The sequence below is a fragment of the Microcoleus sp. LAD1_D5 genome, assembly GCF_036702115.1.
GTDB lineage: Bacteria > Cyanobacteriota > Cyanobacteriia > Cyanobacteriales > Microcoleaceae > Microcoleus.
Genome location: NZ_JAUBSA010000002.1, coordinates 1 through 115,343 on the forward strand (window position 1 = coordinate 1; position 115,343 = coordinate 115,343).

Annotated in this window: 87 protein-coding genes, 2 tRNA genes and 1 pseudogene (1 of these 90 running past the window's edge); 45 read left to right on the forward strand and 45 right to left on the reverse strand. The window is 45.8% G+C overall.

The window, feature by feature from the left end; all coding sequences use genetic code 11:
- Positions 1-299: 299 nt before the first annotated feature.
- From QUA70_RS01115 to radA, 7 genes are all read right to left on the reverse strand, one after another.
- Positions 300-704, reverse strand: a complete 405-nt coding sequence (locus tag QUA70_RS01115; RefSeq protein WP_333327195.1) for a TIGR02588 family protein — start codon at positions 702-704, stop codon at positions 300-302.
- Positions 701-1,558, reverse strand: coding sequence for a TIGR02587 family membrane protein (locus QUA70_RS01120; RefSeq protein WP_333327193.1), 858 nt, complete (start codon positions 1,556-1,558; stop codon positions 701-703). Before QUA70_RS01120 ends, QUA70_RS01115 begins: the two co-directional genes overlap by 4 nt.
- 46 nt (positions 1,559-1,604) lie before the next feature.
- The gene (locus tag QUA70_RS01125) at positions 1,605-2,558 is read right to left on the reverse strand and encodes a WD40 repeat domain-containing protein (RefSeq protein WP_333327191.1); all 954 of its coding nucleotides are present in this window, start codon (positions 2,556-2,558) and stop codon (positions 1,605-1,607) included.
- A 60-nt stretch (positions 2,559-2,618) separates the two neighbouring features.
- Positions 2,619-2,858: a DUF2283 domain-containing protein gene (locus tag QUA70_RS01130; protein ID WP_333327189.1), complete on the reverse strand. Its 240-nt coding sequence runs from the start codon at positions 2,856-2,858 to the stop codon at positions 2,619-2,621.
- 12 nt (positions 2,859-2,870) lie between these two features.
- Positions 2,871-3,122 (reverse strand): DUF4258 domain-containing protein, encoded by a 252-nt coding sequence (locus QUA70_RS01135; protein WP_333314620.1) that lies wholly within the window; start codon positions 3,120-3,122, stop codon positions 2,871-2,873.
- A gap of 102 nt (positions 3,123-3,224) precedes the next feature.
- Positions 3,225-3,455: a type II toxin-antitoxin system prevent-host-death family antitoxin gene (locus tag QUA70_RS01140; protein WP_333058140.1), complete on the reverse strand. Its 231-nt coding sequence runs from the start codon at positions 3,453-3,455 to the stop codon at positions 3,225-3,227.
- A 45-nt stretch (positions 3,456-3,500) separates the two neighbouring features.
- The gene (radA, locus tag QUA70_RS01145; protein WP_333327187.1) at positions 3,501-5,057 is read right to left on the reverse strand and encodes a DNA repair protein RadA; all 1,557 of its coding nucleotides are present in this window, start codon (positions 5,055-5,057) and stop codon (positions 3,501-3,503) included.
- Positions 5,058-5,221: 164 nt separating this feature from the next.
- On the opposite strand from radA, the gene rpaB reads away from it, so the two are divergent.
- Positions 5,222-5,953 (forward strand): response regulator transcription factor RpaB, encoded by a 732-nt coding sequence (gene rpaB / locus QUA70_RS01150; RefSeq protein ID WP_071587789.1) that lies wholly within the window; start codon positions 5,222-5,224, stop codon positions 5,951-5,953.
- 69 nt (positions 5,954-6,022) lie between these two features.
- The gene (locus QUA70_RS01155; RefSeq protein ID WP_333344755.1) at positions 6,023-6,664 is read left to right on the forward strand and encodes a cofactor assembly of complex C subunit B; all 642 of its coding nucleotides are present in this window, start codon (positions 6,023-6,025) and stop codon (positions 6,662-6,664) included.
- A 364-nt stretch (positions 6,665-7,028) separates the two neighbouring features.
- Here the strand turns inward: QUA70_RS01155 and hpsJ-A are convergent, their stop codons facing one another.
- The 4 genes from hpsJ-A to rfbB form a co-directional block, all read right to left on the reverse strand.
- Positions 7,029-7,706: an HpsJ-like protein, cyanoexosortase A-associated gene (gene hpsJ-A, locus QUA70_RS01160; protein WP_333327183.1), complete on the reverse strand. Its 678-nt coding sequence runs from the start codon at positions 7,704-7,706 to the stop codon at positions 7,029-7,031.
- Between the two features lie 179 nt (positions 7,707-7,885).
- A complete protein-coding gene (locus QUA70_RS01165; RefSeq protein ID WP_333344757.1) occupies positions 7,886-8,554 on the reverse strand; it encodes a cyanoexosortase A system-associated protein in 669 nt (222 codons plus the stop codon).
- Positions 8,554-9,405, reverse strand: coding sequence for a cyanoexosortase A (gene crtA / locus QUA70_RS01170; protein WP_333327179.1), 852 nt, complete (start codon positions 9,403-9,405; stop codon positions 8,554-8,556). Before crtA ends, QUA70_RS01165 begins: the two co-directional genes overlap by 1 nt.
- A 387-nt stretch (positions 9,406-9,792) precedes the next feature.
- The gene (rfbB, locus tag QUA70_RS01175; RefSeq protein WP_333327177.1) at positions 9,793-10,899 is read right to left on the reverse strand and encodes a dTDP-glucose 4,6-dehydratase; all 1,107 of its coding nucleotides are present in this window, start codon (positions 10,897-10,899) and stop codon (positions 9,793-9,795) included.
- 357 nt (positions 10,900-11,256) lie between these two features.
- On the opposite strand from rfbB, the gene QUA70_RS01180 reads away from it, so the two are divergent.
- From QUA70_RS01180 to QUA70_RS01195, 4 genes are all read left to right on the forward strand, one after another.
- Positions 11,257-11,799 carry a hypothetical protein gene (locus QUA70_RS01180; protein WP_333327176.1) on the forward strand — a complete coding sequence of 181 codons (543 nt, stop codon included), beginning with the start codon at positions 11,257-11,259 and terminating at the stop codon, positions 11,797-11,799.
- Positions 11,800-12,469: 670 nt separating this feature from the next.
- Positions 12,470-13,075, forward strand: a complete 606-nt coding sequence (locus tag QUA70_RS01185; RefSeq protein ID WP_333327175.1) for a DUF1517 domain-containing protein — start codon at positions 12,470-12,472, stop codon at positions 13,073-13,075.
- 116 nt (positions 13,076-13,191) lie between these two features.
- Positions 13,192-14,079 carry a hypothetical protein gene (locus QUA70_RS01190; RefSeq protein ID WP_333344759.1) on the forward strand — a complete coding sequence of 296 codons (888 nt, stop codon included), beginning with the start codon at positions 13,192-13,194 and terminating at the stop codon, positions 14,077-14,079.
- Positions 14,080-14,261: 182 nt separating this feature from the next.
- On the forward strand, positions 14,262-15,281 hold the full coding sequence (locus QUA70_RS01195) for an S-layer homology domain-containing protein (protein WP_333344761.1): 1,020 nt from the start codon (positions 14,262-14,264) through the stop codon (positions 15,279-15,281).
- 98 nt (positions 15,282-15,379) lie between these two features.
- Here QUA70_RS01195 and QUA70_RS01200 read toward each other — a convergent pair whose 3' ends face one another.
- Positions 15,380-16,945, reverse strand: coding sequence for a peptidoglycan-binding protein (locus QUA70_RS01200; RefSeq protein WP_333327169.1), 1,566 nt, complete (start codon positions 16,943-16,945; stop codon positions 15,380-15,382).
- Between the two features lie 134 nt (positions 16,946-17,079).
- Between QUA70_RS01200 and alr the strand changes: the two genes are divergently transcribed.
- From alr to QUA70_RS01220, 4 genes are all read left to right on the forward strand, one after another.
- Positions 17,080-18,282, forward strand: a complete 1,203-nt coding sequence (alr, locus tag QUA70_RS01205) for an alanine racemase (protein ID WP_333327166.1) — start codon at positions 17,080-17,082, stop codon at positions 18,280-18,282.
- A gap of 211 nt (positions 18,283-18,493) precedes the next feature.
- A complete protein-coding gene (locus QUA70_RS01210) occupies positions 18,494-19,342 on the forward strand; it encodes a mechanosensitive ion channel family protein (protein ID WP_333327164.1) in 849 nt (282 codons plus the stop codon).
- Positions 19,343-19,389: 47 nt separating this feature from the next.
- Positions 19,390-20,529: a patatin-like phospholipase family protein gene (locus QUA70_RS01215; protein ID WP_333344763.1), complete on the forward strand. Its 1,140-nt coding sequence runs from the start codon at positions 19,390-19,392 to the stop codon at positions 20,527-20,529.
- A 97-nt stretch (positions 20,530-20,626) separates the two neighbouring features.
- A tRNA-Ser gene (locus QUA70_RS01220) sits at positions 20,627-20,715 on the forward strand.
- A 151-nt stretch (positions 20,716-20,866) separates the two neighbouring features.
- On the opposite strand, the gene QUA70_RS01225 is transcribed toward QUA70_RS01220, so the two are convergent.
- Positions 20,867-21,805 carry a serine hydrolase gene (locus QUA70_RS01225; RefSeq protein ID WP_333344765.1) on the reverse strand — a complete coding sequence of 313 codons (939 nt, stop codon included), beginning with the start codon at positions 21,803-21,805 and terminating at the stop codon, positions 20,867-20,869.
- A gap of 95 nt (positions 21,806-21,900) precedes the next feature.
- On the opposite strand from QUA70_RS01225, the gene QUA70_RS01230 reads away from it, so the two are divergent.
- Both QUA70_RS01230 and QUA70_RS01235 read left to right on the forward strand, forming a co-directional pair.
- Positions 21,901-22,632 (forward strand): C40 family peptidase, encoded by a 732-nt coding sequence (locus QUA70_RS01230; protein WP_333344767.1) that lies wholly within the window; start codon positions 21,901-21,903, stop codon positions 22,630-22,632.
- A 45-nt stretch (positions 22,633-22,677) separates the two neighbouring features.
- Positions 22,678-23,682 carry a glycosyltransferase family 2 protein gene (locus QUA70_RS01235; protein ID WP_333327157.1) on the forward strand — a complete coding sequence of 335 codons (1,005 nt, stop codon included), beginning with the start codon at positions 22,678-22,680 and terminating at the stop codon, positions 23,680-23,682.
- 133 nt (positions 23,683-23,815) lie between these two features.
- On the opposite strand, the gene QUA70_RS01240 is transcribed toward QUA70_RS01235, so the two are convergent.
- A complete protein-coding gene (locus QUA70_RS01240) occupies positions 23,816-24,988 on the reverse strand; it encodes an IscS subfamily cysteine desulfurase (RefSeq protein WP_333344769.1) in 1,173 nt (390 codons plus the stop codon).
- A 96-nt stretch (positions 24,989-25,084) separates the two neighbouring features.
- Here QUA70_RS01240 and QUA70_RS01245 point away from each other — a divergent pair, with 96 nt between their 5' ends.
- The 10 genes from QUA70_RS01245 (at position 25,085) to cheB (ending at position 40,800) form a co-directional block, all read left to right on the forward strand.
- A complete protein-coding gene (locus QUA70_RS01245; RefSeq protein WP_333344771.1) occupies positions 25,085-25,753 on the forward strand; it encodes a hypothetical protein in 669 nt (222 codons plus the stop codon).
- Between the two features lie 192 nt (positions 25,754-25,945).
- The gene (locus tag QUA70_RS01250) at positions 25,946-27,268 is read left to right on the forward strand and encodes a four-carbon acid sugar kinase family protein (protein ID WP_333344772.1); all 1,323 of its coding nucleotides are present in this window, start codon (positions 25,946-25,948) and stop codon (positions 27,266-27,268) included.
- 422 nt (positions 27,269-27,690) lie between these two features.
- Complete coding sequence (gene ldpA / locus QUA70_RS01255; RefSeq protein ID WP_333344774.1) at positions 27,691-28,842, forward strand: circadian clock protein LdpA; 1,152 nt, start codon at positions 27,691-27,693, stop codon at positions 28,840-28,842.
- A 177-nt stretch (positions 28,843-29,019) separates the two neighbouring features.
- Positions 29,020-30,789: a R3H domain-containing nucleic acid-binding protein gene (locus QUA70_RS01260; RefSeq protein ID WP_333344776.1), complete on the forward strand. Its 1,770-nt coding sequence runs from the start codon at positions 29,020-29,022 to the stop codon at positions 30,787-30,789.
- A 391-nt stretch (positions 30,790-31,180) separates the two neighbouring features.
- On the forward strand, positions 31,181-32,851 hold the full coding sequence (locus QUA70_RS01265) for a CheR family methyltransferase (RefSeq protein ID WP_333327145.1): 1,671 nt from the start codon (positions 31,181-31,183) through the stop codon (positions 32,849-32,851).
- Positions 32,852-32,854: 3 nt separating this feature from the next.
- Positions 32,855-33,985: a chemotaxis protein CheW gene (locus tag QUA70_RS01270; RefSeq protein ID WP_333327143.1), complete on the forward strand. Its 1,131-nt coding sequence runs from the start codon at positions 32,855-32,857 to the stop codon at positions 33,983-33,985.
- A 258-nt stretch (positions 33,986-34,243) separates the two neighbouring features.
- A complete protein-coding gene (locus QUA70_RS01275; RefSeq protein WP_333327142.1) occupies positions 34,244-35,707 on the forward strand; it encodes a methyl-accepting chemotaxis protein in 1,464 nt (487 codons plus the stop codon).
- A 320-nt stretch (positions 35,708-36,027) separates the two neighbouring features.
- Positions 36,028-36,864, forward strand: a complete 837-nt coding sequence (locus tag QUA70_RS01280; RefSeq protein WP_333327140.1) for a cache domain-containing protein — start codon at positions 36,028-36,030, stop codon at positions 36,862-36,864.
- 73 nt (positions 36,865-36,937) lie between these two features.
- Entirely contained in the window at positions 36,938-39,442 is a 2,505-nt protein-coding gene (locus QUA70_RS01285) for a hybrid sensor histidine kinase/response regulator (RefSeq protein WP_333327252.1), read from the forward strand.
- A gap of 272 nt (positions 39,443-39,714) precedes the next feature.
- A complete protein-coding gene (cheB, locus tag QUA70_RS01290; protein ID WP_333344778.1) occupies positions 39,715-40,800 on the forward strand; it encodes a chemotaxis-specific protein-glutamate methyltransferase CheB in 1,086 nt (361 codons plus the stop codon).
- Positions 40,801-40,944: 144 nt separating this feature from the next.
- Here the strand turns inward: cheB and QUA70_RS01295 are convergent, their stop codons facing one another.
- The gene (locus QUA70_RS01295) at positions 40,945-41,331 is read right to left on the reverse strand and encodes a response regulator (RefSeq protein ID WP_015175702.1); all 387 of its coding nucleotides are present in this window, start codon (positions 41,329-41,331) and stop codon (positions 40,945-40,947) included.
- An 809-nt stretch (positions 41,332-42,140) separates the two neighbouring features.
- Between QUA70_RS01295 and QUA70_RS01300 the strand changes: the two genes are divergently transcribed.
- Both QUA70_RS01300 and QUA70_RS01305 read left to right on the forward strand, forming a co-directional pair.
- Entirely contained in the window at positions 42,141-44,879 is a 2,739-nt protein-coding gene (locus QUA70_RS01300; RefSeq protein WP_333344780.1) for a GAF domain-containing protein, read from the forward strand.
- A 101-nt stretch (positions 44,880-44,980) separates the two neighbouring features.
- A tRNA-Gln gene (locus QUA70_RS01305) sits at positions 44,981-45,052 on the forward strand.
- A 351-nt stretch (positions 45,053-45,403) separates the two neighbouring features.
- On the opposite strand, the gene QUA70_RS01310 is transcribed toward QUA70_RS01305, so the two are convergent.
- Positions 45,404-46,906, reverse strand: coding sequence for a serine hydrolase (locus tag QUA70_RS01310; RefSeq protein WP_333327134.1), 1,503 nt, complete (start codon positions 46,904-46,906; stop codon positions 45,404-45,406).
- 179 nt (positions 46,907-47,085) lie between these two features.
- Between QUA70_RS01310 and QUA70_RS01315 the strand changes: the two genes are divergently transcribed.
- Positions 47,086-48,192 carry an N-acetylmuramoyl-L-alanine amidase-like domain-containing protein gene (locus QUA70_RS01315; RefSeq protein ID WP_333344784.1) on the forward strand — a complete coding sequence of 369 codons (1,107 nt, stop codon included), beginning with the start codon at positions 47,086-47,088 and terminating at the stop codon, positions 48,190-48,192.
- Positions 48,193-48,333: 141 nt separating this feature from the next.
- Here the strand turns inward: QUA70_RS01315 and QUA70_RS01320 are convergent, their stop codons facing one another.
- Positions 48,334-49,665 (reverse strand): D-alanyl-D-alanine carboxypeptidase, encoded by a 1,332-nt coding sequence (locus QUA70_RS01320; protein WP_333327249.1) that lies wholly within the window; start codon positions 49,663-49,665, stop codon positions 48,334-48,336.
- A 629-nt stretch (positions 49,666-50,294) separates the two neighbouring features.
- Positions 50,295-50,630 (reverse strand): ribbon-helix-helix domain-containing protein, encoded by a 336-nt coding sequence (locus QUA70_RS01325; protein ID WP_333327130.1) that lies wholly within the window; start codon positions 50,628-50,630, stop codon positions 50,295-50,297.
- A gap of 93 nt (positions 50,631-50,723) precedes the next feature.
- Between QUA70_RS01325 and QUA70_RS01330 the strand changes: the two genes are divergently transcribed.
- From QUA70_RS01330 to QUA70_RS01340, 3 genes are all read left to right on the forward strand, one after another.
- Positions 50,724-50,978: a hypothetical protein gene (locus QUA70_RS01330; RefSeq protein WP_333327128.1), complete on the forward strand. Its 255-nt coding sequence runs from the start codon at positions 50,724-50,726 to the stop codon at positions 50,976-50,978.
- A 219-nt stretch (positions 50,979-51,197) separates the two neighbouring features.
- The gene (locus tag QUA70_RS01335) at positions 51,198-51,713 is read left to right on the forward strand and encodes an HNH endonuclease (protein WP_333327126.1); all 516 of its coding nucleotides are present in this window, start codon (positions 51,198-51,200) and stop codon (positions 51,711-51,713) included.
- A 254-nt stretch (positions 51,714-51,967) separates the two neighbouring features.
- Positions 51,968-52,366 carry an alr0857 family protein gene (locus QUA70_RS01340; RefSeq protein ID WP_333327124.1) on the forward strand — a complete coding sequence of 133 codons (399 nt, stop codon included), beginning with the start codon at positions 51,968-51,970 and terminating at the stop codon, positions 52,364-52,366.
- Positions 52,367-52,477: 111 nt separating this feature from the next.
- Here the strand turns inward: QUA70_RS01340 and QUA70_RS01345 are convergent, their stop codons facing one another.
- The 3 genes from QUA70_RS01345 to QUA70_RS01355 form a co-directional block, all read right to left on the reverse strand.
- Entirely contained in the window at positions 52,478-58,297 is a 5,820-nt protein-coding gene (locus QUA70_RS01345; RefSeq protein ID WP_333344787.1) for a CHAT domain-containing protein, read from the reverse strand.
- A gap of 578 nt (positions 58,298-58,875) precedes the next feature.
- Positions 58,876-60,996: a ShlB/FhaC/HecB family hemolysin secretion/activation protein gene (locus QUA70_RS01350; protein ID WP_333344789.1), complete on the reverse strand. Its 2,121-nt coding sequence runs from the start codon at positions 60,994-60,996 to the stop codon at positions 58,876-58,878.
- A gap of 453 nt (positions 60,997-61,449) precedes the next feature.
- A complete protein-coding gene (locus QUA70_RS01355; RefSeq protein WP_333344791.1) occupies positions 61,450-62,319 on the reverse strand; it encodes a DUF928 domain-containing protein in 870 nt (289 codons plus the stop codon).
- A gap of 423 nt (positions 62,320-62,742) precedes the next feature.
- Here QUA70_RS01355 and QUA70_RS01360 point away from each other — a divergent pair, with 423 nt between their 5' ends.
- Entirely contained in the window at positions 62,743-64,434 is a 1,692-nt protein-coding gene (locus QUA70_RS01360; RefSeq protein ID WP_333344924.1) for a transglutaminase domain-containing protein, read from the forward strand.
- 108 nt (positions 64,435-64,542) lie between these two features.
- Positions 64,543-64,683, forward strand: coding sequence for a hypothetical protein (locus tag QUA70_RS01365; protein WP_333029071.1), 141 nt, complete (start codon positions 64,543-64,545; stop codon positions 64,681-64,683).
- Positions 64,684-64,926: 243 nt separating this feature from the next.
- Here the strand turns inward: QUA70_RS01365 and QUA70_RS01370 are convergent, their stop codons facing one another.
- Both QUA70_RS01370 and QUA70_RS01375 read right to left on the reverse strand, forming a co-directional pair.
- Entirely contained in the window at positions 64,927-65,967 is a 1,041-nt protein-coding gene (locus tag QUA70_RS01370; RefSeq protein WP_445251601.1) for an aldo/keto reductase, read from the reverse strand.
- A gap of 89 nt (positions 65,968-66,056) precedes the next feature.
- Entirely contained in the window at positions 66,057-66,950 is an 894-nt protein-coding gene (locus tag QUA70_RS01375) for an alpha/beta fold hydrolase (protein WP_333344792.1), read from the reverse strand.
- A gap of 696 nt (positions 66,951-67,646) precedes the next feature.
- Here QUA70_RS01375 and QUA70_RS01380 point away from each other — a divergent pair.
- Complete coding sequence (locus QUA70_RS01380) at positions 67,647-68,135, forward strand: anti-sigma regulatory factor (RefSeq protein ID WP_333344794.1); 489 nt, start codon at positions 67,647-67,649, stop codon at positions 68,133-68,135.
- A gap of 245 nt (positions 68,136-68,380) precedes the next feature.
- Here QUA70_RS01380 and QUA70_RS01385 read toward each other — a convergent pair whose 3' ends face one another.
- A complete protein-coding gene (locus QUA70_RS01385; RefSeq protein ID WP_006631172.1) occupies positions 68,381-68,656 on the reverse strand; it encodes a DUF6439 family protein in 276 nt (91 codons plus the stop codon).
- 118 nt (positions 68,657-68,774) lie between these two features.
- Here QUA70_RS01385 and QUA70_RS01390 point away from each other — a divergent pair, with 118 nt between their 5' ends.
- The 3 genes from QUA70_RS01390 (at position 68,775) to QUA70_RS01400 (ending at position 71,550) form a co-directional block, all read left to right on the forward strand.
- Positions 68,775-69,140 carry a DUF2203 domain-containing protein gene (locus QUA70_RS01390; RefSeq protein WP_333344796.1) on the forward strand — a complete coding sequence of 122 codons (366 nt, stop codon included), beginning with the start codon at positions 68,775-68,777 and terminating at the stop codon, positions 69,138-69,140.
- Between the two features lie 119 nt (positions 69,141-69,259).
- Positions 69,260-70,651 (forward strand): asparagine--tRNA ligase, encoded by a 1,392-nt coding sequence (gene asnS, locus QUA70_RS01395; RefSeq protein ID WP_333344798.1) that lies wholly within the window; start codon positions 69,260-69,262, stop codon positions 70,649-70,651.
- A gap of 131 nt (positions 70,652-70,782) precedes the next feature.
- A complete protein-coding gene (locus QUA70_RS01400) occupies positions 70,783-71,550 on the forward strand; it encodes a Uma2 family endonuclease (RefSeq protein ID WP_333344800.1) in 768 nt (255 codons plus the stop codon).
- A 96-nt stretch (positions 71,551-71,646) separates the two neighbouring features.
- On the opposite strand, the gene QUA70_RS01405 is transcribed toward QUA70_RS01400, so the two are convergent.
- Both QUA70_RS01405 and QUA70_RS01410 read right to left on the reverse strand, forming a co-directional pair.
- Positions 71,647-73,128 carry a pitrilysin family protein gene (locus QUA70_RS01405; RefSeq protein WP_333327103.1) on the reverse strand — a complete coding sequence of 494 codons (1,482 nt, stop codon included), beginning with the start codon at positions 73,126-73,128 and terminating at the stop codon, positions 71,647-71,649.
- A 221-nt stretch (positions 73,129-73,349) separates the two neighbouring features.
- A complete protein-coding gene (locus QUA70_RS01410) occupies positions 73,350-74,945 on the reverse strand; it encodes a pitrilysin family protein (protein WP_333344802.1) in 1,596 nt (531 codons plus the stop codon).
- A 387-nt stretch (positions 74,946-75,332) separates the two neighbouring features.
- Here QUA70_RS01410 and QUA70_RS01415 point away from each other — a divergent pair, with 387 nt between their 5' ends.
- Positions 75,333-75,950, forward strand: a complete 618-nt coding sequence (locus tag QUA70_RS01415) for a helix-turn-helix domain-containing protein (RefSeq protein WP_333344804.1) — start codon at positions 75,333-75,335, stop codon at positions 75,948-75,950.
- A 24-nt stretch (positions 75,951-75,974) separates the two neighbouring features.
- Positions 75,975-76,496, forward strand: coding sequence for a GNAT family N-acetyltransferase (locus QUA70_RS01420; RefSeq protein ID WP_333344807.1), 522 nt, complete (start codon positions 75,975-75,977; stop codon positions 76,494-76,496).
- 8 nt (positions 76,497-76,504) lie between these two features.
- Here the strand turns inward: QUA70_RS01420 and QUA70_RS01425 are convergent, their stop codons facing one another.
- Positions 76,505-76,867: a hypothetical protein gene (locus QUA70_RS01425; protein WP_333344809.1), complete on the reverse strand. Its 363-nt coding sequence runs from the start codon at positions 76,865-76,867 to the stop codon at positions 76,505-76,507.
- A gap of 172 nt (positions 76,868-77,039) precedes the next feature.
- Between QUA70_RS01425 and QUA70_RS01430 the strand changes: the two genes are divergently transcribed.
- The gene (locus QUA70_RS01430; RefSeq protein WP_333344810.1) at positions 77,040-77,189 is read left to right on the forward strand and encodes a hypothetical protein; all 150 of its coding nucleotides are present in this window, start codon (positions 77,040-77,042) and stop codon (positions 77,187-77,189) included.
- A 40-nt stretch (positions 77,190-77,229) separates the two neighbouring features.
- On the opposite strand, the gene QUA70_RS01435 is transcribed toward QUA70_RS01430, so the two are convergent.
- A complete protein-coding gene (locus QUA70_RS01435) occupies positions 77,230-77,592 on the reverse strand; it encodes a hypothetical protein (RefSeq protein WP_333344812.1) in 363 nt (120 codons plus the stop codon).
- A 120-nt stretch (positions 77,593-77,712) separates the two neighbouring features.
- On the opposite strand from QUA70_RS01435, the gene QUA70_RS01440 reads away from it, so the two are divergent.
- Positions 77,713-78,510 carry a cobalamin biosynthesis protein gene (locus QUA70_RS01440; protein ID WP_333344814.1) on the forward strand — a complete coding sequence of 266 codons (798 nt, stop codon included), beginning with the start codon at positions 77,713-77,715 and terminating at the stop codon, positions 78,508-78,510.
- Positions 78,511-78,514: 4 nt separating this feature from the next.
- Here QUA70_RS01440 and QUA70_RS01445 read toward each other — a convergent pair whose 3' ends face one another.
- Positions 78,515-78,883 (reverse strand): phage holin family protein, encoded by a 369-nt coding sequence (locus tag QUA70_RS01445; protein ID WP_333327087.1) that lies wholly within the window; start codon positions 78,881-78,883, stop codon positions 78,515-78,517.
- A gap of 109 nt (positions 78,884-78,992) precedes the next feature.
- On the opposite strand from QUA70_RS01445, the gene QUA70_RS01450 reads away from it, so the two are divergent.
- Positions 78,993-79,490, forward strand: a complete 498-nt coding sequence (locus QUA70_RS01450) for a pentapeptide repeat-containing protein (RefSeq protein ID WP_333344816.1) — start codon at positions 78,993-78,995, stop codon at positions 79,488-79,490.
- Between the two features lie 228 nt (positions 79,491-79,718).
- Here the strand turns inward: QUA70_RS01450 and QUA70_RS01455 are convergent, their stop codons facing one another.
- A complete protein-coding gene (locus tag QUA70_RS01455) occupies positions 79,719-81,920 on the reverse strand; it encodes a transglycosylase SLT domain-containing protein (RefSeq protein ID WP_333344817.1) in 2,202 nt (733 codons plus the stop codon).
- A 339-nt stretch (positions 81,921-82,259) separates the two neighbouring features.
- Here QUA70_RS01455 and QUA70_RS01460 point away from each other — a divergent pair, with 339 nt between their 5' ends.
- Both QUA70_RS01460 and QUA70_RS01465 read left to right on the forward strand, forming a co-directional pair.
- On the forward strand, positions 82,260-83,738 hold the full coding sequence (locus tag QUA70_RS01460; RefSeq protein ID WP_333344819.1) for a leucyl aminopeptidase: 1,479 nt from the start codon (positions 82,260-82,262) through the stop codon (positions 83,736-83,738).
- A 421-nt stretch (positions 83,739-84,159) separates the two neighbouring features.
- Positions 84,160-86,382, forward strand: coding sequence for a PAS domain S-box protein (locus QUA70_RS01465; protein WP_333344820.1), 2,223 nt, complete (start codon positions 84,160-84,162; stop codon positions 86,380-86,382).
- 129 nt (positions 86,383-86,511) lie between these two features.
- Here the strand turns inward: QUA70_RS01465 and QUA70_RS01470 are convergent, their stop codons facing one another.
- The 11 genes from QUA70_RS01470 to QUA70_RS01520 all read right to left on the reverse strand — a co-directional run bounded on the left by QUA70_RS01470 (position 86,512) and on the right by QUA70_RS01520 (position 106,894).
- Positions 86,512-91,881, reverse strand: coding sequence for an AAA family ATPase (locus QUA70_RS01470; protein WP_333344822.1), 5,370 nt, complete (start codon positions 91,879-91,881; stop codon positions 86,512-86,514).
- Positions 91,882-92,055: 174 nt separating this feature from the next.
- Positions 92,056-97,434 (reverse strand): AAA family ATPase, encoded by a 5,379-nt coding sequence (locus QUA70_RS01475; protein WP_333327075.1) that lies wholly within the window; start codon positions 97,432-97,434, stop codon positions 92,056-92,058.
- 508 nt (positions 97,435-97,942) lie between these two features.
- The gene (cydB, locus tag QUA70_RS01480) at positions 97,943-98,956 is read right to left on the reverse strand and encodes a cytochrome d ubiquinol oxidase subunit II (RefSeq protein ID WP_333344824.1); all 1,014 of its coding nucleotides are present in this window, start codon (positions 98,954-98,956) and stop codon (positions 97,943-97,945) included.
- 8 nt (positions 98,957-98,964) lie between these two features.
- Positions 98,965-100,407, reverse strand: a complete 1,443-nt coding sequence (locus QUA70_RS01485) for a cytochrome ubiquinol oxidase subunit I (RefSeq protein ID WP_333344826.1) — start codon at positions 100,405-100,407, stop codon at positions 98,965-98,967.
- Positions 100,408-100,680: 273 nt separating this feature from the next.
- A complete protein-coding gene (locus tag QUA70_RS01490) occupies positions 100,681-101,154 on the reverse strand; it encodes a hypothetical protein (RefSeq protein ID WP_333327069.1) in 474 nt (157 codons plus the stop codon).
- Positions 101,129-102,334 (reverse strand): urease accessory protein UreH domain-containing protein, encoded by a 1,206-nt coding sequence (locus tag QUA70_RS01495; protein ID WP_333327068.1) that lies wholly within the window; start codon positions 102,332-102,334, stop codon positions 101,129-101,131. The genes QUA70_RS01490 and QUA70_RS01495 overlap by 26 nt, the downstream gene beginning before the upstream one ends.
- A gap of 179 nt (positions 102,335-102,513) precedes the next feature.
- Entirely contained in the window at positions 102,514-103,581 is a 1,068-nt protein-coding gene (locus tag QUA70_RS01500) for an LOG family protein (protein ID WP_333327067.1), read from the reverse strand.
- Between the two features lie 189 nt (positions 103,582-103,770).
- Positions 103,771-104,094 carry a thioredoxin gene (gene trxA / locus QUA70_RS01505; protein ID WP_006631199.1) on the reverse strand — a complete coding sequence of 108 codons (324 nt, stop codon included), beginning with the start codon at positions 104,092-104,094 and terminating at the stop codon, positions 103,771-103,773.
- Positions 104,095-104,732: 638 nt separating this feature from the next.
- Positions 104,733-105,896 carry a GuaB3 family IMP dehydrogenase-related protein gene (locus QUA70_RS01510; protein ID WP_333344828.1) on the reverse strand — a complete coding sequence of 388 codons (1,164 nt, stop codon included), beginning with the start codon at positions 105,894-105,896 and terminating at the stop codon, positions 104,733-104,735.
- A gap of 23 nt (positions 105,897-105,919) precedes the next feature.
- Positions 105,920-106,492, reverse strand: a complete 573-nt coding sequence (locus QUA70_RS01515) for a hypothetical protein (protein WP_333410284.1) — start codon at positions 106,490-106,492, stop codon at positions 105,920-105,922.
- Positions 106,493-106,651: 159 nt separating this feature from the next.
- Complete coding sequence (locus tag QUA70_RS01520) at positions 106,652-106,894, reverse strand: polysaccharide deacetylase family protein (protein ID WP_333344832.1); 243 nt, start codon at positions 106,892-106,894, stop codon at positions 106,652-106,654.
- Positions 106,895-107,115: 221 nt separating this feature from the next.
- Here QUA70_RS01520 and QUA70_RS28500 point away from each other — a divergent pair, with 221 nt between their 5' ends.
- The gene (locus QUA70_RS28500; RefSeq protein ID WP_445251602.1) at positions 107,116-107,601 is read left to right on the forward strand and encodes a hypothetical protein; all 486 of its coding nucleotides are present in this window, start codon (positions 107,116-107,118) and stop codon (positions 107,599-107,601) included.
- A 22-nt stretch (positions 107,602-107,623) separates the two neighbouring features.
- Here the strand turns inward: QUA70_RS28500 and QUA70_RS01535 are convergent, their stop codons facing one another.
- Together QUA70_RS01535 and QUA70_RS01540 are read right to left on the reverse strand one after the other, a co-directional pair.
- Positions 107,624-107,815, reverse strand: a complete 192-nt coding sequence (locus QUA70_RS01535; protein ID WP_333344836.1) for an NfeD family protein — start codon at positions 107,813-107,815, stop codon at positions 107,624-107,626.
- A gap of 26 nt (positions 107,816-107,841) precedes the next feature.
- Positions 107,842-108,048 (reverse strand): NfeD family protein, encoded by a 207-nt coding sequence (locus QUA70_RS01540; RefSeq protein WP_333036967.1) that lies wholly within the window; start codon positions 108,046-108,048, stop codon positions 107,842-107,844.
- A gap of 214 nt (positions 108,049-108,262) precedes the next feature.
- Here QUA70_RS01540 and QUA70_RS01545 point away from each other — a divergent pair, with 214 nt between their 5' ends.
- The 3 genes from QUA70_RS01545 to rodA all read left to right on the forward strand — a co-directional run bounded on the left by QUA70_RS01545 (position 108,263) and on the right by rodA (position 112,602).
- Positions 108,263-110,674 carry a tetratricopeptide repeat protein gene (locus QUA70_RS01545; RefSeq protein WP_333344837.1) on the forward strand — a complete coding sequence of 804 codons (2,412 nt, stop codon included), beginning with the start codon at positions 108,263-108,265 and terminating at the stop codon, positions 110,672-110,674.
- 61 nt (positions 110,675-110,735) lie between these two features.
- Complete coding sequence (locus QUA70_RS01550; protein ID WP_190661613.1) at positions 110,736-111,083, forward strand: VOC family protein; 348 nt, start codon at positions 110,736-110,738, stop codon at positions 111,081-111,083.
- 259 nt (positions 111,084-111,342) lie between these two features.
- A complete protein-coding gene (rodA, locus tag QUA70_RS01555; protein WP_333344839.1) occupies positions 111,343-112,602 on the forward strand; it encodes a rod shape-determining protein RodA in 1,260 nt (419 codons plus the stop codon).
- Between the two features lie 582 nt (positions 112,603-113,184).
- Here the strand turns inward: rodA and QUA70_RS01560 are convergent.
- Positions 113,185-114,034: pseudogene (locus QUA70_RS01560) on the reverse strand (IS630 family transposase).
- A gap of 167 nt (positions 114,035-114,201) precedes the next feature.
- Positions 114,202-115,343, reverse strand: partial view of a proton extrusion protein PcxA gene (locus QUA70_RS01570; RefSeq protein ID WP_333335518.1) — the 3' portion only. Its footprint extends 223 nt past the window's final position; only the last 1,142 of its 1,365 coding nucleotides appear in the window; the start codon falls outside the window, past its right edge; the stop codon is at positions 114,202-114,204.

Consider the following 115,343-nt stretch of genomic DNA (forward strand, 5'->3'; position numbering starts at 1 on the left):
ATAATTATGAGTTAGCTCTAGGGGGATTAAATTGAAAACCTTCTATTATAGCATAGATTTTTTTTGCAAGAGGTCTACTGTTGTGAATGCGACCGTTTTTGACAGTCTGGCAAGAAGAACAGTTAGGACAAAGAGGCATAGTCAGGGATAGATTAGCAAGAACTACTGCTAATCTAGCATCATTACTTCTAGGGCACTACCGGAAAAACCTTGTCTTTTTCCTAATCGCTAGAAAATGACATCGGTGCCATCGGCTATTTTGTAGATCGGTACAATGTATCCTTACTTCTTTAGCACTACTAAGGTAGTTTATAACTGCTCGATCGCACAATCAATTCACCTTGACTGGGGTTACGACTGAAGATAAAAGCTCCTTCTTGAGTTTCGCCACTTGACAAAAAATCAATTTGTTGGTCGCCGGATTCCACAACTTCGCCGTTGACCCGCAGTTCGGCACTAATTTGAACTGATTCTGCCGTTTCGCCGCCCGTGTTTGTCACTGTAAACGGTACATAAAATTGCCCTTGAGTTTCACGAATAGGCGTGTTCCGAGTGACAGAAATAATCGGAGGTTCGTCTTTTTTAGTCACCCAGTTGTAGATTACGAGTCCGGTGAGGGTAAAAAGGATCAAGCAGGCGATCGCAAATGTCACCCATTCAGCAAAAGTTCTTTTGTGTTGCTGTTCGTTATTGCTTTCACTCATACCGCCAACCTCCCCGCCGCGCCGCCAACAGCCGCCGGCAATCCCAATACTAACGTATAGTTCAACCAAAGCGACCACGGGTCGTCAAAAGTGAGTTTGTGGAAGAAAAACATCATAAATGCAGAAGCCGCCAGGGACACTAAATAGGCCATGACAGTTTCGCTGAGGGGACGCTGAAAAATCCCTTGCTGCTGCTGCCTTTTTGCTTGATAAGTAAAGCCTGCTACAAATACTATACCGTAAGAAATTAGCAGCGAAGTGGCGATAATTGCTAATTGCCAAGGCGGCGAAATAGCTGCCGCTAGCATGGGAATTTCGTCAGTTGGGGCGATGTTAAAAGCAATGATCATCGCGCCGATTAAAGTAGCGCCGATATCTGCTAGAGTTGCATTAATTGTAGGTTCCTGTTCACTGTCTGAACTTTGATAGCGATCGCCGCTCAAGAAACCGTTGGCCAGGGCTACTCCCAAGGCAAACGGCAGGCCTTCAAAGATGATTTTCCCCAAAGTTTCATGCAGCGGAGTCTCCGGCGTAATTTCCCTGAGCAAAAATAGGATAAAAGCCGCACAAACAATGCCAATGGCGATCGCTACTACGGTATCGATTGCAGCATCTAGCCAGCGGATGTCTTGAGTTTTGCGAAAACCTTCCGTGCGAGTCAGCAAGAAAACGACGAGAAAAGTAGTTGCGATCGCGATCGACATTTCCGCTGGTGTAGTATACGAACCGATCCACCAAACCTCCATCGTATAAAGCAGGGGAATTCCGAACAAAAAGCCGCCCGATGCACCTCGAATGATGTCGTTTAGTTCATTTGACCACTGATTTTTGCGCTGTTTTTTTCTCTGGTTCATTTTTCAGTTAAAAGGCCAATTAAAAATTATACAAAATTTCCCGTGCTTATAAATCCCGTTGCCAAATCTTGATAGTTTTGTCATCACTTCCACTAACCAGAGTCTGCCCATCCGGGCTAAAAGCCACAGAGTAAACTCCCCATGTGTGTCCTAAAAGAGTACAAATCTTCTCTCTAGCCTCTAGATTCCAAAGTTCTATCGTTCCGGGTTCGCTATCATAATCTGCGTTCTCACCATCGCTTCCACCAGTTGCGATAATTTTATCATCACGGCTAACAGCTAAGCAGAAGCTTCCCATTGAATTTTCCGCAAGAGTATAAATTTCTGTTCCTGTATCAAGATTCCACAACTTGATAGTTCCGGCACAGTCTAAGGTAGCAAAAGTTGCTCCATCAGGGCGGACAGCCAGGGCACAAACAGAGTCCATACCCTCCTGCCAATTCTTTGTCCAGATTTCATCTCCTGTGATTAAATTAAAAGCTACTGCACTTAGAGAAACACAATCATCTCCACTGCTACTGAGTAAAATATTTCCGTCATGGCTGAATAAGATATCTAAACTATAAAATACTTCTACTGGCCACTTTAAAGTCCGAATTTCTTCTCCATTTCTAAGGTTCCAAAGTTTGATAGTTGTGTCTTCACTGGCACTTGCCAGAGTCTTCCCGTCGGGGCTGATAACTACAGAAGTAATTATGTCTGAATGTCCGGTGATGGTGTAAATTTCCTCTTTAGTGCTGAGATTCCAAAGCTTGATAGTTTTGTCCTTACTGCCGCTAGCAAGAGTTTGTCCATCAGGGGCGAGGGCAATGGATCTAACCCCTTGTGAATGTCCTGATAAAGTGTGAAGTTCTTGCCCTGTGTTGAGGTTCCACAGCTTAATTGTGCTGTCAGCACTTCCGCTAACTACAGTCTGTCCGTCTGGAGTGATGACAACAGAAGTTACCGAGCTTGAATGCCCGTAAAGGGTGTGTACGCATTGCCAGTTAGTTTGAATCATTTGATATTACTCCTAGCATTCATCCAGCAACCACATTTTTACTGATTGTTTTCAATGCCATTAAAGTGCAAGCTGAATTTCGGAATATTCTCCTAAAGCTTCGTTGACAACAATCAGTTTTCCTTGACTATCCGCCCCTAATTGTTGATTGGCATTGAGTAATTCAATTCCATAAATAGTACCGTCGGGGGCAATATCCACATTCATTTGCTCGCTAACCTGGATAGTTTTTACCTGTGTGGTTTTTTCTTTCAGGTATATATAAGCTACGTTGTATCTTGGATCGTAAGTCAGTTTCATGGAACCTCCTGCTCAAAAGAATTTGACAATTACAGTGATAATTATCCAGTCTTCGCCTTCTGGGGCTGCGATCGCCTCCACTTTCTTCATAGCATAAACTTTTCCCTGCCACTCAGCATTGAAGGAAAAGTTGCGCCTAAATCCGGTTCGGCCAAATTGAGCCGGAAAAGTTGTGCCACTTTCAACAGTAGCAATTACTTCTGCCTCAGTTGCACCTCGCTCAATCAATCGTGCTTGAGCATGGGGATGTAATCTAACGCTCACGTTGCTATTACCTCCTTTTTGCCTCTTTATTTTTGCACTAACTTAATTCACCACAGCCGCGCATAAGCATCAAAATAAAGGCATGAGTGTCCAACAACAATCTCATTCCATGTACTCCTTAAACTCTTCTAGCGGTTCGTCAAAATCATCGGACATCCAAACCATTCCTTTGGCACTTCCTGCTTGCCGATTGGGTTTAGCTTGTTTGGGAATTCCTACCAATTTTACAACAGGCTGGTTATCTTGAGTAATCGCAACTTCTTCGCCTCTCATTGCCGCTTCGATTAATTCCAGAAGCTTTTCTTTTGCCTCAACAATGTCTACTTGATACATAATTCGTGGCTCCTTACTATCAATTTCAAACATCTGTATTCTAACTCAATTAAACAAATCTTCTTCCTCCAAATCAACAGACTGTAATTCCAGATCACCAGACTGCAACTGAGCCGGTGTAGCAGGAATCGCGGCAATAATTGCATCGATTACCTTAGCCACTGGAATAATCTCCATCCCCAACTCCGGAACCGGTTGATTTTTAGGAATAATCGCCCTTTTGAAACCCAATTTCGCCGCCTCCCTCAGCCGCAACTCTAATTGCGAAACCGGCCGCACCTGTCCCCCCAAACCAACTTCTCCGAGCAAAACTGTGCGTGCATCGATTACCCGATCGCGAAAACTGGCCACAACGGCGATCGCAACTGCCAAATCCGCCGCAGGTTCATCCACCTTCAACCCGCCAACCGTTGCCAAAATCACATCTAATTTAGATAAAGGAATCCCCACCCTTTTCTCCAAAACAGCTAAAATTTGCTGCAATCTAGCATTGTCCACACCAGTAGTAGTGCGACGCGGCGAACCAAAACTCGCAGGGCTGACTAACGCCTGAATCTCCACTAAAATCGGTCGAGTTCCTTCGCAAGTAACAGTCGTCGAAGTACCGGGAGAAAATTCATCTCTATTCCCTAAAAACAACTCCGACGGATTATTTACTTCTCGCAAACCGTTGGCTACCATTTCAAAAACACCGATTTCGTGAGTCGCGCCAAAACGGTTTTTCATCGATCGCAAAAGTCGATGAGAAGCAAAGCGATCGCCCTCAAAATAAAGTACAGTATCTACCAAATGTTCCAAAACCCTCGGCCCCGCCAAAGCTCCATCTTTCGTAACGTGACCGACAATAAATAAAGTAATATTTTCCCTTTTCGCCACCTGCATCAAAGCCGAAGTACATTCCCGCACCTGAGCCACCGAACCCGGAGCCGATGTTAAACTAGCAAAATAAATAGTTTGGATGCTGTCAATCACCGCCACATTCGGTTTCAGCGCTTCCAACTCCCGCAAAACAACCTCTAAATCCGTCTCTGGAAGCAAATAGAAATTCTCCGCTGAATTGTCCTCAAAATCTGTTTTAACTTCCCCGTTACTGCCAGATTTATGTCCGCCATTACTTGACAATTCAACCGGATTAGCCACGCCCAAACGCTGCGATCGCAACTTCACCTGCTGGCCGGACTCCTCCGCACTGACATACAGTATCCGATCCTTGCGGGCCAACATATTCGCCACCTGCAACAGCAGCGTCGATTTCCCGATTCCCGGTTCCCCCCCAATCAACACCAGCGAGCCCGGAACAATCCCGCCTCCCAAAACTCGATCGAGCTCCCCGTAACCAGAAGGCCAGCGAGACTGAGTTTGGTCGGAAATCTGCGATAATCTGAAAGATACCCTTGGTTGACCCTTCGACTTATCAGGGGGCGAACCGCCCACTGTCTTAGTTGTCACCCCAGTTAAACCAGCCCGCGGCACACCAGCAGTAGGTTGCTCTAACTGCTCGTCAAAAGAATCCCACTTCTGACAGCTAGGACATCTGCCAAAATATTGTGGTGAATCATAGCCGCATTCCCGACAAATATATTGTATTCGAGGCTTAGGCATTGTTTACTATGATAAATAGTCACCCTAACATTTAGAAAAGTCTGAGTTAAAGCAATTATCAAGCTTTCAGACCCATCCTTACACATGATTCAATTTGTGTCTTCTATGATAGGGTACAAAAAAATAACATTATCTGAAATGTAACTTAAGGAGTGCTCGGTAACTTGGAAAACCATAAAGAAAAAATTCTGGTAGTCGATGACGAAGCCAGTATCCGCCGCATTCTGGAGACTCGCCTTTCCATGATTGGCTACGATGTCGTCACCGCTGCTGACGGCGAAGAAGCTCTGGAAACATTTCGCAACACCGAACCCGACTTAGTGGTTTTGGACGTGATGATGCCGAAGCTAGACGGTTACGGCGTCTGTCAGGAGTTGCGAAAAGAGTCAGACGTGCCTATCATCATGCTAACTGCTTTGGGAGACGTAGCCGATCGCATCACCGGTTTAGAATTGGGCGCCGACGATTACGTCGTCAAACCTTTCTCTCCCAAAGAACTCGAAGCCCGCATCCGTTCGGTACTGCGGAGGGTTGACAAAAACGGAGCATCGGGCATTCCTAGTTCCGGAGTCATCCACGTCACCAATATTAGGATTGACACCAACAAGCGCCAAGTTTACAAAGGCGACGAACGAATTCGGCTCACGGGCATGGAATTCAGCCTGTTAGAACTGCTTGTCAGCCGTTCTGGAGAGCCTTTCTCGCGATCGGAAATTTTGCAGGAAGTCTGGGGATACACGCCAGAACGCCACGTAGACACCCGCGTAGTGGACGTTCACATCTCCCGGCTTAGGGCAAAATTGGAAGACGACCCCAGCAATCCCGAATTAATTCTCACCGCCCGTGGCACCGGCTATCTCTTCCAGCGAATTGTCGAAATTGGAGAAGTAGGATAAAGTCAGTTGGCAGTTGGCAGTTGGCATTAGTTAAATTACCAACTACCAATTACCAATGACTAATGACTAATGACAAAATCTGATCCCAATAGAGTTTTGCGGCAATTGCCCTTAGTTGCAGGAGGGTTAGCAGGTACGCTGCTAATGGTCAACCGCTTGTTGACAGAGCAAATTACAGATTCTCAAGCTCGATCGGACGCTTTGGGAGTAATTATTAGCGCTTTGCTGATTTTAACAGGTTTGCTGTGGCAGCAGGTGCAAGCGCGATCGCCGGATTCCGTAAAACTTATCGGCGAAGAAGGTTTTGAATTTGCGCCGGATTTGCCGGATGCTGTGAAAATAGAATTAGCCTGGGCGTCGCGTTTGCTGTTGACAAATACCGCCACAAGGTCGATCGTAATTGTGTATCAAGGAAAAGTTTTATTGCGGCGCGGTATTTTAGGCATCAATCCCGAAGTCAAACCAGGACCGATATTGCAGCGAGTGCTCGACAAAAACAAACCAGTTTATTTAGTAAATCTCAATATTTATCCCGGGCGAATAGAATTTGACTATTTGCCAGAAAATACTCAAGGAGTTATCTGTCAGCCGATCGGCAGCCAAGGCGTTTTAATCTTAGGTGCTAACGCACCCCGCAGCTACACAAAACAAGATGAAAACTGGATTGAAGGGATTGCCGACAAACTAGAAAATACCATCAATCGATTTTAGATTTTAGATTTTAGATTGTGGATTTTAGATTTTAGATTTTAGATTGTGGATTTTAGATTTTGGATTGTGGATTGCACAATTCCAGCCCTGTCAAGGTGCGATCGTCTTCGAGGGCTGCGCTAACGACGGATTTGCCTCATTCTAGGTGTTGGCTATCGGCAATAAACAAGATTTATTACCGATATCTTTTGAAAAGAACAAGAGCGAGCGCTTCCCCCAACAAAATTTGCAGGGTTTGAGGGTATTCTTCACCACTCCTGAGCCGGCTGCGTGCACAGGGCGGCTCTTAGTCCTCCACAACGCTCTCCGGGTGCGCTAGGCGCACCTTACTAGCTCAAAACTCTCAACTCAAAACTCCAAACTACTACCGAGCCCAGTCAGTACCGCGCCACAGCGTAAAAAACAAAACACTAGAAATCAGCGCGCCCAGCAGCCACTTAATAGCATTTTTAAATAACCCCACGCGCTGATTTGACTGAACCGCAGCACTTTGCGTCTGTAACCGTTCCTTAGCCGGAGTAATTCTAGAAAGAATTTGCTCTTTCAATTGCTGTGGGTTTTGCGTATCCGCTGGTACCCCCAAACGGGTAAGTTCCCCCGCCAAATTCCTTAAATCTTCAGGACTACCCTTATTCAGCCGTTCTTCCACCTGCTGCAACTGAGCTAATTGTTGGTTTGCTTGAGTAGTAATTTGCTGGTTGTTTTGGTTGTTGACGTAGATAGTGCCAAAAATTCCCAAAGGTAGCATCAACAGAAAAAGCAGACCTAGCAGCAGACACACCCAAGACAAAACCTTCAAAAAAACGTCTTCCAAACCTCTGCGATCGTACCCTTCTCCAAAAAAGATCAGCGCCATTGCCAGTAAAGGAACTGGCACCCGTTCCACTACAGCCCCAATCGTTTGCAATTCCCAGAGACGATTGCCAAAATTGGCTGGTATAAGAACTGCGATCGTATCTAATACAGACAAAATTAATAGGCCGTAGCCAATCCAACGCAGTCTGTAGATAGAAAAACCTTGTTCGCCTTGTAAGTCATTCATAAAATAATCAGAGTTGTTGTTAAGAAAAATCTCTCTTGACCCCGCCCAAAGAACGGATACAAGTCCCCGACAACAGTCGTGGAGAGTCAAAAATTTTAGACTCTTGTTCAAGCTTCCAGATTCCCCTGTGGAGTCAATCTAAAAGCTAAAAGCTAAAAGCTAAAATCGACAGAATCGAGTCAAGGTTCGGGGAATCGCGGCTGCCACCACTCATACCAAGAAACCCAAGCATTCTCTAGAATTTTTTTGGCATCTTCTGGAGTTGTTTTATCCAAAGGCACAGACATCTGAGTCCACAAACAGCGTCGGTCTTGAATATTTCCCCTACCCAACAACCAAAACAGAATACGGTTTGGCTGCCAATCGCGAGTATTTCGATTATATCTAAACTGTTGGGAAGTTACTGTAGCACTGCCATTAGGATTGATACACGAACTCAAATACAGTCTATTTTGCTGTTGCAAAATTCCGTGAAACCCCGCGCTTTGAGTGTTTGCCAATGCTAGTTTACCAGGATACGACTTGAGAATAGTATGTCCCTTCATCATACCTTCCACATCCCCAATGCTGTCTACCGCATAGCGCATCTCTATTTCTAGAGCCATGCTATTTTTTTGATATTCATATTTCCTGGCAGCTTTGAATTCTGAATTTTCCTTAATTTCCAGAAGCGCGCTCTTGTTTAGTTTCCAATCGGCTAGAGGCACCGACTCGGGCAACTCAAACGGGGTTGCCACATTCTTGCCGTCCGATGGATAGAAAACCAATTTTCCGGCAACCAACAAAACGCCTCCCAAAGTAACAGCCAACAGGGAAAGCCTAAGTGGTTTCCAAGAGGTAATAGCCATTAGCAATTCTGTCCTTCCTGATTTGGGGGTTGGTCTTTCAAAATTGCGAACCAGCAGAATAACCCGAAAATAAATACAGCAATCATAGAAAAGATTACCGAACCATTTCCTTCGTGCCAGTATTTAAATGCTTCGGGTTGAGATAGCGATACCAGCACGGCCAGGAGACCAACTCGCGCGGCATTCACTACAAATGCAGTAATTATTGCCACGAATGGCAATACCATTTTCTGACCCTTAGTGGTAGGAAACATCAGTAAGAAAACCAGAGCGAGTCCTAACAATTGTAGCATCGCATTCACCCCGGAACAGCCGTGATTCACTTCCACGCTTCCCTTTTCCAGGATTAGAAAAACCCCTTTCCGCACCACTTCAAATCCTAGATAGTGCAGGATGAAAGCTGAAAATTTAGCGGTTAATTTGGGGACATCAACGAATACTCCGATCAATCCGGGAGGAATAGCTGTATAGCCAAGAATTAGAAGTTCCTGCCAATATTGTTTGAGTCCTTTTGTTCCAGAAGCCAGCAATGCGAGACTGATTCCACACAAAAAAGGCGTTGCTCTGATAAAAAAGTCGTATCCCGATATCGACGAACTTTTGAGCAATATTAAAGCAATTAACGATGACCCAAAGAAGCTGGCGAAAATTCCGCTTTCAAAAGTTAAGGATTCGTGCCTTTCCCAAATGAGAAATGCTACGACTCCCCAAAACAGTAACATTGTACCGAACAGGTCTGTGTCGTTTGTTCGGGAAGTCAGAGTTAGGTGTAGGGCAATCAAACCGGAGGCGATGCCTAACAGCCAGTATTTAGGTTCTTGGACGTGCTTGAGCCAGTTGATTTCGGTCATTGCTGCTTTGTGTTTTTCCTAAAAGCTTCTAACATACTTAACCTTGTAACTCTATTAAAATTATCAGCTACAAACACTTGAATTTATGCGTTTGTGATGATTTTTCACTAAATCTTCACAAAGATTGACAAGAGTAAATATGTGTGATAATTACCTTCAACCAAGTAATTCTGAAGTTAGGCGCAAAAACCAAAGAAAACAGGTTTTTTAACTCTGATCGCTCGCACTCAACTAAAAATTTTCCTCCCTCAAACCCGGTTTCTGCGCCTAGAGTTTAAATGTAAAGCTTGAACGCAAGACAGAAACCATTCTTGGACGCACTCTTGAGCTTGAAAACCAGTTTTTTACCGGTGCTGGTTTTTGGTAGCCCGTGCGTCCAGGAGTAGATTAATGAGAGTAGACTTTCCGGTAGTAAGTTTGATATTCCTCCGAAAGCAGGGGTTCCCACCACTCTCGATGGGCTAAGTACCATTCTACCGTCTGCCGCAAACCTTCTTCAACGGTTACTGAGGGAGTCCAACCTAACTCAGTTTTAATTTTGCTGGCATCAATAGCGTAACGCCGATCGTGCCCGGCTCTGTCTTTGACAAATGTGATCAATTGTTCGCAAGGACGGGCGGGTAAATCCTCAGCTAATTCATCCATTAGCTGACACAGCATTTTGACTAAATCGAGATTTTTTACCTCGTTGTTGCCGCCAACATTGTAGGTTTCCCCAGGCTGACCACGGTGAATAACGGCATCTAAAGCGCGGCAGTGGTCGAGAACGTAAAGCCAATCTCGCACGTTTTGACCGTCGCCGTATACTGGCAGCGGTTTGCCCAATAGCATATTGATGCACATTAATGGAATCAGCTTTTCTGGGAAGTGATAGGGGCCGTAATTGTTGGAACAGTTGGTGATAATTGTCGGGACGCCGTAGGTGTGGAAATAGGCGCGGGCGAGGTGGTCACTGCCAGCTTTGGAGGCTGAGTAGGGACTGTTGGGGGAGTAGGCAGTTGTTTCTGTGAAGGCTGGGTCATCGGGGCCGAGACTGCCGTAAACTTCGTCGGTAGAAACGTGGAGGAAGCGCATTGGTGCTTTGAGAGAGGGCTCATCAATTGCTTCAAAATGCTTGCGGAAGGCTTCTAAAAGTGTGAAGGTTCCGACAACGTTTGTTTGAACAAAGGCGGCAGGCCCGATAATTGACCTGTCAACGTGGGATTCTGCGGCAAAGTGGGCGACGGTGGTGATGTTTTCTTCTTTGAGCAAGGTATCGACTAGGGTACGATCGCAAATATCCCCCTGCACAAACCGAAAATTTTCGCCTCCTTCCAAAGTTGCCAGGGTTTGTCGGTTTCCGGCGTAGGTTAAAGCGTCGAGTACGACTACTCGATCGCCCGGATAGCTGTTGCACCAGTGATGCACAAAATTCGAGCCGATAAATCCAGCCCCGCCCGTCACCAACAATCGGCGTGGATCTCGCTCAATGCCTTGAGTCGCGTTGTCTGTCATAAAAATAAGAGTTATTCCAATAACTAAGCCTTTACAAAAGTAGCCTTAAAAGTAGTTTGTCACCAAGTGTTTGCCAGTCTGTAACTAAATTTTCTACTGTCTCACCTCAGATGTTCTAATTTGGGCGCGATCCAAGTATTGGTTAACAAAACTTGAACTTCCACCGATTTGTTAGCCCAAACGCTTACATAGCAACCATTCCAGATGTTTAAGCGGGCAATTTAAAATTTGAATTGCGTGACGCTATAGCTGACTTTTGCGATCGATCCGCGATATGGGCTGCGCCCAGAGTTGATACATTTGTAAAGAGCTGTTACCATTAATTTTTTAATTATCCTTTACAATCTCCAGAGCACCATGAAGAAGTTTCAAGTGTTAGCTGGCATTGCTTCCGTCGTCGCGATCGCAAGCAGTATCGCTGTTTGTGACGCCGCATCTGCTTTCCCCTGTTCCTACAGCAAATCTGGGGCGGCTAAATCTGGTTCTGCGACAACGCTCCTAGGTTCCGGCGGCTCGGAGCGAATCAATCCGTGGAAATCCTACAAAACAGCAGCTCTCGGTTTCCTAGGTTTGGCTGGAGTTTTTGGTGGCGGTGCGGCCTACATGAGCTACCGTGCCGGCAAGCGCGCCTCTGCTGCTTGCGCTGCGATGACCGATAATTTTGAAGTTTTTGAAGAGTCGGCTCCGATCGCAGATGCAGATGTTTCTGGACGCATGGAAGTTCCCGCCTTGCTGGATTTGGCGCCGGCGGGTGCTGTAGCTGAGTCAGCAGATGCGGTTGCAGCCGTTCGCGAACACCCAGAAGCTCCGGGCGGTGAGCTGGATTTGCCGGTTTCGCCAGTTGCCGAGTTGAGTTCTGAAATTGCGATCGAACAAGTCCAAAGCGCGATCGTCAAATAGTTATCTCAAACCAAAGTATTCGTTTAGCGCACCTCCAATCTTGCAAGATTGGAGGTTTTTTGACTTGAAATTATCTACTCTACAATTTCTTGTCCGGGCGATCGCGAAGCACTGCCAACAATAGACAAATGAATCGATAGCACACAATATCATATTCCGGCTAAGCAAACGAGCATTTAATTAATATCAATTCAAAAAACTCTGGCTACAATCATCAATTTTATATCACTTATTAAAAGCCGCAGAACCCGTTAGGACAAGGCTGTATTCATTGGTGTCAACTTAAGTCTAAAAACCTTGATAAATATCGCTTTTACCTGAGTCCAAATCCCCCTAAATCCCCCTTAATAAGGGGAGTAGGGGTTGACTTTGAGCCTTTCCGGTTCCCCCCTTCTTAAGGGGGGCGCCAGGGTGATCTAAGCTTAATAGTCAAACAGCAGTATGTGGCTGGGTTTGAACTTAAGTTGATACTAATGGGTTGTGTCGTTTTCTTACTGTATTTGATTCGATTGAAAACTGCTATAAAATTAGATGAGTCAAAGCGAGACAGTAGGCTGCCGAGGCGATCGCTAAAAATGCTCTTCAGATCAATCTGAGGGTAGACGGCAAGAGTTCAAATCCCCTGCTATCGTGGGAAATATAGCCCTACAGATTACAACTATAGGTTATTATGAATGCTTGGCGCGATCGATTCAATCAATTTACAGGTAAAACTAGACTGGCAGTTTGCCGGGTGTTCGTTCACCTAACAGGCGAAGAAGTTGCACCGCTGTTAGGAGTTCTCAACCGCACCGCCAGAAAAGCAATTGATGCCGATGGCGACATAGCAGTTTTAGGAGAAGGTCTTGTAGAAATTTGCAATCACCTGTTGCAGTACGACAACTACTGGCAATCAGCCGCCAATGAAGGCGATGTTTTTTGGAATGAAGGCGAAGCCGGCGATTATGTGGATGAACTTTTCACTGATTCAGCCGATCGCTATCTCAGCGAGCCTCAATACAGTACATCTGTTTACGATAAAAATTCCCCCTTGTCTTTGCCTGTAACTAGAAATGTGGTGGTGATGCTGACAGTTGCGTATGAAGGCGAAGTTCCTGCCCTAGAAACTGACCTCGCTGACATCAGCCCGCTGAAAGTCGGTTTAAAAGCAATGATTAATTTACATTACCAAGAAAGGCTCCGAGCTGTGCAAGTTCACTTTTCTCCCGCACAGTTGGGAGACGAACTTACCAACGAGCAAGTGTTGGTCAATTTCCCGGAACTTATTCCCATTTAAGGAAGGCAGAAGTTCGGCAACGGATTCAGTAACTGATGTAACTGATGCCGGGAAGAAGGAAGAAGGAGCAATTATCAAACAACCCAGGCTAAATTACAAATTACAAATTACTATTTATGATGCTGCGAAGACTGACAATTTATTTAATGGCTTTAACTTTTTTATGGACGGCAACCGCCTGCGGTTCTCCTAGCAGACAAACTTCGACAAATCCTGCTGGAAATCCAAATATTAACACAGTGCGTCCTGCACCAAATAATAATAACTTGACTCAAGGTCAATATTCTGTACAGCAAGCTACCTACGACGATGCGGATGGCGAATACAGTTTAATGTTGCTGAATACTCCCGCCGGCAGTCCCCCTGTTTACCGCACTAGGGATTTGCAAATGGCTCGATTAACAGATGAAGAAATATCCGCAGGCAAGAAAAGTTATCTAAATGTGGATAACAATAAAGCGGTTTTGCATTTGACAGAAGATTTTAAAATTGAGTACGTTCACAACGTGACTGAAACTGTCAATAACCCTCAAACCGGTCAGCCCCAAACCGTAGTAGTGCGGCAGCAATCTGGCTTCTGGGCACCGTTTGCTGGAGCTGTTGCCGGTCAGGCGATCGGCAGTTTGTTATTTAGACCGCAATATTATATGCCACCAGTCTATCAGCCGGGAATTATGACAGGATATGGCGGCTATGGCAATACTTACGGCCAAGCTGTTAACCAATATCAAACTCGCTACCGAACTCCGCCTCCAGAGGTGAGAAACCGTCAAGTTTTAAGGACGACCGGCCGCTTGCGATCGCCCACATATAACCAGCCAGTAAGACCCTCAGCACGGCCAAATGGCAATCGATCAACCGGTTCGGGTTACGGTGGCAGCACTTTGAGGCGATCGCCGCAACCGCGTCAAAATCAAAACAAGCGGCAGCCGAGTTTTGGTAGTGGCAGAAATTCTCGTCAACCTAGTCGGACTCGCTCTTTCGGGAGTGGCAGAAGGCGCTGAGTAGAAGATTGCCAAAATCAGCCACTGACATCGGTAAAAGTTGATTTTATATATTCTCCCGATGCCACGCCGCCGCAGGTATGGAGAATGAAAACTTTGGAATAATTGATTTAGCCTTCTCTGTTTCCCCCAGACCCAAAAAATATGTGATTTAATTTCTACATTGGTATGTAGGTGACAATATGTCTTCTTCACAACCCCCGTCAGGGGAAAGAAACCCTCTAGGATTGGATGAATTGATTGCTATCTTGGTTGCCTTCGGCACGATGGGAGCAATTTTATTTTGGGTAACAGGTAAAAATCCCGATCTATTGAATGCCAGAAATTGGCAATTTCCAGCCGTTTTTTCTCAACCTGCTGTCACACCCGCGAGCCCGGGAATATTAACACCCGAATCGCCAAGTTCGGATTTGCGATCGCCCGCTACAACGCTCATTCCCTCAGAATCGGATGTCACACCTGTGGCACCTTTAGGGCCGATTTTACCGGAAAATCCTCCCGTGGGTGTAATCGTTGTTCCTCCCCAGCCAATTGTGCGATCGACTCCTGCTCCAGCAATTACCAAACCAAAAGCAGATAAACCCAAAGTTGGGCCCGTTAGATTCTCCGATGTTCCAGACAAATATTGGGCACGTCCGTTCATTGTAGCCTTAGTCGATCGGAAAATCTTTACTGATTTGACTGACAGCAAATTTCGTCCCGACGAACCGATGACGCGAGCCGAACTAGCGCGCTTAATTCAGCGAATGTCCGACGACAAAGAACCGATCCGAAAACCAATTGATTTTAAAGACGTAAAAGACAAGAGTCCTGTCGCTCCTGCGATCGACCACACCGTCACAACTGGATATCTTAAAGGATACCCAAACAATGAGTTCCGTCCCGACAAAAATATTCCCCGCGTCGAAGTCATCACAGCTTTAGCGAGCGGTTTGAGCCTGAAACCATCAACAAAAGCAACCAAAACTTTACAAGTTTATACAGACAGGGCAAAAGTGCCGAAATGGGCAGTTAACAAAGTAGCATCAGCCACAGAAGCTGGCATTGTTGTCAACCACCCGAAGCGCACACTTTTGCAGCCTAATAGAACAGCAACTCGCGCTGAAGTAGCAGCCATGATTTACCAAGCTATGGCCAAAAAAGACCAAGTACCTGCTAAGTCTTCTGAGTATGTTGTGAAGCCTTTAAAGTTGCCCAAGTAATATTTTAGGGGCGTTGCTCTGAGCAACGCCCCACAATAACATTTAATCGCTCTTGTTTGTAGTCAGGACTGAAGCCTTCTCACTACGAACCAGCTAGATTAATCTTGAAACACCATAATGCTGCCCGAATAGCAAGCTACCCAAACCTGATTAGTTTTCGGATCGTAAGTAATCCCGATCGGACTTGAATTAACCTTCACTGTTTGCAGCACTTTCATATCGCTCGTCCTAACTTTGCTAACAGTATTCGAGAAATAGTTGACGACATAAAGCAGTTTTCCCTGATCGGAAATTGTCATGCTGCGAGGTGCTTTCCCTGTCGAAACTTTGTCCACCACTTTACCAGTTTTTAGGTCAATTTTTGCCACATTTCCTTCACCATTTAAAGTGGCATACAGATACTTTCCATTGGGATCGATCGTCAAATGACGTGGCGCATTGCCAATATTCCTCAGCCATTCTACGGAAAAGTCTATAAGATTAACTTTCGCAATATCGGAAGAACCCATGACGGCAACATAGGCATCTTTTGAGTCGGGAGTAACAACAATACCCCGAGGATACGCACCCAGTTTAACTCGCTCGATTTCGAGATTTTTATTGATATCAACTACGCTCAAATCCCAACTGCACCAATTGCTAGCGAGCGCGAAGCGATTGTCAGGCGAAACAGCATTAAATTTCGGAACTGCACCTACAGGAATTACCTTTTCTATTTTCAAAGTTTGGGTATTGATGCGGTACAGAAAACTTTGGTCGTGTTTGGCCGCTGGAGAACACCTGTCGGTTCCCGGATTGCTAAACCCCGAACCGTACATTTTGTAGTTGGAGACGTAGGCATATTTTCCATCGGTTGAAAAAGCCGCTTCTACGGGAGAGCCTTTATAATTGCCTTTGAATTTAGAAAAGCCGAATTTCGACAAATTTACTGTATCGGGAATAGTCTTGACTAATTTAAAGTTCCTGTCGTAAACTGTGATTGTGTGGCGGTACATCATGTTTTGAGCAAAAAACAAACCCGCTCCCGAATAAACTATTGATTTGGGCGAAATGTTGCCGTAAATAGTTTTTTTCAAGGTCATTTTTCCTTGAGGGTTGTCGGGAGGATTTACTAGGTTTGGGGTTGGTAATTCACTTTCTTTATCCTCGGAGTTTTCAGTTTTAAATGGTGGCAGAGAGGGTTCTTGGGGCTGAGTTTGAGTTGGATCTTCGAGTTCGTTTGTGTTATCTGTGGCGGTAGGAGATGGCGAAGTTCGGTCGACATTTGGCGCGATTTTTTCCGCAGCTTCAATACTCGCCTCTTCCAGCTTACCTTTCAGTGCTGACAAGGTTTTAGGGCCAACAATTCCGTCAACTTTCAGGTTGTTCTCTGCTTGAAACTTTTTCACAGCAGCCTGGGTGAGAGAACCGTAAAATCCTGTGGGCTGGCGACGAAAATAGCCTGCGTTTTGTAGAGTTTTCTGGAGGTTTGCCACTTCTGGGCCTGAATCACCTTTTTTGAGGGCGAGTGCGGGGTTGACTAAATTGAAAATTGTGAGAGCGATCGTAAAGAAAAGTAAAGGAGTATATGCTAAATTCAGGTGCATTTTTGAGTGGGTCGATCGAGTTTGACCCGCAGCCGTTTCCCAAGTTTCAGCTAAATGTAGGTAGGCCAGTCCGTCCATAGTTTTTACCGGGTATTTTTGGTGCTATGATACACCAGTTAACTTTGATGAAAGAGAGAATCTTATTATAATCAAACTTAGGATAAAATCTCCAAGCAGTTTTTAATGGTGCAAGCAAGTAGGAGCGATCGACAATGAGGAGTGGGGAACAAACAACCGCAGAATCAACGACCAAAGAATCCCGCCAGACGGTGCTGGGGGACGGTGACGGGGGACTTTGCCAGCGGGCTTGGGTAGAAATGGATTTAGCAGCTTTAACTCACAATGTAAAACAGCTTAAAAAGCTCTTATCTCCCAACACAGAACTGATGGCAGTTGTGAAAGCAGATGCTTACGGACACGGTGCTGTTGCAGTCAGTCAAATAGCATTGCAAGCAGGTGCTAGTTGGCTGGGAGTGGCGACAATTCCCGAAGGAATAGAATTGAGAGAAGCTGGGATAGAAGCGCCGATTTTGCTGTTGGGGGCAACCCATACAGCCCAACAGGTAAAGGCGATCGCCAAATGGCATTTGCAGCCCACTATTTGTACTGCCAAACAAGCCCTAATTTTTTCGGAAGTTCTCGCTGGTCTTAACCAATCTTTGCCGGTTCACGCTAAGTTGGATACGGGAATGTCTCGCTTGGGTACGCCCTGGCAGGAAGCTACAGAATTTGTGCAATTAGTCAAGCGGTTGCCCAATTTAAAATTAGCCAGTATTTACTCTCACTTGGCGACAGCAGATAGTCCCGACCCCGCCGTTATGAGAGAGCAGCACCAGCGGTTTCAACAGGCGATCGAGCAAATTAAAATAGCAGGAATTAACCCCCCTCGCCTCCACTTGGCTAACTCTGCTGCAGCCCTCGCTGACCCGGATTTGCACTACGATTTAGTACGAGTAGGTTTAGCTACCTACGGTCTTTATCCAGCACCTCACTTGCAGTCGAGATCCAATTTGAAGCCCGCAATGCAGGTAAAAGCTAGGGTAACGCAGGTGAAAACAATTGAAGCAGGAACTGGCGTCAGTTACGGCCATCAATTTATAGCTCAGCGGCAGACACAGATTGCCGTAATTGGTATCGGCTATGCAGATGGCATTCCGCGCAATCTTTCTAATAAAATGCAGGTTTTAATCAGGGGTAAATTCGTGCGGCAAGTGGGCGCGGTAACGATGGATCAATTAATGCTGGATGTAACCGATATTCCCAATTTAGAAGTCGGCGAAGTGGTGACGCTGTTGGGCAAAGATGGGGAATATCAAATTACTGCTGACGATTGGGCCGCGACTTTAGGAACTATTTCGTGGGAAATTCTCTGCGGTTTTAAACACCGATTGCCCCGCGTAGCAGTAAACTATTAACAGTAGTCCGGCAGGGGTTTAAACCCCTGCCTCATAGCTAAAGTCGGTTTAAACCGACTCAAGAGTTTGAAGGATAAAATTATCGAGTTTAGTCCTCTTCTAGAGGACTTCCGCTATGAGACAGGGGTTGAAAACCCCTGTCGGAATCTCGGAATAAGCGATAAGACTGAGACTGCAATTCTCAATTTCCAATTCCCAATTCCCAATTAACATGACAGTTATTCAGACGTTTTTACCAATAGCCCAAACCTTCTATTCTCAGCTAAATGCAGAAAGAACACAAGCCTTGGAACTAGCCCAAGAATTCTCGAAAAAATTCGTAGAATTGGGGTTTAAAATTGTACCTCAACTGCTGTGGGCGATCGGCATTTTGTTAATTACCCGATTTGCGATCGACTTTGCCGGCCGCGTGACTCGCCGAGCACTGAGTCGCACCGAAGCCACGCTGCGGAAATTCTTAGTTCAAGCTGCCGAAATTACGATTTTGGTAGTGGGAGTAGTCGCCGCTTTGAGTCAGTTGGGAATTCAAACTACCAGTGTGGTTGCGGTGGTGGGTGCAGCGGGTTTGGCGATCGGTTTGGCGTGGCAAAATACTTTGTCCCACTTTGCTGCTGGGGTAATGTTGATTAGTTTGCGGCCCTTTGAAGTCGGAGATGGGATTGAAGCTGCGGATGTTAAGGGAGTGGTGGACAGCATCGGGATTTTTTCCACAACCGTGGTGACAGACGATCGCATAAAAATTATTGTCCCGAACAATCAGTTGTTTAACGGTACACTGAAAAATACAACGGCAATGGGAACGAGGCGAGTAGACTTGAAGATTGATATTGGCGATCGGCCAATTCGTCCGACAGTAGCTGAGTTATTAGAAATTGCCCACTCTCACCCGCTGGTGTTGGAAAATCCGCCCCCGACTTGTTTGGTGGCCGAGATTACTCCCGATACAACTATTTTATCTCTCCGACCTTGGTGCGCGTCGGTGGCCTACGAACAAGTGCGATCGCAAGTTCAACAATACGTCAAAGAGGCAATGGATGCCGAGAAAAATCAAGAACAATAGATATAAATCTCAAATCTAAAACCTACAATTGATCCGAGGTATTTCCCATGAGCAAGTGGTATCCGCAGCAAATTTTGCAAGAACCCGGTGTCAGGATCACCCCAACCGAGAAACAAACAATTCTCAGCAAATTTCCGCCTCCCGACGAAAACGGTCAAATCTATGCCGACGGGGTTTTTGAAGGCGGCGGCGTGCGCGGAGTTGCCTTTTTAGGAGCACTCAGGTGCTGCAACGATTTGGGCATCCGGTGGCGAAAATTGGCCGGCACTTCGGCAGGTGCAATTACTGCCGCAGTATTGGCAACCGACTTGTCAATTGATGATTTAGAGGAAATTTTAGGACAGCTCGATTACAGCATATTTTTAACTCAAAAAAACAGTCCTCTAATTTTAAACGGCGACCCCGCCGACGACTTGCAATCTCCTGCTTGGACTCTACTTTTCTTAACAGTTAGCCGTCAAATGGGAGAATATTCGGCGCAGCCTTTCCGGCAGTGGCTGGAAGCAATGCTCGGTCGAGGTAACTTGCACACTTTTGCCGATGTCAAACAAATCGTAAAAGACCGGGAATTAAAAGTAGTAATATCCAACCTCACTCGCGGTGAAATGTTGGTGCTTCCCGACGACTTGCGGCGGCAGGAATCGGCGGATTCCGATGCTTTATACCAGCAGTTGCAGCTCACACATCCAGAAGATTTTAGCGTGGCTGAAGCCGTTCGGTTGTCGATGAGTATTCCGCTATTTTTTGAACCGGGAAAACTGGGCGATGACTTAATTGTAGATGGCGGAATTCTGAGCAATTTCCCCCTGTGGATTTATGACAAACCATCCGTCGGTTCGACTCCCGCTGTGCCCCGCTGGTTTACCTTTGGGTTTCGATTAGTTGATACTGGAATTGAGAGTAAAGTTAAGATTGATACTCCGCTGTCGATGCTGGCGGCGATGTTCCGAACGATGATGAAAGCAAGAGACCGCTATCACCAGCGGGAAATGGATAAAGGCAGGGTGATTAATATTGATGTGACTGACGCTGGGGTGACGACGACGGACTTTAATCTCGATGGCGATCGCAAGGCTCACCTGTACCGCTTGGGATATTTGTATACTAAGAGGTTCTTTTTGAGTTCCAATTTTAGTTGGGAAAAGCACTTGAAGGCTAGGGGCTTTGGGGAAGAGGCTGGAGGTTGAGGTCGCAAAAAGTATACAGAGTAAGGGATTGAGGAATTTTTAAATTAGGGGTTGGCAAAAAGAAGATGTGTGTGCTATAGTTAGTTACTGTCATCTTGGAGAGGTGGCTGAGTGGTCGAAAGCGGCAGATTGCTAATCTGTTAAGGGTGTTAACATCCTTCGAGGGTTCAAATCCCTCCCTCTCCGTTCTAGAGCTTCTAGGAAAAAATTCCTTTTAATCAAATTTTTTGACTGGCTAGAAGCCCATCCCACAAAATTTTGTGGGATGGGCTTCTAGCCAGTCAAAATTATTTTTGCAGTTCAAGTCTCGTCTAGCCGCAATAATCAACTACTAAATCTAATTCAGTGTCTTCATCGCTTCGACAAATTGCCGCGATATAAATGGCAAAATTTCTTCATTCTTGCTATTCTCTTTGCCCTCGGTAAATACAACCAACAAATACGGCCGCAAGCCGGATATTTCAATATAAGCAGCATCGTGACGAACTTGACTTGTCAGTCCTGCTTTTGACCACAATTTTGCTGATTCTGGCAATCCGCCACCTAAAAAACCTGTAACTTGATTTTCAGGATCTGCCTCTAATTCTGCGGGGTCTAAACTGCGTTTCATTAAACCCATCATTTCTTGGGATGCTTGGGCAGAAACAGCTACGCCACCGATTATACTGTGCAGCAAACGCGCCGCTGCATTTGTGGTCAGCATATTTCTATTTTCCATTAATTCTCCCAGAAATGCTCGCTCGCGACCGTAGGGGCCGTCACACCAGGTTTTTTGATTGGCGTTAATATTTTGTAATTCCGGCCAATCCAATGATTGAAAGTAACGGTTGATGATGTTTCGCTGCTGTTTCCAAGTTTCAAAGGGGGCTGGTGATAATTCTGGGCCGCTGGTGGTGCCGGTGAGGGCGTCTACTACTAAACTGGTGGCGTCGTTGCTGGAATCAACTATCATATCTCGGACGGCGCGTTCTAATTCTGGCGATGTTTTAATCATGCCTTTTTGCGCCCATTCCCAGATGGCAACGAGGTAGAATAATTTGACGATGCTGGCGGGATAAATTCGTTCGGAACTTCTGGCGCTAAAACCTCGCGGTTGATATTTCCAAAATTCTTCTGCACTCAGGGCACCGCCTGTATTGACTCGCACCGGCGGATCGTAGACTATCCAGGTAATGGCTATACGATCGCCACTTAATCCTGTAAATTCTGCTTTTGCTGCGTCTATAATGCTACTGCCGAGGGTTTCTAATTGTTCGTCTTTGTGGAAAAATGTCATGGTTGATGGCTGACGGTTAACGGTTAACGGCTAGCAGCTAATGGCAATCTATCGTTAAATGCGAACAATTAACAGCAAACAATGAGCAATTAGCAATGGCCAATTATCAATTATCTGATGTTGTGGAGTATCGGGCGCGATCGCACATAAATATTTACGATTCCCCAAAGTGCGATCGATTGGCCACTCAAGCAGCGCTGGGGCGGCATTTGCGAGTAGTTGACCCCCCCCAGCTTAGGTCGGGGGGGAGAAATGGCATAGACTCGGTTGTTCAGGGGGATACAACGGCTGTGATGGTGTGGCTGTGCGAAGATGATTATCCCGGATGGCTGGATATTCGAGATGTTCAGTTGCTCGATGTGGCAGAAACAGTGTATCATCCTCTGATGGTTTCTGAGACCCAAATCAAGGAAAAATTACCAATTGTAATTACTTTTGCTCGCGAGGCTATGCACCAATCCAATTATTATCTTTGGGGCGGTACAGTCGGGCCGAATTATGATTGTTCGGGCTTGATGCAAGCTGCTTTTGTTGCTGCGGGCATCTGGTTGCCGAGGGATGCTTATCAGCAGGAAGCTTTTACTAAATCTATTAGTATCAGTGCTTTAGAACCGGGGGATTTAGTATTTTTTGGTACGCCAGAAAAAGCAACTCACGTAGGATTATATCTCGGAGATAATCGCTACATTCACAGTTCGGGACAAGCACAAGGTCGCAACGGTATCGGTATCGATGTTTTGTCGGAGGATGGCGATCTAGTCAGTCAAGCTTATTACCAGCAATTGCGGGGGTATGGTAAAGTTGTGGCAAGTTATCAACCTAGTTAGTTGTTAACTGTTGACTGTTGACTGTTGATGTTATCGAATAAATAAATGGACGCTGCATTATTTTTGGAAAAATTGGCTGCACAGCAGGCTGGCGCGGAGGTTGTTCTCGACGTGTCGGTGGTGGTGCCGGTGTATAATGAGGTGGAAAGTTTGCCTCATTTGATTGAGGCGATCGCCTCTTCTATCCAACCATCTGGACTCAGCTATCAAATTATTTGTGTAGATGACGGTTCTAAGGACGGTTCTGCTGAACTTCTCCAGCAGTTAGCCAGCAGTCGCGATGACCTTTGTGCTGTAATTTTGCGTCGCAATTACGGGCAAACTGCTGCCATGTCCGCAGGTTTCGATCGCGCTCGCGGCCGTGCTATTGTTACCCTAGACGGCGATTTGCAAAATGACCCGGCTGATATTCCGCTGTTGTTGGCAAAGTTAGATGAAGGCTACGATTTAGTTAGTGGCTGGCGGAAAAATAGGCAAGACAATACTATTAGCCGGTTGATTCCTTCTAAAATTGCGAACTGGTTAATTGGTCGCGTTACAGGCGTAACTTTGCACGACTACGGCTGTTCTTTGAAAGCTTATAAATCCGAGTTGGTAGCAGACTTGAATCTCTACGGGGAATTGCACCGCTTTTTGCCTGCTTTGGCGTTTATTGAAGGGGCGAGAATTGCAGAAATTCCAGTGCGACATCACGCCCGCCGTTTCGGTCAAAGTAAGTACGGAATTTGGCGGACTTTTCGGGTGTTGATGGATTTGTTAACTATTTCTTTTATGAAAAAGTTCCTGACTCGACCGATGCACGTTTTTGGACTTTTGGGACTGAGTTCTATGACGTTGGGAACGGTTTTAGGAATATATTTGAGTTTCGTGAAATTTGGTCTCGGTCAAAGTATTGGCAATCGTCCTTTGCTGATTTTGGCTGTGGTTTTACTGTTAACTGGTGTGCAGTTATTTTGTTTTGGTTTGCTGGCGGAAGTGATGATGCGGACTTATCACGAGTCGCAGGGAAAACCAATTTATCGGGTGCGCGAGGTATTTGGTTCTAAGTAAGGGGTTGCTCCCAATTGTACTCTGTGATAAACAGAGGAAAAGTTTTGAGTTGTAAGTTAAATAATTTAAAACTCAAAACTCAAAACTACTTCCTAATCTTCACTTCTCTCATCTAAACTCTCAAATCTCAAATCTAAAATTGATTGACTTTTTGAGCTTGTCGGAGAGATGTAATAGTTGCGATCGCGTGTTGGGAAACTGCATCTATTTCTGCTTCGGTATTGAACCGGCCAATACCAAACCGAATTGAAGCATAAGCTAATTTGTCCGATCGCCCGATCGCTGCTAAAACATGAGATGGAGAAATTTTCGCCGAAGTGCAAGCAGAACCCGAAGAAACTGCCGCCGCCGGTTGCAAACCCAACATCAACGCTTGACCGTCAACGCCGCCTACACTAATATTGAGATTCCCCGGCAATCTCTTCGTAGCGTGACCGTTGAGAACAACATCGCCCAATTCACTCAAGTTTTCCCACAAACGCTGCCGCAAATTAACAACTCGTTCTGTTTCCGACGGCATTTCTGCAATTGCCAATTCTACTGCTTTGGCAAACCCAACTATTTGCGGTGGGTAGAGAGTTCCCGATCGCATTCCCCGTTCGTGGCCTCCTCCGTGCATTTGCGGCGCTAGCTGCACTCTGGGTTTGTTGCGGCGCACGTAGAGAGCACCGATCCCTTTTGGCCCGTAGATTTTGTGGGCTGTCAAGGACATTAGATCGATATTCATCTCCTCTACGTCGAGGGGAATTTTGCCGATCGCCTGTGCCGCATCTGTGTGAAAAAGAATGTCATTTCCGCGACAAATTGCTGCAATTTCTGCGATCGGCTGGATGACGCCAATTTCGTTGTTAGCCGTCATCACTGAAACTAAAATTGTCTCCGCGCGAATCGCTTTGATCAAATCGCCTATATCAATCAGCCCGTCGCTTTTCACCGGTAAAACAGTAATGTCAAACCCCAATTTTTGCAAATAGGTACAGGGGTCAAGAATTGCATTGTGTTCGGTTTTTACTGTGATAATGTGCTTTCCTTTACTGAAATAAGCTTCGGCGATACCTTTGATCGCTAAGTTATTTGCTTCGCTGGCGCCGCTGGTAAAAACAATTTCTTCTGGAGAAGCATTGATCGCTTCTGCTATGATTTGTCGTGACTGTTTTACCGCTGCTTCTGCTTCCCAGCCGTAGACGTGGTTGATACTGGCTGCGTTGCCGAATTGTTCGGTGAAATACGGCAGCATCGCATCAAGTACCCGTTGATCTACGGGGGTTGTGGCGTGATTGTCGAGGTATATAGGACGTGCGGACATAGTGCAGTTTTGGGTGAAAAAAGTGTTAGGTTTATTGTAGACGAGCCCCTTGTTCTACTACAAAACTTTATAATTAACAAATATTTGTGAAGATTTATGCGAGCTGACATTCAGGGATTAGAAATTACTGTTGGTGAGCTCAAGCACCTCACAGGCGCGCGGCCCGATCGCGTATACCGGCCGCCGACAGCGACTAAGTTTGCCCGCGAAGCTTTGAAAACAGTCGGTTTAATTGTTTTGCTTCTAATCAGTTGTTGGCTAATGGTTGCGATATTTCCTAGAGCTTATTTGTTGTGGTTCGCCTTTCACTTGGTTGCGATCGTCGGTTTAATCCTTGAGGATGCGTGGAAAATTCGGTGCAGTCGGCAAAACAAAGATTTAATCAATCTTTTTGATGATGTCGATCGCTATAATGGTATAATCGAAGCGATCGCCATTAATGATCAGATAGAAGATGCTGGCAATGCGGGAGTCAAAATGGGCGATCGAGCAAAAGTTATTGAAGCCTTGCAGCTAATCAGAGACGATTTAGTCAGAGCTTTGAAAACCGAGCGAATTCTCAGGGAAAACAAAAAATTTGTCGATACTAACTCCGAATTGTTTGCCAATAATTTGAGAACTTTGAATGCCCTGCAAATTAGCGATAGAGCCAGCGAACAAGGACGATTGCTCAACGAAGCTTTGCAAGTAGCTGTGGGAGTTCAAGCAGAAATGAAAAAGTTGCAAGATCGAAACGCTGCTAATTTTAAAAATGGCAAAACTTAGTAGCTTGCACGGCTGCGTGCGCCTCTTACCCAGTAGCAATAGGCAGCTTACTGAACCCAGCGAACTCAAACACATTCTCCAAATTAGGAGTTATGAAAATAGTTAAAAAAATATCATAACTATTGTAAATTTTTTCCTGTTACGTAACAGGTAAGGATATCTTGGAAAGGTGACGTTAACAACCAGGTCAGTATGTCTTCTGCCAAACCCAAGATTATAGTTCTCGACGACGATCCGACTGGTTCTCAAACCGTGCACAGTTGCTTGCTGCTGACACGTTGGGACGAAGACACCCTGCGTTTGGGGCTGCGGGACAAGTGCCCGATTTTCTTCATACTGACAAATACTCGATCGCTAACTCCCGAAAAAGCAGCCTCCGTCACCCGCGAAGTGTGCCAAAATCTCAAAAAGGCGATCGCCAGCGAAGAAATCGAAGACTTCCTAATAGTTAGCCGTTCCGATTCTACCCTGCGCGGCCACTATCCCATCGAAACCGACGCGATCGCTGAAGAACTCGGCCCCTTCGACGCTCATTTTCTAATTCCCGCCTTTTTTGAAGGAGGCAGAATTACCCGCCACAGCGTGCATTACCTAATGGTTAACAGCGTCGCAACGCCTGTTCACCAAACCGAATTTGCCAAAGATTCAGTCTTTGGCTACAGTCACAGTTACCTCCCCGACTATGTAGAAGAAAAAACCAAAGGTCGCATCCACCATGATACTGTCGATCGCATTTTACTCGAAGACATCCGCTATGGAAGTTTAGATCGACTGATGGAGATGACAGACAACCAATGTGCAGTTGTGGACGGCGAAAGCCAAGCCGATTTAGACACATTTGCCAAACACGTTCTCGATGCAGTCAGTCAAGGCAAAAAGTTTTTATTCCGCAGCGGGGCGAGTATTTTAACATCCTTAGCTGACCTCGGTCACCAGCCAATCGCAGCCGACAATATGGCAAAATACGTGAGGGGTGGCAAAGCGGGTGCAGTAATAGTTGGTTCCCACGTTAAGAAAACTACTGAACAATTGGAACGCTTGTTAAAAGAACCCAATATAGTTAGCATTGAATTAGATGTATCTCACTTGCTAGAAGATTCACCTGAGTATCGCACCCAAATGCTCGATGAAATTCTGGAAAAAGTCCGCACTTCTCATGCCGATGGCAAAACACCTGTAATTTATACAAGCCGCAAGGAACTCGAATTTGAAAATGCAGAAGTCCGGTTAAAATTTGGAGAGGCGGTTTCTGCTTTATTGATGGATATCGTGCGAGGACTGCCTGCGGATATCGGGTTTTTGATTAGCAAGGGCGGCATTACTTCTAATGATGTTTTGAGTACCGGTTTGTCGCTGAAAAGTGTCAGGCAACTCGGTCAAATTATTGCAGGTTGTTCGGTGGTGAAAACCGATGCAGATCATCCTCTGTTTCCCAATTTACCTGTAGTTTTGTTTCCCGGAAATGTGGGGGATAGCCATGCTTTGGCTACGGTTTACAAGCGGCTAAGCAAGTAGTATAGCTCGTTGAATCGCAGATTAACGCAGATGAATGTACCTTCAATTCAGGTAGAATGTTCATCTGCGGTTCGTCGATGGGTTTCAATGCTCGATCGAACTTTATGGCAATTGTTACTGCACGGCAACTTCAAAAAAAATCTCTAGCCAACTTTTCCCTTGTCAAATCCACCACCATAGGATATAATTGAAAGTCTGTCTGTAACTAAAGCCGATCGCCCCATCTCCCAATCGCCCCTCAGCAGTCGCTCTCAAAAAAATCAAATTTAGGAAAAAAAATTAAGGCAGAACTCTACATATAGAGCCAACAGCGCAACAGCTACTGCTATCAGTAGCGTTTCCAGCTTGTACACGGCTAAATTTTAAAATCAAGTAGAAATTTCCACATAGTAATTTTTAGCTGAAAGGATTAGCATATAAGGGTGACAGAACATTATCATCCCCTAAACTCATTAAAAGATGGCCATTGGTTCAAGCTGATCTGTGGGGCGAGCTTTCAACACCTACCTGCTGTACGGAATCTTACCTTGGCTTACACCTTAGCAGGCGCTGACTGTATCGATGTCGCGGCAGATCCCGCCGCCGTCGCAGCAGCGAAAGAAGCCCTACAAGTGGCCAGCGAATTACAGGCAAGAACTCAAAACCGCAGGTTTGGCGGCAAAGGGTTGCCGTGGCTGATGGTGAGTTTAAATGATGGGGAAGACCCGCATTTTCGCAAAGCCGAATTCAACCCAGCCGATTGTCCGGCGGACTGCTGGCGGCCGTGCGAAAAAATATGTCCAGCCGAAGCAATAGTTTTTCAGAGTGCTGGCAGTGGTTTTTCCGGGGTGATAGACCAGCAATGCTATGGCTGCGGTCGCTGTCTGCCGATTTGTCCGAGCCAACTGATTTATACTCGTTCTTACGTGTCTGCTCCCGCCGCGATCGCACCTTTAATCTTGCAATCCGGTGCGGACGCCCTAGAAATTCACACGCAAGTAGGCAGAGAGGCAGATTTTGGGCGACTTTGGTCGAGCATAGCTCCTTGGGTCGGTCAACTCAAGGTAATAGCAATTAGTTGCCCCGATGGAGACGGTTTGATTGATTATTTGCGGACACTCTATCAAATAATTTCCCCCCTTCCTTGTCCCCTAATTTGGCAAACGGACGGTAGGCCAATGAGCGGAGATATCGGAACAGGAACTACTAGAGCCGCAGTCAAACTCGGTCAAAAAGTTTTGGCTGCCCAGTTGCCGGGATACGTGCAACTTGCAGGTGGCACTAATGCTCACACTGTCAGCAAGTTGAGAGCCGAGGGACTGATGAAGGATGGCGGGAAAAATTTGTCAGATCCCCCTGTCCAATATATTGCAGGTGTAGCTTACGGCAGCTATGCCAGGGTTTTGCTATCGCCAATTTTAGAACAGTTAGAAACAATCCAGACCGATCGAGCCTATGCCGTTCCGGTGGCAGTCGCGCGGCCAGGAGCCGGAGTTCAAACATCTCGGCTACCTCAGCTCGAAGCCGTCCCAGAACTTCTCTCACAGGCCGTGAGTTTAGCTCGTTCTCTAGTTTCCCCGCTCAAAGAATTTTAGTCAGTAGTCATTAGTCATGAGTCATTAGTCATGAGTCATTAGTTAGTGGTTAGTAGTTAGTAGTTAATTCCAACAACAACTGACAACTGACACATAACAACTGGCCACTGGCAACTGACAACTGTTAACTGACAACTGACTAAAAAGTTGAAAACGTCACCGAACACATCGAGGCGAATGCAGATTACAGACGACCTCAACAGATTATTAGACATCGTGCCAGATGAGATCCGGCAGCCCTTAGAGCAGCACCCGCAGCGCAACAATCTCATTGAGATTGTCATGGATTTGGGCCGCCAACCTGAAGCTCGTTTTCCATCCTTGGCCGAACCTCTTTCCCAAACGCCGATTACCAAGGCACACCTCAACTATTGCATCGAGCGAGTCGGCCACTTCGGCGGCGACAACCGAGCCGGTATCGAGCAAACCCTGCACCGAATTAGCGCCCTTCGCAACCGCAGCGGCGAGATTATCGGCTTGACTTTGAGGGTGGGCCGCGCTGTGTTCGGGACGATCGGCATTATCCGCGATTTAGTGGAAACCGGTCAGTCAATTTTGATGCTAGGCCGCCCCGGGGTTGGCAAAACCACGGCCCTGCGGGAAATTGCCCGCGTGCTCGCCGATGACTTGGAAAAACGGGTGGTAATCATCGACACCTCCAACGAAATTGCTGGAGATGGAGATATTCCCCACCCAGCGATCGGCAGAGCTCGCAGAATGCAAGTTTCCCGTCCCGAACTCCAGCACCAAGTCATGATCGAAGCAGTGGAAAACCATATGCCACAAGTGATCGTGATTGACGAAATCGGCACGGAACTCGAAGCTTTGGCGGCTCGGACGATCGCCGAAAGGGGCGTGCAGTTGGTCGGTACCGCCCACGGGAACCGGATCGAAAACTTGATGAAAAACCCGACTCTGGCAGATTTAATTGGGGGCATCCAAGCGGTGACGCTGGGAGATGACGAAGCAAGACGGCGCGGTTCTCAAAAGACGGTTTTGGAGCGCAAAGCACCGCCAACTTTTGAAATTGCCGTCGAAATGCTCGAACGCGAGCGCTGGGTAATCCACGAGCGAGTTGCAGATGCGATCGACACTTTGCTGCGGGGACGCGAACCGCACCAGCAAATCAGAAGCGTCAGCGAGACTGGAGAAATAATTATCGAGCGCGAGTCAGCCGCTCCCCCCGCCCGGTTTCCGGGGATGGCAGCTTCCAGCGGCTCGGCTGCTGTATCGGCAATCCGGCCCGTCACACCGATCTCAGGGTGGCGGAGTGCTGGCAAAATGGTGCCGATGCCCGCTCCCAGCGAGAACTTCGCTGCTAAAAGTGCGCCGGTTTCTGAGACTCGGTATTTCGAGCAACTGCTCGAAGAATCCCTGTCCGTCGAACCGGTACCCAAGGCGGCCGGACGCTATTCCCATAATGTCGGCCCTAACGGCGAAGATTTGCCCCTCCACGTTTATCCTTACGGCATCCCTCGCCACCAGCTCGAACAGGTGATTTCAACGCTGAACCTGCCGGTGCTGCTGACGAAGGATATTGAGAGTGCTGACGTGGTTGTGGCTTTGCGATCGAACGTTCGGAACCAGTCGAAATTGAGGCACTTGGCCAAAACTCGCCAAGTTCCCGTGCACACAATTAAGGCCGCCACTATTCCCCATGTAGCCAGAGCTTTGCGGCGTCTGTTAGACATGGATGACCCCGGCACCCCGGAAGTGGCAGACCTCGCCTTATTCGCCCGCAGCGGTTCTTCTGATGAGCTCGAAGCTCTGGAAGAAACGCGCTTAGCAGTCGAGCAAATTGTCATTCCGAAGGGACAGCCGGTGGAACTCCTGCCCCGTTCTCCTAACGTCCGCAAAATGCAGCACGAACTTGTGGAACACTATCACCTGAAGTCCCACAGTTTTGGGGAAGAACCAAATCGTCGCTTGCGGATATATCCAGCTTAAAGTTGGAGATTAGTGCTTTTGAAGGCAGAAGGTAGAAGGCAGAAGGGATAATTTTTTCCTGGCTTGTGTCTTTTACCTTTTGCCTTTTTCTTTTGAGTAGCTGGCAAGTTTCTGATATGATGTGGTGTGACACTGTTCTTGTTAATGCGATCGGCTAAATTCCCAATTTATAATTCCCAATTTATAATTCCCAATTCCCCATATTTGGAATACACGAGCTTACAAGTTCCCCAATTCCTAATAGTTCAGCTACGCACTTCCCTTCGGCTCCCTTCGGCTTCGCCAACGGACGAGCCGCCGGCTAGCAACTATGCTCAGCACAAACTCATCAGCACCTGCTCAGTAAAAGTTGCCACTTCCCCAATTATTAAACGAATCTACCTGAGTTGACATGAATGATTCCATAATTCAGCTATTTATTAACTTAATTACTACTGAGATTGGAGTGCGAATCAGAACCCAAGATAGAGCGGGCTTGTCTCATAAAATCATCAGTCGAATGAGAGCCAGAAAAATCGCAGAAGCGGAAAAATATTATAAATTTTTAACCGACAAAACTTTTGAAAGTAAAAATGAATGGTCAGAATTAGTATTGCTATTAACAACAATTGAAAGTTATTTTATGCGAGATAAAGGACAATTTGCTCTGTTAAAAAGAGTAATTTTTCCTGAATTGATAGAGCATAAAAGAAACTTGCACAAGACCTTGGGAATGCAGCCGACATTGCGAATCTGGAGTGCGGGCTGCTCCACCGGTGAAGAACCTTATTCTTTAGCTATTGTTTTAAAACAGTTGATTCCCGATTGGGAACACTGGAAAATATTAATTTTAGGTACAGATATCAATGAAAAAGTAATCAAAAAAGCGCCCCAAGGAGTTTATAGTCATTGGTCGTTTCGCTTGGTTGAACCGCAGATACAAAAGCAGTATTTTCATCCGAGGCAAAATGATTGGGAAATTAATCTAGAATTGCGCCAAAGTGTCAACTTTAGCTGTGTAAATTTAATCACAGATGAGTTTCCTAATATTTACCAAAATATTTATAATCTAGACTTAATTTTGTGTAGAAACGTTTTTGTATATTTTGAACATAAGTATATTTCACTGGTACTGAAAAAATTTTCCAAGACCCTGAGACCTGGAGGATATTTAATGACTGGTCACGCTGAAGTTTTCGGTCAAATTATGAACGAGTTTCAACCCAAGATTTTCCCGGAGTCGGTGGTGTATCAGCGTCGGGATACAGTACCGGAGGAAGGCTCTCAAATAGAGTCTAGGATTGCAAGGGTAGGGGAAGCCAACTCGGCATTTAGGGACTTCCCGAAAGCAGATACTATGGGCGATGATAGTGGTGAGTTGCTAACAGGGGAAACGATGCCACCTAGTGTTACTACTAACAGCAATTTTTCCGAGATGCCGCCCGTATTAAACATAAGTAATCCGCTGGGGAAGATGCTGCCCTCTCGCTATCTGGAGGACGCATTGCCGAACAATGGCCTGTCAGTTACACAAAAAATAATAGCAGAAAATACTCAAAATAAAACTGCTCAAATACTCATTTTAGAGGCTAAAAAATTATTTAAAGCTCACGATTATGCTGAGGCAATCAACAAGGCACAAGAGGCAATAGACTTGCAGGGGCATAATTTTGATGCTTATTTTTTAATCGCTCAAGTTCAGGCAAATGCAGGCAATTATTCTCAGGCAATAGAATACTGTAATCGAGCTAGGAAAGTAGAGCCTGGATCAGTATATACTGATTATTTACAAGCTCAAATTGCTGAAGAACAGGGGCAATTGGAAACAGCAAAAAAATTATTAAAGAGGACTATTTATATGTGTCCATCTTTTATTTCAGCTTATATAGAACTAGGGAATATATACAATAAAGAAGGTCAAGTAAAAAGAGCTCTTAAAATGTACAATTCATCTTGTGAAATCCTGAAAGCACTACCGCCAAACACTCCCATAGATTCGCAGGGGAAAATGACAGCTAGTCAAGTGCTGATGAACGTAAAAAAAAAATTGTTAAGATTATACAGTAAAGAAACTGTATACTAAAATATGGAAACTAAACCGTATCTTATCTTTGAACAGAACGGTTTTCTCTGCGGTATAGAAGCCTGTTATGTTCGGGAAATTTTCTTTCTGCCGGAGTTGACAGCAATTGCAGAAGCACCTCAAGATATTGTTGGGGCGATCGACCTTCGGGGCGAAATTCTGCCCGTGATAGATCTGAATCTCCGTTTGGGATACGTTTGGCAGGAGTATTCTGTGACAGATAGTACGATCGTCATCGAGTGGCAAGAATTTAAAGTCGGTATAATTGTCAATCAAGTTCGCGAAGTTAAGGAACTCTCAGAAGATGCCATCACTCCGCAGCTATCTTACGGGCGAGAGAATTCAGAAGCCTCTCATCATTTTGTAGCGGGACTTGCCCGCTGCGAAGCCGATATTATCATGCTGCTGAATCTCGATCACTTAATTCGATATTCTCCCGAAAAGTCAGAGGAAAACTGGCCTGTTTCTCTAAGCAATGCAGGTAGTGAAGCAGCAGCTGATGAGGCAGAGACGGAAAATTTACACTCGCAAATAAGTACAAAATTGTTAGGCAAAAATCCTACAAATGTGAGCAATCGTCACGTTTTTTGCCCGCAGGCTACCCCCGAAGAAAAAGCAATTTTTCAATCGCGTGCTAATAATTTGAGGCGGCGAGGCGAGGGGGAAAATGATGCTGCAATTAATATTTCCCTGGCGGTGTTTGTTTTGAATGGCGAATACTTTGGTATTCCTTTGGATGTAGTGCGCGAATTTACTGATATTAACCAAGTAACTCCGGTTCCTTGCACTCCCGATCGCATAGTGGGAAATATAAATTTACGGGGAGAAATTGTGACGCTAATTGATATTCGCAGTGTTTTAAATATGTCTTTAAATATGTTGGAGACGGCAAATTATCTCTCTAAGGCGATCGTTGTTGAAGTTGGGGATTTTGTCACTGGTATAGTTGTTGACGAAATATTAGATATTATATACTTAAATGTGTCGGAAATTGCGGGTGTTCCGGCTGCACTGTATTCTGCCAACCGCGAATATCTACGGGGGACAGCTCTTTACGGGGACAAAATGATGGCTATTCTGAACTTGCAAAAACTTCTGACAAAAGGAGGATTAGTTGTTGATGAAGAGGTTTGAATCAAATCAAAAACAGGACTTACGCAAAGCCTATGTATCATGAGTTAAGTAAAGCATCTGGCTTGATACTTCATTTCCTTCGCAATCCTGATCCAACGCACAGCTCAGGACTGGTAAGGATCGGGACTCAGCATGAGAGAATTATCTTGAAATGCGTCCAGGACTAAAGAAGTTAGTTATACCCAATCCGCTTTTTAAGTGCTATTTGACTAAGAAATCTAATTCGTGTATGCACTTGCTTAAATTAAGGAAAAAAATATGTTTGCTAAAATAAACAACTTAAACATTAGAAACAAGATGCTGCTCGGATATCTAGCGCCAGCCGCTATATACTTAGGGTTTCCCGTAGTAGTTATCGCTACTACAAATCAGGTGTTTACAACTTTTCAAGAAACGGAAAGGGTACAGCACGTACTCGGAGAAACAACTAATATATCCCTAGGTGCGGAGCAAATGGTACGGGGGCTACGTGGGTATTTAATTAATAAAAATAATGATTTTTTAACGGATTTTCACACAGGTGCAGAGTTGGCTCAGCAGTCGGCGGATAATGTAGCGCCGACCGTTAAAGATCCCGAACAGAGAATTCGTTTGCAGAGGATGCAAAAGCTAGTCAAGCAATATTATGAGGGTTGTAACGAAGACATTGTTCGCTTAGTGCTGCAAAATCAGACAGCGACAGCCATCGCTGTATTTAATACAGGCAAGTACAAAAAGGTAGTGAATGAATTTTTGAAAGTGAACCGGGAATTTCGGGAAACAGAATTAAATCTGGTTAATCAAAAAACGAAAATGACGAAGGAAGCTTTAAGCTTTTTGGTATCGACGCTGCTGGTTGGTTCGGTGCTGTTAGTGCTGTTTGGTGCGGGTATGGCTGGGCGGATATCCTCAGGAATTGTTGCAACTATCGATCGGGCAATTAGCTCGATCGCCTCTTCTTCCACTGAGATTGCAGCCACCGTGGAAGAACAGGAACGCATGGCAAGTCAGCAAGCAGCTTCAGTAAATCAAACTACTATTACAATGGACGAATTGGGAGCATCTTCCAGGGCGACATCACAGCAAATCGAAACCGCCCTGGTTCAAGCAATGCAAGCCTTAAATTTAGCTGGAGGTGGCACAAAAGCTGTAGAACAAACTTTAGAAGCAATGGCAACTTTGAAAACTAAAGTTCAAGATATCCAAGGACAAATTATAGAGTTGAGCGAACAAACAGATCACATTGGTAATATCTCAACTTTAGTTAGCGATTTGGCGAATCAGACTAATATGTTAGCACTCAATGCTGCTGTTGAAGCAGTGCGGGCGGGAGAACACGGCAAGGGGTTTGGTGTCGTGGCGTCAGAAATTCGCAAACTTGCCGATCGCAGTAAAAAATCAGGAGTGCAAATTAATCTATTAGTTGCTGATATTCAAAGGGCGATTAACTCAACGGTAATGGTGACAGACGAAGGCACCAAAACAGTGGAATCGGGCGTGAATATTGCCTCAGAAACCGCAGTGGCATTTGCAGGAGTTACCAATGCCATTAACAATGTAGTTTTAAGTTCTCAGCAAATTTCGCTAAATGCCAAACAGCAATCGATCGCGATCGAACAGGTAGTGCAAGCTATGAACTCCCTCAATCAAGCCGCAGCCCAAACCGCTTGCGGTATCAGTCAAACTAAAGTCGGTACTCAAAAATTGAATGAAGCAGCCTTAGATTTGAAAGCAATTTTGTAGGAGATCAATGAATTATGAATAGTTACCAAAAAATGCCAAATATATCCTTAAGAATTAAAGCAATTGCTTTGGCGAGCTGCCGCGCTACAATTCCAGTGATATTAACTGGAGTAATAACTTTTTTGGGAACCAATCAGAACCTAATCTCAAATCAGCAGTGTAGTTGTTATTTGGGAGTTATTATTTTTTATTTACTACCAATTCACAATTCCCTATTCCCTATACTTCTGCTACGCGAGCGTACAATTTTGCAGTTCCTTATACTTAGACTATGCGATCGTACAAGTTACCAGTTACCAGTAACCAATTCCCAGTAACCAATGATTAACAATTTTTTCCCAAAAATGCAGCCTCGACTGCTGCTGCTCCTAATTTTAATTACCTTAACTCTAGTATCTATTTTTGGTTGGTATGGAACTTCTTCTTCAACAGAAGCACTGCAAAATTTAGCATTAATAACCCTTAGTGACAGTGTTAATTCCACCGCCAATCAAATGATTAACAAGTTTGAAAATCTGAGAGCCGATATTTTGTTTCTCCGCCAAACTCCCCCTGTTCTGGGAATTATTAGAACTCAAGAAGGAAATGGAGGAGACAAAAAAACTAATTCAACTTATAAAGAGTGGGTTGAGCGAATGCAAGTCACATTTTTGTCCATGATGGAAGCTAAGCCATATTATATGCAATTGCGTTACATATATCACAAAGGTAAGGATATCGTGCGCTTAGATTCTGACGGCACAAATATCAACGTTATTCCCGATTCTAAACTACAAAGTAAAGCAGACAGAGATTACTTTCTGGCGACTATGAAGCTACAACCAGGACAAGTCTATGTGTCTTCCTTAAATCTGAATCAGGAAGGCAGGAAAATAAAAATTCCTTACAAGCCAACAATTCGCTACGCAACTCCAATTTTTAATGCCAAAGGAGAAAGACAAAGCCTTTTGATTAGCAATGCTCTGGGTAGCACTCTTATCGATATGGTGAAAAATTTCACTTCTGAACTCTCCGACAAATCTTTTATCTTAAATCAAGATGGGTATTATCTGGCTCATCCCACCAATCCTAAAAAAGCCTGGGGAGTTGATCTAAAAACTCACGAAAAAATCAAAAAGGATTTTTCATCCGACATACTTGCTAAAGCAATCGACTGACTATTCAACATAATTATCATTACCACTTACCCATCAGCCCTGGTCAATTACCTATTACTCAAAAACATATATGATGATTGAAGATCAAGAACTTCGAGATGTATTTAAAGTCGCTAGTCAAGAACACTTACAGAAATTAGACGACGGATTGCTGTACTTAGACCAACATCCGAGCGACTTAGCTAAGTTAGAACAATTGTTGCGGGAAACCCATTCTCTTAAAGGTGATGCTGGGATGCTGGGAGTAAAAAATGTAGCATCTTTAGCTCATCAAATGGAGCATATTTTGGAAGGTGTCAAGCGGGGAGAAACTCAACTGAATTCGGATATTAGCGATCGACTTTCGCAAGGTTTAGATGCCATACGGAAACTCGTTAACGAAGCAGTTACCGGCGAAGATTCCGGCGTTAATACTTTTTACATCCTCGCTAACATGATGGGTGCTTCTAGTCAGCCACAGCCCCAGGCGGCCGCCTCAATAGTACATCATTCATCTTCACAAGTACCAGAACAACCGTTGGTAGAACCGCAATTTACTGAGCCTCCTACCCAAGAACTAGAAACAAATGTTGAAACTTCTGAAGTCCTTAACTTAGAGAAAAATTCCTCTTTTTTACCGCTACAATCCAAGCCAGAATTTCTACTGCAAGCTCAAAACTTGCCTGCACCTTCTGGGCCCGCCACTGCGTCGGCTTCGCAGTCGGCAGTTACTGCATCCTCAACCTCATCTTACCGCATTGAAACCATTCGCGTTGCTACTCAAAATTTAGACGATTTAATGACTCAAGCAGGGGAACTTACTGTCACAAAAACTCGGCTAGGACACCGAGTTGCAGAGATAGAACAAATTACAACTTTGTGGGAAGAGTGGAGCAGAGAATATTTTGTAACGAGCTTGAATGTTGATCGGATGCAAATAGATGAAAACGGTATTAAAGCCAACGGTAAATTTAGCCACTTGCAGGATTACTATCAACGTACAGAAAAACGTTTAGAACGTCTCGGAACTTTAGTCAACCGCTTGAGAAATCGAGTTTATGAAGATACTGCCAGACTCGAATTAATCGCTGAGGCATTAGAATCAGGAATTCGCACCCTGAGACTGCTGCCTTTGTCTACTATTTTTAATTTATTTCCTCGAACTGTACGAGACTTAGCGAAACGGGAAGGTAAAGAAGTTGCATTAGTGATTGAAGGAGGGGAAACTACAGCAGACAAACGCATTTTAGAGGAAATGAAAGACCCTTTAATGCACATGATTAGAAATGCGCTCGACCACGGTATTGAAACTGTTGAAGAGCGGGAAAAAATAGGTAAATCTCCCGTGGCTACTCTCCGAATTAAAGGCTACAAGGTTGCTAGCCATATTATTATTGAAGTTGCTGATGATGGCCGGGGACTAAATCTAGAGACCATCAAACAAACGGCTGTAAAACGTAATATTTATACGTTTGAACAACTGGCAGAAATGACCGATACTCAAGTCCAATGTTTAATTTTTACTCCGGGGTTTTCGACCAAAAAATTTGTTACTGAAGTCTCGGGCCGCGGGGTAGGTTTAGATGTAGTTCGCACTAATGTTGAAGCCCTAAAAGGTAGTATTCAAGTAGAGTCTTTGCCGGGAAAAGGATGCACTTTGAAACTGCAAATCAGCACGTCTTTAGCTACAGCAAATGTATTAATTGTAGTAGTTGAAGACATTCCTTATGCTCTGCCAGTAGAGTTTGTAGACACGGCAAAACAGGTGTCTCAGTCTGAGATATTTGCTATAGAAGGTAAGGAAACTATACTTTCAAACGGCCAGCCTCTGTCAGTTGCTCATCTGACAGATTTACTAGAAATAAACCAGAAACACCAGAAACAATGGTGGAACAAAAATCGGCACTTGAGACAGGGAACCAACAGCGAAATTCTTAGAAAAAGTCAAAAAGCATCCCTAAATTCAAATTTTTCAAAAATGCCTTGTATTGTTTTGAAAGTTGGGGAGGAAAGATTGGGATTATTTGTAGATGCTTTGATAGACGAACAGGATGTGGTGATGAAACCTCAAAGTCAATTGCTGAAACGGGTGCGAAATGTTTCGGGTGCCACAATTCTCGCTACTGGGGAAGTTTGTATGGTCCTCAATCCCCACGATTTGATAAAATCTGTACGCCAGCAAGTTTCGTCCCGTGGGCTTTCTGGTGCGCGATCGCAACTTGAGACTGCCAGCAGAAAACAAGTTATACTCTTAGCAGAAGACTCGATCGCCACGCGCACTCAAGAAAAGCGCATCCTGGAAGGTGCGGGTTACGAAGTTGTGACTGCGGTAGACGGATTGGATGCTTTCCATAAATTGAAAACTCGCGATTTTGATGCTTTGATTTCTGACGTACAAATGCCAAATTTAGATGGGTTAGCCCTGACTATTAAGATTCGCGAGCAGAAAGAATACAGTGAGTTGCCGATAATTTTAGTGACATCTTTGGCGTCGGATGAAGATAGAAAAAGAGGGGCTGATGCGGGGGCCAATGCTTATATTCCTAAAGGGACTTTCAATCAAGATGTGCTGGTAGAGACACTAAAAAGGTTAGTTTAGTCATGAGTCATGAGTCCTTGGTTATTAGGCATTTGTTATTTACTACCAATTAGCAAGGCCCAATACCCAGTGCCCAGTGCACAATTACCAGTGCATCGATGCCCAATGCCCAATACTTTGATTCTGCGGTTCCTGAGCGAGTTGTACTGAGCCTAGCCACTCGCTCTGCGCGGCTTGCCCGCTCCCGAACCCCAAGGGAAGTAAGTCGAAGGGCCTTACAAGTGCCCCATTTCCCATTCCCCATTTCCCATTCCCCATTTTCCAGCAAACAGATGTTATCGCCCATTAAACTATTGTTAGTTGAAGATTCTCCAGTAGTTACGCTCGTCCTCAAACGAATTTTTGATTCCTCGCCCGAAATCAAAGTTGTAGGAACCGCTTGCAATGGGTTAGAAGCACTAGAATTAATCCCGAAACTTCACCCCGAAGTAATCTGTACAGATTTGAACATGGCACCAATGAACGGATTAGAATTTACGAAAGAAGTAATGAAGAAATATCCGCTACCAATTTTAGTAATTAGTGCTTCAGTGCAAGCGAATGATACTCAGAATGTATTTCAAGTCTTAAAGGCTGGTGCATTGGATGTTTTTCCAAAACCGATTGGCGGCTTGGTATCAGATTACGATCGTCTAGCCAATCAATTAATAGCTAAAGTGAAAATCCTCTCAGGAGTTAAAGTATTTACACGGCATCAAAAAACGATGCCCCCAGAAGATAATAATCAAATTTTAAAAATCAACCAAGCACCAGTTGCTAATTACAAGTTTTCCAACGAAAATGTTAAATCTTCAACTATTAAAGTATTGGCTATAGGGGCTTCTACAGGCGGGCCGCAAGCGCTGTACGCGATTATTTCTAAACTTCCGGCTAGTTTTCCCGTGCCTATAATTTGTGTCCAGCACATCAGTGAAGGTTTTTTGCAAGGATTAGTTGATTGGCTAGGTAATGAATCGAAACTGCCTGTTAAGATAGCTTCTTTTGGGGAATTGCCACAAGCTGGGACTGTTTATTTTCCGCCAGAAAAACGTCATTTAGAATTGGACTCTCAAGGGCGATTTGTTTATTCAGAAGCTGCTCATGTCGCGGGACACTGCCCTTCTGTAACGGTGACATTTAAATCGGTAGCTAATTTTTATAATCGGGGGGCAGCGGGGGTTTTGCTGACAGGAATGGGTAGAGATGGTGCTGACGGAATGTTGGCTATCGCTAAACAGGGCGGTTTGACAATCGCCCAAGACGAAGCTAGCTGCATTGTCTTCGGAATGCCCAAGGAGGCGATCGCCCTCGGTGCCGCCCAATATGTTCTACCTGTCAGTGCGATCGCTCCCTTACTCCTGGCTAAATTAAAAATTTAGGACTTACCCCGCAAATAGTGCAGAATACCCCGATCCGCGACTTGTTAAAAAAATCGGGGATAAGAGAGCGCGATCGCAACTTTTTAGTTCATTAATTACTCGAATTCCTTCATTAATTACTCAAAACTGATTTTTTTATTCCGATTATTTGATTTTGATAAACTTACCAATTACCTCGCGCAACTTATCAGCATCAAACGGCTTAGTTAAATACTCTGTTGCTCCCGCCAAACGCCCCTGTACCTTATCAAAGGCTCCATCTCGCGCTGTCAGCATTACGATCGGCAAATTCTGAAACTGAGGCAAGCTGCGTACCGTGCGGCAGAGTTCCAATCCGTCAATACCAGGCATCGAAACATCCAGCAACAAAACAGAAATTTGTTCGTGATAAATCGTTGACAAAGCATCCACTGCATTGTCGGTTACGAGAACTCGAAACTCTTTGCTTAAGGCCTGTTTAACAAGTCCTTGCATCACGACGCTATCATCAACTGCCAAAATAGTTGGTACTTGACTGCTACTTGCAGACATATTCTTCTCCCTGTTTATTTATACTTCTTGAAAATACAAAACATACTTCATGGAGTTATTTTTTGAGAGTTGCCTCTACACAATAATTGTCAACCCCGTTGGAGCGTTAGTTGAAACTTACCCCTGTTTTTTTACCTCAAACTCGAAAAAAGAGATTGGGAGAGTGGTCGATCGGCAATTACAACATTTGCAAAATGTGCATCCGGGCCCAGAAACCCTAGAAGGTCGAGTTTGAGTAACGATTGTTACAAAGTTTAACATCTTACCAATCTTTTGTAATTCATCTCCTAACTGTAGTTAAACTCCAGGCTAAGGCACAGCTCGGTAAAGAACCCAGGTATTGTGGCACAAACACCTGATTTAAATCTACCAGCAAGCCAGCTACCCACGATTAGCCAAGTCTGTTAAAATACAATTAAACTGATAAAAAAATTCTAGGTAAGCAATAGTCATATATTTTGGAAAGCTGCTTCCTCCCAACAGAGGCTCTTAGATTTAGAGAGCCGGAGGTATTCAAAAGCATAGTCAACTGGAAGTAGAATTTATATAGTCTTAGATCTGGGGTGCTCTAACTCCGATAACTCAAAAGTTTCCAGATCACTCAAGAGGTTAGTCTGAATTCGGCGCAAGCAACCTGCGCCGAACTTGCGCCCAGAGTCTCCCAGCACAGAATTCATAGCTTGTTTTTCAAGGGAAGTATTGGGAAGGGCGGTTGCCAGCAACTAGACGGGCAGTTACACATGATGAAAGCACCCTTGCCTCTTGGTAAAAAAGTGTTCAAGCTCCATAACATTGACTTGTATCATCTTATGGGCTCTGCTCCAGACGCTTGCTTGGACAATTTGGTCGGTTTGGCAGCTCAGATCAGCCGAACTCCTATTGCTTTCTTGAGCTTGATTGACGGTAACCGTCACTGGTTGAAATCGCAATTAGGTATCGATCGAACTTTGGCCCACTGTTACCTGAATTTTTGCGCTCGCGCCCTGGATAAAATTCCCGAAGAGTTAGCAGTCGGCTCAAACTCAAACTCGGAATTTGACCTGGCAATCCCCCTGCAAAAACCGCCCGTTGCTCCCGAATCTGCGATCGAACTCTCTATAAAATCCTTTAAAGAACCGCCCGCCGCCATTGTCCTAGACGCTTCCACAGACGTGAGATTTGGCGAGCATCCCCTGACGGTTTTCTACCCCTTCGTGAAATTTTACGCCGGCATCCCCGTCATGACCTCAGATGGGCAGATGCTGGGAGTGCTATCGGTCATGGACTCAGTACCGAGAGACTTGACAAAAGAAACCATAGAAGCTCTCCAAGCTTTGAGTCGGCAAGTTGCGAGTTTGGTGGAGCTGCGCTGGCAATTAGTCAAAGCCCAGAAACAGTTGGCAGAGGCAGAAGATATCAGCTCGGACAGCGCGCAAATCTCGGAGTTAGTTTCTGGCTCGAACCCATCCAGCTTGTGTGCCGTACAGACGCCACAGAGCAGCAGGAGAATATACGGCACAAAAAAGCTCCCGACGATCGAGGAAACAGGCAAATCTCAATATTCGTGGGAAACTTCAGCGAGCATCGCGCGTGCAGACGATACCAAACAAATCCGAGAAATCGTTGTCGGCTCCGGGGACACATCTGAGCGCCAATTAACGGCCACGTCACTACAAGAGCGAGCTCGCTTGGGAGCTTTGCAAGCTAAAGTCGGTGCCGCCCTCGGACAAGGTGGGAAAATATCGCCCATCCTCAACCGCTGCACCGAGGCAATGGTAGATTACCTCGACGCCAAAGAGGCGACTATCTGGACGTTCAACCCACAGACAGAGCAGTTAGAATTGCAGGCCGATTCAGGACTCAGCACCGAAGGGTGGGAACGGGAAATAAAAGATTGGGTGCGAGCAGAACCGGGAAAACTCCAAACGGCTCCTGTATGCCTACTGTCAAACCCGTCTCTCTGCGCCATTGCCTATCCGCTGATAGTGGAGGAGCGGCTGGTGGGAGTGATGGCTCTGTGCAGTAGCGCTTTGGTAAGCGAGGGAGCGCTAGAAGTTCTGAGCTGCATGGCTAACGCCATAGCTGTGGCGATCGATCGCATCACGGCCCGAGAAGAATTGTTGAGCCGCCGGGAAGGCTTGCTGTTCGGCCTTGCCAGCCAGATGCGGAATTCCCTTGACCTCGACAAAATTTTAGAGACTGCTGTCAATGAAATTCGCAGCTTGTTGCAGGTTGACCAGTGCTACTTTTTGTGGTATTCCATCTCCCCAGACGGGCAGCCAACCTTTGCAATCACCCACGAAGCGGCAAATCCCCAACTGAAAGAGCGGCTTACAGAATACCCGATCGAACAAGTAACGCTGCTGGCCGAGAAAATTACCCACCGCCAAACGCTCCGGATCGGCGACGCGGCAACAGCACTCTGCATCGAACCACCCACGCGAGCTTTTTTGAGCAGTATCGGGATTGTTTCTAACCTCCTGCTGCCACTCAAGACTCGCTCCGGTCAAATGGGTGCTGTAGTTTGTAACCATTACAGCACCCACCGTTCCTGGGCGACGAGCGAAGTGGAGTTGCTGCAAGCGGTGGTTGATCAACTGGCGATCGCGATCGACCAAGCCGAACTATACGCCCAAACCCGGGCGGCAGCCTTAGCCGCTCAAACTCAAGCCCGCCAACTGACGGAAACTTTGCAGCAGTTGCAGCAGAAAGAAGCTCAGCTCATCCAAAACGAAAAAATGTCCTCTCTCGGTCTAATGGTCGCCGGCGTCGCCCACGAAATTAACAATCCGGTAAATTTTATTTACGGCAACTTGACTTATTGCAAGCAGTACATGAAAAATCTGCTGGATTTGCTGCACTTGTATCAAAAGCATTACCCGGAGCCTTGCCCCGAAATACTCGACAAAAACGAAGAAATCGATGTTGATTTCATAGTGCCGGATTTGCTGAAAATTTTGTCTTCAATAGAGATGGGAACTGAACGCATCCGCCAAATTGTCCTGTCTCTGCGGAACTTCGCGCGGCACGACGAAGCGGAGATGAAGCGGGTGGACGTTCACGAAGGGATTGACAGCACGCTGCTTATTTTGCAGAGCCGCTTAAAGTCAAACGGGTTAATACCGGAAATTGAGGTAATTAAAGACTACGGCAACTTGCCGAAGGTAGAGTGCTATCCCGGACAGCTCAACCAAGTATTTATGAATATTTTGGCGAATGCGATCGACTCTTTGGAAACTCAGCCCCCACCCAAGACGATCAAAATCTCGACGGCGGTGGTGGCCCCAAACTCGGAGGCTGGTGAGTCAGGAAAGTCGAGCCCTCAAGTTGTGGTGATTCGGATTCAAGACAGCGGGCCGGGATTGGCCGAAAAAGCTAAATGCCACTTGTTTGACCCTTTCTTTACCACTAAACCTGTGGGCAAGGGTACGGGGCTCGGCTTGTCTATCAGCTACCAGATTGTGGTGGAAAAACACGGAGGAAGCTTGAACTGTATCTCGAAACCGGGACAGGGAGCAGATTTCAGGATTGAAATCCCGGTAGCTCGCCCCCCTGCGATCAAAGAATAAACCTGCGGGCGATCGGTTCCAAAAACATTTTTTAAATTTTATTGTCAAAATGCTTGACAGATTCCAGTGTTTGAATGTTAAGATAGTGAAGGTTAAGACGTTGGGGCGTCGCCAAGTGGTAAGGCAGCTGGTTTTGGTCCAGCCATTCAGAGGTTCGAATCCTTTCGCCCCAGTTAAATTGTTTCCGGTCAATCGATTTTAGATTTTAGATTAAAGAATTGAAGCATTGACCCCACGGATAAATTCGGGGGCTTGCTTATCGGATACAGGTTTTTTATTTCTCCACGGATGAATCTGGGGACTTGTATCTTGGATGATGAAGGTCAATCAATTATTTAACTGATTGTTTGTAGTCTGCCCAAGGGCGACGAGAGAAGACCGACTTCATAGCTACAAACCTAATTAGGGCTTGCACACAGGGTATAAGAAACCGGTTTCTTTGGTCGGCAGTGGGGATTTGTGGCAGAAACCAGTTTTTTGCGTAAGTCCTCATACAAAATAGAGTGAACCGGCCCTACTCCATATCACTGCAAAGTGATGGGGCCACGAGCGTTTAGTTGATCGAAAACGTATCGGGAAATTGCCGGAAATGCTGTTTCGTCCTTGGAATAAGCCGGATCGTCTGCAAAAACAACTAAGATATAAATCGCGCGATCGTCTAAAGTTCTGACAAATGCCGCTTCGCTGCGGGATTTGGAAGTATAGCCTACTTTGGAACCAAAATAAATATTAGTTGGTAAAGATTCGCCGAGAAATCCTTGTATCGAATTGCTAGGGTCATTTTTCCATGCCTTGGGGTCTAAGTCTCTAGTCAGCAAGTAAGCCATTTTGCGACTGGCGACGCTGGAAACCGCTTGCCTAGTATAGATTTCATATATTAATCTGGCGGCTTGGTCGGTAGTTACTTGATTGCGAATTGGCTGGGAAGCATCGCCCCGCAATTGCAAGTCGCGACCGATTGGGCCTTCTTGCCTCAAATAGTATATGGGATAATTTTTGGTGCTTATACGAATATCATTGTAGCCTGCAGACTGGAAAAATGTGTTAATTTGAGTGCGCTTTTTCAGCCATGTTTGCAAGTCTTCTCCTGCAAGCCGTCCGCCGGATTTTGTATCTGTGATTTTGTCTAAAAGCCTGCTAGCAGCATCGTTGTTGGAGACGCGAATCATTTGATCGAGGTCGTTTTTAAAGGCAGATTCTCTTTGCGTAATGATGCCTTTTTCCATGGCTGAGTAAAAGGCTGCCATCCAAAATAACTTGGCAACGCTAGCGGGAAATCGGAGAGTTTGATTTTGATATCCGGCAAAGGTGTGAGTTTTGGAATTGCTGACATCAAATAAGGTAATTGATAGCCGTTCAGCAGGCAATCCTTTGCTGGTTGCAATCTTGACAGCTTCATCAACAATCCCTTGCAATTCTTGAGAGTAAACGGGATTGGGAGGTGTTTTGATGTTGTAGCTAAAGGTAGGCTCGCTTTGACGAGCAGCTAAATTTTCCGATGGTTCAATTGTCGGAGGTGAGAGTGCTTCTTGAGGCGAGACGGCCGGTTGAGCCAAGATGACTGGCGGTTCTGGGGGACGGCGAATTCTGAACGGTATTGTGACGACCCAAAAGAACGCGATCGCCCCGGCGATTAAACACAAAATGTTACGGTATTTTAGCCGAGAAAATTTCGTCCTCACTCGGCGACGAGATGGCACTGGGCCTTCGCTGCTTTGGCGTCGGCGTCCGACTGGGCGCTGGCTGCTTTGGCGTCGGGATTGGATTAGACCTGTTGCATGAATCTTTGCTCGCTCGGTCAACCGCAGATACCAGGCAGATGAACGCAGATTAACCCAGATAATTTCAAGAATTGAGAGCGACTTTTGCAAGAGGTCTATGGGGCGTCGGGTCTGGATTGGGCGACGAGATGGGACTCGGCGCTCGCTGCTTTGGCGTCGGGACTGGACTGGACGCTCGCTGCTTTGGCGTCGGGACTCGATTGGGCGTTGGGGCCCGATGGGGCGGCGTCGGCGTTCTACTTGCATTACAGTGTTGTGGTATCAAACTCGCACGATCAGTTTATAATAGGGCGGCATCTAAATGACAAGTGTATCGATCTAGTCCGCTGTTGCCAATTTTATCTGTCTACTAGGCTGATTGAGACTTCTAGTAATTGTAAAATTTTCAGGATAGCACTGAGTTGAAGCAAAATCCTTTGAAAAACATGAGAAATTTTTGGAGTCTGGCTGTTTTGGGATTTGCGATCGTCGGCGTGAATAATTCTTTGATACCTGATGTTTGGGCATTTCAGTCTCAATCTGCTACGGGATATGTTGTTGAGCGACAAACAGCCGGACAGGGCGCGGATGTAGCGTTTTCCTTGACGGGAGAAAGCGAAAATCTGGAAGTAACAAACAAGCAAACTGTTTCCAGTTTTCCGAGTATGTTGTGGGACTTCAACAATTTAGCGGAAATTTCCTATTCCGAATTGCTGAAGATGCTGGCGAGACGATCGGACTCAAATGATACGGAGACAGAAACCGCTGCACAACCCGAAGACATAGCACGTTTTGAAAAGGTTGTACAGTATGCAAAACAACAAAATTTGCACGATCGCACGATCGGAGAAATCGTCCAGGCGATCGCCGATAATTTCCAAGGATTGCCCTACGCCGAGGGTTTGCTGGACAAATCCGGCGAAGAAAAGTTGATTGTAACTTTGAATAAATTTGATTGTGTTTTATTTGTCGAAACTGTTTTGGCTATCGCCAGGGGCGTAGCAGTACAAGATTACGACTACCAAAATTTTGTAAATCGCATAGAAGAACAGCGGTATTTAAACGGTAAAATCAACGGTTATTGTAGCAGATTGCACTATTTTTCCGAATGGATTAACGACAATCAAAAACGGCAAACTGTGGAAAATATCACCGCTGAATTAGGTGGAATTCCCATGAATAAAACACTAAATTTCATGAGTCAGCACCGCAGCAGTTACCCGCAAATTGTCAAAGACGAAGCAACTTATCAGTGCATAGTCAGCCAAGAAGCAGACTTAGCCAAAACTACTGTTAATTACATCCCGACAAATCAGATAAAAAGTGTTTATTCTCAGTTAAAACCAGGGGATATTGTAGCGGTAGCCACGGATGTTAAAGGATTGGATGTCACCCACACGGGTTTAGTTTATCGGAATGCTGACGGGAACCTCGGTTTAATTCACGCTTCGCCGGCTGGGGAGGTGACAGTTGCTTACGACTTGCACAGATATATTAGGAGAGTCGAAAGTGCGATCGGCATAGTAGTCGCTAGGGCGAAAACCCCTAATTAAATTGGTTTGTACTCCTAGGGTGCATCAGCTTGCATTATTTTAGCTGAAAATTTAAAATTTCTGTGCTGACGCACCCTAAACACTCTGTTGTGGGGTGGGCTTCTAGCCCGCCCGAAATATACAAATTAAATGCACAACAGTTTATTGAACAATTTCGCTGCGAGATACCTTACTACTTCTAGCAGGATTTGGCGTTAATTCGGGCGGCGAAACTTGAACACTTCCCCACTCATTCAAAAAGCTTTTCAGTAAAACCTCTTGCTGAGTGCGAAATGTCTCGACATTTGCCCCGCGATTCATAATCACAAACCACACTGTTTCTTGTTTTTGAGTGGGCAGGGCTCCGCCCAAAGCGCTAACATTATCCAACGTGCCAGATTTGATTACTGCTAATTGGGGAAGCGGCCGTTCTGATAGTATTCCTTTATCTTTCCCAACTACAGTTAAGACATCCGCAACTGTCATGCTGTAAGGTTGAAGATAGCGTTCTAAAGCTATAAACAACGCGCAAGCAGCCCGGGGAGAAATGCGATTTTCTTCGCTCAATCCCGAACCGTTGACGAGTTGAATTTCTGCGGGCGGAACTCCGGTTGCTGCTGCTGCTTTTTGTGCGACTGTTTTAGCGCCGCCGACAGTATCCGCTAGCATATCTGCCATGAGATTGTTGCTGTACTGATTCATTTTTTTGAGCAGTTCAGCAAGGGGCAAAGAATAATGTTTGACTAAAGGCTGCACGTCATTGGGAGATGCTGGCAAAACTTGTACAGTACCATCAATTGCTATTTGGGGTTTTGGCGTATTGGGAGGCAGGGTTTCATACTGGGCGGCGGCTTCGCTGGACCAGATTTGACTATTCAATCCTTGTTTGAGCAATTCTCCCGATTTGATGGGATCAAGTTCAAAGTTCATGTAAAACTTATCGACAATTATCAAACTGCCAGTGACTCGCTTGATCCCTTTTTGATTTAAGGCGTTACCGAGGGCGATCGCCTCTTCCCAAACAAACAACGGATCGGCGCTTCCCTGAACGATTAAATCGCCTTTTAATACGCCGTTTTCTATTTTTCCCGTTGTACCAATTAAGGTGATAAATTGATGTTCTGGCCCGAATTGTTGCAGCGCTACCAGAGATGTTGCTACTTTGGTAATAGAAGCGGCTGACAGAGGAACTGTACCTTGATGATTGGCTAACAAAGTATTGCCCGATTGCATCCAGATGCCTTGGTCTTCTTTGGCATAACCTTGTGCTGTTAAGCCGTTGAGATATTGCTGGATTTTGGTATTTGTGGCGGTTTCTGGATTGCTAACAGAGACTATTAAGGGCTGAGTCTGACTTGGTTTAACTGGGGGGGGAGAAGATTCAGCTACAGGAGAGGGAGATGCAAGTTGAGGTGATTCAGTCGCTGCACATCCGGCAATAATGGTGAGAAGGGCGATCGAACTGGCAGCAGTCAAGTAGCGGTTTTTCAGCATTACTTTAATTTTTTTCATCAAATGTACGATCGTCTGTTCGGCACGCCCGATGGAAAGTTTAACATTAACACGCGCGTTTTGGAGCATTCGGCTCTGCGTTACCAGAATCCCGAACCGCTCACATTAGCTATCTTCTTCTCCATCTTTCTTCGTGATCTTCGCGTCTTCGTGGTTCGTTAAATAAATATTGTTTAAATACTGCGGGATTTTATACCAATAGCCCGGACTGTTTTTAGTTCCTAGTCTGAAACCCTGGATTTTCCGTTGGTAGCTCACATCTTGCATCATTCTCAAGAACAGGCAAGATGCCTGTTCCACAACAAGTGCAATTTCTTGTGGGGTGGGCATCCTGCCCGCCCATAAAAAGCTTATTGAAAATGGTGCAAGATGTCAGTTGGTAGCTCGATTGCGACTCGCCTTGAAACCCTTATTCTACGGTTGGTAATCAAAAACTGTTTGAAGTATTGTTATACCAGTTCCCAAAAACAATGCAACTCTAGGCAAGCTCCCAACCCTTATCTTATAAGCCATTCCCAAATCTAAAATCTAAAATCTAAAATAGTATGATCTTCAGCGCCTGGGGCCTTCACCCCAGGCCGATCGCTCTCACAAATTTTCGGTAAACTGGTTTATCCAGCCATACTCCCCATACTCAGCGGCACCATCTCGCCGTGAATCGTCAGGCCTAATAACATCGGCCCGCCCGGTCGGATCAACTCTCCTGTAAGCGCGCAGCGTTCCTCCTGCTGTGCTGTGGCATTAATGCTAGCTCGAATATCCGATCGAGAAAACATCTGGCGATACTCTCCAGACTTCTGCTGCACGTAATTCCAGAGCAAATCTCGAATCAAAGCTTGATAGCCTTGATTGCCTGCGAGCTCTTTAAGTCTCTCCTTGAGTTCTTTTTCCAGTCGAATGCTGGTGACTTCCATTTCGGTGGTTGAGGTTCTAGGTAGGGTATGCATAATTTTTTCTCCGTGACGGGTGGACATATGTGTAATATCAGTGTAGTATGTTTACAGCTAGATTGAAAGCCTCTTAACCACCTTCTGCCGACAGTGAAATTTCTCCCCACCTACTCCACCTATCAACTGAAGTGCGATCGCCCCTGGGGTCGCTCCGAGTCGTTATGGCACGTCTTTAGCACGGGTTTTGCGACAGTCGCAGCGACCTCGTGGGCGGGCCGGGGCTTAAATAAACCCGGTTATAGTGGATTAGGACAAATAGCAGAAATTCATTACAACGAGGTAGACCACGACGGTCTGCAAGTGGCACAGCCATATCGAGAGACGCGAAGCGGGAGGTACAGCTAAACGACTGTACCAACACAGGATGAAAATTTGCCTTTAGCAGTTTTTCTAGCCCCCGCTTCTAAGTAAGAGAAGCGGGGGCATTTGATTGGATATTTGAAAAATTCGATCGGCTTGGGGAACTGGGAAAAAAACAGATGTAGCCACTGCTGACGAAGCAAGCAAAATTCAAAATTCAAAATCTAACATCTAAAATCCAAAATTGATGAGGAGGAGCAAGCCGTGACCGTAGTAACTGATGTATTGAGGCAATCTGTGGTGGTGTTTTCTCAGAATTACCTACCAATGAGCCGTGTCAACATCAAACGGGCGATCGTACTTTTGGTAACAGGCAAGGCTGAACCTCTTGATTTTAGCATTGGCAACGGCTGGCTGGTGCGATCGCCCAGCAGCAGCATCCACGTACCCGAACAAATCCGCTTAACTTTTGGTAACAGGGAACGGCTTTGGAAAGTGCCGCCGGTCAATCGCCGGGAAGTTCTGCGCCGCGACGTTCATTCTTGCCAATACTGCGGTAGCAATCGGCATTTGACGCTGGATCACGTGATGCCTCGATCGAAGGGAGGCCCGCATACTTGGGACAACGTGGTGACTGCTTGCGAACGGTGCAACTCTCGTAAGGGCGATCGAACTCCCATAGAAGCCGGAATGACTCTGCGAACTAAGCCGAAAGCCCCCATACACCCCACTGTTGCTTTTGCCGAACTTTTTTGGCACGAATACCAAATAGGGGAATAGGGCATGGGGGATAGGGCATGGGGTATGGGGCATGGGCAGAACAGGTAATTGGTAATTGGTAATAGCTAATAGTTAATAGCTAATTAAGTCCTGTAATTGAAAAGGATTTTAGGCCGGAATAGCAAACTTTTCATTCCGACCTATCCAATGCCCGATGCCCAATTCCCAATTCCCAATTCCCAATTCCCAATTCCCGATTACCAATTTTCAATTACCAATTTTTAACTTTCAATTCCAAATTTAGGGCTGTCAATATGCTGAAGTTGACTTACACTGAAACGGGCTTTAACCTAGAGCGTTTGGCTCAATCTCCCGAACAGTTAGTGGCGCTGCGAGTTGTGCTGGCTATGCGAGTTGGTCAAAGCATCAGCGTCGAATCGAGCACTGCGGCATTTTTGCTGCCCGCGAATTTGCCAGCGCTGTCTCTGTTGGAATCTGAGGCCCGCCGAAACGACAACGATGCGATCGACCTTTGTGTTGCTGATGCTGAGTTTGTAGAAGTGACTCTGCGCGGTACGTGGATTTCTGGCGCGTCTGAGGGGGCTGATGGGGTGTTTGCGACGGTGTTGGGCGATCGGGCGGAGCTCTTGCTGCTCAAACTCTGGCTGGAAACTCAGGCTGCTGCGGAGGTTGTCGGGGAAGTCGGCGATTAATATCGGATGTGGAAGGAAGAGGGAAGAAGCAAGAGGGAAGAAGTAAGAAGGAAATATTTTCTTCATATCGCACTCCCCCACTTTCTCCCCCTCTCCCACGCAGAAGCGCACTCAATTCCATTCTCCTTGCAGCCCAAAAGCAGCCCAATAATAAGGAGATTGGAATTCTGGAAGCTGTAGCACTTCGATTTGCGCCGATCGCAATGCTGCAGCAGGCGCCAACTTATCTTGGAGCATTTTTTTGTAAAATCGTGTCATCAACTCAGAAGTTACTTGATCCTCAACACTCCACAGAGAAACCACCACACGTGGCGCCCCCGCATACATAAACCCTCTTGTCAAACCCACCAACCCTTCTCCCTTAATGTCTTTTCCCAAACCCGTCTGACACGCACTCAGCACCACCAATTCGGCCGGTAAATTGAGATTAAAAATATCATTCAGTCGCAAGTAACCATTTTGTAACGTACCTTTCTCATCAACCAAAGAAAGCACCAATCCCGATAATTCTGGATGTTTGCTATTAGCAAATCCGTGCGTAGCGAAATGAACAATGCGATATTGAGATAAATCGGGACTGGTTGCCGTGGTACGATTAGCCGTAAAGTCAAACGCTTGTTTTTCCAAATCATCGGGTACCAAAGCCAGGATTTGCTCAGCTTCAGTTCGCGAGAAAGGTAGGCGAGTCCAATAAATTTCGGCCTCTGAGGCAGATCTCTGTAATTGTTGCGCTTCCACTGGCAGATTTTCAACAGTTTGATTCTTCGTTACCGGCGATGTACTCGTGCCTTTGAGCCGTTCATCGTCAGTGCTAAAAACTGGATCTGCAAACAATGCGATCGCCTTTGGAGCCGGTTGACGAGTCGCCATATCCCGCCGCAGAATAGCTAAAGTTGAAGCAGAAGGCAGATTAACAATTTCATGCTTAACTATTAGCGGCGCTTCAGATTTTTCCAGAGTAAGGGCGCCAAAAGGAATGTATTGCAAGGCTCCATCCGCAACAATTAGCAAGCGTTTGTTGCCCAACTCAGAAGCAACCGGAGCGAGGATCATTTGGCTCAGAAGTTCAGCAGATTCAGCAACCATTTGAGGAGAGGTTCTCGTGGTGGCTTTGGTTAAAGTATCGCGGAAATTCTTAGCCGTGGCTTCAATCTCGGTGCGAGAAGGGAGTTCGTAACTGGTGAAAGAAGTTTTCGTCACCGCCCACAAATAACTGCGCTCCTCACCCAGAGAATATTCTAAAAGTAGCGTATTGTCATCGAGTACCTGTTGTTGAATTTGTGGCAAGTTGAGAGGTTCGGGATATTTTAGAGCAGCGTAACGAGGACTGCTGGCGCGAATTTTAGCTTCTATTTGAGCGAGTTGCTTGAGAACTGTGTCGATTTTTTGTTGAATTTCATCCACAGCTTCTTGGGTAGATTTAGCGATGATAATTTGGTATTTGCGATGCTGAAAATCACTGAGTTGTTGTTGCAAATTTTGTTCTTGTGCTAGCAGTTGCGAGTCAACACCTTGGCGAATATTTGCGCTGGCTTCGCTAAGGAGTTCAAGTAGACTGCGGGCACGAGCACGTTCGCTAGCATGAAAGGCTTGTGCGTCGTAACCTTTATCTGGATTTTTCAGGTGCAGTTGCATAAACAAATCGATGTAAAACTGATAATAATTTTGGTTGCGGGCAAAGTAAGACTGGCGCAGTTCTTGGCTACCGATTTGAGTGCGGAGGTTTTCAATAATATTAATTGCGGTTTCGATTTCGGTTTGGGCAACTGTGAGGTTATTTTGTTGTTGGTTTAAGATGGCTTGATTGTAGATGATGTGCGCTTCTTCTGTTTTGTAACCGAGTTGTTGGGATACAGATAAAGCTTGGTTATAGTTTTTAAGAGCGGTAGAATTCTGACCTAAAGCAGCTTGTATTTTCCCCATTTGGTTGAGGACTGTGGTTTCTTTTACTTTGTCGTTTAAGTGTTGGGAGATTTTTAGGGCTTGGTTGTAGGCATTCAGGGCAGTTGACCATTTTTTTGAAGCGATGTAGGTGCTACCAATGCCAGTTAAGGCAGTAGCTTCTGCTGCTAAATTACCTGCGGGTCGGGAGATGACTAGGGCTTTGTTGTAGGAGTCTAGGGCATTTTTCCAGTTTCCTGTAGCAGCGTGAATATCACCAATGTTGTTGAGGGTATTGGCGACTGCCGCTTGGTCATTTAATTGATAAAACAGGGGTAATGCTTGGTTATAGTAATCCAGGGCGCTTGTCGGGTCAGCTAAATCGGTGTAGAGTTGACCAAAACTGTTGATAATAGCGGCTTCTTCGGCTTTGGCACCGGCTTGTTTTGATAAGAGTAATGCTTGGTTGTAGGAGTCTAGGGCAGATTGAAATTGTCCGAAATGGGCGTAAATTTTACCGATTGAAAGGAGAGTGCGTGTGGCTTGGGCGTAGTTTCTATCTGCACGATATAGTGCGACGGCTTCTTCTAACTTTGCCAGTGCAAGTTGTTTAGATTCGACTGTGCTTTGGCTAGAAAGTTGGGTTCCTTTCATAAATGCTACTTCAGCAGCAGAAACTTTTATCCCAACTGATAAATCCCACAGGCGAGCTGTTCTATCACTACTAACAGTGAGGATTTGGCGACCATCAGGGCTAAATTTTGCATGGTTGACCCCATCCTCATGTCCTCGAAATATCGCTAGAAGATTGCCTTTTGCATCCCACAAACGGGCGGTTTGATCCTCACTAGCGGTGAGGATTTGCCGGCCATCGGGACTAAATACGGCGCTGTTGACAGAACTGTCATGATCTCGCAATACTGCTAGGAGATTGCCAGAAATATCCCATAGGCGGGAAAGTCTATCGTTACTGGTGATCAGGATTTGACTACCATCGGGGCTAAATACTGCACTCTCATCGTGACTGGAACCTTTATCTACATCGTTCTGCCCTCGAAACTCTGCTTTGAGATTACCTTTTATATCCCACAGGCGGGCATTTCCGTGGAAATCACTGCCTAGAGTGAGAATTTGGCGACCATCTGGGGTAAAGATTGCACTTTGGACACTCGTCTCATGCCCTCGGAACACAGCCAGGAGATTGCCTTTGGTATCCCACAGACGGGCGGTTTTATCTAAACTGGCAGTGAGGATTTGCCGGCCATCGGGACTAAAGACTGCACTGTTGACATTAATCTCATGTCCTTGGAATATAGCCAGGAGATTGCCTTTGGTATCCCACAGGCGGGCGGTGTTATCACTACTAGCAGTGAGAATTTGACGACCATCCGGGCTAAATACTGCACTTTCAACCTCCTCCTGGTGCCCCTGGAACTCGGTGAGGATATTACCTTTGGTATCCCACAAGTGGGCGGTTGCACCACCACTTGTCAGGATATGGCGCCCATCGGGGCTAAATATTGGTTTTCTGACCTTTTTCTTAGGGGCTTGAAACTCGGTTAGAAGAGTGCCTTTGGTATCCCACAAGCGGATGGTTTCATCCCAACTAAGGGTGAGAATTTGGCGACCATCCGGGCTAAACACTGCACGCTCGAATCCATACTTATCGTCCCGTAACTCTGCCAGTTGAGCGTTATTTTTAGATACGCTTTCCCGAAAAGTTTGCAGCGCTGCCATTTGCTGGGCTTGGGCAGCAATTGCTATTGACAAATCCCACAGACGGGCGGTGCCATCAGAACTAGCGGTGAGGATTTGACTACCGTCGGGGCTAAATACGGCACTTCCGACACCTCTTTCTATGTCATGCCCTCGGAACACAGCCAGGAGATTGCCTTTGGTATCCCAAACTTGTGCAGTTCCATCATAGCTAGCGGTGAGGATTTGCCGACCGTTGGGACTAAATACGGCACTGGTGACACCTCTTTCATGGCCCCGAAACTCTGCCAATACATTGCCTTTGATATCCCACAGGCGGACGGTTTTATCTAAACTGGTGGTGAGGATTTGGCGACCGTCGGGGCTAAATATGGCTGTTTGGAGCCGCTCCTTATGCCCCCGGAACACGACTAGGAGATTGCCTTTGATATCCCACAGGCTGGCGGTTTCATCTCGACTAGCGGTGAGGATTTGGCGACCATCCGGGCTAAATACTGCACTTCTGACGCTCCCCTCATGCCCGAGTGGGAATTCGGCCTTGAGGTTGCCTTTGGTATCCCATAAGCTGGCCGTTTTAGACCCACTGATTGTAAGGATTTGGCTGCCATCAGGACTGAATACTGCACTATGGACTATCAACTCCAAAACTCCCACTGCCATTTTCTGAAGCACCGAGAACTGAACGAGGAGGTTGCCTTTGCTATCCCAAAGGCTGACCGGGTAGCACTGGCAATCGCTGGGGATGATTTTGCTACCATCAGGGCTAAATAAGGCATTGATGGAACTGTGCCCTTGCAATACAGAGAGGAGATTGCCTTTCGTGTCCCACAAACGGATGTTCTTACCATTGGTGGTGAGAATTTGGCGAGCATCGGGGCTAAATATTGCTCTATAGACCCCTTCCTCATGCCCCCGAAACTCGGTTAGGAGATTGCCTTTGAGATCCCACAACCGTGCAGCTTCATCTCGACTGGCGGTGAGGATTTGCCTGCCATCGGGACTAAATACGGCACTGGTGACAGAACTATTGTGTCCTCGGAATATTGCCAGTTGAGCGTTATTTTTGGACACGCCTTCCTGAAAGGTTTCCCTGGCAGCTATTTGCTCGGATTCGGCAGCAATAGCGGCTGATACGTCCCACAGACGGGCGATTTTATCCCCACTGGTGGTGAGGATTTGCCTGCCATCGGGACTAAATACTGCCCGTACGCTATTGTTATGCCCCCGCAACTTTGCCAGCAGATTGCCTTTGGTATCCCAAATTTGAGCGCTGCCATCCCTACTACTGGTAAGGATTTGGCGACCATCCGGGCTAAATCCTGCTAGACTCTCGACAGAACTCCAGTGGGAATCTCCATGCTGCCCAAACACACTCAGGAGATTACCTTTGGTATCCCAAATGCGGGCGGTTCCCAAACTAATGGTAAGGATTTGGCGACCATCGGGGCTAAATATTGCACTTTCGACATGATATTCATGCCCCTGGAACTCGGTTAGGAGATTACCGTTGGTATCCCACAGGCGGGCAGTTTTATCCTGGCTGGCGGTCAGAAATTGCCTGCCATCGGGACTAAATACTCCACTGAGGACAATAGCCGTATGCGCCTGGAATTCTTTGAGAAGATTACCTTTGGTATCCCACAAGCGGATGGTTTCATCCCAACTAAGGGTGAGAATTTGGCGACCATCGGGGCTAAATACGGCTTTTAGGGAGCCTCCTGGTCCGTCACTTCTGGTCTGGAACTCTGCTTTGAGATTGGCTTTGGTATCCCACAAACGGAGTTTATACCACCTGCCGGCTTTATCCAAAAAGGTACTAACGGTAAGGATTTGGCTACCATCGGGGCTAAATACGGCACTTTTAAGAGCAAACTGATCCTCAGACGCCCGGAACTCGGTTAGGAGATTGCCTTGGATATCCCACAGGCGGGCGGTTTTATCCCCACTGGTGGTGAGAATTTGGCTGCCATCAGGACTAAATACTGGAGCGAAGACTAATTTCTCATACTCTGGGAACACAGTCAGGAGATTACCTTTGATATCCCACAAGCGGGCGGTTCGATCTCCACTAGCAGTGAGGATTTGCGGACCATCGGGGCTAAATACTGCACTTATGACTCTCCCCTTATCCCCCACAAACATGGCGACTTGCCCGCCAAATGCTTGCACAGGTTGCTGCGTTCCTGATGCGCCTAGGTTTTCTGTTGTCGGTGATTGTGATGGTGTGGGAATCCTGGGTTGGCCGCTGATGGGGATGCTGTAGGTAGTAGCGAATACAACTCCCATCACCAGAGGGAGACAGCGATGCACTTTTCGGTATTTATCTGGCAGCATAATTGTTTTTTGGGAGAGTTAAGAATTGGGAGAGGGGGGTCAACTAAACCTTTCTCTAGCGAATCCGTAAAAGCCAAAAGCTATAGTTTCTTTTTGGATAAGCAAATCTGCTTAGCGTTGGCTCATTTTTTACCGAGGTGATTAAAATTAAGATGGGCTGGGGGTTAGTTGTCAGAAAAAATTATTTATGTTAAGGACAAACTCTATCATTTTTCATAATCTTTGTCTGTCATTGGCTGCGTCAAGGGTGAGGCAAGGACGTTAAGGGATGTAACTTGAATCGGCGGGGCGTTGGCTCGTCGATGTTATTATTTTTTGACGGGCTGACTGTGCTTTGTAAAGCGAGCTGATTTTTCTCAAGGGACAGCTACCTGGGTCTAATATCAACTCCGGTAGCGTGGAAATTAATATTACCCCCAGTCAGGACACCGCGAGTGCCTAAGTCCTCATATGCTGCACCATTCTCAATTAGCCTTTTATGAACAGGCTTTCCGGCCTGTTCCACAAGAAAATTTATATTTTGTGGAACAGGCATCTTGCCTGTTGCTGACAATAGTGCCAGATATCAGTAAGTCCCTTTAGGGTGTATAAATTATATTGAAGTAAATGCCGTTATCTTGCAGATTGTCGCCTTTATCGCTAATTCTCACCAAAGGAAAAGCGTAATCTACGCGCAGGTTCACCCGCTGTATCGGTTCCCAGATTACCCCCAAACCCACACCTGCTAAAAATGTTTGATTGGTTAATTTATTAGGATTGTTCGCAACGTTCCATACCGTACCCGCATCCAAAAAGGGAGCTAATTGAAGTTTGGGATTTCCCGAAGCATCGCGCTGCAAAGTAATCCGATCTTCGATCGAAACTCTGAAGCCGTTATCGCCAGAACGGACATTTTGGCGGTAGCCGCGCAAAGATTGTCCGCCGCCAATTACAAATTGCTGTGAAGGCAACAAACTATTAGCTGACAACTGCAAGTCAGCCTGCAAAATTAATAAATGTTTGTCATTCAATCGCTGTACTCGCTGCACTTGACCCAGCCAGCTAAAAAATTGTCCGTCGGGATCAGAACCTTCGTATTGAGTAGCATCAAACAAGCTAGTGCCGATCGTAAATTGCGATCGCACGGCCCAAGCACCCTGCGGGTCGCGCCGAATGTAGTCCTGTCCCAACTTAATTGCGCTCGTAGTGCTGACACCCTTGGACTCCTCGCGGATGCCAAAAGAAACCGGTTCGCCAGCGACAAAAGTTCTGCCTGTCTGATAAGTAAAACCAGCAGACAAGGCAAATTCTTCGATCGGCGTTCTCCGCAGCGGCTGGCGGTAACTAACTTCAAATAAATGCGATTTTCCCGAAATATCAAAACTATCAAAAGGTTCTTGTACAATACTGTTGCGGTTCGGTGCCGCCCTCAATTGCAAAGTGCCGTTCATCGCATTTAGCGGCACGCGATAGCTGAAATCAAACACGTCTGAATCGCCGATCGATCGGTAATAAGCCCCTGCCAGTTCGTCGCCCTTTCCTGTTATATTGCGGTGGCGCAAACTAACTCCCAATCTTTCGGAACCGACACTGGGAGGCGAGTAATTGTCAATGCTGAAAGTAGGTTGAAAGGGATTAGCTTCCGAGACTCGGACGATCAGAATGCTCTCGCCTTCATTATCCCCAGCCCGCAGGCTGGCCTCTACATTGTCAAATAAAGGATCGACTCGCAGCAGCCGGAGTTGGTCTTCTAATGAAGCTGTGCTTAAAGGCATTCGGGCACCGAGTCGAATTCGGCTGCGGATGTAACTTGGATTCAATCTTTTAGTTCCTTCTACCTCAATTCGGGCTAGCTTGCCTTCAATCACTTGAATTTGGACTACCCCTGCGGTGATAGTTTGGGGCGGCAAGACTGCTCTCGAAGTGATGTAGCCACGATTGAGGTAAATTTCGGTAATTTTGTCGGCGATTTGTTTGAGCTGTTCTAGGGTGGTAGAACGGCCTTCTAACGGGTTGACTAAGGCATTAATTTCGTCTTGGCTTAAAATTGTGCTGCCAACTACTTGAATTTTCTGCACCTCAATTGGTGTATTCGGCAGCGTTGGGGGAACTGGCGACGGGGATCTCGGCGCTACTGTGGGCGGTACTGGGGGAGGTTCTGGGGAAGGCTGGGGGGCGGGTTGCAGAAATCGATCGCGATTTGGATCGGGCTCCGTCGGCGGCGGTGGCAGGTTTGGAGGCGGCGAGGGTGGGTTCTGGGCTAAAACATGATTGCAATGTAGCTGGTTCTGACATTGGGGATCGTTGTCAACCAGATTTGTTTGTTCGGGCAAGATGCCCGCACCACAAGCAGTTTCATCGATTGTGGAACAAGCATCTTGGCTGTTATCGGCGGGGTTAGATTGTGTTTCTGGTTCAGGGTTGGTCTCGATGGAATCGGGAAGCTGATTTAAGTTGGTCGCTGTTTCATCCTGATTGATTTCCAGTTTTTGCAGTGCTAATACTTCATTGCCCGTATCTGCTGAGTTGTCAGCGGCGACGGGCAACAGAGAAATATCGTTGGTTTGGGATATAGCTTTATTGGCATAAAAGCAACCGATGGGGAGTCCAGTCAGAAGTGAAATCGCCAACCGAAATATTGCAATATTTGCACTCGGGCGCATAATTAATATTTTGTCTAAAATAAGTTGGTATGCTGCTTGACTCTGCCAGTTTATCATTTAGTATTGAGCGCAATTTAACAATAAAAATTTCCCCAGTCCGGCTTTCAATAGGCAAGCGAGCCGTTCCGGCTCATTAGCACAAAAATTTTCATTTATTTACGACGATCGACCCAAAAACCCCGAACAGGCAAAAATCATCTCTGGCGCTGCCAAACACCCCCGCTCGAAACCGAGTTTTTTGTATGCCGTGCAAAAGTCATACCATTTGAGATTTGAGATTTGGCAATGACTCGCCCAAAAACGGATACCGTACCCCGAACGCTCATCAGTGTAGATCCTAAAATTTTAGACTCTTGTTCGTGCTCCCAGATTCAATGCAGCAAGTAAATCTAAAATCTAAAATCTAAAATCTAAAATCTAAAATCTAAAATCTAAAATCGACTGACTTATGGCTATCAGGGTTTGGGGTACGGGCCTAGGGTTGCATTCTTTTGTGAAGCTAATGTCGAATTATTTTTTTGTTATGGGTGTTAACTCACTTGCGACTAAGGGTTCTTGGGCGATTTTGCCGAGTTCGACTGAGTTCAACACTTCTAACCACTTGAGCGCTAAACTGGCATCGCTGGGAGACTCCAGGCGCAATTGAGCTAGAGTTGCCAGGTACTCGTACCAGAGACCTTGTTGGGCGAAGATGATGAGCTTGGCGCGACGATCGGGCGATCGATCCAACTCTGTTTTCACGGTTGGGGCGAGTGCGGTGCGGTTGATCCACCCGGAAACGAGAACATCATCTGTAGAGTTTTTTGGGTTGCATTTGATAGTAAAGTACCATTGATAGTTTTTGCCAACTTCCAAGGCTGGCGAGTTGCCGTCAGAGTCGAGGCGGACGCTAACGATACCAGCACGGCTAGTTACCATCCGAAAACTTTTTTTGTATAGTGTTTTGTCGCTTTCGTCTGCTAACTCAAACTGAACTGTTTTGTCGAGGGCTATGGGAAGGTAGTAGAAAAATGTCGGTGTTGCTGATATGGTTTGCCCCATAGTTGATTGGGGAATTAAGGCAGTTAAAGCAGTTGTGGCCGTGGGGCATTCTAAGCCGCGGGTTCCTCCCCCTTCCCGCCTTCCGGGTACTCCGTCCTGTGGCGGTTGAAAGCTATTCCACGCGGATCTCAATTGCTCGCTGTTCGGTCTGGTTCCGCTTGGTTCAGGGGGTTGAACTGTTTGCCAGTTGAGGGGTACCTGGGGTCGTGAGGGGTGCTGGAGGCTGTTTGCGGGGCTGTTGAGAGCCTCTGCTGGTATTAAGAAACTACCGGCGGCAACTGCCTCTAAAGACAGAATTAAGGAAAAGACACCGATATTTAGAGCAGACTTCAAAGCCATGACGAACCTGCCTTCTGATGAACCTAAGAACTTTATCGCACGGTTTTATTCTACCCAAGGTTTTGGCGAATCTAGTAATCTGTTGTACTTAATTTATATCTTTAGGCAGATACGATTAGTTTGGTCGTTCTGATCAACATAGAATTCTCTGTCGCGTTTTTCAGTGGTAGCTTAGTAGTTATACTTACTTGCATTGACGGCAGCAGGTTGGGTTGAGCTTGTTAAACCCAACTTTGACCCAGGCTAATATTCCGGGTTTTTTAACTCAGACAAGAGGCTAAAACGAATTATTTTCGTAAAAACACCAGGTTGATGCGTCAGTCCTGGATATCAGGAAACTCGGCAATTTTGCTGGTGAACCTCAAGCGATCGGCTACAAGTTACATATCAGGTTTTCTGTACAATACCGGCAAGAAATTTAGCATGAATCTCGATTCACCTTTTCTCTCGGACAAACAGCCTTCGGGGCTGCGGATGGTCAGACCCATCGGAGTCTTGGCACTGCACGGCATTGCTTTTTTAGGAAATAGGTTGTTCGCTGTCGATCGCGCCGAAGGGCTGCTATTGGAGATCGATCGAGAAACTGACAACACTACTGTTTTGAATCCTTATCAAACGGCTAAGTTTGCAGGCGCAACCGGGCTGGCTATTTCGGAAGATAGTCTCTGGTTTGCGCGGGATGAGGATATTTGTTGCTGTCGGAGCGCAATTCGGGACGGCGGCATCGCTGAACTCAAACCGGAACATTTTGTTTCACTTTCTTATCCTGCTGACGGGATTGCTGTTTGGAAATCTACGCTTTATGTCACTTGCCAAAGATTGGGATCTATTCTGGTTTTTGACCTGAAAACTGGTCGGGAAATTACTCGGTTTTACGCTCCCGGTATAGGGGTGGAAAATATCACAGTCCGGGATGAGGAAATTTGGGTTTGCGACAAAACTGAGCAAACTGTTTACTGTTTGGAACGGGGAACTGGGGAGATTAAATTTAGCGTTTTGACTCCCTTTGAGTCGCCTTCTGGTTTGGCTTTTCACAAGGATTCCGAAACCGGGGAGGAGGTTCTGTACGTGGCTTATGCCGGGGATGAACTTTACATCCGGGATGACCCGAATTCGGAAGATCCTTTTCAAGTGACGAAGCGCGATCGCACTTTTATTCAGCCTTTGTATTTTCACTACAATGAAGCCGAGCGCTACGCTCTGTCAAACGGTTTTTTGATGGAAATGTCTTATGTGGAGGAACTGTCTCCTCTCGATGAGGTAGAAATCGAAAATTTGGAGTGGCGGATTGCTTTGCCTTCGGAAACTCACCGGCAAAAGGTAAGGAGTGTTACGCCCATCGGAATGCCTTTTACTGAGGAAATTCAGGAAGGGGAACGGGTGGCGGTGTTTAAGTTCGATCGGCTGCACCCTGGGGAACGCCGAATTTTTGGCTGGAAGGCATTGTTAGAAGTTCGATCGATTAAGTATCAGTTGTCGCCTCGGGATGTCGAAAAGAGTCCGAAGCTGTCCCCAGAGTTTGCCGCTAAGTATTTGGTGGATAATGACAATTTGGCGATGGAGACAGAGATTGTGCGATCGGCTGCTGTGGCTGCCATTGGCTCAGAAACTAATATTCTGAGGCAGTTACTGAGCATTCGTAATTTTGTTTACGATCAACTTTCTTACGGAATTAGACCTCACATTGACACTCCCGATATTGTGCTGCGCCGGGGCATCGGTTCTTGTGGCGAGTACGTGGGGTTGTTGTTGGCTTTGGCTAGGTTGAACCGGATTGCTTGCCGCACGATCGGGCGCTACAAGTGTCCGGCTTTTGCTGACAGAAAAGGTGTGTCGCTGGAGCCAGATTTCAATCACGTTTGGCTGGAATTTTACATTCCTGGTTTTGGCTGGGTGCCGATGGAATCTAATCCTGATGATATTCAAGACAGAGGCCCTTATCCTTTGCGATTTTTTATGGGTTTGGCTTGGTATCACGTAGAAATTGGCAAGGGAATTCGGTTTCAAAGTCTCACGAGCGGCGGTCTTCCTTTAAACAAGGAGGATGTTTCCGTGGGGACTCTGGCAATTAATCATGTGAGGTTTACAATTTTGGAAGATTTGCCAGCAGTTTGAGTGGAGTGTTAATAGTTAAGAGTTAGCCGGCAACATTCAACTGTTAACTATTAACATTTTTCATCTAAAATCGAAAATAGGAAATGTAAAATCAGAGGAAGAGACGTTGTGGAATTTTCGATTGCTAATATTCTCGTTTTAGTGGCCTTTGTACTGCTGCTGACGGTGACTGGCGGGGTCGCTTATTTGACAGCGGTTGAATGGCGCGATCGCAGGCGGTTAGATAAGGCTAAACGGAAAAAAAAGTAGCGGTTTGCTGTTGACAAATCGCATTTTTTATGATATATAACAAGGCGACCCAACCAGGTCGCCGTGTTTTGTGATTTGAAATATTTTCACCGCAGATGATATCAAGTTCCGTAAAAATAACCGTTAGAATTTTGTAGTGAGGACTTGAGTCTTCATACAAAACTATGACTCACGGGCGTCCCGCGCCATAATAAACACAACACCATTAACACAGATGAAAAAGGGGATTTTGGATTGGGAAGTTTAAGTCCACTGTCGGAAAAATGTATTTTCTTGCCAAGCGGCGGCGGTGCGTTTTTCAAGTGCTGCCATTTCTGTTTGGTTCAGGGGTTTGAATGCTTGGGCGACTTTAAAATTTTCTTCTAATTGCTTTACTGAGTCGGCGGCGATGACGCAGCAGTGCACGCCGGGAAGTGAAAGCGTGTAGCCCATTGCTTGGTGCATTCCATCTAAAACACCGTTCTGAAATAATTTGCCGTAAGCTGGTATTTTCATGGCTATGACGCCAATGTTTTTGGCTTTGGCAACTGGTAAAGCGCTGGTAACAAAGGAGCGCGGATGGTGTTTTTCTGCCGCGTTGAGGGAGATTAATGTTGTGTCAAAAGGATAGCGATCCAAGCCGGCCACAATGATAGCAGGTTCGTGGTGTCCGCTGATGCCGGAAAAACGAATTATTTTTTGCTGTTTGGCTTCTTCGATCGCCTTTATTGCTCCTTTGGTGCTGAAAATTTGGTCTAATTCGGCTTGGAATGAGACGTGGTGGAGTTGCCACAAGTCTAACCGATCGGTTTTTAATCTTTTGAGCGATCGCTCTAAGTCTCTCCACGCGCCGTCTCTGTCTCTGGCGGAGGTTTTTGTGGCTAGGAATAGGCGCGATCGATATGGTGGCAAAACTTTGCCTAAGTTTTCTTCGCTGGGCCCGTACTCGGCCGCCGTGTCAAAATAGCGAATGCCTAATTCGATCGCGCGTTCAATTTGCGTCGCTGCTTCTGCTTCTCTTCCCGGCTGCGACAGCGGTGTTTGTCCTGCCCCTCCCAAACCGAAAATAGGCACTTTCACGCCGGTGTTGCCTAACAGTCGTTCTGGCATTTTTACTGTGGCGGCCCCCTGGTTATTGGGTGCGACTGCGATTTCCCGATCCTGCTGTTCGATCGCCTTAGCACCTGCAATGCCGCTGGCAACAGCTATACTGCTCAATATAAAATTGCGGCGAGTCTTTTTGCGGGCCATTGTTTCCGTCTCCTCAGAATATGTGAGAGAAATTAACCGCGTTTGTGTTGGCACAATACATAAATTTTTACTGCAAATCGGATAATTTTCCCCCTCTCCGAGGGAGGAGATGGCCGGGGGAAAATTATCGATGTGCCGATCGACTATTGCTCAATTATCCATGCGCGAATCAGTTCGTTTATCTGTTCTGGTACTTCGTCGTGGGGACAGTGACCGGCTTTGATAAAGTGTTCTGTCAACTGCGGATAGTGTTTGCGAAATTTGGCGCTTCTTTCTGCGGAATTCATCCACGGATCGCCTTCTCCCCACAGCATTAGCAACCGGCAGTTTAATTGACTTAGCAATACGTCGATTTTTTCCCCTTGGGGTGTTCGGAATACGGAGGCGAATACTTTGGGGGCACCGGGATCGCAGGAGGGAAGGTAAATTTCTTCTACTAATTGGTCTGTGACGGCGCTTTGGTCGAGATATACTTTTTCTAGGGTTTTCCGAATTGTCGATCGCTGACGCACGTACTGGAACAGCAGAAAACTTGCCCAATCTTGCTGAAATAAGGTTTTAGCTACCGTAGATATGGCTTTTTGCACGGGCGGGGCTTCGGGTGCGGGCTGCGGTTCGCTGAAGGGGCCGGCGCTGTTGATTAATATCAGTCCGGCGGCTGATTCGGGGCGCTGGGCTGCTACGCACAAGGCGGCGTAGCCTCCGAGGGAGTTGCCGGCTAGTACGGCGGGCCGGCTGATGATGGTGGTGATAAAGTCGTGTAGTTGGTCGCGCCAGAGGTCGCCGCTGTACTGCAATTCGGGTTTTGCCGATCGCCCGAATCCGATCAGGTCGATCGCCCACACTTCAAAGTCTTTGCTCAGGCCGCTGATATTTTTGCGCCAGTGGTCTGTGGACGCTCCAAAACCGTGAATTAACAGCAGGGGAGGGCGTTCGGGATGCCGATCGCTGGATCGAACGTAGTATACTGAATGCCCCCGCCACTGCCAGTAAGTGCCGGCTATGGGGGCTGTGGTGATGGCTGGGGTTGCTTGCATAATGTAAAGAAATAATTATTTACTTTAACTATTGTATCGCGACGCTCAGATTTATATAGTTGGATCAACGCGCCGGGTTTCGCCAGCAAAGGATTGGTCAATGTGGGCGAGTTGGGATCTGGCGCTCTGCCGCACTCAGGCTTAATAAGTTTTGTAACGAATATTGATTTTGTGAGGGGCGCAGCAAGGGGAGATATTTTGCCCGATCGCAGTTGGGAAAATATATCGGGTTGTGGCTGCAACACACCTAGGTATGATGATTGTGCTGTGTGGCGGTAAGAGAAAGCTCAGGGGCGATGGGTGCAAAGCTTGGCGGCGAGGGTCCAACCTGATTGGCGATCGTTAAGGGATCGACTTTTTTATAGTTATTTCCGAGCTTTTCCAGGTGGGGATCGTTTGTTCAAGAGGTGTTGACGGCTTGGGGGATGCAGCGAACTTAAGCGTTGCGAGTTGACAAAAGCTGAAATCAAAAATTTCGTGGCAGGGAGAAGTTATAAGTAAAATTACTGATGGTTCTCTGCAGAAGTTTCTCAGAATCCCTGAATATTTTGTGACGTTGTTTGCTGTTCTTAATTGCTTTGATACTCTAAGATAGAAGTAGAGCTGCGCCGCTCAATTAATTAGCATTTTGAATACTAGGGAGCCAACTATGCAGGGTGTGAACTTTATCCACCTGAAAGTTAGGGAGTTTTCTGAGTGATTGCTATTTCACCTCGTCCCGTCGGACGCAATTGGATTACGATTAGCTTCGCTTCTACTCTATACCTTTGTCCTATTTTGGATCTGCTCCTAGCAGAGGTGCCAGATTACTGGCAAGCGGAATTGCGGTTGGGGCTTCAAGAAGCTTTGGTAAATGCTGCTAAGCATGGAAACAAATTAGACCCCGGTAAAACTGTTGGAGTCCGTTTTTCGATCGTCCAAAACCAATATTGGTGGGTGATATCGGATGAAGGTTCGGGCTTTAAGGCCCCTTGCAGTTGTGACCTTTATACCGATGATTGCGACAATCTCCTCGCAGAGGACGTTGCAGATAACTCTGGACTACCTCATGTGGAACAGGAATGTGGTAGGGGGTTGTTTATTCTTTACCAAATATTCGATCGGGTAGAGTGGAATTCTGAAGGTACAGAGTTACGGCTGTGCAAAGAACTTGCCAGTCCCTACCGACTGCCTCGCTTCCGCTAGCACCGCTATTTGGCAGCAGTTTTCACCTCAGCTAGACCTGGAAATTTTTTCGTTCTCGGGCTCAAGCTTGCAGTGAGAATTTGAACGCTCTAGCTATTGATAGCTGATCATAATGCAAAATGTGAGTTTTGAGTTGAAAAAGTATAAATCTTTTGAACTCACAATCGCGCTGCTCGATCGAGCGGCGCGATTGTCTAATTTTTGAGCGACTAATCAAGCCAAAACTCAAGACTCAAAACTCAAAATTATTTGCCGTGGGTGGGACAGGGAGGAGCAGATATCGATCGATCCAGCCATCCTGCTGCTTGGTTTAAGCGCGGGAGAGCTTCTTCGGGCTGTTTTTTGAGCAAAAAGACCAAAGCGGCCGCAGCTTGCTCGCAGGCCCGCGCCGAACGGTTGGCTTTGAGGCGGTGCCAATCTTTTTCGTGGATGGCGAGGCGCGCGGCTAGAGCTTGGGCTAGTTCTACCGTGCTAAGCTCGTTGAGGTTGACAGTTTGGGTTGTTTGTGTAGTTTCAAGCATAAGTGGCAATTATACGGATTTGACTGCCGTTTCTGAATTTAAAAAATATACTGCATATAATAACAACTTAATTGGAAATCGGTTTTTTTTATTATTATTGTCAGGTTTGCAGATCGAAATGCCTCAACAGCCGTCAGAGTTAAATCGGGAAGAGCAAGAAAGTGAGTTTGTTCAAGCGCTCGCAGCAGTTGAGCGATCGCTCGCGGCAGTCAAAGAACGGTACACTCAAATTCAGGTCGATCGACAGCGCCAAGTCGAACTCGGCCATCGCCGCGAAGAAATCCGCCAGTCCAAACGCCAAAATCCATTGCCGGAACTCAAAAAAGAATTGCGGGAAATTGAGCAAGAATTGGAAACTATCGAGTTGAATTTAGAAAGCAGCCTGTTTTCTTGGGGAAGCATAAAACAACCTTTTTGGCAAGCAGTTCGGTTTGGGGGACTTGGCATTTTGCTCGGTTGGATTTTGAAATCCTATGCAGGTTGAAGGATGCTGGGAGTTAGGATTTTTGATTTTTTTATTTACCGCAGAGGGCGCAGAGGGCGCAGAGGAAGAGAAAAAAGAGAAATATGGTGCAAAATATTAAATAAACAGGAGTGGATATTATGACAAATCAACGAATAGCAGCAATTTTGCGCGCAGGTGAACCCGACGAAACTGTAACTGTTCAAGGTTGGGTTCGCACTAAGCGCGAATTGAAAGAATTTGCCTTTGTCGAAGTCAACGATGGTTCGGCGATGGCTAACTTGCAAGTAGTCATAAATTCAGATTTGCCAGACTTTGAAAATGTACTGAAACAACTGAATACAGGTGCATCTCTAGAAGTGTCGGGAGTGCTGGTAGCGTCTCCAGCAAAAGGACAGCGAATTGAGTTGAAAGCCTCACAAGTACAAGTTTACGGCGATGCAGACCCGCAAACTTATCCGCTACAAAAAAAGCGCCATTCCTTTGAATTCTTGCGGACAATGGCGCATTTACGGCCGCGCACAAACACCCACGGTGCTGTCTTTCGAGTCCGCAATGCTTGTTCGGCGGCGGTACACCAATTTTTTCAAGAACGCGGTTTTTTGTGGGTTCATACCCCGATTATTGCTGCTAGCGACTGCGAAGGTGCGGGGGAAATGTTCGCCGTTACCAACTTTGATTTAAAGAATGTGCCGCGCACTGATTCGCAAGAGGTTGATTATGCTAAAGACTTTTTTGGAAAGCGCGCCTATTTAACAGTTAGCGGCCAGTTGGAAGCGGAAGTTATGGCGATGGCTTTCGGCAACGTTTACACTTTTGGCCCGACTTTCCGAGCGGAAAATTCAAATACTTCGCGACATTTAGCTGAGTTTTGGATGATTGAACCGGAGATGGCTTTCTGCGATTTGCAGGGAGATATGGATTTGGCTGAGGCGTTTTTAAAGTATATTTTTAAATACGTTTTGGAGCATTGCCCGGAAGATATGGAGTTTTTCAATGAGCGCATTGACAAGACGGTTTTGGCTACTGCTGAAAATATCATTAATAATCAGTTCGAGCGGATTACTTATACGGAGGCGATCGCACTTTTGGAAAAAGCCGACAAAAAGTTTGATTTTCCGGTCAGTTGGGGTTTGGATTTGCAGTCGGAACACGAGCGTTATTTGGCTGAGGAATTGTTTAAAAAGCCGACGATTGTCAGCGATTATCCCGTGGGAATTAAAGCATTTTATATGCGTTTAAATGAGGACGAGAAAACGGTGCGAGCAATGGATGTTTTGGCTCCTAATATTGGGGAAATTATCGGCGGTTCGCAGCGGGAAGAAAGGCTAGATGTGTTGGAGCGGCGCATGGAAGCCCAGGGTATGAATAAGGAGGAATTGTGGTGGTATTTGGATTTGCGCCGCTACGGTACTGTGCCTCACGCTGGGTTTGGTTTGGGATTTGAGCGGTTAGTGCAGTTTATGACTGGAATGGGGAATATTCGGGATGTGATTCCGTTTCCGAGAGCGCCTTTGAGTATTGATTTTTAGTTGAGGATTGTTTGTAGTGAGGACTAAAGTCGGAGCGAGTTTTAGAAGGACTTTAATCCTCACTACAAACACCTTCTTTTCCAATCTAAAATCTAAAATCTAAAATATAAAATCTAAAATGGTATAAACTAATGGTACTTCAAATCCCATCGAGTTCCCAAGCACCAACTGTCACCTGGGAAGGCTTACCAGCCGACTTTGTTTTACCCGACGATCCTGTGGAAAATATTCAACAACCACCCCTTGCGGCCGCTCTCACCGATGCTCTCGGAGCCGCTGGACGCATTCAGCCGATCGCCCTAATCGGTTCCAATTTTGGACTGGTAGCGACAGTAAATAAGCAGACTGTAGTCAAAGCACCGGATTGGTTTTACGCGCCGCAAGTGCATCGAGTCGCAGAGGGCAGCATTCGCCGCAGTTACACGCCCAATCTGGAGGGTGCGCCGGTATCGGTGGTGATGGAGTTTTTGTCTAACGAAGATTACGCCGAACTGTCGGCGCGATCGACTCCTCCCTATGGCAAGCTCTACTTCTACGAGCAGATTTTGCAAGTGCCCACCTATGTTACCTACGACCCCTACGAGCCCAAGCTGGAAGTGCGGTATCTGCAAAATGGTGGTTATGCAGCCCAGACCGCTGATGCTGAGGGACGGGTGCGGATTCCAGAGTTGGATTTGTGGCTGGGGATTTGGCCAGGGGAACGGCTGGGACAAACTATGAATTGGCTGCGCTGGTGGGATGAGGCTGGAAATTTGCTGCTGTGGAGTTCGGAACAGGCCCAACAGGAACGGCTGCGGGCAGAACAGGAACGCCAGCGGGCAGAACAGGAACGCCAGCGGGCGGAGGTATTGGCGGCAAAGTTGCGGGAGTTGGGTGTCGATCCCGATCGGCTGGCATGAAAGGGCGGGATGTCTGTGACACAACAAGAGAGCAATAAAGTCATTACTACGAACCTTAAAATGGTTTTTAGTAATGACTTTAGTCCTTATTACCAATTAAGTCGCCGAGGGAATTGTGATATCAACAGATTGCACTTTGACCGAAGTTCCCAAACTCGATAACGGCGGTTGAATGGCTGCCGTATTTCCCACTACTAATGTTACCAAATTCTCCGGTTTCAAGTAAGTCTTGGCTACGCGCTGCACGTCGGCAATTGTTGCTGCTTCAATGCTGCGGCGGTAACGAAAAATGAAATCTTCGGGATAACCGTAGTATTCGTAGCGCATTAATCGCGACAAAGTTTGAGTGGGATTTTCAAATTTGAAGATGAAAGAATTTAGGGTGGAATCTTTAGCAAAAGCTAATTCTTCGGGGGTAATGGGTTCGGTGCGGATACGATCGATCTCTGCCCGAATCGCCTGGATAAACGGTACTGTTGCGTCCGATCGCGTTTGGCCTCCAGCGACAAACACCCCCGGATAGTCATATCTCGGACTCCAAGCCGCATATACTGAATAAGCTAAGCCTTGGCGCGATCGCACGTTATTAAACAAACGACCACCGAAACCGTTGAGAACCCCGTTCATCACGTCCAAAGTACCGTAATCTGGACTGCTGAGCATTCCGCCCAAATGTCCCATTTGCACGTAACTTTGACTTAATTGCGGCTGATTTACCAAAAATATGCCGCCGCCCTTTGCTGGTGATACCGTTGGTAGCGCAGGCACTTCTGCACTCTGACTCGGTTGCCAATTGCCGAATTTTTGCTCAATGAGCGATCGCATTTTAGCTGTATCAAAGTCCCCAGAAATACCCAAAATCATATTCTTGGGATGGAAATATTTCTGGTAGAAACTCACCAAATCGTCGCGGGAAATATTGGCGAGGGTTTTGTATTCTACCGTGCGCGCGTAAGGACTGCGATCGCCATAAATTAACTTTTCAAACTCGCGGCCGGTAATATCGTTAGGATCGTCATTGCGGCGGGCGATCGCACCTTGAGTTTGATTCTTCGCTAAATCTAACTTTTCCTGAGCAAATATTGGCTCCCGAATCACTTCCGCAAATAAGTCAAACACGGGTTCCACATCTTCAGCTAAAGCACTAAAATTAGCGGTACCCGAACTAACATCAATCCCCGTTTCTACCGAAGCTGCTCGCTGTTCTAGCAACTGATTTAGTTCATCAGCCGTATGCCGGCTCGTGCCGCCAGTTCGCATCACTTCTCCCGTCAATCCTCCCAATCCAATTTTCTCGGCAGGTTCAAAGCGCTCGCCCGTGCGAAATAGTGCCGTTCCCCCGACTAACGGGAGTTCCCGGTCTTCCATAAGATACACGCGGATGCCATTTTTTAGCTCGAAGCGAGTATATTTAGGCAGTTTAATTTCTGGCACCGCCGGGAATGTTAATTCGTCGTAGTGTTTCGGTGCCGCCGCAAAGGAAGGTAACAAATTAAACGTGCCCAGTGAAACAGTAAAAAAGCAAAGCGACAGCAGAAATAACTTTACTTTTTTCAGTCTCAATTTAGTCCTTTTCATTCTTTCTCCTAAGTTATACATTCTGACAAATGTTGACTGTTGACTGTTGACTGACAAATGTTAACTGTTGACTGTTGACTGTTCGCTGTTGGCTGTTCGCTGGAAAGCTCACCACTGACAACTGACAACAGTCAACAGTCAACTGACAACTGACAATAGTCAACAGTCAACTGACAACTGACAACAGTCAACAGTCAACTGACAACTGACAACTGACTTCTTTACAGCGACAAAAGCTTACCAATCGTGCGATTTTCCGGGCGGAAAGTTGCCTGAGAGACACGCTGAATGTCAGCCGGAGTAACAGCCGCGATCGCCTCCAATTCCTTGAACAAATTTCGCCACGAACCGGTTTTCACTTGATAGTCCACCAGGGAAAATGCCATGCCCATATTAGAATTGAGCGATCGCAACAAATCGGCTCTCGCCTGAGTTTTCACGCGATCCAATTCCAAAGCAGAAACCGGCTCAGTTTTCAGGCGATCGATTTCCTTGCTCAAAGCTGCCGCCACCTCATCAACCGTGCGACCCGGAGCAGTTTGAGCGTAAAATAACATCAAATTCGGATACTTTTCCCCCGGATAACCGCTGAAACCTTGAGCAGCCAGCGCCAATTGCTGCTGTTCTACCAAAGATTTGTAAAGCCGAGAAGTGCGGCCATCGCTGAGCAAAGAACCAATCATTTCATAAATCGCATTGTCGGGATGATTCATCGCCGGCCGGTGGTATCCTTCCAAATACCAAGGTTGAGTTTTTAATTGCAGCGTCACTTCCTTAGTTTGCGTTTGGGGAGGTTCGACAAGTTGCAATTCTGGAGGCGCTGGTTTCGCCTTGTAACGGCCGAAATAAATTTGAGCGAGTCGCTTCACCTCCGAAGCTTTCACGTCTCCTACCACCGCAACAGTCAGCTTGCTGGGGACGTAGTGAGTCTCGAAAAACTTCTGCACGTCGCTGCGGCTGAGGTTTTTAATGTCTTCAGTGTAGCCAATTACGGGGCGGCGGTAGGGATGAACAGAGAAAGCTTTGTTGGCAAAAACTTCAACCATTTGTCCGATCGGAGAATTCTCGGTTCGCAGCCTGCGCTCTTCTAAAATTACCTGTTTTTCTTTGTAAAATTCCCGAAATACCGGTTCTAGAAATCGCTCGGATTCCAGCGACATCCACATTTCTAACTTATTAGCTGGGAGGCTGTAAAAATACATTGTGGCGTCGGTGGAAGTAGCGGCATTTAGTCCCACTCCGCCTGCTTGTTCCACTATTTTACCCAGTTCATTGCGCTTGACAAATTGCGAAGCTTCGGCTTCAACTTTGTCAAATTCTGCTTTTAATGTGGCGACTTCTTCAGTTTTGCCGCTGGCTTTCGCTGCTTGCATTTGCTCGAAGAGTTGGTCTTGTTTTTCTAGCAGCGGCTTTTCGGCTTGATAGTCGGTAGTGCCGATTTTTGGCGTGCCTTTAAAGGCTAAATGTTCGAGATAGTGAGCGACACCTGTTTGGCCGTCGGGTTCGTTTGCGCCGCCGACATCGGCGTGAATCAGAAACGATGCTACGGGCGCTCTGGGCCTTTCGAGTACGATGAATTTCATGCCGTTGTCGAGCTTAAATTCGCTGACTTGCTTGATTACTCGATCGAGCGACGGTTGAACAGAGACTGCTTGGGAGCCACTAGCGGGGTTGGGGCGGGCGAGGGCGATTTCGGGAGAAATGCCCCACCACAGCAGTACAGCGGCCAGCAGGGAGGCAATGAATCGAGTTTGGCTCACGGGCGATTCCCTACGGGATAGCTTCGCTTCACGGGGTTTTTGGAACTGCGGGGTCATTCGATTTTAGATTTTAGATTTTAGATTTTGGATTTTGGATTGTCAAACAAAAAATGCTTGTGCTCGGTGGCCAGAGATTCTTTTCTAAGGATAAAGATTTTTGGAGGCATAAGCGATCTGTTGCGCCGCAGATGTTAAGCTGATACAGCCAATCTCAAAAAGGGTCATTCGATTTTAGATTTTAGATTTTAGATTGTCAAACGGCAAGAAGTTTATGCCGAATAACAACAGAGGCTTTTTAAGCATAAAGATTTTTGGGGGCATAAGCGATCTGTTGCGCCACTTCCAGTTTAAGATTAAAGTCACGCACAACTTAAAACTTAACATAATTTAGTTTTTCAGTCCCGCTCCCGTAGATCTAAGTCGCCAATTACCGATTGCAAAGCCATGCGAATTTTTAATCAGTCTCCTCCTTCGGAAACAGAAACCAAGAAGCGAATTTTACAAGCCGCTCAGCGGTTGTTTGCCCGCAGCGGATACGACGGCACGACAACTCGCGATTTAGCAGCGGCGGCGGGGGTGGCGGAGGGTACGCTATTTCGGCATTTTGATAATAAAAAAGCTATTTTGATTGAGGTGGCGACGGAAGGATGGGTGGAGTTGCTGACGGATTTGCTGACAGAATTGAGCGAGATGGGCAGTTACAAAGCAGTGGCTCAAGTGATGCGGCGGCGGATGCTGAATATCCGCGAGAATAGCGACATGATGCGGGTGTGTTTTTTGGAGGCGCAATTTCACCCGGATTTGCGCGACAGAATTCAGTTGGAAGTCATCGGAAAAATGAGCGATGTTGCTGAGGCTTTTTTTGAAACGGCGATGGAAAAAGGAGTTTATCGGAAGATGAATCCGAAGATTGTCGCTCAGGTATTTTTGGGAATGTTTGCAGTCGCAGGTTTCAGTCAAAATACGATTATGGAGCCGAATGCTTCACCGCAGCAAATGCAGGAAATGGCGGAAGGACTCGCAGATATTTTTCTGAATGGGGTTTTGCAGAAAGATGAATAATTAGGGCAACAGGGAAAAGTTGTTATGGGCAGAATTTTGCACTATTCTATTCGGCCGCTAACGCAGGAAGACGAGCCTTTTCTCTGGCAAATGCTGTATGAAGCGGCGCACGTGGCAGAAGAAGGTGAATCAACGGTGCAAGCTGTTGTGAATCATCCTTTAATTGCGAAATATGTCAAGAATTGGGGACGTGCAAACGATCTGGGCTTCGCAGCGATCGAATTGAACGGCAGCCAGCCAGTAGGAGCCGCGTGGCTGCGTTTGTTTGCGGGGGATGACAAGGGATTTGGCTGGATTGACGATACTATCCCGGAATTGGCGATCGCGGTTCTTCCAGAATATACAAATCAGGGTGTAGGAACGCAGTTGCTGGCTCGTTTATTGTCCGAAGCGAAAGCATCTTATCGATCGCTATCCCTGAGTGTCAGAAGCTCAAATCGGGCCCTGAATTTGTACGAGCGATCGGGCTTTAAAGTCATTGAGGGAAGCGAGACAATCAACCGCACAGGAGGGACATCATTCACCATGAAAGTTGATTTTGATTAAGTGAATTATTACTCTATAAATTCGTACATTTGCTGTACCCAATTCTCTCGATTTTCCGACCATTCATCCGTCATTACTTCCCAAGTTGTATTGCTTTCAAGTTCCAGCAATAGACTTGATACTTCTTCAAGCGTCGATGCTATATGACCTTCTTCTACCCAACTTTCACGGATCATTTTCCAGAGACTTTGTACCGCTTCTCGCTGAAAATTTGATTCTAATTCAACTAGCAATTTGGCTAGGTGTTTTTCGTCCATTGTGGCTGACACCTCGCTCATCCAACAGTTGCGACGTTCTTTCCATTCTTCCGTCACTGCATCCCCGTTTAGGTGGGCTTGAAACTCTAACAGTAATTTGTTTAGTTCTACCATATTAAATTTTCTCTTGTTTGCAGTTTGTGCTATGATTGTACAAATTTTATTGATTTAGACTGTTGGTTTTTTATAATGAGCTATATGGCTGAGGCTTTATTTGGAAACGGCGATGAAAAAACAAGTTTATTCAAAGATGAATCCGAAGATTGTCGCTTAGGTATTTGTGGGAATGTTTGCCGTCGCGGGTCTCAGTCAAAATACGATTATGCAGCCGAAGGCTTCTCGGCAGCAAATGCAGGAAATGGCTGAAGGAATCGCTGATATTTTTCTGAATGGGGTTTTGCAGAAAGATGAATCATTAGTCATTAGGAAATTTTAGAGCCTGAAAACGCATATTTACAGGCTCTTACTCGTCGAAACTACTCCTTAAACTTGTGCATTTCCTGTACCCATTTCTCGCGATTCTGCTGCCATTCATCGGTCACCGATTTCCAATTGGTATTGGTTTCAAGTTCCAACAATAAACTTGATACTTCTTGAACAATCGATGCTCCCATACATTCTTCTACCCAACGGTCCCGACGCTCTTGCCACTGAATATCTACCGATTCCCACTGCAAGTTAGATTCCAATTCAACTAGCAATTTTGCTAGATATGTCATGTTAACTGATGCTGCTACATCGCTCACCCAACTTTCCCGGCGCTCTATCCATTCTTTTGTCACTCCTTCCCATTTGAGGTTGCTTTCAAACTCTAACAGTAACTGATTTAGTTCTACCATCTTAAATGTTGGATTTGTTGTAGTTTGCGCTACAATTATACCAAAATTTTCAGTCAACAGAGTGTTAAGTTTTTTTTAAGATTGCGGTCGCAGTGAAACTACAGAATAGATAACTGAATAATGAGCGATAAATTTACTTTAGATATGCTAGACATTCCCAGCGGTTGGAGGCGGGGCGAAGGTGACTGGACAGGAGTGGCGGCGGCTATGGCTAGAGGGGAAACTGTAGAAGTAATTCAAGAAGTGGGTTCTACTTTGTGGCAAAACAGTCTGCCAGAAAAACATTCTTTGTATTGGGAGGGGGAAATTTTATCAACTATCAAAGCCAGAATTTGGATTAGTTTCACCCAGAGAAGATTTTCGCCGGAATCTGCTTTGCCAAAGGTTCAGTGGCATCCGAGAGTGTTGTGGGTAGGGATAGGTTGCAAACGCGGAACAGGGCGAGAATTAATCGAAACTGCGATTAAACAAGTATGCCGTGCTTATCATTTAGCCGAAAGCGCGATCGCAGGTATTGCTACAATAGACACTAAAGCAGGTGAAGTCGGCTTGTTAGAACTTTGTCAAGAGCGAAATTGGCCGTTAAAAACTTTTGCGGCTGACATTTTAAGTTCCGTAGAAGTCCCCAATCCTTCAAATATTGTAGTCAAACAAGTCGGGACGCCTAGTGTAGCAGAAGCTGCGGCACTTTGTGCGATCGAACTGATATCTTGTACCATTCTTAAGAACAGGCAAGATGCCTGTTCCACAAAGAGTGAATCTGGTTGTGGGGTGGGCATCTTGCCCGCCCAGAAAAGGCTTTTAGTCCCTAAACAAATATTTCGTACCAAAAATCCCCCCCTTTCACAAGGAGGGGTTAGGGTAGGTTCTGCCGTAACAGTAGCGGTTGCAGTTTCCCCGATCGAGTATCTGGGATAATGTATTACTGAGACAAAGTATTGGCATTCACAAATCGACCAATCAACCCAGAAACAAATGACAACACAATGGAGCCCACCAAAGCCGGCCAAAAACCGCCAACCACAAAGCCGATATTGAACGCACCCGCCAACCACGAAGCCAGCGAAAGCGAAATTGCATTCACAACGAATAAAAACAAACCTAAAGTAATAACGGTCAAAGGCAGCGTCAGCAATGTAAGAATCGGTCTGACAACCGCGTTCACCAATCCAATAACAACAGCAGCAAGCATCGCCGCCGGAAAGCTCACCACCGCAATACCTGGTACAATGTTAGCGGTAATGATCAGCGAAACCGCTGCTACTATCCAAGTTAAGAAAAAACTTACCATATCTTTTTTTCCATCTCCATCACTATTAATTAAGATTGTACCTGTTTAGTCGATCGACCAAAGTTCGGGATACACTACGAAATACCCACCTTGCGAGAATATCAGACTTATGAAACTCCGGCAACTAGCAGCATTCCTTTTGGCGCTAACTATCTTCATCCTGCCGCAGCCAGCCCAGGCTCAATCTAAATATTACGCTCCGCCGTTGTCCTTTAGCAACGCCGAACTGACAAGACGTGATTTTTCTGGTCAAATGCTGCGCGCGGCTGAGTTTTCTAACGCTAATATGGACTTGACTAATTTTTCTAATGCCGATTTGCGGGGAGCAATTATGAGCGCTTCGGTGATGACTCAGGCAAATTTGCACGGCGCCAATTTAACTAATGCAATGATAGATCAAGTTAAATTTACTAATGCCGATTTAAGTGATGCAATTTTAGCCGAAACAATTTTGCTGCGTTCTACTTTTGACGGAGTTGATATCACGGGCGCTGACTTTACTGACGCAATTATGGACGGAGCACAAGTTAAAGAATTGTGTACAAAGGCAACCGGGATTAATTCTCAAACAGGGATTTCTACTCGTGATTCCTTGGGATGCCGCTGATTTATTTTACAATCCCATAATTTCAATTTGTGGAACGGGCCGGAGAGCCTTTTCCTGGCTAGAAGCTCACCCCACAATCAATAAATACAACAAATAAATTTGTTTTTGGAACGGCCCGGAGAGCCTGTTCCGGGCTAGAAGCCCACCCCACAATCAATCAATACAACAAATAAATTTGTTGGTGGAACGGGTTCTCTGACCCGTTCCTGACAGCCTAAACCAAATTTACTAAGGCTTTGCTTTTTTCTGAGCAGCTGCATAATGCTCACTCATTAACTGATTAACTTCTGGATTGTAAATCCGCAGATAATTCCAGTAATTCTCAAACACCGATTTTACGTATCCTTTCGTTTCAGGAAACGGAATCTTTTCCGCAAAAGCATCCGGGTCACTAAAACTAAACCTCTTCAACCAATCTGCTACGGCATTCGGCCCGGCATTGTAACTCGCCACAGCTAACATCGAGTTATTCTTGTACTCGTCGTGAGTGTGATCCAAATACCACGTACCGAGTTTAACGTTGTCGTCCACATTCTCCAATGAATACTTTTTGAGGCTGATTTGAGCAGCAACCCAAGCTGCTGTTTCCGGCATTACTTGCATTAAGCCGGTAGCGCCAACTGATGATTTGATTGCGGGCATAAACCGTGATTCTTGCCGGATTAATGCTGTTACTAATACGGGATTTATTTTGCGTTCTTGCGACCATTTAACAATGGTTTCTAAGTAAGGAAAAGGATAAAGTGCTTGCCAATAAATCGGTTGCTGTCTGAGTTCGAGGTATTGGGTTCTATCATCTGGTTTATCGCGCTGCCGCAAACTACCAACCATCCACAAACCGTCTAAATTGTCTCCGACTGCAACTCGCATTAAACCGTCTGTAAACTGTTCGGCAATACTTGGTTCTACGCGGTCGATAAATTCTATTTGCCACAGCGTCCAGGCATCTCTATCTTGACCTAATTGATAGAGTTCTTTTAACGCAGGAGAACCAGCCGTTGGTTCGGGGCGCTGAGGCGGCCGCACTACATTGGGAGACAAATCTCGGACTGTGGTAAAGTCGCCGACGGGCCAGCCAAGAAGTACAGCCGATCGCCACGCAAAATAGGATTCTGGATAGCGTAAGATCGTGTAGTCAAATGCAGTCTTAGCGTCTTGTTCCCGGCCGAGTTGCTGTGCCCATTTCCCGACCCAAAATGCTGCTTCTGGAGCTTGTTCGCTATCGGGATTGTGGGTGGTTAATTCTCTCGCCCACTGCCAAGCTGATTTTAAATCTCCGCCTTTGGCAAACTGCTGGGCGATCGTCCACCGCAATTCGCCTGCTTTATCAGAATTATTGTATTTTGTCAAGAGCAACTTCCGGGTATCTGAGGCGGATTGACCGCTGCGTGCTTTGTCGAGAAGTTGGGATTTATCTAACAAAGCTTCGGGGGCATAATTGGGGAATTTGCTAATAACTCGATCGAGCAAAACGATCGCTTCTTTCGGTTCGCTCAGCCGCGATAGCCGAATTAAACCCAAACCAGTATCTTCGGCATCGGGAAACTCGCGCACTAATTCTTGATAGGCAATTCTCGATTCCGGGATTTTTCCGTCGAGCCATAAACCACGAGCTTTGCGGTAAAGATTTTTGGCGTTGCGGGGAGCTTTCCCGTAAGCAAGAGCTCCTTTGCCGTAATTTTGTTTTTCCCAATAGCCAAAGGCAATTTCTTCCCAATCTTCCTGTTTCAAACCGGTGCTGTTTCGCTGCACCAGTTGTTCCAAAATTGTCCCGTAATCTTTGACATAATGGCCGTGTTTTGCTACGAGCAGCATCAACTGCGGCTGATTGGGATTTTCTTTTAACTTGCGGAGGGCTATTTCTACGCTGCGAGGATGACCAGGAAATTCAGTAATTGCCTGTTGCCAATATTCCGGTTTTGACTTGCCTAAAACATATAAAGCTTCCGCTGCTACGGGGTCGCTCGGATAGTTTTTGAGCAGTTCCTGCCAAGCTTTTTGGGCTTTGCCTTTGTCGCCGCTTAATTGGTAGGCTTCCGCTCTTTTTAGGGCAATGTGAGCAGCTAAAAGCGGATATTCTTGCTCTAATTTGTCCAATAAGTTTAATGCTTTGGCGGCATTTCCTTGCTGGATTAAATCGCTGGCAAGCAGGTAGCGAGCGCGGCTTTGAGGGGAGATTTGCTGCTGCGGGTTCGTACTTGCAGACTGAGTAGCTGCGAGTTCAACTAATTTTGCCGATCGCTCGCTCGGTGACAGCGACACCAACATCTTGACTTGCGATTCGGAATTCGCTGCCTCCAGGGGCTGCTCGGCCTTCTGGAATGAGCCCAAACCCATCCATTTCATCGCAGCAACCAAAGAGCCGATCGCAATAACGCAAACTGAAACGCTGATTAAAACAGAAAATCGGGCCCGGCGTCGTTTTAGCATGGGAAAATTTAAGAGAATAAGATATAGAGAACCGATCGTTTGTCAAGAGCCATCACACGCAGGATGGGTGTTCCATGCCATCAGAGGCAGGATGCCTGTTCAACGAGAAATAAATGTTAAGAGTGGGGCAAAAAGGGACAGCCGACCCCCAAACAGATGATTGAGATTGGTGTAAGATCCGATCGCAGGCGGACTTGGCTGATATAGTAGCAGAATTTATTTCGATGTGGAGCGAAGAATTTGTGCGATCAATCTATTTCCCCGCACCTGCAAAAAAAGCCCAAACCACCCACTACAAAGTACAATCAAAAATCTAAAATCTAAAGTGTAAATCAAAACATGGAATTTCTAGTCACCGATACGCCCCGCTCTGTTTGGACGGGAGACGCCCTGGCAATTGGTCTATTTGAGGGCGCCCTGGAACTCACCGGCGAGCTGGCACAATTAGATGAAAAGCTTGCAGGCACTTTGAAAGAGCTGCTACTGGAAGTAGATTTTAAGGGCAAAGCGGGCACGAGCGCCATCACCCGCGTCGGCGGCAATAATCCGATTCGCAAAATTGCGATCGTCGGTTTGGGCAAAACAGAGGATTTAAAATTAGACACCGTGCGGCAAGCTGCGGGTGTTTGCGCCAAGTTAGCCAAAAAAGAGAAATGCAAAACCCTCGGAATTAGCTTTCCTGTATGGAAAAACGCGCCGGATGTTACAGCCAGTGCGATCGCCGAAGGTGTAGAACTTTCCTTGCATCAAGACAACCGTTTCAAATCGGAACAGGAAGACAAAAGCCCGCAAATCGAACAAATTCAGTTGCTCGGTTTTGCCGGTACCGAAAGTGCGATCGCCCGCGCCCGCCAAATCACTGCCGGAGTCATTTTAGCACGGGAATTAGTCGCAGCGCCGGCAAATTTTGTCACCCCGATTACCATGGCCGAAACCGCTCAAAGTCTGGCTGCAGAATGCGGTTTAGAATTAGAAATACTGGAGCGGGAAGACTGCGAAAAACTAGGCATGGGAGCCTTTCTCGGCGTAGCCCTAGCATCTGATTTACCACCAAAATTCATCCACTTAACTTACAAACCAGAAGGCACACCGCGCCGCAAAATAGCAATTGTGGGCAAAGGATTGACCTTTGATTCTGGGGGTTTGAACATCAAAGGTGCGGGCAGCGGCATTGAAATGATGAAAGTAGATATGGGCGGCGCTGCCGCTACTTTGGGAGCAGCAAAGGCGATCGGTCACATCAAACCCGATGTGGAAGTTCACTTTATCAGCGCCGTCACTGAAAATATGATCAGCGGCCGCGCCATGCGCCCTGGAGACATCCTTACAGCTTCCAACGGCAAAACAATTGAAGTCAACAATACCGACGCAGAAGGCCGTTTAACCCTGGCTGATGCTTTGGTATTTGCTGATAAATTAGGAGTTGACGCAATTGTCGATTTAGCAACTCTAACCGGGGCCTGCGTAATTGCTTTAGGCGACGATATCGCGGGTTTGTGGAGTCCTCAAGATAGCGTCGCCGCCGAAATTGTCGCAGCCTCAGAATTAGCCGGCGAAAAATTTTGGCGGATGCCGATGGAAGAGAAGTATTTTGAGGGCTTGAAAGCATTGCACGCCGACATGAAAAATACTGGCCCACGTCCCGGCGGTTCGATTACGGCGGCGCTATTTTTGAAGCAGTTTGTAAAGGATACTGCATGGGCGCATTTAGATATTGCCGGCACGGTTTGGACTGACAAAGAAAATGGCTACAATGGCCCTGGGGCTACCGGTTTTGGAGTTCGGACTTTGGTGCAGTGGGCGCTCGGCGGCGCTTAATTGTGGATTCCCAGCGCAAAAATTGAGATTTTCTCTGCCTTAAAAGTCTGCTAGTCCATCTGTGAGCCAGAGGTTAAAAACCCCTGGCTCACTGCTTAAGTAATCTAAAAGAAAATTTAATAGTGATCATTAACAATTTAAATGTTTCTGAAGCAATCAGTAGGCGAACCTATCTATTCCGTCACAGGGAGCAACGTAAGCGTTGTAAGCGTTGCGAGCCGTGACGCTCGGCATGGCTCATACTTCGGGAAACCTTCGCTCCCAAAGCCTAACCGAGATAGTTTTGACATTCCTTTACAAAATAGCTGTTTCATAAAAAATGAAAAAAGTATATAATTATGTAAATATTTCACTAGCCAAAATCAAATAATTAGATTTGATCGGATTTGCATTGGTACAGATAACTTTTTTCTTGAACTTCATGCAAGAACAATTAACAATTTTTTTTTCACCACTTGCTGTATCTTCCGCACTCGGCTGCAACGCGGTACCGGAGTTGCGACTGTACGCTGTTTTTGATTCGCTGACGGCACTGGCTTATTGCTCGATCGCCCTCTCTTTAGTTTATTTTTCCCGCCAAGGTTCTCACCGCAAGATTTTCCGGCTGTTTGCCGTTGTTTTTTTTGCCTGGGGCGCTGCTAAATTGACGGAAGTTTGGACGCTTTGGCATTCCATATATTGGCTGTCGGTAACTCTCCAAGCTGCAAGTGCTTTGATTTCTTTGCTTTTAGCCGCAGTCGCTCTGGCCCTCATGCCGAAAGCACTTGCAGATTCGGGTTTAAATCACAAAGAAAATCTTCAACAACTGCCGTTAAAAGAGGTAGAAAAAAACCATCACCAGCATGATATCCACAAAGGAGAATTGGCAAAACCATCACTCAAATTTTCCCCTTCCGATACTATTGTCGATCGCGCTTTAGATATCAATTCGCTTAATGAACAGTTAGAAAAAGAAATTGCTGATCGCCACCGAGTTGAGGAAAAGTTGCAACTGACTCAATTTGCGATCGACCGATCGGCAGATGCGATATTCTGGATCGGGCCCGACGGTAAATTTTTGTACGTCAACGACGCTGCTTGCTCTTCATTGGGATATTCTACCGCTGAATTGCTCTCGATGACCGTGCACGACATCAATCCCGATTTTCCCCAAACTGCTTGGAGTTTGCACTGGAAAGTCTTAAAACGCTGCGGTTCGGTTAATATTGAAGTTCACCACCTCACTAAGTACGGTCGCATTTTTCCGGTAGAAATTACGATCGACCATTTGGAATTTAACGGCAAAGAATATCAGTGCGCGTTTGCTCGCGACATTAGCGAACGCAAGCGGATTGAGGCAGCTTTGCGAGAAAGGGAAGAAGAATTTAGGTCATTAGTTTCTAGCATTCCCGGTGCGGTTTACAGGTGCAGTGCTGCTGGGCGATCGAGCTTAACTTTTATCAGCAGTGGCATAGAAGCTATTTCCGGCTATCCCGCAGCTAACTTTATGCAAAAACCGGTGCAGGCTTTTCCGAGTATAGTTTATCCCCAGGACGCGGAATATATCGATAAAATTATCGCTCAGGCTATTAAGACAAAACAACCTTACACGCTCGAATATCGCCTGATTCACTGCGACGGAAATGTGCGGTGGGTTGCAGAGAAAGGTCAAGCCATTTTCAACGCAGCAGGTCACGTTTTATCCCTCAACGGTGCGATTTTTGATATGACAGAGCGCAAAGCAGCGGAGGATGCTTTGCGGCTCTCCGAGGCGATCGCCAACAACAGAGCCCAGCAGCTAGAAATCGCTCTCAAAGAACTCCGAGAAACTCAAGCTCACCTAATTCATACCGAAAAAATGTCAAGTCTCGGTCAAATGGTAGCTGGAGTAGCTCACGAAATTAATAACCCTGTCAGTTTTATCTACGGCAATATTTCCTATGCCAGCCAATATATCAGAGACTTGTTGCAGCTTGTGGAACTTTACCAAAAACACTATCCTCAGCCCGTGGTAGAAGTTCAAGAATGTATTAACAATATCGATTTAGAATTTCTGAGAGAAGATTTACTAAAAATATTATCTTCGATGAAAATGGGAGCCGATCGCATTCGCGAAATAGTTCTGAGCTTGCGAAACTTCTCGCGTTTAGACGACTCGGTAAAAAAACCTATTAACCTTCACGAAGGCATAGATAATACCCTCTTAATATTGCACAACAAACTTCGAGCCAGAGGCGACTATCCAGAAATAACAGTAATCAAAGATTACGGTCAACTCCCTTTAATAGAATGTTACCCAGGTCAGCTCAATCAGGTATTTATGAATCTGCTTAGCAACAGTATTGACGCCTTGGAAGATGCTTGCAACCAAAAAAGGCGAGCGGCAGTCGGCGGCGACGATTGGAAACCAACTATCAGCATTCGCACAGAAGCCCTGAACGAAAATAGTATTTGCATCCGCATTGCGGATAATGCGATCGGCATGACAGAAGACGTGCGTAGCCGATTATTTGACCCATTTTTCACGACTAAACCGATGGGAAAAGGCACTGGTTTAGGGTTAGCCATCAGTTACCGAATTGTCGCTGAAAAACACGCCGGAGCCTTGAGCTGCCGTTCCACCGTAGGAGAAGGTACGGAATTTGCGATCGAGATTCCTTTATGAATTAGTGCGACGGAAGTATCCAGACTGTGGCAGAAGTTATCGATCACTATAAAATGTCAAGTGGGCTGTAAAAAAAATTTAATTTTCAAGAAAAATCCAAAAATTGGCTATAAATTACCAAGGTAATAATCAACATGGGAGTGAAATCGTAAATTCTGTACCTCGACCTAAAGTTGAGTAGACTTCTAGTATACCAGAGTGTTTCTCAACTACAATCTGCCGTGCGATCGCCAAACCCAATCCCGTGCCTTTACCCACGCCTTTAGTTGTAAATAAGTGATCAAAAATATTAGCTTTTATCTCATCTGCTATCCCTGGCCCGTTGTCAGAAATGCGAATCAACACCCACTCCTTAGACTGTCTTTCCGTGCGAATCGTGATGCAATAGGCTGGGGCTTTAATCTTCTCTAAACTCGGTTCCCGATTAGATTCTTCCAGTGCATCAATCGCATTCGCCAATATATTCATAAACACCTGATTTAATTGTCCGGGGAAGCAATCAACTGATGGCAAGTTCCCGTACTCTTTCACAACTTCAATCGCTGGACGCTGTTCGTTCGCTTTCAATCTGTGTTTGAGAATCAAAATCGTACTGTTAATTCCGTCATGAATATTGAAAGGAACTTTGTAATCTTTGTCGGATCGGGAGAAGGTACGAAGACTGGTGCTGATACCTTGAATGCGATCGCACCCGACTTGCATCGAATTCAACATTTTGGGTAAATCTTCTACGAGATATTCAATGTCAAGTTCTTCTGCTATTTGCTCGATGTCATCTCCAGGATGGGGAAATTTTTCTTGGTAAAGTTGCAGGTATTTGGTCAGATCTTTGACGGCGGCGATCGCTTCATGAATATTGCCAGAAATAAAACCGACTGGATTATTAATTTCATGGGCAACCCCGGCCACTAAGTTCCCCAACGCCGACATTTTTTCGCTTTGCACTAATTGCAGTTGAGATTGTTCCACCTGGTGAGCGTAGTCCTGGGCTTGCTGATACAATCGCGCATTTTCTAGGGAAATGGCAGCCTGAGTGCAGAGGAAGTTGAGGACGAGCAGACGATCGCGAGTAAACACTCCTTTCGTCGAGCTATGTTCGAGATAAAGTATCGCAACTAAGTTCCCGCGATCGAGAATCGGAGTACATAACATACTCTGAGAGTGATACTGGAGCGTACAGTCATTCATTAAACCCGGAATATCGGTCTTGCCACCTTCAATAACCACAGTTTCCCGAGTATGTTTGACATAATAAATTAGCTTGAGCGGAATCACCGCCGAGCCATCTATAGGTTGGGTTTGCAGCAGGGTGGTGGGTGTCTGGTTATCTGGATTGAGGTGAGTTATTGCTCGGATTTGCCATTCATCCTGATGGGGGAGTAGCAAAGCACAAGTTTCTGCCCCTGAAGTTTTCAAAATAATTTGATTGAGGGTGCCGAGCAATTCATCAATCTGAATTTTACTGGATAAAGCTTGAGCAGCTTGCACAATAGAGGCAAAATCAAGGGCATGGGAAATACTCGTGCTATTGCTGGAAGTGTACGAAGAGTGGTTAATCGTTCCCAGCGTCTCTAGGGGATTAAAGCTAAGTGTGGGCTGATTCAGGATAGGTTGAAGTAATTGGGGATAGCGTTGTTCTAGGTCTTCTATTTTGGCTTTAGCTCCCCAACGGGCATAACAGTAATACGCTTCCTGCATATAGCTGGCGGCCACTTTTTCTTTGCCCCAGTCAAGGTAGAACTTGGCAGCTAGTTCGTTGGCAAGTGCTTCTTCTTGGAGGAATTGATTTTCTTTAGCTAGTTGGATGGCGCGATCGTACAAATCTATTGCTTCTGCTTTATTGCCCAAAACCCGATGTTTTTCGGCCTCAACTAAATACCATTTATGCAAATGATTCATGGGAGCATTTTGCGCCCACTGTTGCAGAGGAGTTTGATGGGTTTGTACCCGATCGAGAATTTCAGCTCGATCGGTTTCTAGCTGTGTGGGGAAAAGTGCTAGGTGTGTCAGAGCAGCATAGAAATGGAAAATGGGAACATAAACCAATCCCGATAATGCCATCAAATACAGCTTGACTTGGCAAATGTAGTTTAAGGCAGCCGGATAATTGCCATAAGAGTAGGCAAGCAGCAGTTTGTAAATATAAACAAGAGCGAGCCCAGTAAGATCGTTGTCCCGATGATGCTTAGGAATCATCACCGTTTCATCGTAGGCATCACCAATTAAGCAATCCGACAGAATACGAGTTTCCCTCAAGTTCTGCACTGCCTGCTGCGTTATATCCAAATAAGTCTGGGCAGAATATTGTTTAGTCTGCACTAAGACAGCCCTGTAACCTGCTATTTCTGGCTCCCAAGTTTCCAGTTCTACCCCACCAAAAAGGTTAGCACTGAAGTAAGTGATCAAGCAGTAGCCAGCGTTGAGAAAATCACCAGTTTCCATACCAGCCGCATAGCCATCTTTAACTGTCAGCATCATTGCCCTCAGAGATTCCTGACGATGCTGAATAAAGCCGCCAAAAAGAAGTAGAACTGTACACTTGAATTCCCGCACATTAAATCCGTCAAGCAAGTTCAGTGACAATCGCCCAAAGCTATAGCCCGTTTCCACTTCTTCTAAAAAGGCACAGAGTACCATAGCGTGAATCGCATACCCTACCGTTGATGCGGGTGTATTCCCAAAGGAGAGCGATAAACTCACCATCGTCGCGCTCAGTATAGGCATTAATCCGGGCATTCCCTGGAAGACAGGTGCAAATAACATTCCTAACAGCTCCATGGCTGCCTGAGTTTGGCGATCGCTCATTACAGGTAGATCGATTAGTTCCTCAATCCTTCTGCCGCTTTGTTGGCCCGCTAGAGTCTGTAGCGCTTTACTAATTTTGGCTTCGTCAGGTGCAGTGGGGAGTTCAACCCCTAATTGCAAGAGTGCATCTCTTGCCACTGCGATCGCTTCTAACAACTTGCTCTGGGCTGTCTGTGCGACGATTTGAATTTTGTAAATTTTGATTTTGTCTAAAATCGTCTGAGCTTCTTGTAACACCAGTGCTGCCATCTGTTCCATGCAGTCAAGATCGGCATTCAAATAGGCGGCTTCGGCAGCAGCAACATAAAGATTTATGGTCAATTCATATTGAGCTTGCCAGCAGTTGACTGTCAGTAGCTCAATTCCCGTTTGTAGATAGATATTTGCCGCACTATAGGCTGTAGAATTTCTAGCTTTCTGTCCGGCTTTTAAGTTAAGTTGAGCTAAAGTTTCCCGTTCACTTTGTTGAGTAAATAACTGTTCTCCTTGGTTCAAATGCCTGACAATATCAAATAGTTTTTCCTCTTGCTGTATTTCAGAGGAATTTTGTAGAAGCAATTGTCCAATTTTGAGATGGGTTGCTTTTTTCTCTGAATCTGGAATGAGTGAATATGCCGCTTGTTGGACGCGATCGTGCAGGAATTTATAATTTGCATTAGCCGCAGCTTGGTTAACCGTGGCGATCGCGTCACTTTGGGTGAAGAATTTATAGATTTCGGTGGTGGGGACGAGCAAGCCTTCTTGCAGGGCTTTCCACAAATCTGCCGCCGTTTCTTCAAATAATTTTTCTGAAGCGATCGCCAAAGTAGCTATATCAAACTGCGCTCCAATACAAGCTGCCAACTTTAACCCAGACTGAGTTGCGATCGGCAATTTTTGCAATTGCAGTGCCATAAACTCCACCACATCATCGGTGAGCGCTAAAGCTCGGACTTGAGCAATATCGCACTGCCAATACCGTATATTCCAATCAAAGGTAATCAGTTCATCGTCATGTAATGCCTTAAGGAACTGCGTAGCAAAGAAAGGATTACCCTTAGTTTTTTGATACACCAAGTGTGTTAATGGTTGAGCTAAGGCGCGATCGCAATTCAGCGTATTTGCTACCAACTGATTCATATCCGCTAAACTCAACGGTTGCAGCGTAATCGTATTCACCGTCGCCCCTGCTTTAACAATCTCATCCACCGTCAAGATAAACGGATGAACCGGGGACACTTCATTATCCCGATAAGCACCCAATACCAAGAGATGCCCCGTATCTTGGATCAACAGTTGTAATAACTTTAGGGATGCTGAATCTGCCCACTGCAAATCGTCCAAAAATATCACTAACGGATGTTCTTTTGTGGTAAACACTTGCACAAATTTTTGCATCAGCAGATTGAAGCGATTCTGTGCTGCGCTTCCCGATAGTTCTGGGGCAGGGGGTTGAGTACCAATGATGCGTTCTAATTCAGGAATTACCTCGATCAAGACTTGCCCATTGTCTCCAACTGCTGACAGAATCCTGGTTTTCCAGCTTTGTAACTGAGCGTCCGATTCTGATAGCAATTGTCCCATCAAATCCCGGAAGGCTTGCACAAAAGCCGAAAAGGGAATATTCCGCTGAAATTGGTCGTATTTGCCTTTAATAAAATAACCGCGCTGACGAACAATTGGCTTATGAACTTCATTCACTACTGCGGTTTTGCCAATCCCAGAAAATCCTGCCACTAGCATCATTTCTGTACAGCCAGCGCTGACTCTTTCAAATGCCGCTAATAGATTATCAACTTCAGTTTCTCTACCGTATAATTTTTCGGGCATTAGGAAACGGTCTGTAATATCCCGCGTTCCCAATCCAAACGTCTCCATGTTACCTGTTTTTTGTAATTGAGCCAGACCAATCTCTAAATCGTGCTTCAATCCCAAGGCACTTTGATAGCGTTTTTCGGCATTTTTTGCCATCAGCTTCATCACAATATCCGAAACCACCTGCGGGATTTCTTGGCTGTTTATTGCAGGAGGTTGTTTGGCAATATGGCAGTGAACCAACTCCATCGGGTCGTCACATTCAAATGGCACTTTTCCGGTCAGTAGTTCGTAAAAAGTGACGCCCAGAGAATAAAAGTCGGTGCGGTAGTCTATGCCTCGGTTCATTCGTCCAGTTTGTTCGGGAGAAATATAGGCGAGGGTTCCTTCTAAAACGTTGGGATTTTGAATTTCTTGAGTTTCTCTTGGCAGTAGGGAGGCGATGCTAAAGTCAATCAGTTTGACTTGTTTAGTTTCGGGATGTATTAGAACGTTAGCTGGCTTAATATCTTTGTGGATGACTCTGTTTCGGTACAGTCCGTCAAGAATGTCAGTTATTTGAATGGCTATTTCCAAGATTTCTACTAGAGTCAGCGATCGTTCTTGGGCGTAGTCTCGCAGAGAAATACCGCCACAATCCTCCATTACTAGGGCATAGCTGTGGCGATAGGATTCCAAATTGTAGGGTTCAACGACTCCAAGTAGACGTAGATTTTTGGCGATAGTATACTGGTTGCGGAATTGCAGCAGTTCGCTGAAGCTGGGATAGTCTCGATTTAATAGTTTGATGACAACCGGAAACTGGTCTGTTTCTCGGATGGCTCGATAAACTAGGGTTCTCGAACCACAGTATAATTGCTCAACCAGATTATATCCAGAAATTCGGTTTGTCAAATCCACTGCGGTACTCCTCTGGATTACTCCATCTCAGACATTGACTCTTGTAAGTAAGTATACACTTTTATTTGTCGAGTCTAACGATGATTTAACAGCGACGAACTCCAGCAGACAGACTCTACCGCTTCTACTCTTTCTAACTTTTGAACATAAAGATTGCCATCTATCAAGATAATATTATCCTTTGAGAGGCAATAAAATTGTAAACTCCGTCCCTACTCTTAATACAGAATTTACCTCGATCGCCCCTCCATGTTTCTCAACCACAATTTGACGAGCGATCGCCAATCCCAACCCCGTCCCTTTCCCTACCCCCTTGGTAGTAAATAATTCATCAAAAATCTTCTCTCGCACTACTTCACTCATGCCCACACCGTTATCTTTGATGCAAATTATTGCTTGTTTTTTATCCCGAAACCAGTCGGTTTTAATGGTAATTTGATTGGTCATTTCTGCATAAACTCGTCCTTGATTGGATTCATCCAAAGCATCTATTGCATTACCTAACAAATTCATAAATACTTGATTCAACTGTCCGGCATAACACTCCACTTGTGGCAAATTGCCGTATTCCTTAATCACTTTGATTTCCGGACGAGTTTCGTTAGCCTTGAGCCGATGTTTCAGGATCATAATGGTGCTATCGATGCCATCGTGGATATTACAAGCTACGGGATAGTTAGTATCAGCACGGGAGAATGTCCGTAGACTGGTACTAATATCCCGAATCCGCTTCACGCCTTCCCGCATCGAACCTACTAATTTCGGTAAATCTTCACGGATGTAGTCAAGATCGATGTTCTCGATTTCGTCTTGAATCTCTGGATCAAGTTGGGGATATTTTTCTTGATACAAATCGAGCAATCCAAACAAATCTTTGATCTGATCTAAGGCTGGTTGAATATTACCAACCAGAAAACCAACCGGATTATTAATTTCGTGAGCAACCCCAGCCACTAAGTTTCCCAACGCTGACATTTTTTCGCTTTGAACTATTTTTATTTGTGCTTGTTTGAGATCGGTTAATGCTTGTTGAGATTCTTGATACAAACGGGCATTTTCTAAGGAAATAGCAGCTTGAGAAGCCAGCAGATTTAGCACTTCAACCCGATCGCTCGTAAACGCCCCTACCGTCAGGTTATTTTCTAGATATAAAACTCCTATCAACTGCCCCTGATTAAGAATTGGAATACAAAGAACACTTGTCGGCTGATTTTTTTGAATGTAAATATCGCCCGCAACCTGGGAACTTACCCTAGCATCGACTATTACCAAAGGTTTCAAACTACGCTTGACAGTGTTAACAAAACTAATCGCTACATTCTGACTTGATTCTAGCGGTATTGATGGTAATAGCTCAGGTTCATCTCCCTCTTCTAAAAGAGCCACTACCTGTAAATACTGTTTTTGTTTGAGCAATAAGACACACTTAGTTGCCCCAGCATTCGCGATCGCTATTTTTAAAAGAGTAGTCAGGAGTTTATCTAGTTCAATCTCCCCAGAAATGGCTTGAGAGGCTTGGATCAGAGTAGGCAAATCGAGAAATTCAGAGTTGCTGCTAGAAGAGTGAGTAGAAGTAATCGTTCCCCGGGCGATGGTTTCCTTAAAGGAACTAAAGGATTGAGGTTGCTGAAGGATAATACTGAGTAGGCGAGGATAACGTTTTTCCAAATCGTCAATTTTGGCTTTAGCTCCCCATCGGGCATAACAATAATAGGCTTCAATCATGTAGGCTTGAGCAACTTTTTCTTTGCCCCATTCCAAGTAGAACTTGGCAGCTAATTCGTTGGCGAGGGCTTCTTCGTTGATGAATTTATGATCTTGAGCGAGTCGGATGGCGCGATCGTACATTTCAAGTGCATCTGCTTTATTGCCCAAAACCCCCTGCCGTTCTGCTTCAACCAAATACCATTTATGCAGATGATTCATGGGAGCATTTTGCGCCCACTGGTACAGAGTCGTTTGATGGATTTCCACAGAGGCAAGAATGGAAGCTTGCTCGGTTTCTGGCTGTGTGCGGAAAAGTGCCAGGTGTGTCAAGGCTGCATAAAAATGGAAAATGGGAACAAGAATTAATCCCGATACTGCCATCACGCACTCTTTGGCTGAGTTAATGTAGTTTAGAGCAGCCGGATAATTACCAAAGGAATAGGCAAGCAGTAGTTTGTAGACGTAGACAAGAGCGATCGCACTGAATTCACGATCCTGATAGTGCTTAGGAATCATTACCGTTTCATCATAGGCTTCGCCGATTAAGCAATCCGACAGAGTACAAACTTCCCTCAAGTTCTGCAACATCTGCCGCTCCATATGCAAATAAGTCCGAGCCGAATATTGCTTCACCTGAGCCAAGGTAGCACTGTAGACTGCAAGTTCCGCTTCCCAAGTATCCAGTTCTACCCCACCGAAAAAGTTGATGTAGCTGTAAGTAGCTATGTTGTAGCCAGCGTTCAGAAAATCGCCAGTTTCCATGCCAGCTATAAAGCCCTCTTTCAGCGTTGGTATCCCTGCCCTCATAGCATTTTGATGATGCTGAATAAATGCCCCAAACATATTATGAGTAATGCACTTAAATTCTCGTGCATTGACCCGATCGAGCAATGAGAGGGCCAATTTACCAAAGCTATAGCCCGTTTTTGCCTCTCCCAAAAAGGCACTTAATACAAGTCCATGAATCGCATAGCCCACTGTTGATGCGGGTGCATTCCCAAAGGAGAGCGATAAACTTACCATCGTGGAGCTCAGTAGGGGCACTAAGCCTGGAATTCCTTGGAGAATGGGTGCAAATAACATTGCCAATATGGGCATAGCTGCCTGAGTCTGAGGATCTCTCATCACAGGCAGATCGATTAGTTCCTCAATTTTTCTGCCGCTGAGTTGGCCCGCCAGGCTCTGTAGCGCTTTACCAATCAAGGCTTCGTCAGCTTCGGTGGGGAGTTCAACCCCCAATTGCCAGAGTGCATCTCTTGCTACTGCAATCGCTTCTAACGTCTTGCTTTGTGCTGTCTGTGCGACGATTTGAATTTCGTAAATTTTGATTTTGTCTAAGATTGTCTGTGCATTCTCTAACACTTGTGCTGCCATCTTTTCCATGCCATCAAAGTCAGCATTCAAATACGCGACTTCAGCAGCAGCAACATAGAGTTTTAGGGTCAATTCATACTGACTCTGCCAGCAGTTGGCTGTCAGTAGCTCAACCCCCACTTGTAGATAAACTCTGGCTGCCGTGTAGGCAGTAGAATTTCTGGCTTTACAACCGGCTGCCAAGTTTAGTTTAGCTAAGGCTTCTCGTTCGCTAGGTTGGGTGATTAACTCAATTCCTAGATTCAAATGTCCGACAATATCAAACAGTTTTTCTTCTTGCTCTATTTCGGCACAATTTTGCTGGAGTAACTGTCCTATTTTGAGATGAGTGGATTTTTTCTGTGAATCGGGAATTAACGAATATGCGGCTTGCTGGACGCGATCGTGTAAAAATCGATAAGTGGGATTAGCTGAAGCCTTGAAAACTTCATCACTATCCGATTCCGTAAAGAACTTATAGATTTTGGTCGTGGGAATCACCAAACCTTCCTGTAATGCTTTCCATAAAGCCGTAGCCATCATTCCAGCAGATTTCTCACTGACAATTACTAACGTATTCAAATCAAACTGTGATCCTATACAAGCAGCTAAGGTGAGAACATACTGAGTTCCTTTGGGCAGCTTCTGCAATTGCAACGCCATGAATTCAACGACATCATCAGTGATAGCTAAGGCTTTCACTTGGGCAATATCACACTGCCAATGCCGAATCTCCCAGTTAAAGCTAATTAGCTGCTCGTCATGTAATGTCTTGAGAAACTGAGTTGCAAAGAAAGGATTACCCTGAGTTTTTTGATAGACTAATCTTGTCAAAGGTTGGGCAAGTGATGATTCGCAATTCAGCGTATCCGCCACCAACAAATTCATATCTAGTTCGCTTAACGGTTCCAAAGTAATTGTATTCACTGTTGCCCCCGTTTTAACTATCTGATTCACTCTTAAGATAAATGGATGCACTGGCCAAACTTCATTATCTCGATAGGCCCCCAATACTAATAAATATCCTGTATCGAGCATCAATAATTGTAGCAAATTCAGGGAGGCTGAATCCGCCCATTGCAAGTCATCCAAAAACATCACTAAAGGATGTTCTTTGCTGGTGAAAAGTTGCACAAATTTCTGCATGAGCAGATTAAATCGATTTTGGGCGGCACTTCCTGACAATTCTGTTGCAGGAAGTTGATCGCCAATTATGCGTTCTAACTCAGGAATCACGTCAATCAAGACTTGTCCGTTGTCTCCTACTACTTCTAAAATCTTGGTTTTCCATGTTTGCAGTTCGGTATCCGATTCTGATAGTAATTGACCCATTAAGTCGCGGAAGGCTTGCACAAACGCACTGAAGGGAATGTTGCGTTGAAATTGATCGTATTTGCCTTTGATAAAATAACCGCGCTGACGGACAATGGGTTTATGAACTTCATTGACAACGGCGGTTTTCCCAATTCCTGAAAAACCTGCTACTAGCATCATTTCTGTTGACCCCAAGCTGACTCGCTCAAAGGCAGCTAATAGTTGATCAACTTCTTTTTCTCTACCGTAGAGCTTTTCGGGGATAGTAAAGCGATCGCAAATATCTCGCTTTCCGAGTTCAAAAGATTCTATCTGGGCTGTTTTTTGTAATTGAACTAAACACATCTCTAAATCGTGCTTGAGTCCTAATGCACTTTGATAGCGTTTTTCGGCATTTTTTGCCATCAGCTTACTGACAAGTTGCGATAAAATTAAGGGAATTTCAGGATTAATTTGATGGATCGGTATCGAGTGTTTAGCGAGGTGACAATGCACCAATTTCATCGGGTCATCAGAGATAAATGGCAAATTTCCTGTCAACAATTCATAAAAAGTCACACCCAGGGAATAAAAGTCGCTACGATAGTCAATGCCTCGATTCATCCGTCCTGTTTGTTCTGGGGAGAGATAGGCTAATGTTCCTTCTAAGATATTGGGATTCTGTATTTCTTGGGTTTCTCGTGGTAGGAGGGATGCAATACTAAAGTCAATTAGTTGAATTTGTTTTGTGTCTGGATTAATGAGAATATTAGCGGGTTTAATATCTTTGTGAATGACTCGGTTTTGGTAGAGATAGTGGATAATGTCTGTTAGTTGTATGGCGAGTTGGAGAAATTCTGCTAAAGGTAAAGCTTGAGATGATTGGGTTTGATTTGTTGCTGTTTTGAGATAAGTAGGTAGGGAGACTCCGCCAAAGTCCTCCATTACTAGGGCATAGCTATTCTGGTATACTTCGAGCGTCAGCGGTTTGACGATGTGAGGGAAATCTAGATTTTTGGCAATGGTATATTGGTTGCGAAACTGGACGAGATCGTTGAAGGGGGGGTATTCGTTTCGCAGCAGTTTGAGGACGACTGGGTATTGGTCACGGGTACGGATGCCTCGATAGACTAGGGTGCGTGTACCTACATAAAGTTGCTCTGTAATCTGATAACCTGACAAATTGGCGCTCGCATCCATAGCTCGTTGCTTCTCTGTTATACAAGAGTTAAATTAAAACCTTCCATTCCATTGTATTTTATTATTTGACAAAGATACCGATCGCAAACTCTGCACCTTCGCTAGGGACAGAATTAACTGTAATTTTTTCCCAATGTTTATCAACTATTATTTGACCAAAAGCAAGTTAGTCACAAGCATCCGGATTCATCTATTTACCTTTGACAAAAGCTGCCCATCCTGAGCGCAACCCCCTGGACTCATTCCTTTGTAGGCTCAGGAGGGGACCAATCTCAAATCTCAAATCTCAACTTTCAAATCGCATGACGTGCGAGCGCTAATCCTAAACGAGTTTCTTTCCCTACTCCGCACTATTGGGGCTATGTTATGTATAGTATGGTTGCGTAAGTTGTGATGTATCAACAAACCATAATTTGTAATTTTTAACCGCAAATATACGCAGATAAACCAGGATATAGAGTTGAGCTTATCTGCGTATATTGACTTAAATCTGCGGTTTTATTATTCTTTATTCCCCGTAGTGGCCCCCGACCACCTTACCCCGAAACACAACATAATTGTAAATGTTGTAAAAAATCATAATCGGGAGCAGAACGCCCATGAACACAATCATAAATACCAGGGCGCTGGGCGAAGCTGCGGCTTGGTAAATCGTGATTTGCGAGGGAATAATATAGGGAAAAACAATCAACCCCAAGCCGATAAAACTGAGCAAAAAAATCAGAATTGTCCAGACAAATGGCGTGCGTTCTTCTTTGTTTGCGAGACTTTTCAGCAGCAGTCCCACCAACAGCACCCCCAGCAAAGGAATCGCGGCAAAGACATAAACTAGCGGTTTCTCAAACAACCTGGATCTAGCACTTTCGTAAAAAATCGGAGTGGCGAGCGTAATTAAAACCGCTCCGATTAAAGTCGTTACTGCCGCAATTTTAGCCGTGCGATAGTGATTTGTTTGCAGTTCGCCCTCCGTTTTCATAATTAGATAGGTTGAACCAATCAAAACATACCCTTGAATCAGCGTCAAAGCAACCAAGATCGATCGCCAATCCAGCCAATCCCAAGTAGTACCCACAAAGTGACCAGCTTCATCAACCGCAATGCCTTCGAGCACCGCACCGAGGGCAAATCCTTGAGCTAAAGCTGCTAAAAAACTGCCAGCACCAAAAGCATAATTCCAGAATAATTTGCGATTAGAATGCTCGCGGAACTCAAAGGCGACAGCCCGAAATATCAAACCAAAAAGCATCAGGCAAATCGGTATGTACAATGCCGTTAAAATCGTGCCGTAAGCGAGGGGAAATGCGCCAAACAGAGCGCCTCCCATCAACACCAGCCAAGTTTCGTTAGCGTCCCAAACGTTGCCCAAACTCGTCATTAAAATGCCCCGGCGTTCCTCGTCGGAAGCAGTCAGAGACAGGATGCCTACTCCTAAGTCAAAACCGTCTAGCATGACATATAGCAGGAGAAACAAAGCCAAAACTACAAACCAAACTTGTGGGAGAAAATGCTCCAAAGCTTGCATAAAATCTCCTATTGTTGTGCTTCTACGGGACGTTGATCGGGAATGTGTCCTGCGGGTTGACTTTCGACTGCAGGTTCATTGTCTAATCCCGGTAGCGGCAGAGTTAAATTAGGCCCTTGGCGGATAATTCTGCTGCCAAAATACAAGGCACAAACAAACAAAAAGCTGTAAACAACGGCAAAGAAACTGAGAGAAGTTAAAACATTGCTGGCGGGGATGTTTGACACCGCATCAGCAGTGCGAATTTGCCCGTATAAAGCCCACGGTTGTCTGCCGACACAGCGCACAATCCAACCCGATTCTACAGCAATATATCCCAGGGGAGCAGCTAATACCCAAGCGCGCATCAGCCCAGGTTGACTGCTAATATTTTCAGCAGAAAGTTTGCCTCGCATCCACTGAATTATACTGAACAGCATCAATCCCACAAAGAAGAATCCAATTCCGGACATGATGCGAAAACAATAGTAGATTAAACCCACCATGCGTGGTCTATCTTCGGGCTTCCATTCCTTCAATCCGAGTACGGGTTCGGAAAGTTTTTGTTTGAATTCCAGAACGTATCCTAAGCCATTGGGAATGCTCATTTCCCAGTCATTTTTTTGTGCTTTTTCATTAGGCAAAGCTAGCAAAGTCCAATCTGCTGACTCTCCCGCTGGTGAAGTTTCCCACTTAGCTTCGATTGCTGCTAATTTAGTGGGTTGATAGTGATAAACTTGTTCGGCGCTCAAATGTCCGATGTATATCTGCAAAGGTGCAACGGCGATTGCCGTCGCTATGGCAATTTTTAAAGACTTGGAAAAAAAGGCTTGGTTGCGCTTATTGAGAATGTACCAAGCGCTAATTCCCCCGATGACAAACAGCGAAGTTTCTAACGTCGCAAAAAACATATGGAGAATGCTGTTTAATGCGAACGGGTTCATAATTGCTTGAAAGTAATCGCTGACAATAAACTTGCCATTGACCATTTCTCCACCCGCAGGAGTTTGCAGCCAAGAGTTAGCGACTAAAATCCAGACTGTGGATAGGTTAGCGCCGAAGGCTACCATGATTGTAGCGAAATAATGGACGATCGGGTGAACGCGCTCCCAACCAAACAGCATAATTCCTAAAAAGCCGGCTTCTAGCATAAATGCCATTGAAGCTTCAAAGCCCAAAATGCTGCCAAAAAAGTCACCAACAGCTTCAGAAAATGGTGCCCAGTTTGTGCCAAATTGAAATTCCATCGGAATTCCTGAAGCTACTCCAATACCGAAGTTGAGGAGGTAGAGTTTAGACCAAAAACGAGCGTGGTGGTAGTAGTCGGGATTGCGAGTTTTTAGCCACATTCCTTCAACAATTACCAGATAAATCCCCATTCCAGTTGTCAGAACTGGCCACAGCATATGGAATATGGCGGTTAGCGCAAATTGCATCCGCGATAGCGCCACGGTGTTAGATAAGATATCCATCGTTATGTCCTTTAGTCAGTTCAAGAGAGGTTAGCTTGCACAAATTCCATAATGGACACTGGTTATAATGTAGTGTAAAAATTTGTGACATTTTGTAGAGTTGGCAATTTTTAAGGTTTTATACAGATTTCGGTTGTATTTTCTTGTATGTTAAAATAGGTAGATTATGATTTGCCGTTGGTGGGGGCGGGTTTATGAGATTGTGGGTTTTAGGCATTTATTGTCGGTGAACCCCCCCCTACAAGATTTATGTTCGGTGATGGAAAGATTATCTTAGCGAACCGTGACTGTATAAGTCAGTTTAAAGGGTTTAAAATTAGCTTTGTTTTGGGCTGTTCCGCTCAATTCAAGTTCGTAAATCCCTGCCTTGGGAAACACGATATCAGCTCCCGGAATCCCTTGATATTTCTCCGCAGATATGGCTTTCAAAGGCGGCTGCATCAGCGGCTTATCCCCATCTTTGCGCTCTTTCGGATAAACAGCCAATTTGCAATTACACTGCTCTAGTGGGATAATTTGACCGCCCCTGCGAGTTAGGGCAAACCACACTCTCGCAGGCTGTCCGGCGCGGGGGTTGTGGTTGGGTTCTAGGTGAAAGGTCGCTGCTACATCTCCTGATACTTCGACTTCGTGCGCCAAAACTGAAATCGAGTTTAAGTGCGAGGCACTGGGAATTGCTGCTTCAATTAGCAATCCCAAAAAAACTAACAATCCCAAACTTTTACTTTTGTTTGACAGGCGAAACATAAAACTTCTCCAGTGATAAAATTGACCAAAATAAGCGCGATCGCACAAACATAACTAACACCACAACCACCGCTAACACCGCTGTCAGCAGTTGATTGTGCAACTTCCATTCAAAACCGCCGAGATAGTGGGAACCGATGAGTGCCGCGTGTACAGCGCACAGCAGGAAAGCTGGAACGCTTAACAGGTGAAGCATTCGCCACAGTTTGCCTAAAAAATTTTGAATACGATCGCAACTTGTAACCGCCGCCGGCAACATCAAAATTAGGGCCGTCATCCCAGCCACCATTCCCAACTGGTGCTGCGGCAACATAAAATATAGCGCGTCAAAATTCCATTTCAGCGTATGATCCAGCATATGAAACGTGTGTGCGAGTGCTAAGACAAACGCGCCCACACCCAAGGCGCGGCGGTAGCGCAGCAGTTGCGGCAAAAACTTGCTAACCGGACGCGCCAACAGTGCTAGCATCAAGCACAGCAGCGCTGCGTGGCCTGTGAAATCGACCATTTCATCGGTTCGCAGCAAGGTAAGAATCCCGATCGCCACCGTCACCCACCCACCCGCACGAAACAGTTGACTGCGCTTGTCCGCGCTCAATCTGCCAGCAAAAAAACCCACTCCCAGCATAGTTGGCAGTGTGCCGAGTCCAAAAGCCAGCATCGTCGCCGCACCCAAAACCGGGTTTCCGGTTTCCGCCGCCTTAATCTGCGCCGCGTAGAGGAAACCGCAGGGAATCAAACCCCAAAGCAAACCCAAAGCAACCGGCACCCACCATTTTTTTTGTGCCGAAAGCTTGCTCATTGCTTGTCCGACTCGATCGTGCGACATTGGGTGCAGCAGCGGCAATCTGGGCAGCAAGTTCGGTTTAATTTGCACTACTCCGAACCAAATCAGCATCGTGCCCGTCAGAAGTGCGATCGCGCGTCGCAATTCGCTACCCGTACCTGCCAAAAGTCCGCCAGCAATTAACACTGATCCCAGCCCGCCAATTGCAGCACCAACCAAAGCGTAAGCAGCAATTCTCCCCAAATTTAGCAGCAAATGAAAGCGGAAAGCAGCTAATTTATCGTTGCCGGAATTAGAAAGAGAAAACGCCATTGTCAGCGGGCCACACATCCCCGCGCAGTGACCGAAACTGCCGAGAAATCCCAAAGCGCTAATTAGCAGCAGGTCTAGCATTTTGCTGTTTTTTTCCCAAACAACGCCATCAAGATATTGACAAGATTTTCTTTTGCTATTGCACGCTTTTTTCTTGATTTTTTACAAAAATTTATCTCATTCGATCGCTTTTGTCAAAAGACAAGTTGTCAAACTTCTCTCAGGCCTCACCCATATCAAAAATGACTGATGACTAATAACTACTTTTGTTCTGGATGCGCCGCCGCCGGCGAAGCTGCACCCATTTGATTTATAGCAGCAATTAGCTGATAAAGTCGCCCTAAATCCCGCTGGTTGAAATGCAAAGTCAGGCGCGGCAGCTCGAAAGTTGCATCTCCTATTTCCGGTTCCAAAGCTTGACTTTTTTCAATTTTTCCGGTGACAACAATATCGCTAAAGTCAGTATTTAGCCGATCGACATTCTCCTCAGAAAGCTCTGTTTTCAAGCGAATTACCAATTTTTCGCGCACGTAGCGGCAGGAGTGATAAACCAGATAAAAACTACCGATCGCCTCGCAAGCGACATTTATATCATCAGTAATCGTATATAGGCTGCGATCGTCGGGTGAAATCAAACCCCGACCGCGCAATTGTTTTTGCACAAAATAATTCCAATCAAGCCAATAATCTCCTCCCGGTCGATCGATCAATACCACAGGAGCCGGCCCGAACTTGCCAGTTTGAGTCAAAGTCAGACACTCAAAAGCCTCGTCCAGAGTGCCGAAACCGCCCGGAAACAGAGCCAAAGCATCGCTCTCCCGGAGAAAAAATAACTTGCGAGTGAAAAAATATTTAAAATTGAGCAATTTGGGATCGCCCGCAATGAAAGGATTAGAACTCTGCTCGAAAGGTAACTGAATGTTGAGCCCAAAAGAACGTTCAGCAGTCGCCCCCTCGTTCCCCGCCTGCATAATCCCGCCGCCGCCGCCAGTAATCACCATAAACCCCTGCTGGGCGATCGCCCGCGAAAAGTCTCTGGCCATCAAATATTCCGCAGATTGCGGTGACACCCTCGCCGAACCAAAAATCACAATTTTGCGAACGTGTCGGTAAGGATAAAACAGCTCAAAAGCGCTCTCCATATCTCGGAGCGACGCCGCAATAATTTTCCAGTCAAGGCGATCGAGATCCTCTCCAGTCATTTGCACTATAGTAGAGAGCGATCGTTCGATCCACTCAGAGTGCTTCAACATTGGGAAGCGATCGATCAAATCGATCAATTCAGCTTGGAGGGACTCAAAACCTTGACCAGACCCAGAAGAAATCATGAATTTTTCCGAAACGGTAACTATTTGTCGCTACTAAAAATTAAGGGGCAAGCTAAATTTAGAAGCTAATAGCGACCAGCAAATTGCCCTGGTGGCCACTAATAACTTTTCCAGTAGCTTTGCCCCGGTTCTGAAGCGAGTTAGCTTTCGCGGCCCAAAAAGAACAGCGCGAAACCGCTCGCAGTTGGGTTAAATGTACTTTTCCAGAGTGTTGGCCAGAGTAGTTTTCGGAACTGCCCCAACCACCATATCCACCCGTTGACCGCCCTTAAATATCATCAGCGTCGGAATGCTGCGGATACCGTATTGGCTGGCCACGTTAGGATTCTCGTCGGTATTAACTTTTACTACCTTGACCTGCCCTTCATATTGTTGAGCAATTTCGTCTACGACGGGTGCCACCATCCGACAGGGCCCGCACCAGGGAGCCCAAAAATCCACTAGAACTGGAACTTCGCTATCGAGCACTTCCTGCTTAAAGGTAGAGTCGGTTACTTGCGCGGCTGCTGACATCCCTAGCCATCCTTGTAAATACTATTTCTCGGATAACAAGTCTAGCAAAAAATGTAACCACTTGCGTCAATCGATTTTAGATTTTAGATTTTAGATTAAAGAATTGAAGCATTGACCCCACGGATAAATTCCGGGGGCAAGTTTCATCGGATACAGGTTTTTTATTTCTCGACGGATGAATCCGGGGGCTTGTATCCTGGATGATGAAGGTCAACGATTTTAAGAGAAGGCTTCTGAAGGAAGAAGCAAGAGGGAAGACGGTAGAAGGAAGAAGGCACAAGGTTTCTGAAGGCACAAGGCACTTATGTTTCCGAAGGCACTTATGTTTCCGAAGGCAGAATACACTTATGTAGAAGAAAAATTCTCCCACTCCCCGACTCTCCCACTCTCTCACTCTGGGCCTCTCCGGAGCTAAAAGCCTCAGTCCTGTATCTAGTAAGCAAGAGCCAAGATTTCCGGCAAAAAAGGAACCGCCCGAACAGTAGTCCGGGCGGAGTGTGGTGTGAGGAGTGAACGGAAACATTCGTCTCCGCTTCTTCTATTGTGACATCTCCTTCTCGATAATTCCACAATATTCTGTAAATTTCGAGACTCTTGAACAAATTTTGTCAAGGTATGCTGGTATTTAATCGGTAAATCTACTTACCCATGCCCAACTGCTGAGCTTTTTGATAGACTTTACCCTCGGTCAGCAGAGAAGGAGCAATTACCACCTCCACTTGCTGCATCTCCTTAAGATCCTTAGCGCCCAAGGTACCCATGCTAGTTTTCAGAGCTCCGAGCAAGTTGTGCGTACCGTCATCTAGCACCGCAGGCCCCCGCAAAATTTGCTCCAAAGTACCCGTAGTCCCCACGCGAATGCGAGTGCCTCGCGGCAAAACCGGGCTGGGAGTCGCCATCCCCCAGTGAAAGCCGCGGCCAGGAGCTTCGGCGGCCCTGGCAAAGGGCGAACCAATCATCACTCCATCGGCACCACAGGCAATGCACTTGCAGATATCGCCGCCAGTAATTAAACCGCCGTCAGCAATCACCGACACATATTTGCCAGTTTCGCGATAGTAGTCGTCCCGCGCGGCGGCGCAGTCTGCTACCGCTGTGGCTTGGGGAACGCCGACACCCAATACGCCCCTAGATGTGCAAGCAGCCCCCGGCCCAATGCCCACGAGAATGCCCGCAGCGCCAGTTTTCATTAAATTCAGGGCGACTTCGTAGGTCACGCAGTTACCCAAAATTACTGGGATCGGCATTTCTTGACAGAATTGAGTCAAATCTAAAGATGAGATCGATTCAGGGGAAAGGAAAGCTGTCGAGACTACAGTTGCTTGCACAAAAAATATATCGGCTCCCGATTCAGCAACCGCCCGGCCGTATTTGCTCGCACCGGCCGGTGTACCGCTGACGGCGGCAATCCCTCCTCCTGCTTTAATTTCTTTAATTCTGAGCTCGATTAATTCTGGCTTGATGGGTTCGGCATAAAGTTCCTGCATCAGGGAAACAAATTCGTGGTTCCCCACACTGGCGATGCGCTCTAATATTGGCTGGGGGTCGGCATAGCGGGTTTGAATTCCTTCTAGGTTGAGCACGCCCAGTGCTCCCAATTCCGACAGCAAAATGGCCATGCGGACATCGACTACTCCGTCCATTGCGCTGGCGATAATCGGGATTTCTCGATCGATCCCGCCAATCTGCCACTTGGTATCTGCCAAACTCGGATCGAGGGTGCGCTGTCCTGGTACGAGCGCGATTTCATCTATGCCGTAAGCTCGGCGAGCACTTTTGCCCCGCCCAATTTCAATATTCACGCTGTTTCACTTCCACAATGTATTTAAATTAGAGTAACAAAATCGTAGCCTGTCAGCAGGTAGCGATCGCACGCCTGTCTTTCAAAAAAGCTCGGCACTGATTCTGATTGTATTCTGATTATATGAAATCGAAGGGGATACTTTTCCTCAGCAACGGCCACGGGGAAGACTCGATTAACTGTCAAATTCTCAAAGCTTTGAGAGTATCTGGCGCGGATGTTGATGTCTCGGCAATGCCGATTGTAGGTGACGGGGCTGCTTACGCGCGATCGACCGTGCCAATTATTGGGCCCACCAGTCAAATACCGTCTGGGGGAGTTTTTTACATGAGTCCCCTGTTTTTCCTCAAAGATATTGGGGCGGGGCTGATTGCTTTGACTTGGCAGCAATTGCAAGCTGTTTGGACGCATTCGCGTCGCTGCGATTTGGTGGTGGCGACTGGGGATATTGTCGCGGTGGCGATCGCCCCCGTCGTGCATCACCACAATCGAACCCGATCGCACATTTTCACTCACCCGATTTGCGATATCTTCCGCCGTGTGTGTTTTTTCATAATCTTGGGAATCCACATCCCACATAATCAACTTTTTGTGCATTTGGGATAGCAAATAAGACAAAACCACAAATCGCCTACCCCAAGGGGGCCGAAAACTAATATTGTCTTGCTTAACCCCAACTTCCTACAAACGTTTGTCCCTTTTTTCAATTTCAGACAGCAAAACTTCCCTGGGTTTAAACATCATATCTTTGTGAGATTAGGAATGGTTTGCCAACTCATCTTCCCTCGCGACAATCATTTGCACGATTTCTGGATGTTTCTCAATATTGCGCCCGATTTCAAAAAAAGTTGCTTTAACTTGATAGCGGTCTAAGATATCTAAAAGCTGATTGGTATAGGGAGGATAGGGGCCATCGTCGTAGGTGAGGGCAACAACTTTCACGTCGGTATCGGCGCGGTTGATGCCGAAATAATTGTAAAATTTAGTACCTTTAATCAACAGCGATACAGCGAAAAATCACGCTATGGTGAAAAGCAGAAACTTTTGTAAATTTTTACCAATTCGCATAGCTGCACGCACTCAATCGAAAATGAAAGTGGAGGGTTTTCAGATTACCACAATTGGGAAGCTAAATCCTTAAACTATTTTATCATTAATTAGACCTCTTGCAAAAATAATTAGGACGGGCTCTCCGACCCATCAATTGATGAAAAGGATTTTTGCAAGAGGTCTATTATTGTCCATTCCGAGATTTTTCAGTTTTGGCGATCGCACAGTATCTAGAGGCGGCGATCGCCATTCCCGTTGTAGGCCCGATCGGGCGTACTTGCGTAAGTCATGTTGCAATTAACAGAGGTGATGAGTGCGATCGCGCGCTTGAAGAGAAATGTATCGAAATAGAAACGCGATCGCAAATTTTATTTTTCTGCCCTCCGATAACTCCCCACCTACCGATTGTTTACCAACTACGTTTCAACTATCAGAGTAATGTTGTCAAGTCTCACAACGCGAACAACTTCACCGGGTTGCAAAGTTATTTCTCGAACGCATTTGGCAGGCCACCAACTGCTTTGAAATCGCACACTACCGGACTGATTCGGTTTAATTTCTTCTTCAACGATCGCTCTTTCCAAATGGCTGACAGTCATGATTACTTTCTCCTGCTTCTAGGTTGGCCTGAACGTTGGGAGGCTATAAACCTATAGCTCGACTCCCTAACCCATTGATTTATAACGCGGCTTCCACTATCAAAGTAATATTGTCAATTCCGACTACGCGCACCACGTCACCAGGCTCAAAAGTTATCTCTAGATCGCACTTCGCCGGCCACCAACTGTTTTGGAAACGAACGCGACCGGACTCATTAGGTCGAATTTCTTCATCCACGATCGCTTTTTCGGAATTGTCAAAATTCATCATTGCTTACTCCCGATTGTAGATTTGCCTTAACTTTCAGAATTGATCGCAAACGACGCTGCAACAATCAAAGTAATATTTTCAATCCCCACGACGCGAACCACCTCACCGGGTTCAAAAGTCATGTCTCGATCGCACTTCGCCGGCCACCAACTGTTTTGGAAACGAACCCGGCCGCATTCTTGAGGGCGAATTTGTTCATCCACGATCGCTGTTTCAACATCGTTAATAGACATAGCTGCTTGCTCCAGAATATAAACTCGACTCGATTTGTGTGTAAGTTAGAAGCTTGTCTGTCAACTTCCCCTCCACACTCAACAGTATCCCCGGCCAACCTCGGCCGTGTCAGTCGGTAAAAGTCTATACAAGTCCACTGTTTGAGGGTGTAAGCGAGTCGGAAAAAGTCTGTTAAAGTTGTGTCATATTGGTAACGCTAAACCTGGTGACTCAATGGAAGCCGATCGTGCACTGGATTTTACCAACTCGTTACTTGTGGCTCGAAACCTGAAAACTCTCGACAACCTTGAGTGCGCGATCTTTCGCGAAGCTTGGCAAGGAGTGCAAGGCAGGACGTACCAACAGGTTGCAGATAGTGAAGGGTATGGAGTAGGGACTGTTAAGGATGCTGCCTCTAATTTGTGGAAGCGGCTTTCAGCTTTGTTTGGAGAAGGCGAAAAAGTCAAAAGAGACAACCTTCAAGCGGTTGTAGAGCGGTATTGGCGCAGCTACTCGAAACTAGAACCGCAGTCGGGACAAACTGTTCCGGCCCAAGTATCTCTCGGACTAGATGCGGATTTGGAAATCGAAAACCCGAACTTTTTGGGCCGCTTCGGGGCGATCGAAGATCTCAATACTCTTGTCGCCCAAGGAGCTAAAGTGATTGTCATCCAAAGTGCCGGCGGTATCGGCAAAACGACTTTGGCCAGACAGTATCTCAAATCTCAAGGGTTCGATCGGGTAATTGAACTGTTCATGGCAAAAGAGACAGAGAACATCACGGCCTTGGAAAGCGCGATCGAAGAATGGCTCAAGCAAGACTTTCAAGAAGAACCAGGGCCCGACTTTGGCGTCACCCTGGGGCGGCTGAAGCGACAGCTTCAGACTCACAAAGTCGGCGTATTGATTGACAATTTGGAAGCCGCACTCGACGGACAAGGTAAGTTTATTGAACCGCACCGGCTTTACGTGGAACTGTTGCGAGTTTTGGCTGATGCAGCGGTGCAGTCGGTAACGCTGATTACCAGTCGCGATAGACTGTGCGATTCTGATGTCACCGTAGAACACTACCTGCTTCCGGGATTGGAAGTTGAAGTTTGGCGGCAGTTTTTTAGCGCCCGCAATATCAATATAGATGATGTCGCCCTCAAGGAAATGCACAAAGTTTACGGCGGCAATGCTAAAGCAATGGGCATTATTTGCGGCACGATTCGAGAAGATTTTGACGGAGATATGGCAGCTTACTGGCTGGAAAACAGCGATCATCCACTGGTTGAAACAGACTTAAAAAATTTAGTTACCAGTCAGTTTAACCGCCTCCTCGAACTCGATGCCGAAGCCTATCAACTCCTCTGTCGCTTGGGCTGTTACCGATATCAAGACGTGCCGACAGTCCCTACTGACGGACTTTTGTGTTTGTTGTGGGACGTGCCCGAAGCCGGACGCCGACAAATCATTAAATCGCTGTTGCACCGATCGCTAGTCGAGTCTCAGAAGGGCGAATACTGGCTGCATCCAGCAATTCGGGAAGAAGCGGTCGATCGGCTCTCGCCCGGAGACTGGGAAACTGCAAATCGCAAAGCAGCCGAGTTCTGGACAGAGAGTGTTGAAGATATTGAAACTGTAGAAGATGCCCTGAAAGCTTTTGAAGCTTACTATCATTATGTGGCAATTAGCTGTTTCGAGCAGGCCGCGAGCGTCATCCTCAAAAAAATCAATATCCAGTTTGCCAAAGATTACAAGCTCGGCCGAGCACTCTACAAATTAGGTTTCTTGCAGCCAATAGTTTCAGCAACTACTCGCATCGTCAATAATGTGACTTCTGATTATTATTTGAGCGGTTTATACAGTATTTTAGGCATTTGTTACCGGATCTTAGGCGAAATAAATCAAGCCATAGAATGCCACCAAATATCGGAAATAAAAGCTACTAAATCTTTGCAAATTATAGCGAAAAGCAGCGAACCGGAAAACGGCAAACAAGCTAATCTGGAATTCTGGAAAGTTAACGCTGCCATTAATATAGGTTTTTGTCAAATAGAAATGGGCGAATTAGAATCAGCTATGGAGATATTTGTCAAGCTGAAAACTTCGCGGGACGAAATCGGGATTAATAGCTATTCGATAAATGTCGGGTTAGCTTTCCTCAACTCCTGTATCGGAGCCAAAAAAGAGGCGGAGGAACTCGCCGAAAAACTTTATGCCGATCGGGAAGACAGTCAGTTGGTGGGTACGGGATACAAGTTAGTTTTTCTCGCCGCCACCTATCAAAACCTGGGAGAGACAGAGAAAGCTTTGAGCTTGTACCGCCAAGCGATCGCCCAAGCCGACCAAAACCAGTACAGCACTATCAAAGCCAAAGCTCTCAGCGGTATAGCAGCGCTGTACCGAGAACGGGGAGAATTTGACCAAGCCCTGCAGCACCATGCAGAAGCAATAGAAATACTCGATCGTGCCAGCGCTAAATTAGACCGAGCCGAAGCTTGCTATCAACTAGCACTAACAGAACAAAAACTTGGTAACATCGAGAAAACTCAAGAAAATTTTGACCGCGCCATTCAACTGTTCAGCGAAATGGACGCTAGCAAACAATTAGAAAAAGTACAGTTAGCCGCGACCAAAAAAACAGAAAAAATACCTAATTAATCGAGCAAAAAATCCGAAAATAGATACAATAAATGAAAGAACAACCATAAAGTTTGTAGATATGAAACTAAAACGATTGGGACACGTAGCCGTCTGCGTGCAAGACATAGAGAAGTCTGCTGAATTCTACCGCAACTTGGGTATGGAGTTAGTCTGGAAAGATGCAGACTGGGCTTATTTGAAAGCAGGAGAGGACGGATTGGCGCTGTTGAGTCCGAGTTACGACCAAGCAGGGCCGCATTTTGGGTTTGTATTTGACGATCGTACCGAAATGGAATCCGCCTACGAACAACTCAAAGCTGATGGTGTTTCCGTCACCCACATCCACGAACACCGCGACGGTACTGCATCCTTCTACGGCAGAGACCCCGACGGTAACGGCTTCGAGTACCTTTACGAACCGGCCTGACTATTTTCGGACTTGCCGATTGCGATCGGGCTAAATCCGCGTAAGGTGCGCGGCCTGGCGCACCCTACTGATTAGTGTGTCCGCGCACTCAAGGCCCGTTGCGGACGGCCCGGAACCTCCCTAAAACTCGCCGAATAAAGTTACATACTTACACCGACGCTTCTACAGTAAGGTGCAGACTCTGAATCCGAAATATATCCACAACTTCCGAAAATCGGCTCCATAATCTAAAATCTAAAATCTAAAATCTAAAATCCTCATGTTGCAGAGAATACAAGTCAGAAACCGCTGGAAATCAATCTTCAAGCCCTGGGAAGAAGCAGACCCTTGGCTGTTTGCCGCTTGCATCGCCCTCACCATCTTCGGGGGAATCATGATCCGCAGCGTCGAAATCAACCAGGGGCTGATCGACTGGTGGCGGCACTGGGTAACAGGGGCAGTCGGTTTGTTCCTCGCCATCATCATTTCCCGCTGCCGTTACCAAACACTGATTGAGTGGAAATGGCCGATTTATATATTAATCAATTTGTCCCTGATCGCAGTGCGGTTTATCGGTACTACAGGACTCGGTGCCCAGCGGTGGATCAACATCGGCGGCTTCTACCTGCAACCGTCAGAATTTGCCAAAGTAGGCATGATTGTCACTTTAGCAGCTCTCCTGCACGACAAGACTGTTCCCACGGTGGGTAATATGTTGAGGATGCTGGCGATTATGGCTGTACCCTGGGGATTGATCTTTGCCGAACCAAATTTAGGTACTTCCTTGGTGTTCGGCGCGATCACAATGGGGATGTTTTACTGGGGAAATGTCAATCCCGGCTGGCTAATATTGCTATTCTCTCCTCTAATCTCAGTTCTTTTCAATAACCTGTCTACACCGATTTGGGTAGCGTGGGTAGTTCTTGCGGGTATTATCGCTTGGCGAACCCTGCCTTGGCCTTGGCTGGGGACTTTCGGTGCTGTGTTGGTGAACGTTGTTTCTGGACAAGTCGGACAGCTTTTTTGGAATGTACTCAAGGATTATCAAAAAATGCGTCTGACAGGGTTTTTAAACCCCGAGAAAGACCCTTTAGGCAGCGGATATCACTTGATTCAATCTCGGATTGCTATTGGGGCCGGGGAACTCAAAGGCAGGGGTTTGTTTCAGGGAACGCAAACTCAGCTTAACTTTATTCCCGAACAGCATACAGACTTTATCTTTTCAGCTATTGGCGAAGAATTGGGGTTTATTGGCTGCATTTGCGTGCTGTTGGTGTTCTGGATAATTTGTTTCCGGTTGGTGACGATCGCTCAAACTGCTAACGATAATTTTGGTTCTTTGCTGGCGATCGGCGTACTGTCAATGTTGATTTTTCAGGTGTTCGTAAATATTGGGATGAACATTGGCTTGGCTCCGGTTACGGGCATTCCCCTGCCTTTCCTGAGTTACGGGAATGCGTCGCTGCTGAGTAATTTTCTCGGCCTGGGACTGGTGGAGGCGGTGGCAAGCCAGCGACAGCGCAATAAGCGTTGGAATTAGATAATTGGCAATTGCTAATTGCTAATGGGTTCTGAGAATGCGATCGCGCTTTTGATTTCTTTCGAGAGATTCTGCGGGCGATCGCATTTTTTTTCGCTCGACCTAGCCACATCTAAGTTTTACGCTTCCTGAGCCGAGCCTTGATGACTGTCAATCGATTTTAGATTAAAGATTAAAAATTAAAGAATTGAAGCATTGACCCCACGGATAAATTCGGGGGGCAAGTTTCATCGGATACAGGTTTTTTATTTCTGGACGGATGAATCTGGGGGCTTGTATCCTGGATGATGAAGGTCAGGTTTGATAAAATTCTTGTGGGGTGCGCGCAAGAACCCGCCCCAAAATAAAATTTAGAGGCCAAACAGCTTAAGTATATCAACTCAATTAAACCACTCCTGACGCAAACAATAAATGCTTTTGTGCGCTATGGGTAAGCCACTATCTGTGCAGTGGACTCCCTAATGAGGACGTTCTTAATGCCTAAAACCGTTGCTATTACTACATCTTTTTTTCCTTTTTCCTTCTTCCTTCTTCCTTCCATCCGTTACATCCGTTATAGTCATTTCAAATAAGTATGAGACACTAGACTGCACAATAAGCACGAATAATTTCATCAAGAGATGTGCCAGGAGACGCATACATTTTAGCTCTCTTTAATGCACTAAAATCATGCTCAATATCATTTAAGTCAGGAGAGTATTTTGGTAAAAATATTATCTGATGACCCGCCTCCTCAACCAATAGTCTAATGACCGTCTTACGATGAATGGGTGCATTATCCATAATTAATATAGATGGACTTGTTAAATCTGGTAACAAATATAAAGATAACCATCCTTCAAATCCTTCTGCATTCAAACTACCCATAAAGAGCATTGGTGCAATTAAGTCCTTCTTTCCTTTTCTTCTTGCTGCTACTAAATTTTCTCTTTTCCCCCGTTTTCCTGGTCTTTCACCATAGACTTTTTTTCCTCTTTGTGCCCAGGCACAAACACAACCTTCAAATTCCTCAAATCCAGATTCATCAATAAATACAATGCTTTTACTGCCATAAACTTTAATTAATTCTCTCAGATATCTGTAATATTTTATTCTTGATTCTCGATTTATTTCTTGATAGCGAAATTGTTTTTTTTTCTGGTAATTTTCAATTTTTTTAAGGCATAGCAGATGGCACTCGGTCTGACGCCTGAAATTTCTTGCTCTTTCTACTAATCTTGCTGAGCGGATTTTTTTCAACATCTTTTTTGAGGGCTTCCCAATCTAGCTTTCGTTGACGGTGCTTGACCTGAGTTGGTCGAAGGTCTTCCCTACCTAACCATCTATAAATTGTTGCTCTTCCTACCTTAAATATGGCAGCAGCTTTCGTTATACTCCCTCCATTTTCCACATGATTGACTACTTTTTGTCTTAGATCTAGACTGTAAGCCATTTTTTTCTAATTAACTATTTTTAGCGATTTTATCATGATCTGACCTCTGTCTCACATTTATTTGAAATGACTATACATCCGTTACCGAACTTCCTTCTTCCTGCTTCCTGCTTCCTTCCATCCGTTACATAATCCGTTGCCGAACTTCCTTCTTCCTTCCCCTCTAATTACTCGTTCATATTCTTGTACGTAGCAACAGCCGAAGGCGAACTCCGGTTTAAATAACGAAATATCCAATACTTAAATACCGTATCCAATATCACTGGAAACGTTGCAATGAACAAAAATATGAACTGCCTATTTTCTGGCAGTCCCAAATGCCTCGATACACCTTCGAGAACTACTTCCCAACCATGAGGCGAGTGGAATCCGACAAACACATCTGTAAACAAAATAATTACGAAAGCTTTCGCACTGTCGCTGAGGCCGTAAATCACATCGTCCATGAAAGACTTTAAAATCTCAATCTCTTTCTTGTTAGTGACGATAATCGCGGCAAAGGCAATGCAGGAAATCAAATCGGCAAAAATATTTTTAATAGCTCCACCACTTTCAGAGCGGTATTCCTCCGCTAGTTCAACTGCTTTCGCGGCAATCTTCTTTTCCGTTTCCTCTAAAGAAAGCGACGGAGCCGTGCCTATTAACCTTTCAAATTTGAGGTGCTGCTCAAATCTTTCCAGTTCTTGGAAGGCTTCTTCTTCCATGTCAACATTTATGAAGAGTGAAGCATTTTGCTTGCCTCTAAAATAGTCCACTGTCGGCCCGACTAGAAAGTTTTTTGAGATTTGATTCGTCAACAGCGGAACTAAAATCAAAAGCAAAATGAACCTGAGAGAAATAATTGTTTTTACTTTGGAATTGCGAAAATTTTTGACTACTTCTTTTTCAGCTCCAGGGTCTAAATCTTTAGTGATTCGATTCAAAGTTCCCAAAAGTGATCGCGGTAATAAATTCACTTCTTCATAGTTAGTATCAACCTCACCATCGTGAATTTTAACCGAATTAGCTGAACCTTTATTTGGGTCAGGTGGAGAGCTGCTATTTGTTGTATATTTTGCCTGTACATTTACAGAACTAACAACCGGAACAATTGCCGTTGATCTACTATTATTAATATACTTGTCGATGACTCCATCAATAAACTCTAGCTTCTCAAATATAAGGGAGGCTCTATCTTTATTGTTGAGATGTAATCCGTGCAGGTGATGATCGGCGCTGTGCCCCGTCTTCGGTTTGGCCCCCACTCGCTCCGGCAGTTCCAAAAAAGAACGGCTAGCATTAAACTCAACCATTCTAGTTTGGATGACCT

Excerpts from the sequence above, each read along its gene's own strand:
- QUA70_RS01460 (WP_333344819.1), top strand. The coding sequence starts at position 82,260 with ATGGAATTTCTAGTCACCGATACGCCCCGCTCTGTTTGGACGGGAGAC.
- QUA70_RS01315 (WP_333344784.1), top strand. The coding sequence starts at position 47,086 with ATGAGAAATTTTTGGAGTCTGGCTGTTTTGGGATTTGCGATCGTCGGC.
- QUA70_RS01515 (WP_333410284.1), bottom strand. The coding sequence starts at position 106,492 with ATGCACAAAAAGTTGATTATGTGGGATGTGGATTCCCAAGATTATGAA.
- QUA70_RS01375 (WP_333344792.1), bottom strand. The coding sequence starts at position 66,950 with ATGCAAGCAACCCCAGCCATCACCACAGCCCCCATAGCCGGCACTTAC.
- alr (WP_333327166.1), top strand. The coding sequence starts at position 17,080 with ATGAGGAGTGGGGAACAAACAACCGCAGAATCAACGACCAAAGAATCC.
- QUA70_RS01210 (WP_333327164.1), top strand. The coding sequence starts at position 18,494 with ATGACAGTTATTCAGACGTTTTTACCAATAGCCCAAACCTTCTATTCT.
- QUA70_RS01240 (WP_333344769.1), bottom strand. The coding sequence starts at position 24,988 with ATGTCCGCACGTCCTATATACCTCGACAATCACGCCACAACCCCCGTA.
- QUA70_RS01550 (WP_190661613.1), top strand. The coding sequence starts at position 110,736 with ATGAAACTAAAACGATTGGGACACGTAGCCGTCTGCGTGCAAGACATA.
- rfbB (WP_333327177.1), bottom strand. The coding sequence starts at position 10,899 with ATGACAGACAACGCGACTCAAGGCATTGAGCGAGATCCACGCCGATTG.
- QUA70_RS01340 (WP_333327124.1), top strand. The coding sequence starts at position 51,968 with ATGCTGAAGTTGACTTACACTGAAACGGGCTTTAACCTAGAGCGTTTG.
- QUA70_RS01385 (WP_006631172.1), bottom strand. The coding sequence starts at position 68,656 with ATGCTTGAAACTACACAAACAACCCAAACTGTCAACCTCAACGAGCTT.
- QUA70_RS01125 (WP_333327191.1), bottom strand. The coding sequence starts at position 2,558 with ATGATTCAAACTAACTGGCAATGCGTACACACCCTTTACGGGCATTCA.
- QUA70_RS01345 (WP_333344787.1), bottom strand. The coding sequence starts at position 58,297 with ATGCTGCCAGATAAATACCGAAAAGTGCATCGCTGTCTCCCTCTGGTG.
- QUA70_RS01350 (WP_333344789.1), bottom strand. The coding sequence starts at position 60,996 with ATGATAAACTGGCAGAGTCAAGCAGCATACCAACTTATTTTAGACAAA.
- QUA70_RS01285 (WP_333327252.1), top strand. The coding sequence starts at position 36,938 with ATGATTGAAGATCAAGAACTTCGAGATGTATTTAAAGTCGCTAGTCAA.
- QUA70_RS01445 (WP_333327087.1), bottom strand. The coding sequence starts at position 78,883 with ATGGTAAGTTTTTTCTTAACTTGGATAGTAGCAGCGGTTTCGCTGATC.
- QUA70_RS01325 (WP_333327130.1), bottom strand. The coding sequence starts at position 50,630 with ATGCATACCCTACCTAGAACCTCAACCACCGAAATGGAAGTCACCAGC.
- QUA70_RS01140 (WP_333058140.1), bottom strand. The coding sequence starts at position 3,455 with ATGTATCAAGTAGACATTGTTGAGGCAAAAGAAAAGCTTCTGGAATTA.
- QUA70_RS01465 (WP_333344820.1), top strand. The coding sequence starts at position 84,160 with ATGCAAGAACAATTAACAATTTTTTTTTCACCACTTGCTGTATCTTCC.
- QUA70_RS01250 (WP_333344772.1), top strand. The coding sequence starts at position 25,946 with ATGTCTTCTGCCAAACCCAAGATTATAGTTCTCGACGACGATCCGACT.
- QUA70_RS01270 (WP_333327143.1), top strand. The coding sequence starts at position 32,855 with ATGGAAACTAAACCGTATCTTATCTTTGAACAGAACGGTTTTCTCTGC.
- QUA70_RS01320 (WP_333327249.1), bottom strand. The coding sequence starts at position 49,665 with ATGCTGAAAAACCGCTACTTGACTGCTGCCAGTTCGATCGCCCTTCTC.
- QUA70_RS01540 (WP_333036967.1), bottom strand. The coding sequence starts at position 108,048 with ATGTCTATTAACGATGTTGAAACAGCGATCGTGGATGAACAAATTCGC.
- QUA70_RS01195 (WP_333344761.1), top strand. The coding sequence starts at position 14,262 with ATGTCTTCTTCACAACCCCCGTCAGGGGAAAGAAACCCTCTAGGATTG.
- QUA70_RS01235 (WP_333327157.1), top strand. The coding sequence starts at position 22,678 with ATGGACGCTGCATTATTTTTGGAAAAATTGGCTGCACAGCAGGCTGGC.
- QUA70_RS01245 (WP_333344771.1), top strand. The coding sequence starts at position 25,085 with ATGCGAGCTGACATTCAGGGATTAGAAATTACTGTTGGTGAGCTCAAG.
- QUA70_RS01440 (WP_333344814.1), top strand. The coding sequence starts at position 77,713 with ATGAGCGATAAATTTACTTTAGATATGCTAGACATTCCCAGCGGTTGG.
- QUA70_RS01450 (WP_333344816.1), top strand. The coding sequence starts at position 78,993 with ATGAAACTCCGGCAACTAGCAGCATTCCTTTTGGCGCTAACTATCTTC.
- QUA70_RS01295 (WP_015175702.1), bottom strand. The coding sequence starts at position 41,331 with ATGTCTGCAAGTAGCAGTCAAGTACCAACTATTTTGGCAGTTGATGAT.
- QUA70_RS01180 (WP_333327176.1), top strand. The coding sequence starts at position 11,257 with ATGAAGAAGTTTCAAGTGTTAGCTGGCATTGCTTCCGTCGTCGCGATC.
- crtA (WP_333327179.1), bottom strand. The coding sequence starts at position 9,405 with ATGACCGAAATCAACTGGCTCAAGCACGTCCAAGAACCTAAATACTGG.
- QUA70_RS01355 (WP_333344791.1), bottom strand. The coding sequence starts at position 62,319 with ATGGCTTTGAAGTCTGCTCTAAATATCGGTGTCTTTTCCTTAATTCTG.
- QUA70_RS01535 (WP_333344836.1), bottom strand. The coding sequence starts at position 107,815 with ATGATGAATTTTGACAATTCCGAAAAAGCGATCGTGGATGAAGAAATT.
- QUA70_RS01435 (WP_333344812.1), bottom strand. The coding sequence starts at position 77,592 with ATGGTAGAACTAAATCAGTTACTGTTAGAGTTTGAAAGCAACCTCAAA.
- rodA (WP_333344839.1), top strand. The coding sequence starts at position 111,343 with ATGTTGCAGAGAATACAAGTCAGAAACCGCTGGAAATCAATCTTCAAG.
- QUA70_RS01545 (WP_333344837.1), top strand. The coding sequence starts at position 108,263 with ATGGAAGCCGATCGTGCACTGGATTTTACCAACTCGTTACTTGTGGCT.
- QUA70_RS01310 (WP_333327134.1), bottom strand. The coding sequence starts at position 46,906 with ATGCAAGTAGAACGCCGACGCCGCCCCATCGGGCCCCAACGCCCAATC.
- QUA70_RS01405 (WP_333327103.1), bottom strand. The coding sequence starts at position 73,128 with ATGAAAAGGACTAAATTGAGACTGAAAAAAGTAAAGTTATTTCTGCTG.
- QUA70_RS01415 (WP_333344804.1), top strand. The coding sequence starts at position 75,333 with ATGCGAATTTTTAATCAGTCTCCTCCTTCGGAAACAGAAACCAAGAAG.
- QUA70_RS01130 (WP_333327189.1), bottom strand. The coding sequence starts at position 2,858 with ATGAAACTGACTTACGATCCAAGATACAACGTAGCTTATATATACCTG.
- QUA70_RS01410 (WP_333344802.1), bottom strand. The coding sequence starts at position 74,945 with ATGACCCCGCAGTTCCAAAAACCCCGTGAAGCGAAGCTATCCCGTAGG.
- QUA70_RS01120 (WP_333327193.1), bottom strand. The coding sequence starts at position 1,558 with ATGAACCAGAGAAAAAAACAGCGCAAAAATCAGTGGTCAAATGAACTA.
- cheB (WP_333344778.1), top strand. The coding sequence starts at position 39,715 with ATGTTATCGCCCATTAAACTATTGTTAGTTGAAGATTCTCCAGTAGTT.
- QUA70_RS01400 (WP_333344800.1), top strand. The coding sequence starts at position 70,783 with ATGGTACTTCAAATCCCATCGAGTTCCCAAGCACCAACTGTCACCTGG.
- QUA70_RS01280 (WP_333327140.1), top strand. The coding sequence starts at position 36,028 with ATGATTAACAATTTTTTCCCAAAAATGCAGCCTCGACTGCTGCTGCTC.
- QUA70_RS01225 (WP_333344765.1), bottom strand. The coding sequence starts at position 21,805 with ATGACATTTTTCCACAAAGACGAACAATTAGAAACCCTCGGCAGTAGC.
- QUA70_RS01500 (WP_333327067.1), bottom strand. The coding sequence starts at position 103,581 with ATGATTTCTTCTGGGTCTGGTCAAGGTTTTGAGTCCCTCCAAGCTGAA.
- QUA70_RS01425 (WP_333344809.1), bottom strand. The coding sequence starts at position 76,867 with ATGGTAGAACTAAACAAATTACTGTTAGAGTTTCAAGCCCACCTAAAC.
- QUA70_RS01390 (WP_333344796.1), top strand. The coding sequence starts at position 68,775 with ATGCCTCAACAGCCGTCAGAGTTAAATCGGGAAGAGCAAGAAAGTGAG.
- QUA70_RS01300 (WP_333344780.1), top strand. The coding sequence starts at position 42,141 with ATGGGCTCTGCTCCAGACGCTTGCTTGGACAATTTGGTCGGTTTGGCA.
- QUA70_RS01455 (WP_333344817.1), bottom strand. The coding sequence starts at position 81,920 with ATGCTAAAACGACGCCGGGCCCGATTTTCTGTTTTAATCAGCGTTTCA.
- QUA70_RS01475 (WP_333327075.1), bottom strand. The coding sequence starts at position 97,434 with ATGGATGCGAGCGCCAATTTGTCAGGTTATCAGATTACAGAGCAACTT.
- QUA70_RS01275 (WP_333327142.1), top strand. The coding sequence starts at position 34,244 with ATGTTTGCTAAAATAAACAACTTAAACATTAGAAACAAGATGCTGCTC.
- QUA70_RS01165 (WP_333344757.1), bottom strand. The coding sequence starts at position 8,554 with ATGGCTATTACCTCTTGGAAACCACTTAGGCTTTCCCTGTTGGCTGTT.
- cydB (WP_333344824.1), bottom strand. The coding sequence starts at position 98,956 with ATGCAAGCTTTGGAGCATTTTCTCCCACAAGTTTGGTTTGTAGTTTTG.
- QUA70_RS01490 (WP_333327069.1), bottom strand. The coding sequence starts at position 101,154 with ATGTTTCGCCTGTCAAACAAAAGTAAAAGTTTGGGATTGTTAGTTTTT.
- QUA70_RS01230 (WP_333344767.1), top strand. The coding sequence starts at position 21,901 with ATGGCCAATTATCAATTATCTGATGTTGTGGAGTATCGGGCGCGATCG.
- QUA70_RS01215 (WP_333344763.1), top strand. The coding sequence starts at position 19,390 with ATGAGCAAGTGGTATCCGCAGCAAATTTTGCAAGAACCCGGTGTCAGG.
- QUA70_RS01185 (WP_333327175.1), top strand. The coding sequence starts at position 12,470 with ATGAATGCTTGGCGCGATCGATTCAATCAATTTACAGGTAAAACTAGA.
- QUA70_RS01485 (WP_333344826.1), bottom strand. The coding sequence starts at position 100,407 with ATGGATATCTTATCTAACACCGTGGCGCTATCGCGGATGCAATTTGCG.
- trxA (WP_006631199.1), bottom strand. The coding sequence starts at position 104,094 with ATGTCAGCAGCCGCGCAAGTAACCGACTCTACCTTTAAGCAGGAAGTG.
- QUA70_RS01430 (WP_333344810.1), top strand. The coding sequence starts at position 77,040 with ATGTTTGCCGTCGCGGGTCTCAGTCAAAATACGATTATGCAGCCGAAG.
- QUA70_RS01265 (WP_333327145.1), top strand. The coding sequence starts at position 31,181 with ATGAATGATTCCATAATTCAGCTATTTATTAACTTAATTACTACTGAG.
- QUA70_RS01155 (WP_333344755.1), top strand. The coding sequence starts at position 6,023 with ATGACAAAATCTGATCCCAATAGAGTTTTGCGGCAATTGCCCTTAGTT.
- QUA70_RS01260 (WP_333344776.1), top strand. The coding sequence starts at position 29,020 with ATGCAGATTACAGACGACCTCAACAGATTATTAGACATCGTGCCAGAT.
- hpsJ-A (WP_333327183.1), bottom strand. The coding sequence starts at position 7,706 with ATGAATGACTTACAAGGCGAACAAGGTTTTTCTATCTACAGACTGCGT.
- QUA70_RS01420 (WP_333344807.1), top strand. The coding sequence starts at position 75,975 with ATGGGCAGAATTTTGCACTATTCTATTCGGCCGCTAACGCAGGAAGAC.
- QUA70_RS01190 (WP_333344759.1), top strand. The coding sequence starts at position 13,192 with ATGATGCTGCGAAGACTGACAATTTATTTAATGGCTTTAACTTTTTTA.
- QUA70_RS01360 (WP_333344924.1), top strand. The coding sequence starts at position 62,743 with ATGAATCTCGATTCACCTTTTCTCTCGGACAAACAGCCTTCGGGGCTG.
- radA (WP_333327187.1), bottom strand. The coding sequence starts at position 5,057 with ATGCCTAAGCCTCGAATACAATATATTTGTCGGGAATGCGGCTATGAT.
- QUA70_RS01495 (WP_333327068.1), bottom strand. The coding sequence starts at position 102,334 with ATGCTAGACCTGCTGCTAATTAGCGCTTTGGGATTTCTCGGCAGTTTC.
- QUA70_RS01115 (WP_333327195.1), bottom strand. The coding sequence starts at position 704 with ATGAGTGAAAGCAATAACGAACAGCAACACAAAAGAACTTTTGCTGAA.
- asnS (WP_333344798.1), top strand. The coding sequence starts at position 69,260 with ATGACAAATCAACGAATAGCAGCAATTTTGCGCGCAGGTGAACCCGAC.
- QUA70_RS01200 (WP_333327169.1), bottom strand. The coding sequence starts at position 16,945 with ATGGACGGACTGGCCTACCTACATTTAGCTGAAACTTGGGAAACGGCT.